This window comes from Phycicoccus sp. Soil748, assembly GCF_001428025.1.
GTDB lineage: Bacteria > Actinomycetota > Actinomycetes > Actinomycetales > Dermatophilaceae > Pedococcus.
In genome coordinates, this window is sequence record NZ_LMSC01000007.1 from 469,251 (window position 1) to 581,471 (window position 112,221).

Consider the following 112,221-nt stretch of genomic DNA (forward strand, 5'->3'; position numbering starts at 1 on the left):
AGGCTGCTGCCGAGCCGACCGAGGCTCCTGCCGCCGAGGCGACCGAGGCCCCCGCCGAGGCGGCGGCCAGCGACGCCGACGCCAAGGCCTGAGCTTCCACCCGCACCTGCTGACAGAGAAGAGCTGAGACACACACATGGCGAACTACACCGCCGCTGACATCAAGGCGCTGCGTGAGTCCACGGGCGCCGGCATGCTCGACGTCAAGAAGGCCCTCGACGAGGCCGACGGCGACCGCGCCAAGGCCACCGAGATCCTCCGTGTGAAGGGCCTCAAGGGCGTCACCAAGCGCGAGGGCCGCACCACCTCCAACGGCCTGGTCACCGCCAAGGCCGAGGGCGGCACGGGCACGCTCGTCGAGGTCCTGTGCGAGACCGACTTCGTCGCGAAGGGCGAGAAGTTCATCGCCCTGGCCGACCAGGTCCTCGCCCAGGCCGTCGCCGCCGGTGCTTCCGACGCCGATGCGCTGCTCAAGAGCAACCTCGAGGACGGCCGCACCGTCCAGGAGCTGCTCGACGACGCCAACGCCACCATCGGCGAGAAGATCGAGGTCAAGCGGGTCGCCCGCGTCGAGGCCCCGGTCGTCGTGTCCTACCTGCACAAGACCAGCCCCGACCTCCCCGCCCAGATCGGTGTCCTCGTCGGCGCCGAGGGTGGCGACGAGCAGGTCGTGCGCGACGTCGCGATGCACGTGGCGGCCTTCAGCCCCACCGTGCTGAGCCGTGACGAGGTCGACCCGACCACCGTCGAGAACGAGCGTCGCGTCGCCGAGGCCACCGCGAAGGAGGAGGGCAAGCCCGAGGCCGCCCTCCCGAAGATCGTCGAGGGTCGCGTCAACGGCTTCTTCAAGGAGAACGTCCTGCTCGAGCAGCCGTTCGCCAAGGACGCCAAGAAGACCGTCGCCAAGGTGCTCGAGGAGGCCGGCGCGACCGCGACGTCCTTCGCGCGCTTCCGCGTCGGCAGCTGACACCGGCGCCACCGGGGCCTGCTCGCCAGGCTCCACCGCAGCACACGAGGCCCGTCCCCTTCGGGGGGCGGGCCTCGCGCGTTGACGGCACACGCCGCGTGACGGGGCCGGCCGCGCGGCATACTGAGGTATGGGGAGAGCACGCAAGGCCACGCCGAAGCCGCCACGGGACCACCCGCCGCGGGACTACACCCACCTGCCCGAGCGGGTCCCGCCGGAGCAGCTGCGGACGGTCCAGGACGTCGACCCGGCGCCTGACCCGCAGGGGGGCCGGGACACCGAGACCGAGTTCATGCTCCGGTACGCCGGGTTCTGAGCTCCGGCTCCGCCAGCGAGGCCAGGTCACGCCACCAGGCGATGCGGGTGGGCCGCCCGTCGTAGTCCTTGCGCTGGTTGGCGCCGCTCGTGCCCGGCAGCACGAAGACGTCCGAGTGTCCAAGGCCCCACGGCGCGATCCCGAGGCCCGGGGGACGGTGGCCCAGCGCCCGGGCCGCATGCGCGGCGGTGCCCTTGGCGGTGAAGGCGAGGAACGCCGGCTGCCACCTCTCGACGGCCTCGACGAGGCGGTCGATCTCGACCCAGCCCCGGCCGGTGTGGTGGTCCCAGTGGCCGACGAGGTCGGTCAGCCCCAGGCTGTGCTCCACGACCGTGTGGTCCTCCTCGGGGCGCAGCCGTCGCGGCGTGAGGCCGCTCAGGTGCGCGCTCTCCCAGAAGCTGTTGCCGGGCGAGGCGTAGTAGTGCTCCCGGCGCTTGGTGCTCTCGGCCCCCGCCATCCCGCAGAACAGGATGACGGGGTCCGAGCCCACGATGTCCGGCAGCACCTCCACGCGCGGGCCCCTAGAAGATGTGCACGCGCTGCTCGGGGGCCAGCCACATGCCGTCGCCCTCGCGCACCCCGAACGCCTCGTGGAACTCGTCGCAGTTGCGCACCGCGTTGGCTCGGACCTCGGTCGGCGAGTGCGGGTCGATGGCCAGCAGGCGCTTGGCCTCCTCGGGGCGTGCCTTGCCCGACCAGACCTGCGCCCAGCCCACGAAGAAGCGCTGGGGGCCGGTGAGCCCGTCGAGCTCGGGGACGTGCTGGCCCTCGGTGGCGATGCGGTACGCGGCGTAGCCGATGGCCAGGCCGCCGAGGTCGCCGATGTTCTCGCCCACGGTCAGGGCGCCGTTGACCTTGTCCTCGGGGGAGGCCAGCGGCGACAGCTCGCTGAACTGGGCGATGAGCGCCTGGGTGCGCTCGTCGAAGCGGGCCCGGTCCTCCTCGGTCCACCAGTCGCGCAGCGCACCGTGGGCGTCGTAGCGCGAGCCCTGGTCGTCGAAGCCGTGGCCGATCTCGTGCCCGATGACCGCGCCGATCGCGCCGTAGTTGACGGCGTCGTCGGCGTCGAGGTCGAAGAACGGCGGCTGCAGGATGCCGGCCGGGAACACGATCTCGTTGAGCAGCGGGTGGTAGTAGGCGTTGACCGTCTGCGGCAGCATCATCCACTCGGTGCGGTCGATCGGGCCGCCGAGGTGGCCGAGCTGGCGCTCGAACTCGAAGACGTTGGCCCGCCGCACCGTACCCATCAGGTCGTCGTCGACCTCGAGCGCGGAGTAGTCGCGCCACACGTCGGGGTAGCCGACCTTCGGGGTGAACGAGGCGAGCTTCTCCAACGCCTGCTCGCGGGTCTGCGGCCCCATCCAGTCCAGCCCCTCGAAGGAGCGGCGGAACGCCTCGACGAGGTTGCCCACCAGCTCGAGCATGCGCTCCTTGGCGGCGGGCGGGAAGAACTCGGCGGCGTACAGCTGGCCCACGGCCTCGCCGATCGCGCCCTCGACGAGGGAGACGCCGCGCTTCCACCGGTCGCGGTTCTCGGGGAGGCCGGAGATGACGCGCCCGGAGAAGTCGAACTCGGCGTCGACGAACTCGCGGCTGAGCAGGGGGGCGGCGCCGCTGACGAGGTGGAAGGCGAGCCAGTCGCGCCAGTCGTCGATGATGACCTCGTCGAGCAGGACCGACAGCCCCTCGAGGAACTCCGGCTGGCCGACCACGACGTGCTCGAAGGCCTGCTTCGCCTTGAGGCCGCGCAGGTAGTCCTCCCACGGCACCTCCGGGGCGAGGTCCTCCAGCCCGTAGCGGGTGTTGGGGTTGTAGCTCTTCACCGCGTCCCGCGTCGCGACGTTGTCCCAGTGGTGGCCGGCCAGGCGGGTCTCCAGGGCCACGACGCGGGCCGCGCGGGAGTCCTCGCCGGTCGACCCGTCACCGACCCCCGCGAGGTCCAGCATCCGGGCGACGTGCGGGAGGTAGGCCTCGCGGACCGCGGCGTGGCGCTCCTCCCGGTAGTAGGACTCGTCCGGGAGGCCGAGGCCGCCCTGGTGGAGGTAGAGGATGTAGTCCTCGGGGGACTTGGCGTCGGGCGCGACGTGCAGGCCCATGACGCCCGCCAGGCCCTGGCGCTGGAGCCGGCCCATGGTGAGGAAGAGCTCGTCGGTGCCGGTGATCTTGGAGATCGCCTCGAGGTCGTCGTCGATGGGCGTGCGGCCCAGCGCCTCGACCCGCTCCTCGTCCATGAACGCGCGGTAGAGGTCGCCGACCTTGCGGGTGGGGGAGCCGGCCTCGGCGGTCGTGTCGGCCGCGGCCCGGTCGATGAGGCGGCGGACCCGCTCGTCGGACTGCTCACGCAGCAGGTCGAACGTGCCGTAGCGGCCGCGGTCGCCCGGGATCTGCGTCTCGCGCACCCAGGTGCCGTTGGCGTAGCCGAACAGGTCGTCCTGGGGCCGGACCGTCTCGTCGCGGTGCCCGGGGAGGATGCCTGACCTCATGGTGCGTCTCCTTCGCAGATCGATGGCCCCACCCTGCCATGCGGCCGGGCGGCCCACGAACCGGTCGGCGGAACCGTTGGGCAGCACGTGGTGGGGCGCCGGGCGCAACGTGTGGAAGTATTCGGTGACCGCTCGCGCCACCCCCGCGCCACCCCCTCACCACCCAGGAGGATCTGTCGTGACTTCTGCCACCGAGCAGACCGCCCCAGCCGGATCGTCCGTCTCCCTGGCCCCCCACCCGCACCGCCGCGTGCTGCTCAAGCTCTCGGGCGAGGTCTTCGGTGGGGGCAAGGTCGGCCTGGCCCCCGACGTCGTGCGGCAGATCGCCCGGCAGATCGCCCAGTCGGTGCGCGAGGGCATCCAGGTGGCCGTGGTCATCGGCGGCGGCAACTTCTTCCGCGGCGCCGAGCTGCAGCAGCAGGGGATGGACCGCACCCGGGCCGACTACATGGGCATGCTCGGCACGGTCATGAACTGCCTGGCCCTGCAGGACTTCCTGGAGAAGGAAGGCATCGAGACGCGGGTGCAGACCGCGATCGCGATGGGCCAGGTCGCCGAGCCCTACATCCCGCGCCGCGCGATCCGCCACCTCGAGAAGGGGCGCGTGGTCATCTTCGGCGCCGGCGCCGGGATGCCGTTCTTCTCCACCGACACCGTCTCCGCCCAGCGCGCCCTCGAGATCAAGTGCGACGCCGTGCTCATGAGCAAGAACGGGGTCGACGGGGTCTACGACGCCGACCCGCGGCAGCACCCCGAGGCCACCAAGTACGACGAGATCACCTACTCGGACGCGATGCAGCAGGGCCTGCGGGTCGTCGACACGGCCGCCTTCAGCCTCTGCATGGACAACAAGCTGCCCATGGTCGTCTTCGGCATGGAGGGTGAGGGCAACGTCGTCAAGGCCCTGCGTGGTGAGAGGATCGGGACGCTGGTCACCCCGGGGTGAGTCGGCGACGACCCAGCCACCCGCACGACTGACCACCCACGACCGGCGATCCCCGCAGGGAGCGCCCAGAAGGAGCCGGACATGATCGAAGAGACCCTCCTCGAGGCAGAGGAGAAGATGGAGAAGGCCGTCGAGGTCGCCAAGGAGGACTTCGCGGGCATCCGCACCGGTCGGGCGACCCCGGGGATGTTCAACAAGCTGATGGTCAGCTACTACGGCGCGCCGACGCCGCTGCAGCAGCTCGCGTCGTTCCAGACGCCGGAGGCGCGCACCATCCTCATCTCCCCGTTCGACAAGTCGGCGATGCACGAGATCGAGAAGACCCTGCGCGACTCCGACCTCGGCGTCAACCCGAGCAACGACGGCAACGTCATCCGGTGCGTCCTGCCGCAGCTCACCGAGGAGCGCCGCCGCGACTACATCAAGCTGGCGCGCCACAAGGGCGAGGAGGCCAAGGTCTCCATCCGCAACATCCGCCGCAAGGCCAAGGACGAGCTGGACAAGCTGGTCAAGGACGGCGAGGTCGGCGAGGACGACGGCGCGCGTGGTGAGAAGGAGCTCGACTCCACGACCAAGAAGTACGTCGAGAGCGTCGACGAGCTGCTCAAGGGCAAGGAGGCCGAGCTCCTCGAGGTCTGAGGCGCTCGCTGCTCCTGCCGAGCACCGACGCAGCCCCTGACGCAGTCACGACGCAGCTCCTGCCCATGTCCGGACCCCAGTCCCGCAGCGCGCGCCACCAGGACCCCTCCGGCTCCGGTGACGGCGGTCGCGCGGCTGCGCGGGGAGCCTCCACGTCCCGGGCGGGCCGCAACCTGCCGGCCGCCATCGGGGTGGGGGTCGGGCTCGGCGCGCTGATCATCGTGTCGCTGGTCGTGCGCAAGGAGCTCATGCTCGTCATCGTGGTGGCGGCGGTCGGCGTGGGTGTGTGGGAGCTGCGCCGCGCGCTGCACCAGGTCTCGATCCTCGTCCCGCTCGTACCCAGCCTCGTCGGCAGCGTGAGCATGATCGTCTCCGCGTACGTCGGCGGCGGTGAGGCGCTGATCGTCACCCTCGGCCTGACGTGCGTGGGCATCCTGCTCTGGCGGATCGCCGACGGCGTGCTGGACGCCGTGCGTGACGTCGTCGGCGGGGTGTTCGTTGCGGTCTACCCGTCCTTCCTCGCCGGGTTCGCCGCCCTGATGCTGGCGCCCGACGACGGGGCCCGGCGGATCATCGTCTTCATCCTCGTGACCGTGCTCTCGGACGTGGGCGGCTACGCGTTCGGCGTGCTGTTCGGCCGCCACCCGATGGCACCGTCGGTGAGCCCCAAGAAGTCCTGGGAGGGTTTCGCCGGCTCGGTCCTGACCTGTGTGGCCGGGGGCGCGGCCGCCGTGGTCCTGCTCCTCGACGGACCCTGGTGGGGCGGTGCCGTCCTCGGTGCCTGCGTCGCGGTGGCCGCGACCGTGGGCGACCTCACCGAGTCGACGATCAAGCGCGACCTGGGCATCAAGGACATGAGCACGATCCTGCCCGGCCACGGCGGGGTCATGGACCGGCTCGACTCGCTCGTCCTCGTCGCCCCCGTCGCCTGGGCACTGCTCGCCTGGGTCGTCCCCGCCTAGGGCCGGTCCCGCTGAGCGGTTGGCGCTGCCAGCCGGGGATTGGGCGGTTCGGCGGCGGCCTGCGAAACTGGAGGGGCCATGACGACCTCCCTGCCCGAGCCCACGACCGCGCGTCCCGCCCCCGGTGCGCTGACCTTCACCGCGCCACGCCGCGGGAAGCCGCCGCGCCACCTCGCCGACCTCGACCCGGCCGAGCGCAAGGCCGCGGTCGAGGCGCTGGGCCACAAGGGTTTCCGGGCCAAGCAGCTGTCGACCCACTACTTCGAGCGGCTGGTGGAGTCGCCCGAGGACATGACCGACCTGCCCAAGGGCGTCCGCGACGACCTGGTGCGCGACCTGCTGCCGACGCTGCTCACACCGCACGTCCAGCGCACGGCCGACGACGGCATGACCGTGAAGTCGGCCTGGCGCCTGCACGACGGCGCGATCGTCGAGTCGGTGCTCATGCGCTACCCGAGGCGCGTCACCATCTGCATCTCCAGCCAGGCCGGCTGCGGGATGAACTGCCCGTTCTGCGCCACCGGCCAGGCCGGCCTGACGCGCAACATGTCGGCTGGCGAGATCGTGGAGCAGGTCGTCCAGGCCGCCCGGATGCTGCGCCGCGGTGAGCTGCCCACGGCGACCGGTGCCGCCGGGCAGGGCGGTGACTCCACGGCGTACGCCGACGTCGCGGAACTCGGCGACGAGGACGGGGCGCCCGAGCCCACCGGCCCGACGCGCATCTCCAACGTCGTCTTCATGGGCATGGGGGAGGCGCTGGCCAACTACAAGGCGGCCATCGGCGCGATCCGCCGGCTCACCGACCCGGCCCCGGACGGCCTGGGCATGTCCGCGCGGGGCATCACCATGTCGACCGTCGGCCTGGTGCCGGCCATCGACAAGCTCGCCGCGGAGGGCATCCCGGTGACGCTCGCGCTGTCGCTGCACGCCCCGGACGACGAGCTGCGCAACGAGCTGGTCCCGATCAACACGCGCTGGAGCGTCGACGAGGCCCTTGACGCGGCACACCGCTACTACGAGGCCACCGGGCGCCGCGTGAGCATCGAGTACGCCCTCATCAAGGACATCAACGACCACGCCTGGCGCGCCGATCTGCTCGGGAAGAAGCTCAACGCGCGTGGCCGCGGCTGGGTCCACGTCAACCCGATCCCGCTCAACCCGACTCCCGGCTCGAAGTGGACCGCCTCGCGCCCCGGCGTCGAGCAGCAGTTCGTCGAGCGGCTGCGGGCCCACGGCATCCCCACCACGATCCGCGACACCCGCGGCCAGGACATCGACGGCGCCTGCGGCCAGCTCGCGGCCTCCACCGCCTGACCGGACGCCTCGACGGACGTCTGGACGGGCCCCTGACGGGGGCCACGCCGGGAGGGCGTGCCTACACTCGTGAGGTGAGCCCTCGTCGCGCAGCGGCCGCCCTCGCCGCAGCCGCCCTCCTGCTGGCCGGGTGCGCCGGCGCGCAGACCGGCGGCACGGACGCCGGCGCGGGTCGGCCGGGGAACGCAGCGCCGGTCACGTCGTCCGGCGCGTCGGGTCACACCGACGGCCACGGCTCCGGGCAGCCGACGCATCCCTCGGCGCCGCTGCGCCCGGGCGAGCGCCTCGTCACGGTACGGATGCCCGCGGCGTACACCCCCAAGGCACCGGCCGCCCCGGGCACCGACGACTACCGCTGCTTCCTGCTCGACCCCGGCATCACGGCACCGTCGGTGGTCACGGGCATCGACGTCCTGCCGGGCAACCCCAAGGTGGTCCACCACGTGATCCTCTTCCGGGTGCCCCCGGGCGCCGTGGCGCGCGCCGAGGCCGTCGACGCGGCCCAGCCGGGGCAGGGCTGGACCTGCTTCGGCGGCACCGGCATCGAGAGCCAGGGCAGCGGCCTCGAGGACGCGCCCTGGCTGGGGGCATGGGCCCCGGGCGGCGGTGAGCAGGTGCTGCCGAAGGACCTCGGCCTGCCGGTCGAGGCGGGCTCGCGGATCGTCATGCAGGTGCACTACAACCTCCTGGCCGGGCACGACCCAGACCTCAGTGGGGCGCGCCTGCGGGTTGCGGCGGACGACGGCACGCGCACGGCGCTGCAGACGGTGCTGCTGCCCGGCCCGGTGGAGCTGCCGTGCCGCCCGGGCCGCACCGGCCCGCTGTGCGACCGCGCGTCGGCGGTCGCCGACGTCCAGCGCCGGTTCGGTGCCGAGGCGGGGTTCGCGGCCGAAGCCCTCCACCTGTTGTGCGGCCCCATCCGGGCCTCGGCCACCCAGTCGTGCACGAGGACGGTGCGCCGGGCCGAGACGGTCCGGGCGGTCGCCGGCCACATGCACCTGCTGGGGCGGAGCATCACGGTCGAGGTCAACCACGGCAAGCCAGGTGCCCGCACGATCCTCGACCTGCCCGTCTGGGACTTCGACAACCAGGGCAGCCGGCCGGTGTCACCCGCCGTGCACCTGGTGCCGGGGGACACCCTGACCGTCACCTGCCGCCACGACCAGTCGCTGCGCGACCGGCTGCCGGCGCTGCAGGGAGTCCCCGAGCGCTACGTCGTCTGGGGCGAGGGCACCACCGACGAGATGTGCCTCGGCATCGTGCTGGTGACCCGCCCCTAGGCTGGGCGCGTGCAGCAGAGCGCCCCCACCGCCCCCGAGCCCGGACGCGAGTTCGTCCTCACCGTCTCCTGTCCCGACCGCCGAGGCATCGTCCACGCGGTCTCCGGCGTGGTGCTCGAGCTCGCCCTGACGATCCTGGACAGCCAGCAGTTCGCCGACGCCACGTCGGGGGAGTTCCACCTGCGCATGCACCTCGTGCGCGAGGGCGACCCGATCGCGGTGGACGACGTCGACGCGGCGCTGCGCGACGTCGCCGGCAGGTTCGCCATGGAGTACGCCGTGCACGACCTCGCGCGCCGGCCCCGCGTCCTGGTCATGGTGAGCCAGCAGGGGCACTGCCTCAACGACCTGCTGTTCCGGGTGGAGAGCGGCTCGCTGCCCATCGAGGTGCCCGCCATCGTGTCCAACCACGAGGACTTCCGCGGGCTGGCGCAGTGGCACGGCGTGCCCTTCCACCACGTCCCCGTCACTCGCGCGACCAAGCCGGCGGCGGAGCAGGAGCTGCGCGAGCTCATCGCCCGCTACGAGGCGGACACCGTCGTCCTCGCGCGCTACATGCAGATCCTGTCCGCGGAGCTGTGCGCAGACCTGCCGGGCCGGGTCATCAACATCCACCACTCCCTGCTGCCGAGCTTCAAGGGAGCCAAGCCCTACACCCAGGCCCACGACCGTGGCGTCAAGGTCATCGGCGCCACCGCGCACTACGTCACGGCCGACCTCGACGAGGGGCCGATCATCGAGCAGGACTTCCGGCGCGTGGACCACCGCATGAGCCCGGCGCAGCTCGCCTCCGTGGGGCAGGAGCTCGAGGCGATGGCGCTCGCCCGGGCCGTGCGCTGGCACGCCGAGCACCGCGTGGTCCTGCGCGGCCGCCGCACCATCGTCTTCGACTGAGGCGCCGACCGGCCACCGTGTCCGGTGACGGCGTCCGGTGACGGGGTCGCGCTAGCGGGATCGCGGCTACCGGGGGCGGTCGTCGGCGGCGTGCTGGAGGGCGCGCAGGTAGCCCTGGGCGGCGACGCGCTGGCCCACCCAGGTGAGCGGGCCTCCGAGCCGGGTGAGCAGGGTGGCCGGGCGGGCGTAGGCGCGGATCACGGCATACACGTCGTCGCCGCGGCGCTCGACGAGGAAGCCCTCCTCCCCGCTCTCGGGGTGGCCGGCGAGCGTGCCGTAGCCGAAACCGGTGCGCCGGGAGTCCTCGACGGTCCAGACGACGCGGCAGGGCACGGGGAGGACCACCAGGCGGCTCAGGATCTCCACCCCGGTCGCGGCGCGGCGAGCCGTGGTCACGGGCCGCAGCCCGATCCCGCGCTGCGGCGCCCAGTGCATGAGGGCCGCGGCCGCCCGGGCGTAGGCCGCGTCGCCCGCCCCGATGCGGCGCTCCACCGCGAGGTGGTGGAAACCGGCCGGCAGCGGCCCGTCGAGGGTGAGCCCCTGCGGCGCGTAGGTGAGCGGCAGGTGGGCCAGGTCGGCGAGCTTCACGGGAGGGCCTCTCGGGTGGGGGTGGGCTGGTCACCCGTCGGAGCGTCAACACCCGCGGGTCCGGCGCTCGCGGCGTCGGCGCCCGACAGTCGGGCGGTCACGACGTCGGCGGCCTCCTGCACGCTGTCGACGAGGTGCACCACGCCGTCCATGTCCCGCCCACGGGCGAGCGCGGTCACCGCCGTCCACACGGGGACGGTGTCGGTCCAGTACTCGTGGCCGACCAGCACCAGCGGCGGGAGGGTCGCCCCGGGCAGGGCGTAGAACAGCGGGGTCACCGCCTGGAAGACCTCCTGCACGGTGCCGGCCGCACCTTCGAGCACGACCAGGCCGTGGGTCGACCGCGCGAGGAGGCCGTCCTCGCGCAGGGCGTTGGAGAAGTACTTGGCGATGCCGTCGCAGAAGACGCCCGGGGGCTCGTGGCCGTAGAACCAGGTGGGGATGCCGAGGCTGCGGCCCGACCCCGGGCCCAGGCCTTCGCGCACCTCGAGGGCCAGCTGCGCCCACCGGCCCACGTCGTCCCGGAACGACGGCACCGCCGCCAGCCGCGCCAGGGCGTCCTCGAGGTCGTCGTCCCGGGTGGCGTAGGCGCCCAGGTTGGCCGCCTCCATGGCCCCGGGCCCGCCGCCGGTCGCGACGACTAGACCGGCCCGGGCCAGCGTCCTGCCGAGCTGGGCGGCGTCCGCGTAGGCCGCGCGGCCGCGTTCGAGTGCGTGGCCACCCATCACCCCGACGACGGGCCGCCCGTCGACGAACTCGTCCAGGGCGTCGGTGACCGAGTCGTCGTGGATGGCGCGCAGCAGCGTCACGAAGGCATCGTGGTGAACCGCAGCCTCCCTGGCCCAGCGGTAGGCCCGCGCGTCGGGCGTCGCGGCATAGCCGCGGTCGGCCAGTCCGCGGTAGAGCTCGAGCGGGGAGTAGAGGCTCGCGCGGTAGGGGTCCACCGGCGCATGGGGGTCGGTGGGGAAGACCAGGGCGTGGTGGGCCCGCAAGTGCGCGTCGAGGGACTCTGACATCCGGCCCCCGAGCACCACGAGGCCCTCGACGTCGGTCCGCGCGAGGAGGGCCGCCTCACGGCCGGTCAGGTCGAGGTCCTGCAGCCGCAGGCCGCGCAGCGGGCGCCCCGACGCCAGGAGCGCGTCGAGGGCGGCGAGGCTCTCCACCTCACGGTGCCTGTCCCTGCCCTCGGCCGTCATGCCCTGACCCTACGGGTGCGCCCTTCAGAGGTTGCCGAGGACGCGGTCGACGGCGATCTCGATCACGACCCGCTCGGGGTTGTCGCGGGGCACGCGGTAGCGGGCGGCATACCGCTGCACCGCGTCGGCAACCGACGCACGGTCGTCGAGCACCCGCGCCGGGCCCTCGAACGACAGCCAGTGGCGGCCCTCGACCTGGCACAGCACGGCCCGCGTGCCGGCGGCGGCGTTGCGGGCCTTGAGGCTCGACCCGCTGGTGATGACGCGCGCCACGAGCGCCTCGTGGTCCCAGGTGAACCCCACCGGCACGACGTGCGGCGAGCCGTCGGGGCGCAGTGTCGTCAGCGTGGCGAGGTGACGGACGGCGACGAACTCGAGCGCGGCGGCCGACAGCTCGGCGGGGGGCGTGGACACGGGCCGAGTCTGCCAGCCGGGTCGGTACGGTGCCGGCCCCGCCCGGCGGGCCCGCGACTCAGTGGCCCGTCACCGCGGACAGCAGCCGCCCCAGCCGGGCAGGCCGTCCGGTGCGCGCCTCCTCCGCGTCCGCGAGGTGGGCCAGGCGGAGCCCGGCGTTGATGCCGACCCAGCGGGCGGGTTCGGGCTCCCAGCGCCGGCTGCGGTGCCCGACCCACGGCAGCTCGGTGATGGGCGTACGGCGCCCGAGGACGAGGTCGGCGAGGGTGCGGCCGGCCAGGTTGCTCGCCGCCACGCCGTCCCCGACGTAGCCCCCCGCCCAGCCGAGGCCCGTCGACGGGTCGTGGCCGACGGAGGGGTGCCAGTCGCGGGCGATGCCGAGCGGACCTCCCCACGCGTGGGTGAACTCGACCCCGTCGAGCTGGGGGAGCAGGCCGGTCAGCGTGGCACGCAGGTCGGCGAAGACCGTTGCGTCGTGGTCGAACTCGGGTCGGATGCGCGACCGGAAGTGGTAGGGGGCGCCGCGTCCCCCGAACGCGAGGCGGTCGTCGACGGTCCGCTGGCCGTAGATGATGACGTGGCGGTGGTCGGCGAACACCTCGCGGTCGGCCAGCCCGATCTCGCCCCACGTCGACGCGGCCAGCGGTGCCGTGGCCACCATGAGCGAGTAGACGGGCGCGACCGTGCGGCGGTGCCCCGGCAGTCCCGGGGTCCACCCCTCGGTGGCGCGGATGACGTGCCGCGCGCTGACCTGCCCACCCCCGACGAGGCCGACCCGGCCGGGCTCGATCGTCGCGACCCGGACCCCTTCCCGGAGGTCGGCTCCCTGCCGCCGGACGGCGGCCGCGAGGCCGTCGACGAGGCGTCGCGGGTGGACGCGGGCGCAGTACGGCGTGAACGTGGCCCCCAGCACCGACGAGGCGGCGAGGCGCTCGCGCGCCTGCGCCGCATCGAGCCACTGCGTGCCGGTGGCCCAGTCGTCGGCATGGGCGACCTCCGCCCTCGCCCGGGACACCTGGGCGGCCGAGCGCGCGAGCACCACGCTGCCGCCGCGGTGGTAGCCGCAGTCGATGCCAGCCGCTGCCGACGCCCGACCGACCTCGTCGACGGTGTCGCGGAGCTCGGCGAGCATCGCCGCTGCCGCCGCGCGGCCGTGGGCGCGGGCGAGGGTGTCGGGGCCGACCGGCCACAGCGCCGACACCCAGCCGCCGTTGCGTCCGCTGGCACCGAAGCCGACGTGCTCGGCCTCGAGGACCACCACCGACAGCGACGCGTCGGCGAGGAGCAGGTAGTGCGCGGTCCAGAGGCCGGTGAAGCCGCCTCCCACGACGACGACGTCGGCGTGGGAGGGCAGGTCGGACGAGTCGGCCCCGTCCGCCGGCACCGGGGAGTCCGGTGCGCTGGCGTACGGGGCCTGCTCGCCCGCACCCTCCGACCAGAGGGGCAGGGTCACGACGGGCTCAGAGGTGCTGCTCGGCGTCCTTGAGGACGGACCTCAGCCGGCTCTCGATGTCGTCGAACTCGGGCTGGCCGATGATCAGCGGCGGCGCGAGCTGGATGACCGGGTCGCCACGGTCGTCGGCGCGGCAGTAGATGCCGGCGTCGAACAGGGCCTTGGACAGGTAGCCGCGCAGCAGCCGCTCGGACTCCTCGTCGTTGAACGTCTCCCGCGACTCCTTGTCCTTGACGAGCTCGATGCCGTAGAAGTAGCCGGCGCCGCGGACGTCGCCGACGATCGGCAGGTCGAGCAGCTTCTCCAGGGTCGCCCGGAACCGCGGGGCGTTCTCCTTGACGTGGTCGTTGAGGCCCTCGCGCTCGAAGATGTCGAGGTTCTCCATCGCCACGGCGGCGCTGACCGGGTGGCCACCGAAGGTGTAGCCGTGCGGGAAGTAGTTGGTGCCCTTCTTGAACGGCTCGAACAACCGGTCGCTGGCGATCATCGCGCCGATGGGGGAGTACCCGGACGTCATGCCCTTCGCGCAGGTGATGATGTCGGGCACGTAGTTGAAGTCGTCGCACGCGAACATGGAGCCGATGCGGCCGAACGAGCAGATGACCTCGTCGGAGACGAGCAGCACGTCGTACTCGTCGCAGATCTCGCGGACCCGCTCGAAGTAGCCGGGCGGCGGCGGGAAGCAGCCACCGGAGTTCTGCACCGGCTCGAGGAACACGGCGGCGACGGTGTCGGGACCCTCGAACTCGATGGCCTCGGCGATGCGGTCGGCGGCCCAGCGGCCGAACGCCTTCTCGTCCTCGCGCAGGTGCTCCGGCGCGCGGTAGAGGTTGGTGTTGGGGACCTTGAAGGCGCCGGGCACGAGCGGCTCGAACATCTCCTTGGCCGCCGGGATGCCGGTGATGGACAGCGCGCCCTGCGGGGTGCCGTGGTAGGCGACCGCGCGGCTGATGACCTTGTGCTTGGTCGGCTTGCCGGTGAGCTTGAAGTACTGCTTGGCGAGCTTCCACGCCGTCTCGACGGCCTCGCCGCCGCCCGTGGTGAAGAAGACGCGGTTGAGGTCGCCGGGCGCGCCCGCTGCGAGGCGCTCGGCGAGCTCGATGGCACGCGGGTGGGCGTAGGACCACAGGGGGAAGAACGCGAGGTCCTTGGCCTGCTTGGCGGCCGCCTCGGCGAGCTCGACGCGCCCGTGGCCGACCTGCACGACGAACAGACCGGCCAGGCCGTCGATGTACTCGTTGCCGCGGTCGTCCCAGATCTTGTGGCCCTCACCGCGCACGATGATGGGGACGCTGTGGGCCAGGCCGCCCTCGCTGCGGTCCTCGAAGACCGAGTGCCGCGTGAAGTGCATCCAGAGGTGGTCACGGGCCGCCTCGGAGTAGAGCGCCCCGGTCGGGGTGCGCAGGTCGGAGGACGGTTCGTAGGCGGCGGTGGGCTCAGTGGTCATCGGGTACCCCAGTTGTAGTGCTGCTTGTTGAGTTTCAGGTAGACGAAGGTCTCGGTCGTCTGCACGCCGGGAAGCGTGCGGATGCGGGTGGTCAGGAGCTCGAGCAGGTCGTTGTCGTCCTCGCAGACGACCTCGGCGAGGATGTCGAACGACCCGGCCGTGGTGACCACGTAGTCGACCTCGTCCATGGCCGACAGCGCGTCGCCGACGGGGGTGAGGTCCCCGTCGACGCGGATGCCGATCATGGCCTGGCGGCGGAACCCCACCTGGAGAGGGTCGGTCACCGCGACGATCTGCATGACCTCCTGGTCGAGGAGGCGCTGCACGCGCTGGCGCACCGCCGCCTCCGACAGCCCGACGCGCTTGGCGATCGTGGCGTAGGACTGCCGCCCGTCCTCCTGCAGCTGCTCGATGATCGCCTTCGACACGTCGTCGAGGCGCACGTCGGAGCCGTTGCCGGGGGTGCGGGTCACGCCGCCATGGTGTCGGTCGCCGCCGTTTGGCGCAAGTCCCCGCGCTACGGAATCGGTTGCTAATTTGTAAATTCGATGTGGATTTCCGCAATCTCGTGGCGAGAACCTAGTGGAATCAGCGGTAGTGCGGTTACAGTGCAGCCACACGGAATCCGTACCCGAAACGCATGGGAGTGTCAGTGACCGCCACGTCAGAGGCCGCGACCGCGAGCCCCGCGAGCCCGCGCAGGCTGCGCAACTTCATCGACGGCCAGTACGTCGACGCGCAGACGGACGCCACGTCCGACATCGTCAGCCCCGTCACCGCCCAGGTGGTGGCCAAGGCCCCCGTCTCGACCGCCGAGGACGTCGACGCCGCCTACGCGTCGGCCAACAAGGCGTTCGGGGAGTGGGGGCAGACGACCCCCAGCGAGCGGCAGCAGGCGCTGCTCAAGTTCGCCGACGCGATCGAGAAGCGGGCCGACGAGTTCGTCCGCCTGGAGTCGGAGAACACCGGCAAGCCGCACGCCCTCACCGCGAGCGAGGAGCTGCCGCCCATGGTGGACCAGCTGCGGTTCTTCGCCGGGGCCGCCCGCGTGCTGGAGGGCCGCGCGGCGGGGGAGTACATGAAGGGCCACACGAGCTGGGTGCGCCGTGAGCCGATCGGCGTCGTCGGCCAGGTGACCCCGTGGAACTACCCCATGATGATGGCCGTCTGGAAGATCGGCCCCGCGCTCGCGGCCGGCAACACCATTGTCCTCAAGCCCTCGGACACCACGCCGGAGACGACCCTGCTCATGGCGGAGATCGCCTCCGAGTTCCTGCCGCCGGGCACCTTCAACGTCGTCACCGGCGACCGCGACACAGGCCGGGCCGTGGTCGAGCACCGCACCCCCTCGCTGGTCGCCATCACCGGGTCCGTGCGCGCCGGTATGCAGGTCGCAGAGAGCGCCAGCCACGGGCTGAAGCGCGTCCACCTCGAGCTCGGTGGCAAGGCGCCCGTCATCGTCTTCGACGACGCCGACATCGAGGCGGCCGTCGAGGGGATCGCGGTCGCGGGCTACTTCAACGCCGGCCAGGACTGCACTGCGGCCACCCGCGTGCTCGCGGCCCCGCACATCCACGACGACTTCGTCGCGGCCCTGGGGGAGTACGCCAAGAGCTCGGCCAAGGTCGGCCTGCCCGACGACGAGGACGCGCTCCTCGGCCCGGTCAACAACCGCAACCAGCTCGAAAGGGTCGAGGGCTTCCTGTCGCGCCTGCCCGACCACGCCTCGGTCGCCGCCGGCGGCCAGCGGCTGGCCGCCCTCGGCGACGGGTTCTTCCTCGAGCCGACCGTGCTCTCGGGGCTCAACCAGGACGACGAGGTCATCCAGGACGAGATCTTCGGGCCGGTCATCACGGTCCAGCGCTTCACCGACGAGCAGGAGGCCATCCGCTGGGCCAACGGCGTCGACTACGGCCTGGCCTCGAGCGTGTGGACCAAGGACTTCGGCCGCGCCATGCGGGTCTCCAAGGCCCTGGACTTCGGCTGCGTGTGGATCAACACCCACATCCCGATCGTCGCCGAGATGCCGCACGGCGGGTTCAAGAAGTCGGGCTACGGCAAGGACCTGTCCATGTACGGCTTCGAGGACTACACGCGCATCAAGCACGTCATGGCGAACATCGAGAGCTGAGCCACGCAGCCCACTCCCACCCGACCGACCCGTCCCCCTGATCCCACCCCGGCCGTGCGGCAGCAGCGCCGCCCGGCAGACACTCGGAGGCTCCCCATGACCGAGCTCGACAACCTGGCCCTGCGTGCCGCCCTCTCCCGAGGGGTCCTCACCCGGCGCACGGCCATGGCCGGCGGTGCCGGCGCCATCGCGCTGGCCCTGGCCGCGTGCGGCAGCAAGGGCAAGAACCCCACTGCCTCGGGGTCCGGCTCGGCCGCGCCCTCGGCCAAGGCGGCCCAGGACATGTCCGACAGCGAGAAGCTCGTGAACTGGTCCAACTGGCCCGAGTACATCGACGTCGACGACAAGACGCAGGCGCGGCCCACCCTCGTGGCGTTCACCAAGAAGACCGGGATCAAGGTCAACTACACCGAGGACTACAACGACAACGACGAGTTCTACGCCAAGGTCCGCCCGCTGCTCGCCGACGGCAAGGACACCGGCCGTGACGTCTGGTGCAGCACCGACTGGATGGTGGCCCGCCTCATCCGGCAGGGCTACGTGCAGAAGTTCGACCTCGGCAACATCCCCAACCACAAGAACGTCGACGCGTCGCTGATGGACGTCGAGTTCGACAAGGGACGCCTGTACTCCCTGCCGTGGCAGAGCGGGTTCGCCGGAATCGCCTACAACCCGGCGGCAACCGGGGGCAAGAAGGTCGAGTCGATCGACCAGCTGCTGACCGACCCCGCGCTCAAGGGGAAGGTGACCCTGCTGACCGAGATGCGCGACACGGTGGGCCTGGTGATGATGGCGATGGGCAAGAAGCTCGCTAGTTTCACCGACGCCGACTTCAACGCCGCGATCGACGAGCTCAAGAAGGCGAAGGACGCCGGCCAGATCAAGGGCTTCACCGGCAACGAGTACACCAAGCCCCTCGCGTCGGGCGACACGGCGGCGTGCATGGCGTGGACCGGCGACGTCGTCCAGCTCCAGGCCGACAACCCCAAGCTCGGCTACGTCCTGCCCAAGACCGGGGCGACGCTCTGGTCGGACAACTTCGTCATCCCGGCCATGGCCAAGCACAAGAAGAATGCCGAGACGCTCATCAACTACTACTACGACCCTGCCGTGATGGCGCAGGTCGTGGACTACGTCAACTACATCTCCCCGGTCCAGGGCACCAAGGAGGTGCTGCAGAAGGCGGACCCCAGCGTGGCGAGCAACCCGCTGATCATCCCCGACGCTGCGACGCTCGCGAACACCCAGGTGTTCCGGGGGCTCACCGCCGCAGAGGAGACCAAGTACAGCGCGGCCTTCGCCGACCTCTCGGCGGGCTGAGCCGTGGTGGAGACGCTCCAGCAGAGCCCCGACGCGGCCCAGCCGCGACCAGGTCTCCGGACGACCGTCGAGGACCTGCGCCTAGTCGGCGTGAGCAAGGTGTTCGACACGTTCACGGCCGTGCAGCCAATGGACCTCACCGTCCCCGCCGGCAGCTTCTTCGCGCTGCTCGGCCCGTCCGGCTGCGGCAAGACGACCACGCTGCGCATGGTGGCGGGGCTGGAGGACCCGAGCACGGGCAAGATCCTCATCGGGGACCGGGACATCACCGACCTCAAGGCGTACAAGCGCAACGTCAACACCGTCTTCCAGTCCTACGCGCTCTTCCCGCACATGACCGTGCTGGACAACGTCACGTTCGGGCTGAAGCGGCGTGGTGACAAAGACGCGAGGCGCAAGGCGCAGGAAGCGCTCGAGCTGGTGCAGCTCCAGGCGGTCGCCGGCAAGAAGCCGGCGCAGCTCTCGGGGGGCATGCAGCAGCGCGTCGCGCTGGCCCGCGCGATCGTCAACCGCCCGGACGTCCTCCTCCTCGACGAGCCGCTCGGTGCCCTGGACCTCAAGCTCCGCCGGCAGATGCAGATCGAGCTCAAGCGCATCCAGCAGGAGGTCGGCCTGACCTTCATCCACGTCACCCACGACCAGGAGGAGGCCATGACCATGGCCGACTCCATCGCCGTGATGAACCAGGGTGTGGTCGAGCAGCTCGCGGACCCGGCGACCCTCTACGAGAACCCGGCCTCGACCTTCGTCGCCAACTTCCTGGGGCAGTCCAACCTGCTCCGGGCCCGGATCGAGGGCGAGGCCGGCGAGGGTCTGCTGCGCGCCCGGACCCACGACCAGGAGGTCGTGGTGCGACGCGACCGGGTGCCCGAGGGCATCCGGGACGTGTGGGTCGGCGTGCGACCAGAGAAGCTGCGGCTCGGGGAGGACGGGCGCAACACCCTCCGAGGGGTGGTGACCGACGCTTCCTTCACCGGGGTCTCGACCCAGTACCTCGTCAGGATGCCGTGGGACCTTGAGCTCATGGTGGTGCAGCAGAACGACGGTTCGGCTCGGGCCCACGTCGGCGAGACGGTGGCCATGTCCTGGGACCCGGGGCACGAGTTCGTCCTCGACCAGCGTCAGTCTGACACGGCCGGCGCGGACCTGGACGATGAGTAGCGGAAGCGCCGTCCTCCCGTCCGCGGGGCGGCCCCCCGCTCGCAGGGCGCGGGTCAACTGGGTCCCGTACGCCCTGCTGCTGCCGGGCCTGCTGTGGCTGTTCGTGTTCTTCGTCGTGCCGATGATCACGCTGGCGTCCCAGTCCCTCCAGGAGGGTGACGTCGACAACGGCTACACCTTCACGGGCAACGTCGCCGTCTACGGCCAGGCGCTGCAGAACTACTGGCCCCAGCTGCTCCGGTCCATCGGGTACTCCGCGACGGCCACGGTCCTCGCACTCCTGCTGGGCTACCCGCTCGCGTACTTCATCGCGAGCCGGCGTGGCGCGTGGAAGAACATCCTCCTCGTCCTGGTCATCGCCCCCTTCTTCACCAGCTTCCTCATCCGTACGCTCGCCTGGCAGACGATCCTGGCGGACGACTACCTCCCGGCGCGGTTCGCCCGGGCCATCCACTTCACGGACCTCCTGCAAGTGCTCAACCTGTCGGAGAACTCCTCGCTGCTGTCGAGCAAGTTCGCGGTCATCTGCGGCCTCACGTACAACTTCCTGCCTTTCATGATCCTGCCGCTGTTCACGTCCCTGGACCGCCTCGACGGCCGTCTGCTGGAGGCGGCGCGCGACCTGTACGCCACGCCCCGGGAGACGTTCCGCCACATCACCTGGCCGCTGTCGCTGCCGGGCGTCGTGGCGGGCACCCTGCTGACCTTCATCCCGGCGGCAGGCGACTACATCAACTCCAAGCTGCTGGGCAACACCCAGACCGTGATGATCGGCCAGGTCATCGACGCGCAGTTCCTGCGGGTGCTCAACTACCCGCTCGCGGCGGCCCTGTCCTTCGTCCTTCTTGTCCTCATCCTCAGCCTGGTGACCGCCTATGTGCGCCGGGCCGGCACCGAGGAGCTGGTGTGATGGCCTGGGTCCGGAGGCACCTGCTGACCGCCGCAGCGATGGTCACCCTGTTCATCCTCCTGCTGCCCAACGTGGTGGTGGCGCTGTTCGCGTTCAACAAGCCGAACGGCCGGTACAACTACCAGTGGGTCCGGTTCTCGACCGACGCGTGGGCCAACCCGTGCGGCACACCGGGGATCTGCGACTCGCTCGGACTCAGCCTGCGCATCGGCGTGACGGCCTCGCTCGTGGCGACCCTCCTGGGCACGATGGTCGCGTTCGCCCTGGGGCGGTTCCGCTTCCGTGGCCGGGCGACGACCAACCTGCTGATCTTCATGCCGATGGCCACGCCCGAGGTGGTCATGGGCTCGAGCCTGCTGACGCTCTTCGTCGCGATGGGCCTGTCCACCGGTGCCCTCGCGATCCTCATCGCCCACATCATGTTCTGCGTCAGCTTCGTCGTGGTCGCCGTGAAGGCGAGGGTGGCGTCGCTCGACCCGAGGCTCGAGGAGGCTGCTGCCGACCTGGGGGCCACCCCGCTGGCCACCTTCATCAAAGTGACGCTGCCGCTGGTGGCGCCGGGTATCGCTGCGGGTGCGCTGCTCGCCTTCTCGCTCAGCTTCGACGACTACATCATCACCAACTTCAACGCGAGCCCGAGCTCGATCACGTTCCCCATGTACGTCTGGGGAGCGGCGCAGCGCGGGACGCCGGTGCAGATCAACGTCGTGGGCACCGTCATGTTCGTGCTGTCGGTGGGCATCGTCCTCACCGCCCAGCTCATCTCCCGCAGCAGGACGAAGAAGGCGTAGGCCCCATGCGCATCCTCATGATCGGCGCCGGTGGCGTCGGTGATGCCGCCGCGCGCATCGCCGTCGAGCGCGACTTCTTCGAGCTCCTCGTGGTGGCCGACTACGACCTCGCCCGGGCCAAGGCGACGGTGGCTGCGGCCTCGTCCCGGCGGGACGGCGAGTCGCGGCTGGTCGCAGACCAGGTCGACGCCTCCGACGGGGCTGCGGTCGCGGCCCTGGCGCTCAAGCACGGGGCGACGCACGTGTTCAACGCCGTCGACCCGCGGTTCGTGATGCCGATCTTCCGCGGGGCGCTGGCAGCCGGTGCCGGCTACCTCGACATGGCGATGAGCCTGTCGCAGCGCCACCCGCAGGAGCCCTGCTCCCAGGTCGGGGTCAAGCTCGGCGACGAGCAGTTCGCGATGGCGGGGGAGTGGGAGTCGGCCGGCCAGTTGGCCCTGCTCGGCATGGGCGTCGAGCCCGGCCTCTCCGACGTCTTCGCCCGCTATGCCGCGGACCACCTGTTCTCCCACATCGAGGAGCTCGGCACCCGCGACGGCGCCAACCTTGCCGTCCTCGACGAGGACGGCAACGAGACCTTCGCCCCGGGCTTCTCCATGTGGACGATCATCGAGGAGTGCCTCAACCCTCCCGTGGTCTGGGAGAAGGCCCGGGCGGCCGCGGCCGGCGGTGACGTCGAGGCCGGGTTCTTCACCCTGCCGGCGTTCAGCGAGCCCGAGGTCTTCGACTTCCCCGAGGGCATCGGGCCGGTCGAGTGCGTGCACGTCGAGCACGAGGAGGTCCTGCTCATGCCGCGGTGGGTCGACGCCGACCGCGTCACCTTCAAGTACGGCCTCGGTGAGGAGCTCATCACCATCCTGCGCACCCTGCACACGCTCGGGCTCGACCGCACCGACCCCGTCAGCGTCAAGGGGGTCCAGGTCTCCCCGCGCGACGTCGTCGCGGCGGTCCTGCCCGATCCGGCGACCATCGGCCCCCGCATGAAGGGCAAGACCTGTGCCGGGCTCTGGGTCACGGGCACCGGCAAGGACGGCAGCCCGCGGCGCACCTACCTCTACCACGTGTCCGACAACGAGGACACGATGCGCGAGTACGGCGCGCAGTGCGTGGTGTGGCAGACCGCGGTCAACCCCGTGGTCGCCCTCGAGCTCATCGCCACCGGGGTCTGGAAGGGCGCAGGCGTGAGGGGCCCGGAGTCCTTCGACGCGGTGCCGTTCCTGGAGCTGCTCGGGGCGCCGAAGCCCGAGGGCTACGGGTCGCCCTGGGGCATGGAGGACCGCTGAAGCCGTTGAGGCGCAACCGGACTAGGGTCGGACCATGACGCGATACGGGCAGCAGTACGGTCCCGACTTCACCTTCCTCGGGGTCGACCGGTGCGACCTCGACGACGAGTCCACGTATGCCGGCGCCGACGTCGTCATCGTGGGCGCGCCCTTCGACGGCGGCACCTCGCACCGCCCCGGCACGCGCTTCGGTCCGCAGGCGATCCGGATGACCGACTACCTGCCCCACGACGGCTCGCGTCCCTCCTTGGCGCTGCGCACCGACGGCCTCGTCGACCTCAAGGTCCTCGACGCGGGTGACGTCGAGATGTACTCCGGCGACATCGAGCGCTCCCTGCCCAAGCTCGAGGCGGCGGTCGAGAAGGTGGCGCGGGCGGGCGCCATACCAGTCGTGCTCGGGGGCGACCACTCCATCGCCTTCCCCGACGCCAAGGGCGTCGCCAACGTGCTGGGCCACGGACGCGTCTCGATGATCCACTTCGACGCCCACGCCGACACCGGCGACATCGAGTTCGGGTCCCTGTGGGGTCACGGGCAGCCCATGCGACGGCTGATCGAGTCCGGCGCCTTGCGCGGCGACCGGTTCCTCCAGGTCGGGCTGCGCGGCTACTGGCCGCCACCGGAGACGCTCGACTGGATGGCCGGGCAGCAGATGCGCTCGTTCGAAATGACCGAGATCGTCCACCGCGGCCTGCAGGAGTGCCTCACCGAGGCGTTCACCATCGCCACCGACGAGTGCGAGGGCGTCTTCCTCTCCGTCGACATCGACGTCTGCGACCCCGGGCACGCGCCTGGGACGGGCACGCCGGAACCGGGCGGGCTGTCGGCGCGAGAGCTGCTCGACTCGGTGCGCAGGATCTGCCTCGAGCTGCCGGTGGTCGGCGTCGACGTCGTGGAGGTCAGCCCTCCCTACGACCACGCCGACATCACCGCCGCGCTCGCCAACCGCGTCGTCCTCGAGGCGCTCTCGGCGATCGCCCGCCGTCGGCGCGACGCCCGCGACGGGACGCGGTGGGACCCGGCGCAGCCCCTGCTCGCGGGCCGCGCGGGCGCCATACCCGAGGGCCACATCCCGGGCCACCACCACACCCACGAGACGCACGACCAACCGCACGACCACGCTCACGACCACGCACCCACGGAGGAGCAGTCCTGATGGCCACCACCCAGAAGTCGCTCGTCGAGTCCGTCCCGAAGGGCTTGTTCATCGGCGGTCGCTGGCGCGACAGCAGTGACGGCACGACCCTCGCGGTGGAGGACCCCTCCAGCGGGTCCGTCCTCGCGCACGTCGCCGACGCCACGGTCGCCGACGGCAAGGCCGCGCTCGACGCAGCCGTTGCAGCGCAAGGGGACTGGGCCGCGACGCCGCCCCGGGACCGTGGGGAGATCCTGCGCGCGGCGTTCGAGAAGATCACCGAGCGCGCCGAGGACTTCGCCACCCTCATGACCCTCGAGATGGGCAAGACCCTGCTCGAGTCCCGGGGCGAGGTGACCTACGGCGCCGAGTTCTTCCGGTGGTTCTCCGAGGAGGCCGTGCGCATCAGCGGCCGCTGGTCGACCGCCCCCAACGGCGCCACCCGCCTGCTCACGATGAAGAAGCCCGTCGGGCCCACGCTGATGATCACGCCGTGGAACTTCCCGCTCGCCATGGGCACCCGCAAGATCGGCCCGGCGATCGCGGCCGGCTGCACCATGGTGGTCAAGCCCGCCAGCCAGACGCCGCTGACGATGCTGGCCCTGGCCGAGCTGCTGCGTGAGTGCGGCCTGCCCGACGGCGTCCTCAACGTCATCACCACGACCCGCACCGGCGACGTCATCGAGCCGGTCATCCGTGACCCGCGGCTGCGCAAGCTCACCTTCACCGGCTCCACGGCCGTCGGCCGCCGCCTGGTCGAGCAGTCGGCCGAGCAGCTGCTGCGCGTCTCCATGGAGCTCGGGGGCAACGCCCCGTTCATCGTGTTCGAGGACGCCGACCTCGACCGGGCCGTCGAGGGCGCCATGCTCGCCAAGATGCGCAACATCGGCGAGGCCTGCACCGCGGCCAACCGGTTCTACGTGCACGAGAGCGTGGTCGACGACTTCGCCGAGCGGCTGGCCAAGCGGATGGGCGCCCTCACCCTGGGCAAGGGCACCAAGAAGGGCGTCGACGTCGGCCCGCTCATCGACGGCAAGGCCCGCGACGGCGTGGCCGAGCTGGTCGAGCACGCCCGCGCCCAGGGCGCGACCATCGTCACCGGCGGCAAGGCGGCTCCCGGGCGTGGCTACTTCTACGAGCCCACCGTCATCACCGGCGTCCGCAAGGACGCGCGGATGATGACCGAGGAGATCTTCGGCCCCGTCGCGCCGATCGCCTCGTTCCGCACCGAGAAGGAGGCCATCGACCTCGCCAACGGCACGGAGTACGGCCTGGCCTCCTACGTGTTCACCAACGACCTCAGCCGGGTCATCCGGGTCAGCGAGGCGCTGGAGTACGGGATGATCGGCATCAATCAGGGCATCATCTCCAACCCCGCCGCCCCGTTCGGCGGCGTCAAGGCGTCCGGCTTCGGCCGCGAGGGCGGGTTCGAGGGGATCGAGGAGTACCTCGAGACCACCTACGTCGGCATCGCCCCGTGAGCTGACGTGAGCTGACCCTGACCTGACCTGAGGTGACCTGAGGTGACCCGGACCTGACCTGCGGGGACTAGGCCCTGGCTCGGCCCCCGCCTGTCGAGATCGCCCGGCTGAATGTGGCAGAACTGCCCCCGTCAGCCGGGCGATCGCGGTTCAATCGGTGCCATGACCAGCCTCGACCCCGTGGAGGCCCCGGCAGCCCCTGCCGAGGTCGCTCCGCACAGCCGTACCGCCCCCCGCCTGCGGTCGCTCACGGACGTCCTCAACGAGACCGACGAGAAGATGCGGACGGGCCGTGCGGCCGGTGCGAGGGTGTGGCCCACGGGCTTCGAGACCCTCGACGTCGCCCTCACCGGCGGCTTCCGGTCGGGTGAGCTCATCCTGCTCGGTGGCCCCCAGGGCCTGGGGAAGACGGCGATGGCGCTGCAGATGCTGCGCAACGCCCTCACCGCCCACCGGTCGGCCGTCTACTTCTCCTACGAGCACGACGCGCACAGCATCCTCGAGCGCCTGCTCGCCATCGAGGCCGGCGCGGTCGCAGGCTCCGAAGGAATCAGCCTGACCAAGATCAGGCAGCGGTTCGAGGCCCGGCACAGCAATGCCCACTCGATGCGGGAGCGGTTCGAGACGGCGACCGGTGGTCCGGAAGCCGTCGCCGCGATGGAGGGCTACGGCGACCACCTGCACGTCCACACCTCCAGCGGCCTGCACACCACCCTCGACGAGATCCGGTCCACCATCGAGGCCGTCGTGCGCAGCGAGGCGCAGCCGCCGCTCGTCCTCGTCGACTACCTCCAGAAGGTGCCGGTCGCCGGGTTCACCGGCACCGAGGAGGAGCGGGTCTCCGTCGTGGTCGAGCGGCTCAAGGACCTCGCGCTCGAGTTCGAGGTGCCGGTGCTGGCCATCGTCGCCGCCGAGAAGGGCAGCCTCGGCTCCGGCAAGCGGATGCGGGTCAACGACCTGCGCGGCTCCTCCGCCCTGGCCTACGAGTCCGACGTCATCCTCATCCTCAACGACAAGTACGACGTCGTGGCCAAGCACCACCTCGTCTACCACCTCGAGAACGCAGAGCGCTTCCGGCAGTGGGTGGTGATGTCGATCGAGAAGAACCGCAGCGGCGTCGACCAGATCGCCATGGAGTTCCGCAAGCGCTTCGAGCAGGGGCGGTTCGAGCCCGAGGGACGCATCGTCGAGGAGCAGCTCATCGAGGAGCGCGTCTTCCGCGAGTAGTCCTGCTGCGACAATGGGTCGGTGACCACTCCGCGCTCCGTCGCCGTCCTGGGCTCGACCGGCTCCATCGGCACCCAGGCCCTCGACGTCATCTCCCGCAACCCGGACCGCTTCCGGGTGGTGGCCCTGTCCGCGGGGTCCAACCTCGACCTCGTGGCGGAGCAGGCGGTGCGGTTCGACGTCGAGCTGGTCTCCGTGGCGCACGGGACCCACGAGCGCGTGGCCGAGGCGGTCGCTGCGTACGCCGCCCGCGCCGGCCGCGCCGGGTACCGCCCCCAGGTGGTGGTGGGGGACGACGCTGCGGTCGCCGCAGCGGGGTACGGCGCGGACGTGGTGCTCAACGGCATCACCGGCTCGATCGGGCTCCGGCCCACGCTGGCCGCCCTCGCCGAGGGCTCGGTGCTGGCCCTGGCCAACAAGGAGTCGCTCATCGTCGGCGGCCCCCTGGTCAAGGCGGCGGCCGCCCCCGGACAGGTCGTGCCGGTCGACTCCGAGCACTCGGCGATCGCGCAGAGCCTGCGCGGCGGGCGGCCCGAGGAGGTACGCCGCCTGGTGGTGACCGCCAGCGGCGGGCCGTTCCGTGGGCGCTCGCGGGAGTCGCTGCGCGACGTGACGCCGCTGGAGGCGCTGGCCCACCCGAACTTCTCGATGGGCCGGGTCATCACCACCAACTCCGCCACCCTCGTCAACAAAGGCCTGGAGGTCATCGAGGCACACCTGCTGTTCGACATCTCGTTCGACCGGATCGACGTGGTCGTGCACCCACAGCAGATCATCCACTCGATGGTCGAGTTCGTCGACGGTTCGACCATCGCACAGGCGGGGCCTCCGCGGATGCTGGTGCCGATCGCCCTGGGCCTGTCGTGGCCGGAGCGGCTCGCCGACGTCGACGTCCCGGTCGACTGGACCCGGGCGCAGACGTGGGAGTTCGAGCCGCTGGACGACGAGGCGTTCCCCGCCGTCCGGCTCGCCCGTGAGGTCGGCACGGCCGGCGGCACCCACCCGGCCGTCTACAACGCGGCCAACGAGGTCGCGGTCGACGCGTTCCACGAGGGCCGGATCTCGTTCGTCGACATCGTCGACACGGTCGAGCGGGTGGTGCACGACCACGCCGACGAGGGCGGCTCGTCGACCGGCTCCAGCACGTCGGGGATCAATCCGGGGTCCCTGACCGTTGAGGACGTGATGCGGGCCGACTCCTGGGCCCGCGCCCGGGCGCGACAGGTGCTGGGCCTGGAGACCGGACGACTGACCGACGCCGAGGGGGCGCTTCGCTGATGACCGTGCTGCTGTTCGTCCTGGGGGTGCTCTTCGTCGCGCTCGGCGTGGGGCTGTCCATCGGCCTGCACGAGATCGGCCACCTCGTCCCCGCCAAGAAGTTCGGGGTCAAGGTCACCCAGTACATGGTCGGCTTCGGGCCGACGGTGTGGTCGCGGCGCAGGGGCGAGACCGAGTACGGCATCAAGGCCATCCCGCTCGGCGGCTACATCCGGATGATCGGCATGTTCCCGCCGCGGCCGGGCGACAAGCCGGGCACGCTGCGGGTCTCGAGCACCGGCCGGTTCTCCCAGCTCGCCGACGAGGCTCGCCAGCTCAGCCTCGAGGAGATCAAGCCCGGCGACGAGGACCGCGTCTTCTACAAGCTGTCGGTGCCGAAGAAGGTCGTCGTCATGCTGGGCGGCCCGATGATGAACCTCGTCATCGCCGTGGTGCTCCTGACAGGGATCCTCACGATGTACGGCGTCGCCACCGTCGAGGACGGCGCGCGCGTGGCGACCGTGTCCGAGTGCGTCGTCAGCGCCAAGGACGCCGCCACCAAGACCACCTGCGCCGCCTCGGACCCCAAGACACCCGCATACACCGCCGGCGTCCAGCCGGGCGACCAGATCGTCTCGGTGGCCGGCGAGAAGATCAGGCGCACCGCCGACGTCGGCCGCCTCATCCGGCCCCGGGTCGGCCAGACCGTGCAGCTCGTCGTCCTGCGCCACGGCGTCGAGAAGACCCTGACCGCCACCCCGATCAAGAACACCGTCCAACAGGTCGGTCCCGACGGCGAGCCGCTCGTCGACGCCAGCGGTCAGCCGGTCGTCATCGACGCAGGCTTCCTGGGCGTCTCGTCCGGCCCGGTCGTGGGCTACGAACGGCAGTCGATCACGGCGGTCCCCGGGTTCGTGGGGGAGCAGCTGGTCAACACCGCCGGTGTCATCCTCAAGATCCCGCAGAAGATGGTCGGCGTCGTGCAGGCCGCGTTCGGCTCGGGCCAGCGTGACCCCAACGGCCCGGTCTCCGTCGTCGGCGTCGGGCGCATGGCGGGTGACGCGACGGCCGGCAAGATCCCGTGGATCGGCGGCGAGACGGGCATGAGCCCGTTCGTCTTCCTGCTCAGCCTCATGGCCTCGCTCAACCTGGCGCTGTTCGTCTTCAACCTCGTGCCGCTGCTGCCGCTCGACGGCGGCCACGTCGCCGGGGCGCTGTGGGAGGGCGCCAAGCGTCGCCTCGCGCAGCTGCGCGGCCGGCCCGACCCGGGTCACGTCGACGTCGCCAAGGCGCTGCCCGTCGCCTACGCCGTGTCCAGCGTCCTCATCGTCATGTCGGTGCTGCTGATCTACGCCGACGTCGTCAAGCCGATCAGCCTGGGCGGCTGAGGTCGCGGGGCCGGACACACCCTCCGCCACCCGCTGGGAGATACTGCATCCATGACTGTTGGTCTCGGTATGCCGGCCCTGCCCCCGCCCGTCCTCGCGCCCCGTCGCAAGACGCGCAAGATCAAGGTCGGCAAGGTCGAGGTCGGCGGCGACGCCCCCATCTCGGTGCAATCGATGTGCACGACGCCCACGACCGACATCAACGCGACGTTGCAGCAGATCGCCGAGCTGACTGCGTCGGGGTGCGACATCGTCCGGGTGGCGTGCCCGAGCCAGGACGACGCCGACGCGCTGCCCGCCATCGCGCGCAAGAGCCAGATCCCGGTCATCGCAGACATCCACTTCCAGCCCAAGTACGTGTACGCCGCGATCGACGCCGGCTGCGCGGCCGTCCGGGTCAACCCCGGCAACATCCGCCAGTTCGACGACCAGGTCAAGCAGATCGCCCAGGCCGCCAAGGACGCGGGCGTCTCGATCCGCATCGGCGTCAACGCCGGGTCGCTCGACAAGCGGCTCCTCGAGAAGTACGGCAAGCCGACCGCCGAGGCGCTCGTCGAGTCGGCCGTCTGGGAGGCGAGCCTCTTCGAGGAACACGACTTCCACGACTTCAAGATCTCGGTGAAGCACAACGACCCCGTCGTCATGGTCAAGGCCTACGAGCTGCTCTCGGAGCGGGGCGACTGGCCCCTGCACCTCGGCGTGACCGAGGCGGGCCCGGCCTTCCAGGGCACCATCAAGTCGGCCACCGCGTTCGGGGCACTGCTGTCCAAGGGCATCGGCGACACCATCCGCGTCTCCCTCTCGGCCCCGCCGGTCGAGGAGGTCAAGGTCGGCAACCAGATCCTCCAGTCGCTCAACCTCAAGCCGCGCAAGCTCGAGATCGTCTCCTGCCCGTCGTGCGGCCGTGCACAGGTCGACGTCTACACGCTCGCCGACCAGGTGACCGCGGGCCTCGAGGGCATGACCGTCCCGCTGCGCGTGGCCGTCATGGGCTGCGTCGTCAACGGTCCGGGGGAGGCCCGCGAGGCCGACCTCGGTGTCGCCTCCGGCAACGGCAAGGGCCAGATCTTCGTCAAGGGCGAGGTCATCAAGACCGTCCCCGAGGCGCAGATCGTCGAGACCCTCATCGAGGAGGCCATGCGGATCGCCGAGGAGATGGGCGAGCCCGTCGACGAGGAGAGCGCCGGCGCCCCCAGCGTCACCGTCGGCTGAGTCCGGGAGGGGTGCCTCACGCAGCTCGGGTGAAGCGTCCCCGCAGCCCATCGGTCGTTGGCGCCGCACCAGGGGCACGCACGCCCTAGGCTGGCTCCGTGCTGCGCACCCGCAACCCGGTCCACGCCCTGACTGCGTCGGAGCGTGATGCTGCCCTCGAGCTGTGTGCGCGCAACCTGCCGGCCAACGTCTTCGTCGCCGCACGCCTGCTCGAGGGCGTGCTGACCACCCAGCCGGGGACGGTGCTCGGGCACAAGGTCGACGGCCGCCTCGAGGCGCTGTGCTGGTCGAGCGCCAACCTCGTGCCGGTCGAGGCCGACGAGACCGAGCTCGCCTTCTTCGCCGACCGGGTGCGTCGCTGGCGCCGCCACTGCGCCTCCATCCTCGGCCCGGCCGACCAGGTGGCCGAGCTGTGGCGCCACCTGGCGCCGTCGTGGGGGCCGGCGCGGGCCGTGCGGTCCAACCAGCCGCTCATGAGCGCGATGGAGCTCCCCTCCAGCCTCGGCGTCGAGCTCGACCCCCGTGTCCGGCCGGCCAGGGTCGGCGAGGTGGACCTCGTCATGCCCGCGGCGGCGCACATGTTCGAGGGCGAGATCGGCTACCCGCCCTACACCGGTTCCGGTGCTGCCTACCGCACCGCCCTGCTGGCCCTCATCGAGCGGGGGCACACGTTCGTGGCCGTCGAGGAGGGCGCCGTGGTCTTCAAGGCCGACGTCGGCTCGGTGGCCCTCGGCTGCGCCCAGATCCAGGGCGTGTGGCTCGCGCCGCACCTGCGAGGGCAAGGCCTCGCCGCGCCGCTCATGGCGTCGGTGGTCGAGCAGGTCATGGCCACGCGGGCGCGGTGGGTGACGTTGTACGTCAACGACTTCAACGCCAGCGCCCGGGCGACCTACCGGCACGTGGGTTTCGAGGACGTCGGCACGTTCTCGACCGTCCTGCTCTGATGCCCGAGGACCCCGACCGCTCGCCCGAGGACGCCGGCCCCACGCCCGGCGAGCCCGTCGGCAACGTCCTGGTGTGGTTCACGGGATCGCTGCTCGTGTTCGGGCTGTTCCTCGTCGTCGTGCCGGGGAGCCAGCCGGCCGGGCGCACCTGGCTGTGGGTCGGGGTGGTCCTCGTCGTCCTCGGTGGGGCGACCTCCGCCCTGGCCGTGCGGGCGCGGCTGCGCCACCTCCGCTCCCGCTGAGGCCCGGGCCCGTCCGCGCAGTCAGTAGAGGCCGGTGGAGTACTGCTCGCCGTAGTAGCGCTCGAGCTCCTCGACGGAGTCCTCGGGCCGCTCGAGCGCCTTGGCGATCTGCGGCCGCGAGCCCACGGCCATGGGGTCCCAGGTGGCCGGGTGCCAGAGCCTGCTGCGCATGAACGCCTTGGCGCAGTGGAAGAAGACCTCCTCGACCTCCACGACCAGGGCCAGGACCGGCCGGTGGCCCTCGACCTCCATCTCGTCGAACCACGGCGCGTCCGAGACCAGGTGCGCCCTGCCGTTGACCCGCAGGGTGTCGCCACGGCCGGGGACGACGAACAGCAGCCCGACGTGAGGGTTCTCCAGGACGTTGAGGTAGCCGTCGACGCGCTTGTTGCCCTTGCGCTCGGGCAGCGCCAGCGTCGTGTCGTCGAGGACCTTCACGAAGCCGGCGGGGTCGCCCTTGGGTGAGCTGTCGCAGCGGCCGTCGGCACCGGCCGTCGACACCACGCAGAACGGCGAGGCCGCGATCCACTGGCGGTCGAGCTCGTGCAGGGACGTCCGCACCTTGTCGCGCACCCGGGGGAGCGGCTCGCCGACCAGCGCGCGCAGCTGCTCGACGGACTCGATGCGGTGGCCCTCGTCGGTCATGGCGCCAGTGTGCCAGCGGCCCGACCACGCCCGGGCGGTGCGCACGGCGCAACTGGGGTGAGCCCGCGCCGTACGCCCCGATATCCTCTGTGGGTTCGCCCACCACCCGAGGAGTCCCCAGTGGCACTGCGCATGTCGACCCTGTTCCTGCGAACCCTTCGCGAGGACCCGGCCGATGCCGAGGTGCCGAGCCACAGGCTCCTCGTCCGCGCCGGCTACATCCGCCGCGTCAGCCCCGGCATCTACACCTGGCTGCCGCTCGGGCTCAAGGTGCTGCGCAAGGTCGAGAACATCGTCCGCGAGGAGATGGACCAGATCGGCGCGCAGGAGCTGCTGTTTCCCGCGCTGCTGCCCAAGGAGCCCTTCGAGGCCTCCGGGCGCTGGACCGAGTACGGCGACAACATCTTCCGGCTCAAGGACCGCAAGGACGCCGACTACCTGCTCGGCCCCACCCACGAGGAGATGTTCACCCTCGCGGTGAAGGACCTCTTCTCGTCCTACAAGGACCTGCCGCTGTCGATCTACCAGATCCAGACGAAGTACCGCGACGAGGCGCGTCCGCGCGCGGGCATCCTTCGCGGGCGCGAGTTCGTCATGAAGGACTCCTACTCCTTCGACATCGACGGGGCCGGGCTCGACAAGAGCTACCAGCTGCACCGCGACGCCTACATCCGCATCTTCGACCGCCTCGGCTTCCACTACGTCATCGTCCAGGCCATGGCCGGCGCCATGGGTGGGTCGAAGAGCGAGGAGTTCCTCGCCACCGCCGAGAACGGCGAGGACACCTACGTCCACTGCCCCAGCTGCGGGTATGCCGCGAACGTCGAGGCCGTGCGCGTGCCCGTCCCCGACGCGCTGCCCTGGGACGACGCCCCCGCGGCACACGCCGAGGACACCCCCGACACCCCGACCATCGAGACCCTGGTGGACCACCTCAACGCGGCGTACCCCCGCGAGGACCGCGCCTGGGCTGCCAGCGACACCTTGAAGAACGTGATCGTCGTGCTCGTGCACCCCGACGGCACGCGTGAGCCGCTGGCCATCGGCGTGCCCGGTGACCGCGAGATCGACGAGAAGCGCCTCGGCGCCCAGGTCGAGCCCGCCGAGGTGGCGGCCTTCGAGGAGAAGGACTTCGCCGCCAACCCGGCGCTGGCCAAGGGCTACATCGGCCCCGGTGCGCTGGGCTCGGAGTCGGCCTCGGGCATCCGCTACCTCCTCGACCCGCGCGTGGTCGAGGGCACCCGCTGGGTGACCGGCGCCGACGTGAGCGGCAAGCACGTCATCGACCTCGTGGCCGGCCGTGACTTCACGGCCGACGGCACGATCGAGGCCGCCGACGTCCGCCCCGGCGACCTCTGCCCGAGCTGCGGGCACGCGCTGGAGTCGGCCCGGGGCATCGAGATGGGCCACATCTTCCAGCTCGGCACCAAGTACGCCGAGGCGCTCGACCTCAAGGTGCTCGACCAGAACGGCAAGCTCCAGACGGTCATCATGGGCTCCTACGGCGTCGGGGTCTCGCGCGCCGTGGCCTGCGTCGCCGAGGGCAACCACGACGAGCTCGGGCTGCGCTGGCCCCGGGAGATCAGCCCGGTCGACGTGCACCTCGTCGCCGCCGGCAAGGACATGAACCGTGACCCCGAGGTCTTCATCAAGGCCGAGGAGCTCACCCGCGAGCTCGAGGCGGCCGGCGTCTCGGTGCTCTTCGACGACCGCCACAAGGTGAGCCCGGGGGTGAAGTTCAAGGACTCCGAGCTCATCGGCATCCCGACCATCGTCGTGGTGGGCAAGTCCCTGGAGAACGGCGTCGTCGAGGTCAAGGACCGCGCCACGGGCGAGCGCACCGAGGTGGCGGTCGGTGACGTGGTCGAGACCGTGCGCCGCCTCGTGACGGGCGCGACCGGCGCGAACGCGGCGACCGGCGCGGTTGCGCCGGCCGGCGTCGACGGCTGATGGCGGTGGAGACCCCGCCGCAGGCGGTCATCTTCGACTGGGGCGGCACCCTCACCCCGTGGCACGACGTCGACCTGCCGCGCCAGTGGCGGGTGTTCGCGCGAGAGGTGCACGGCCTGCCGGTCGAGGACCCCGCCATGCCCGCCGAGGACATCGCCGAGGCCGACTCGCTCGCGATGCGCATCCACCAGGCCGAGGAGAAGGCCTGGGCGCGTGGGCGCGAGACGCACGAGAGCGCCTCGATCGAGGCGATCCTCGCCGAGGCCGGCGTCGACCCCGAGCACGACCGGCACCACCTGGCGCTCGCGGCATACCGCCGGTTCTGGGAGCCGCACACCCACACCGACCCGCAGGTGCGCCCGCTCTGGGAGGGGCTGCACGACCGCGGGCTCAAGGTCGGGGTGCTCTCCAACACCATCTGGACCCGCGCCTACCACCGTGAGGTCTTCCAGCGCGACGGCGTCCTCGACCTGCTCGACGGCGACGTCTACTCCTCGGAGATCCACGTCGTGAAGCCGCACCGCGAGGCGTTCCTCGCGGCCTGCGCGGCAGTGGACGTGGAGCCCGAGGCCGCGGTCTACGTCGGCGACCGGCTCTTCGAGGACGTCCACGGCCCGCAGCAGGTCGGGATGCGCGCGATCTGGGTGCCCCACAGCGACATCCCGGCCAGCCAGCAGGTCGCGGTCGACGTCACGCCGGACGCCCACGCCCACGAGCTGCTCGACGTCCTGCGCGTCGTCGACCGCTGGCTGGGGCGGTAGGTGCCTGACGTCGACCTGACCACGGTCCTGCTCATGGCCCTCGCCGGGTTCGGCGCGGGCTGGGTCGACGCGGTGGTCGGCGGCGGCGGTCTCGTGCAGCTGCCGGCGCTGCTGCTGGGGTTCCCCGGCGCGAGCCCGGCGCAGCTGCTCGCCACCAACAAGGTCGCCTCGATCTTCGGCACCACCACGAGCTCGGTGACCTACTGGCGCCGGGTCCGTCCCGACCTGAGGACGGCGCTGCCGATGGCGGCGGTCGCGTACTTCGGCGCGGTCGGCGGCGCGCTGATCGGGCTGCACATCCCGAAGTCGGCCTTCAACCCGGTCATCCTCGTCATGCTCGTCGTCGTCGGCGCCTACACCGTGGCCCGGCCGTCGATGGGGCACGAGACTGCGTTGCGGTTCGACGGCCACCGGCACACAGTGGTGGCCATGCTCACCGGGTTCGTCATCGGCGTCTACGACGGCGCGCTCGGCCCGGGCACGGGGTCGTTCCTGGTCTTCGCGCTCGTCGGGCTGATGGGCTACGCGTTCCTGGAGGCGAGCGCCAAGGCCAAGATCGCCAACTTCGCCACCAACCTCGGGGCGCTGACGGTCTTCGTCCCGGGCGGCCACGTGATGTGGGGGATCGGGTTGATCATGGCCGTCGCCAACATCCTCGGCGGCTACACCGGCGCCCGCACCGCCGTGGCCCGGGGCAGCCGCTTCGTCCGGGTCGTGTTCGTCGTCGTGCTCGTGGCCTTCATCGTGCGCATCGGCGGCTCGGTGCTGGGGGTGTGGTCGTGAGCGGGCCCGGTACGCCGCTCGACGCGCGGCTGCTCGACCGGTGCACGGCCCTCGCGGACGCCGCCGCCGACGGGCGCCGGCGGGTGCTGGGCATCAGCGGCGCCCCGGGTGCCGGCAAGACGACCCTCGTGCTGGCCCTGCTGGCGGCGGTGGCCGCCGACCCCCGGCTGGCGGGACGGGTCGCGCACGTGCCGATGGACGGCTACCACCTGCCGAACGCCGAGCTCGACCGCCTCGGTCGGCGGGACCGCAAGGGCGCGCCCGACACCTTCGATGTCGCCGCGTACGCCGCCACCCTCGCGACCGCACGCAGCCTCCCGCGGGCGCGCCTGCTGGCCCCGAGCTTCGACCACGGCGTGGGGGAGCCCGAGCCCGACAGCATCGAGGTCGGCGAGGGCGCGGACCTCGTGGTCACCGAGGGCAACTACCTGCTGCTGCCGGACGGCGGCTGGCCGGACGTGCGCGCCCAGCTCGACGAGGTGTGGTTCTGCGACCTCGGTGACGAGCAGCGACGGCTGCGCCTGGTCCAGCGCCACGTCGCAGCCGGGCGCGAGCCCGACGACGCCGAGGCCTGGGTGGACCGCTCCGACGAGGCGAACGCGCGCCTGGTCGTGACGGACCGCGACGAGGCGGACCTCGTCCTCGTCGACGGCAGGATCGCGACGGCCGGGGCCTGATCCACCGGGATCTTCCGACACAGATCTGGACCATGGGGTGTCCACAGCAAACTCCTAGGAACGGGCTGCAGAGTTCTCGACGTGACCACGATCGACCTGCCCCCGACGGCGCCGCGAGCGGCTGCCCACACCGCCCCGTCCGGGCGGGCCCCCCAGCCGACGCGCCGCGTCCACACCGTCCCCCGCTGGTGGCGCGACGCGTCGGTGAGCGCCTTCTGGGTCGTCCTCATCTGGGTCACCGCGCTCTGGGTCGCGCGCGGTGGGGTGCAGGACCTGGCCTCGGTGGCCGGGGCGCTGACCAGCACCGGGCGCCTGACGGGCCTGGTGGCCTCGGCGCTGCTGCTCGTGCAGGTGTTCCTCATGGCGCGGGTGCCGTGGTTCGAGCAGGCCTGGGGCCAGGACGAGCTGGCACGCACCCACCGCCTGGTGGGGTTCACGTCCTTCAACCTGCTGTGGGCCCACATCGTGCTCATCACGCTCGGCTACGCCGCCGGCACGCCCACCGGCATCTGGGGCACGCTGGTCGACCTCGTCCTGCACTACCCGGGCATGCTGCTCGCGACCGCCGGCACCGTGGCCCTGTGCCTCGTCGTCGTGACCTCGGTCCGCAGGGCACGCCGCCGGCTGCGCTACGAGTCCTGGCACCTGATCCACCTCTACGGCTACCTCGGCGCGGGGCTGGCCCTCCCGCACCAGCTGTGGACCGGCCAGGAGTTCCTCGCCTCGACCGCCTCGACCGTCTTCTGGTGGACCCTGTACGCCGTGTGCGCGGCCGCCGTGCTCGGCTACCGCGTCGCCGTGCCGCTGTGGCGCTCGCTGCGAGCCCCGCTGCGCGTCACCGACGTCGTGGCCGAGGGCCCGGGGGTCACCTCGGTGGTCGTCGCCGGCCGCGGCGTCGAGAAGCTCGACGTCGCCGCCGGCCAGTTCCTGCAGTGGCGCTTCCTCGACGGACCCGGCTGGAGCCGGGCGCACCCGTACTCCGTGTCCGCCGCCCCCGACGGGCGCACCCTGCGCATCACGGCCGCGCACGTCGGCGACGGCACCGAGCAGCTCGCCTCCCTCACGCCCGGCACCCGAGTCCTCGTCGAGGGTCCCTACGGCCGGATGCACGCCGGGGTGCGCAGCCGCCGCAAGGTGCTGCTCATGGGCGCCGGCATCGGCATCACCCCGATGCGCGCGCTGCTCGAGGAGCTCGACCAGGACCCCGGCGACGTCGTCGTCGTCCACCGCGCCCACAGCCGCGACCAGCTCGTCTTCGCCGCCGAGATCTTCGAGCTCGCCCGACGGAAGGGCGCCCGCTACGTCACGGTGGAGGGGTCCCGTGTCCCGGGGCGCGACACGTGGCTGCCCGCCACGGCGGCCCACCTCAGCGACGCGGCCGCCCTCACCCAGCTCGTCCCCGACGTCGCCGAGCGCGACGTGTTCCTCTGCGGCGCACCGAAGTGGATGGACGCGGCCCGCCAGGCCGCCCTCGACAGCGGTGTCCCCTCCAACCACATCCACCTCGAGCGGTTCGAGTACTAGGAGCCCACCATGCGACGAATCACCCTGTGGGCGCTGTCCACCCTGACCACCCTGGTGCTGCTGTTCAGCTACCACACGTCCACCTCCAGCCGCAGCGCCGCCGCGACGGCCCCCCCCGTCCTCGCCCAGGCCGCAGCGCCCAGCGCATCCTCCACGCCGGAGGCGACCACGCCGTCCGGCAGCCCCACGACGTCGGGGTCGTCCGGGTCCTCCGGCTCAGGGTCGACCGGCTCCGGCTCAGGCTCAGGCAGCTCCTCCTCGACGCCGAGCTCCTCGTCCTCCTCCTCGTCCTCCTCGTCGGCATCGGCTGCCAAGACGTACGACGGCAACGCGGTGAGCACCCGGTTCGGCAACGTGCAGGTGCAGATCACGGTCGCTGGCGGCAAGATCACCGCGGCCCAGGTCCTGCAGGTCCCGTGGAACGACCACCGCGACCAGGAGATCAACTCCTACGCGGTGCCCGTCCTCAACAGCGAGGTCGTGCAGGCCCAGAGCGCCACCATCGACATGGTCTCGGGGGCCACGTACACCTCCGACGGTTACATCCAGTCGCTGCAGTCCGCGATCGACCAGGCCCACCTGTGAGTGCCGTGACCGCGCCGCGTCCCGCCACCGCCTCGTCCCACGAGGGGTCGTCGGCGCCCGCGACCCCGCGCCGCGCCTTCGTCGAGCAGGTCATGGGCCTGCCGGTCTCGGTCCACGTCCGCGGCGAGCTGCCGGCCGTGCAGGCAACCGAGGTCGAGGAGGCGGTCGGGCAGGTGTGGTCGTTCCTGCACAAGGTCGACGAACTCTTCAGCACCTGGCGTCCCGACAGCGAGCTCATGCGGCTGCGCAGGGGCGAGCTCGACGGCGCGGACGCCCACCCGTGGCACGAGGAGGTCGCGCAGCTGTGCGCGCAGGCGCAGCAGCGCACCGGCGGCCTGTTCACCGCGGCCTACCCCGGCTCGGGTGGCTACGACCCCACCGGCCTGGTCAAGGGCTGGGCCGTCGAGAAGGCCGCCGCCCACCTGGCCAACGTCCCCGGAATCTCCTGGTGCGTCAACGCCGGTGGCGACATCGTGGCCGGCGCGGGACGAGGCGCACGCCCGACCTCGTGGCGCGTCGGCATCGAGGACCCACGCAGTCCCGGCACCGTGGCCGCGTCGCTCGACCTCGCCATCGGCGGCCTGGCCACCTCGGGGACCGCCGCCCGTGGCCTGCACATCGGCGACCCCCGCACCGGGGGCGCGGTCGACCGTGCCGGGTCCGTCACGGTGTGGGGGCCGGGCCTGCTGTGGGCCGACGTGTGGGCGACGGCGCTGTTCGTCGACCCCGTCGCCGGGCGCGAGGCGCTCGCCGCCCACGACCCCGCCTACCGCTCGTTCGTCCTCTGAGCCGCACCCGCTCCCGCCCCCGCGGCCGACACCTCTGGCAGAGTGGGAGGCGTGCAGGTCTGGTACGCGAGCTACGGCAGCAACCTCGCTCGCGACCGTTTCCTCTGCTACCTCGAGGGTGGCCGCCCTGCGGGGGCGACGCGGACGTACCCCGGCGCTCGCAACACCAGCCCCCCGACGGCCGACCGGGCGATGACGCTGCCGGGCGAGATGTTCTTCGCCTGGGAGTCGCCGACGTGGGGCGGCGGCATCGCCTTCTACGACTCCGGCGCTACGGGCGCCACACTGGCGCGGGCCTACCTCGTGACCGAGCAGCAGTTCGCGGACGTCGCCGCGCAGGAGATGCACCGTCCGCCCGGCGAGGACCTCGACCTCAGCACCGTGCTGAGCAGCTCGCGCCACGACCTGGGACCGGGGCGGTACGAGTCGCTGCACCTCGTGGGTGAGCTGGACGGCCAGCCGGTGCTCACCTTCACCGCGCCGGATCCAGAAGTGCTGCAACGCAACTCGCCTGCGCAGCCCTACCTCGAGGTGGTCGCCCGCGGCCTGCACGAGACGCACGAGCTCGGTGCCGAGGAGATCGCCGCCTACCTCGCAGACCGTCCCGGAGCGGGACCCGGGTGGGACGTCGAGGCACTCCGGCCGGTGGTCACCGCAGCGCTGCCCTGAGGGCTGAAACGTCGGTCACGGGGGCGTCGCAGACGAACCCGCGGCACACGTAGGCCGCAGCACGGCCGCCGACAAGGGGTCGCTGCTCGAGCAGGGGGATGCCGGCGGTGTCGGGGTCGCCGTGGACGTGCACGAGACCGGGGGAGGGTGAGCGGCGCACCACCTCGAGCAGCGCGTCGGCCTCGGGCCCGGCGCCCACCACGGCCACCTGCAGCGGCCCTGCGACAGCGGCCTCGGCCACGGCGAGGGCCCACCCGCCGAAACGCGGGTCCCGGGTGGCAACCGCACCCGAGGCGGACAGGGCAGCCTCGGCGCGCTCCCGCATCGCGGTGTCGCCCGTCAGAGCCGCACACGTGAGCAGTGCGCCGGCCAGGGCGCTCTGGCCGGACGGCTCGGCGTTGTCGGCGGCACTGCGGGGGCGGGTGAACAGCTCCTCCGCGTCGTCGCTCGTGTCGTGGAAACCCCCGTCCGGTGCGGCGAACCGCGCCACCGCGGTGGCGAGCAGCTCGCGCGCCACCTCCAGCCACCGGACCTCACCCGTCGCCTGGTGAAGTGCGAGCAGCCCCTCCGCGAGGTTGCCGTAGTCGTCGGCGACACCGGCTGCCGACCCGACGGCTCCGTCGCGCGACGCCCTGCGCAGGCGTCCGTCGACCAGGTGCGTGGACACGACGAAGGCCGCGCATGCCTGGGCCGCGGCAACCAGCGTCGGCTCGTGGAGGACGGTGCCGGCCTCCGCCAGCGCGGCGACGGCCAGGCCGTTCCACGACGTCACCACCTTGTCGTCGCGCCCCGGCTGCGGCCGGCTCTGCCGCGCTGCCAGCAACGCCGACCGGGTGGCCGCCCACCAGCCGGTGTCGTCGGGGTCCTCGAGGAGCTGCAGGGTGGACAGGCCGTGCTCGAACGTGCCTGCCGGCGTCACGGACAGCAGCGTCGCGGCCCGCCCCCCGTCGTCCTCGCCCAGCACCTCCACGAGCTGTGCCGGTGACCAGGCATACGTGAGCCCCTCGACGCCGTCGGTGTCGGCGTCGAGGGCAGAGGCGAAACCGCCCTCGGCGGTGCGCAGTTCACGCAGCAGGAACTCCGCCGTCTCCACCGCCACCCGCCGGGCGAGCGCGTCGCCGGTGGTGCGCCACAGGTGGGTGTACACGCGCAGGAGCTGGGCGTTGTCGTAGAGCATCTTCTCGAAGTGGGGCACCACCCACCGGGCGTCGACCGAGTAGCGCGCGAACCCGCCGGCGAGCTGGTCGTACATCCCGCCACGGGCCATCGCCGAGCAGGTGGCCGCGGCCATCGAGAGCGCGTCCCCGGACCCGGTGCGCGCGTGGTGGCGCAGCAGGAACTCCAGCACCATCGACGGCGGGAACTTCGGTGCGCCGCCGAAACCTGCTGCGGCGTGGTCGAACTGGCCGCGCAGCCGCGTGACCGCGGTCTCGAGCACCTCGGCGTCGAGCGCGTGCCCGGTGACCGGGGCGGACAGCTCGCGGAGCCGCTCGGCGATGTGGGCGCCGCTACCCAGCACCTGCTCGCGCTGGTCGGCCCAGGCGCTCGTCACCCCCTCCAGGAGCTGCAGGAACTGCGGTCGGGGGAAGTAGGTGCCGGCGAAGAACGGGTCGCCGTCAGGCGTGAGGAAGCACGTCATCGGCCACCCGCCGTGGCCGGTCAGCGCGGTGGTGGCGGCCATGTAGACGGCGTCGATGTCGGGCCGCTCCTCGCGGTCGACCTTGACGGCGACGAAGTCGGCGTTGACCGCCCTGGCCACGTCCTCGTCCTCGAACGACTCGTGGGCCATGACGTGGCACCAGTGGCACGCGGCATACCCGACGCTCAGCAGGACCGGCACGTCGCGGCGACGCGCCTCGGCGAAGGCCTCCGGCCCCCACTCCTGCCAGTCGACGGGGTTGTCCTGGTGCTGCAGCAGGTACGGCGAGGTCGACCGTGCGAGGCGGTTGGGCATACCCCACCGTAGGCGCCGCGCCCGCCGCCCACGGAGAAGGGCTCGGTGCCGGGCCGTATGGGCCGGCGGGCGGGGACGGGAGGAGACGTACCGTGCCGGCTAGGGGGCGAGGGCGACCGTGAGCAGGATGACGGTGTCCTCGAGGGCCTCCACCCCGTGCCGGGCGGACGGTATGGCGACGAGCCGGCCGGCCGGCACGACCCACTCGGGGCCGTCCACTGCATACAGGCGCGCGGTGCCCTGCAGGACGTGGAGCGTGGCTGCCGGCGGCGACTCGTGCTCGGACAGCGTCGCGCCGCTCCGCAGCGCCATCAGCACCGCTCGTTGGCGCTCCCCGCCCAGCAGCAGGCGGGATACGTGCCCGTTGCCGCCCTCACGCGCCTGCGCCAGCAGCGACGCGCCCTCCTCCGCGAGGTCCACCGCTGTGTCGTCGGCGGGGTGTCCGCCCGTGGTCTCGGTGCCCATGGCTCTCTCCTCGTCCTCGTCCTGACCCTGCATCCTCGTCGCGACCGGTCGTCGCCACCACCCCAGGTGGACGCCAGTCCTCGGGACGCTTGTCGCCGGGAGTGGTCGGAGGAGGCGCCGGCGACGTCAGCGCTGGGGCCGTGTGAGGGCGAGGAACTCGGCCCGCGTGCGCGGGTCGTCCCGCAGCACCCCGAGCAGGCTCGACGTCACGGTCGTCGTCCCCGGTGCCTGGACACCTCGCAGCGTCATGCAGAGGTGCTCGGCCTCGACGACGACCCCCACCCCCGCAGCCCCCAGCCGGTCGCGCAGCCACGTGGACACCTGGGTGGTCAGGCGCTCCTGCACCTGCGGACGCCTCGAGAAGTGCTCCACGACCCGTGCGAGCTTGGACAGGCCGACGATGCGGTCACCGGGGAGGTAGCCGACGTGCGCGGTGCCGACGAACGGCAGCATGTGGTGCTCGCACAGCGACCGGACGGGGACCCCGCGGGCGACGATCAGCTCGTCGTAGCCGCCGTCGTTGGGGAACGTCGTCATCTCGAACGGCCGCGGGGTGAGGAGCTCCGCCAGGGCAGCGGCCATGCGGGCCGGTGTCCGCGCCAACGACTCGGACGCGAGGTCCACGCCGAGCGAGTCGAGCAGGGCCCGGGCTCCAGCGGCGGCGCGTGCCAGGTCCGGGTCGGCCACGCGGGACGGCCCGGACCAGGCCGTGCGAGCGCTCACGCAGTCGTCCCGGTGGTGGAGGTGACGGTGCGGTCTCGACCCGCGGTCTCGTCGCGGGGCGGGCGTCGTTCAACTCCGGTGCGCAGCGGCCACAGGGCTGGCCGGGCGTCGAACTTCGTCGAGAGCCGTTGCAGCGCAACGGCGGCCAGCAGGAGGCCGAAGTCGCGGAGGGCGACGTCGTACCAGCCTGGGACGAGCAGCAGGTTGACGACGATGCCACCGAGCCAGGCGGCGACGACGACCGAGCCGAGGCGCGGGTGCAGCAGCACGAGCAGGCCGGCGAGCACCTCCACCACCCCGACGGCGTACATCGCCTGGTGCGGGCTCACGGGCAGGGGGCGGGAGAGGACGGGCGCCAGGTACTGGTCCCAGCGGACCAGCAGGTTGGTGAACTTGTCGAGTCCGAAGACGACGGGCGCAACCACGAACGCGCCCCTCAGCACGGCGTAGGCCTGGTAGGACGGGTCGCGGTGCAGCCTTCGGGTCCGCGCGTGCGGAGCCAGGGTGCGGACCTGGTCGTGGTGGCGGTCGCGGGCATCGGTGGTGGCCATGAGCGGCTCCTCTGGTGTGGTGTCCTCCCGACGGCCGACGGGGCGCCCGAAGGTGTGGCGCCGGGTCCGGCGCGGTGGGAGGCTGACTCGGTGTTAGCCGCACCGCACCCCGGGTGTCTTACCAACCCGCACCCAAGCTGTGAACCGTCGGTAAGACCTCGTCCCGTCCCGGCAGCAAACAGGGCATGACCACCCGTCCACACCACACCACCGGCGCCTGCCGGGCCCCCGGCCCGCCGGTCGACGTCGTCGCCTGGCGCGCCTGCCGGTTGCGGGAGGCAGGGTTCCCGCCGGACCTCGCGGACGAGGTCGCCGCCCAGCGCACCGACCTGCACGCGCTCCTTCAGCTGGTCGACGCCGGCTGCCCTCCCCGCCTCGCCGCGCGCATCCTGTCGCCCCTCGACACCACCCCGCGGTCCCGGTGACCGCCCACAGCCCGGGCCCGATCACCACGGCTGGGCACGGCCCGGACGCCGACCCCGAGGACTGGGTCGCGGCCCTCTCGGGTGGCGGGGCGCAGCAGCTCGCCGCCACCCGACGCCTGCACGACCTGATGCTGCGGGCTGCCGGCCACCAGGTCTCGCGCATGCGCTCCGCCCTGCCCGACGACTCGCGGGCGACCGTGGACGTCATCGTCAACCAGGCCGCGGACGAGGCGATGACCGCACTGCTGGCCAAGCTCCACACGTTCGAGGGCCGCAGCCGGTTCACCACGTGGGCCTACAAGTTCGCCATCCTCCAGGCCGCCACGGACGTCCGCCGCGTGCAGTGGCAGCACCGGGAGGTCGAGCTGCACGACCTCGACCTGGCCGGGCGTCCGGCACCCGACCACGACGGGCCCGAGCGGCACGTCGAGGGAGCAGACCTCGCCGCGGCCGTCTCGACGTCGATGCGCACCGTCCTGACGCCGCACCAGCGCAGGGTCGCCATCGCGCTGCTGGTCGACGGCGTCCCCATCGACGTCCTGGCCGACCGCCTCGGGACGACCCGCGGAGCGCTGTACAAGACCGTCCACGACGTCCGCACCCGGCTGCGTGCCGACCTCACCGGCAGGGGCTACCTGCCGCCGGACCCAGCGCGCGGCCCGAGACACGTTCCCACGACCCGAGCAGGCATGCCATGAACCCCCAGCCAGCCGCCCGCCCCGGACCCCTCCAGCCGGATGCCGTCGACGCGCTCCTGCTGGACACCACGCCGTACCTGTCCTGCGAGGAGTGCTTCGAGCGCATCGACGGCCACGTCGAGGCGCTGCTGCGCAACGACCCCCCCGACCCGGCCTTGGACCGCCACCTGCAGGGCTGTGCAGCCTGCGACGAGGAAGCGAGGTCCCTCGCCGCCCTGCTCAGCGAGGACGGAGCACGGCCCACTCCTGCCGGGTGATCCGGTAGAGCACGTGCCGCCGGGTGGGGTCGCCCTCGGCGATGAGCGGGTGGTCGAAGTCGGCTGACTCGTCGCGCGTCATCCCGATCTTGCGCATGACCGACTGCGACCGGTCGTTGGCGGGGATCGTCATGGCCACCACCTCGTCGAGACCCAGCGGGCCGAACGCGTGCGCCAGCGAGGCCCGCGCACCCTCGGGCGCGTAGCCGCGACCCCAAGCCGAGCTCCCCAGCCGCCACCCGATCTCGACGCAGGGGGTGAAGTGCTCCTCGAACCGTGGCACCGCCAGCCCGACGAACCCGATGAACTCCCCGGTGTCGAGGACCTCGGCCGCCCACAGTCCCCAGCCGTTGCGGGCGATCGCGGTCTCGATGCGGTCGGCCATCGCGTCGCTCGCCGCGCGGTCGAGGTGTCCCGGGAAGTGCTCCATGACCAGCGGGTCGTCGTTCAGCGCTGCGAACGGCTCACGGTCCTCGGGGCGCCACTGGCGCAGGAGCAGCCGCTCCGTGCGCAGCTCGGTCACGGCGGTGTCGGCGGGCTCGGCGTCGTCCGGATACTCGGTGGGCTCGGTGGTCAGCTGCTCGGTCACGGGGACACCGTACGGCGCACGCCCCGCCCGCGTGGGCACCTTGCGACCGCGCGTGGCACCGTGAGTCCATGCATGACGTCGTGGTGGTCGGAGCGGGCCTGGCAGGGCTGGTGTGTGCGGTGGTCCTGGAGGAGCAGGGCCTCGACGTGCTCGTGGTGGAGGCGGCCGACGTCGTCGGCGGCCGCGTGCGCACCGAGGTCGTCGACGGGCACCTCTGCGACGTCGGGTTCCAGCTGCTCAACCCCTCGTACCCTGCGGTGCGCCGACATCTGGACGTGAAAGCCCTTGCGCTGCAACAGTTCGGGGCCGGTGTCGAGGTGCGGCGAGACGGGGTCACCGCCCTGCTCGCCGACCCGCGGCGCGAGCTCGGCGCGCTGCTCCGCACCCTGGCGAGCGGGCTGGTCACCCCCGGCGAGGTCGTCCGGCTCGCCCGCTGGGCAGCACCCAGCCTGGGCTCCGTGGCGCGGCTGGAGTCGGGCCCGGACTGCTCGCTGGCCGAGTCGCTCGACCGTGCGGGCGTCGACGGCCCGCTGAGGCGCGAGGTGCTCGAGCCGTTCCTGGCGGGGGTCCTCGCCGACGGCAGGGGCCGCACGTCGGCGGCCTTCGTGCTCCTCCTGCTGCGGTCCTTCCTGCTCGGGACGCCCGGTCTCCCAAGCGACGGGATGCGTGCCGTGCCGGCCCAGCTCGCGGCCAGGCTGCGCCGCCCCGTACGGCTCGGCACCCGGGCCACGCTCGGGTCCAGGACGACCGTGCGCACCGACGGAGGGGAGGTACCTGCGCGGGCGGTGGTCGTCGCCACCGACGTGGCGGGTGCGGCCGAGCTCGGGATCGCTGCCCCGGTGCCCACGCAGGGTCTGCGCACCTGGTGGTTCTCGACGAGCGACCCGGTGCCGACGAGCCGGTGGCTGCGGGTCGACGGCGCCCGGGGGCCGGTCGTCAACACTGCCGTCGTCTCCGACGCCGCGCCCTCCTACGCCCCTCCGGGACGGCGCCTCGTGCAGGCGACGACGCTGGCCACGGCATCGGACGACGAGCAGCTGGTGCGTCGCGAGGTCGGCCGGGTCTGGTCGACCTCGGCCGCGGGATGGGATCTGGTGGTGCGCCACGACGTCGCCCACGCCCTGCCGTTCGTCCCGCCGCCGCTGGTCGTCCGCCGGCCGGTGGCCCTGGGGGAGGGGCGGTTCGTCGCGGGCGACCACCGCGACACCTCCTCCATCCAGGGCGCCATGGTGTCCGGGCGCCGCGCGGCGCATGCGGTCTGCGCCCACCTCGGCGTGGTGGTGGAAGGCGGCCCGCGGTGAAGCCCCTCGACCCCCAGGGGCCACCGCTGCCCACCCACCAGATCATGAGCCAGTGGTGGCGCGACATCTCGTTCCTGCACTGGCCGGTCGAGCCCGCCCTGCTCGCCCCGCTGCTGCCCCGCGGCGTCCGCCCGGACGTCTTCGACGGGTCGGCCTGGGTCGGCCTGATCCCGTTCCGGATGGTCGACGCCGGCATCGGCACGGGACCACCGGTGCCGTGGCTCGGCACGTTCGCCGAGACCAACGTGCGCGTGTACTCCGTCGACGACCGGGGCCGGCACGGCGTCACCTTCCTGTCGCTCGAGGCCCAGCGGCTGCTCGTCGTGCTGGGAGCCCGGCTCGGGTTCAACGTCCCCTACGAGTGGGCGTCGATGCAGGTCCGCGACCACGCCGCTCCCGGTGGTGACGAGGGCGACGGCCGGGTGCTGACCTACACCACCCGCCGGTTCACCCGCTCGCGCGCTGCCGGTGGCCGCCCGCCCCGGTCGCGCATCACCGTGCGCGTGGGGGAGCGGCTGGGCGAGCCATCGCCGCTCGAGCTCTTCCTCACCGCGCGGTTCGGCCTGCACACGCAGGTGGCGGGACAGTCCCTGTGGGTGCCCAACACCCACGGGCCCTGGCCGCTGCGGTCCGCCGAGGTGCTGGAGCTCGACGACGAGCTGGTCGTCGCTGCAGGGCTGGGCACGTTCGCCCGGACGACCCCGCCCGCGAGCGTGCTGTTCTCGACCGGGGTGCGCACCACCTTCGGGTTCCCCCAGCGCCTCTGACCGCGCCGTACCGGCCACCACGTCCGGCGCCCGGGCAGCAGGGGTGGCCCGGACACCGAACCGGCCACGACAGCCGGCAGGTCGCCAGCTGTCGTGGCCGGGTGGTCACGGTGGTGCGGGTCAGCGCCCGGCAGGCACCCTCTCCGCACGGTCGCCTTCCGGTGACTCGTCGCCCTGGTCGGTCCCGTCCACCCGGGCGGACCCGTGGTCGTCGTCGACCATCGTGGACTCGTCGAAGGGCAGGTGGCCGGCGAGCACCGCGTCGAGGCGGGGCCGGTCGAGCTCGCCCACCCAGTGGCCGATGAGCACCGTCGCGATCGAGTTGCCGGCGAAGTTGGTCAGCGCCCGCGCCTCGCTCATCATGCGGTCGATGCCGACGATGAACCCGACACCGTCGACGAGGTCGGGGCGGTGCGACTGCAGGCCACCGGCCAGGGTCGCCAGGCCGGCGCCGGTGACGCCGGCGGCGCCCTTGGAGGCGATGATCATGAACAGCAGCAACGAGATCTGCTGGCTGAGGCTGAACGGCTTGTCCATGGCGTCGGCGATGAACAGCGACGCCATCGTCAGGTAGATCGCGGTGCCGTCGAGGTTGAACGAGTAGCCGGTCGGGACGGTGATGCCGACGACGGGACGGGAGACCCCGGCGTGCTCCATCTTCGCGATGAGGCGGGGCAGGGCCGACTCCGACGACGAGGTCGACAGGATGAGCAGGAACTCGCGACCCAGGTACCTCAGCAGCGAGAACACGTTGACACCGGTGAAGGCCTTGAGCACCAGGCCGAGGACGACGAACACGAACAGCGCACACGTGATGTAGAACGCGATCATCACCTGGGCCAGGCTCTTGAGCGCGTCGAGCCCGGTGGCGCCGACGACGGCTGCCATCGCGCCGAACGCACCGATCGGCGCGGCGTACATGATCATCGCCATGAGGCGGAAGACGAGCCGCTCGAAGTGCTTGATGCCGACGAGGATCGGCTCACCGGCGCGGCCCATCTTCTGCAGCGCGAAGCCGACCAGCAGGGCCACCAGCAGCGCCTGGAGCACCGAGCCGGCCGTCAGGGCGGAGACGAGCGTGTCGGGGATGAGGCCGAGGACGAAGTCGACCGTGCTCTCGCTCTTCTCGCCGACCTGGGCTTGGCCGGTCTTGGCGAGGGCGTCGGTGAGGTGCAGCCCGGCGCCGGGCTTGACGATGTTGCCCACCACCAGGCCGATCGCGAGCGCGAAGGTCGACATGGTCAGGAAGTAGCCGAGGGCCAGGCCGCCGACCTTGCCGACCTGCGCGGCCCGGCGGACCGAGCCGATGCCGAGGACGATGGTGCAGAAGATGATCGGCGTGATCATCATCTTGATCAGGTTGACGAAGCCGGTGCCAAGCCACTTCAGCTTGATCCCGAAGTCGGGGAAGGCGAACCCGACGATGATGCCCAGGACCATCGCGACGATGACCGCGAGGTAGAGGTAGTGCGTCCGGTCACGGCGGGGTGCCGGGCGGTCGACGGCGTTGTCGGCTGCGGTGCTCACGTGTTCTCCAGTGGACTCGGTCCCGGGCAGGCCGGGAGGGGTGAACTCCGGACGAGTATGGGCGCCGCAGTGGCTAGGGTCACCCTTGTGTTCTTTGAGTTCCGGTGGGCCCACGGCCCCGCCGGGGTCCCCGGTGCGGCGGTATGGCGCTGAGCCCGGGCCGCTGGGCCCCCTCACCCGGGCGGTGGAGCGTCGCCGCCCAGACCTTCGCCCTGCAGGTCCTCGTCGCCCTGCTCGTGGTCGGCATCGGCACCGGCGCGGCGTACGCGCAGGCGCAGCGCGCGGGCACCCAGGAGGCGACGGCGCGGGCGCTCGCAGTGGCGCGGACGGTGGCCAGCGCCCCCGAGGTGGTGGCCGCGGTGCAGACCGCCGACCGTGCCGGGCGGTTGCAGGCCTTCGCCGAGGACGTGCGACGCCACACCCGGACCGACTTCGTGGTCATCATGAGCCCCACCGGCACCCGGTTCACGCACCCGGACACCTCGCTCATCGGCAAGCAGTTCATCGGCCACATCGAGCAGGCGCAGCGCGGCGGCACGGTCGTCGAGGACTACACCGGCACCCTGGGTCCGTCCCGCCGCGCGGTGGTGCCGGTCAGGGCGGGCGCCGGCGACGACGGCCCGGTGGTCGGCCTGGTCGCGGTGGGCATCCGCAAGGCGGCGGTGAGCCGCCGGCTGGAGGGCCAGCTGGTCGCGCTGCTCGGCGCGGGCCTCGCCGCAGCGGTGCTCACCGGGATCGCGACGGCGCTGGTCGCCCGCCGCGTACGGCGCCAGACCCACGGCCTGGGGGAGCGGCAGCTGCGCGAGATGGTCGAGTACTACGACGCCGTCCTGCACGCCGTGACCGAGGGGCTGCTGCTCATCGACCTCGAGGGCAGGCTCCGGCTCGCCAACGACGAGGCCGTCCGGCTCCTCGGGCTCGGCGAGGGCGCGGTGGGGCAGCCCGTCGCGGACCTCGGGCTCTCGGGCCCGCTCACCGACGCGCTCACCGACGAGACGCCGCGCGAGGACGAGCTGCACGTCACCGCGGCCCGGGTGCTCGTGCTCAACACCGCGCCGGCCCGCTGGGACGGTCGCGCCCTGGGCCACGTCGCCACGCTGCGCGACCGCACCGACCTCGAGCACCTCACCGGCGAGCTCGACTCGGCTCGCGGGCTGACCGAGGCGCTGCGCTCGCAGGCCCACGAGTCGGCCAACCGCCTGCACACGATCGTCTCGCTCATCGAGCTCGGTCACCCCGACCGCGCGCTGGAGTTCGCGACCGAGGAGCTCGAGCTCTCGCAGCTGCTCACCGACCGGGTCGTGGCGGGCATCGAGGAGCCGGCGTTGTCGGCCCTGCTGCTCGGCAAGGCGGCCGAGGCCGGCGAGCGCGGCATCGACCTGCGCATCGGCGAGGGCGCCGTCTGGCCCGTGGACGCACTACCGGCGCGCGACGTCGTCACCATCGTGGGCAACCTCATCGACAACGCCTTCGACGCCGTCGCAGGTGAGCCGGGGGAGCGGCAGGTGCGGGTCGACGCGGTCCGTGACGGTGGTGACGTCGTGCTCACCGTCGCCGACACCGGCCCCGGCCTGCCCCCGGGCGCCGTGGCGAAGGCGTTCGAGCGCGGGGTGTCGTCCAAGGACGAGGGGCAGGAGGGTCGGCGCGGCATCGGGCTGGCGCTGGTGTCCCAGAGCGTCAGCCGCCTCGGCGGCTCGCTGTCGGTCGACGGAGGCCCCGGCGCGGTGTTCACCGTGCGCCTGCCGGTGGCCGGGCCCGCAGGTGCGGGGGTGGTGACCGGTGGCTGACACGCCCCTGCAGGTCCTGGTCGTCGAGGACGAGCCGGTCGCCGCCCAGGCGCACGCCGCCTACGTGGCGCGGGTCGACGGGTTCGCGGTCGCGCGCACGGTCGGCACGGCCGCTGCGGCCCTCCAGGCCCTGGCCGCGACGCCGGTCGACGTGGTGCTGCTCGACATGAACCTGCCGGACGGCCACGGGCTCGACGTGATCCGCCGGATGCGCGCCGCCGGCCACCGGGCCGACGTCATCGCCGTCACCTCGGCCCGCGACCTCGAGGTCGTCCGCGGCGCGGTGTCGCTCGGCGTCGTCCAGTACCTGCTCAAGCCGTTCGTGTTCGCCACCCTCCGCGACCGGCTCGAAGCCCACCTCGCCTACCGCCGCCAGCTGCCGTCCTCGGCGCGGGTCGACACCCAGGCCGAGGTCGACGAGGTGCTCGCCGGGGCTCGCCCGTCGCCGCGCGCGTCGGTGCCCAAGGGCATGAGCGAGGACCTCCTCAGCCGGGTGACGCGCGCCCTGCGTGACGGCACGAGGGACAGCGGCCTGTCCGCGAGCGAGCTGGGCGAGGCCGTCGGGGTCAGCCGGGTGACGGCCCGCCGCTACGCGGAGTACCTGTGCGACGCGCGGGTGGTGGTGCGCAGCTCCCGGTACGCCGGGCAGGGGCGCCCGGAGGTGGAGTACCGCTGGGTCGGGTGACGCGGCCCGGCCCTGACGCCTAGCCGATCTCGGCCAGGCGTGGCGCCACCCGCTCGCCGAACGCCGTCACCGTGGCCGCAGGGTCGGGAGCCATCGCCCGGAGGTGGATGTGCTCGACCCCGAGGTCGGCGTAGGCCTGTGCGGTGCGCAGGAAGCCGTCGACGTCCGCGAGCGGGTCACCCTGCGGCCCCATCACGGTCTTCTCGATCGTCGCGTAGTCGCGTCCCAGGTCGTCGCAGTGGCGCCGCAGCACCTCCAGCTTGTGGGCGAGCTCGTCCGCGCCGGAGACGATCAGGTTGGTGGCGTCGGCGTACTGCGCGACCAGCCGCAGCGTCTTCTTCTCCCCGCTGCCGCCGACCACGATCGGCGGGTGCGGCCGGGTCAGGGGCTGCGGCACGTTGATCGTCTCGGCCAGCTGGTAGTGCTTCCCCTCGAACGGGCCCTCGTCGTCGCTCCACATCTGCTGGACGATCTGCAGGGTCTCCTCGAGGCGCTCGAACCGCTCGGCGACCGGCGGGTAGGGCACGCCCAGCGCGAGGTGCTCGCGCTCGTACCAGGCCGCACCGATGCCCAGGAACGCCCGACCGCCGCTCACGACGTCGAGGGTGGTGGCGATCTTGGCGAGCAGCCCGGGGTGCCGGTACGTCACGCCCGTGACGACGGTCCCGAGCTTGACCCGTTCGGTCGCCCCGGCCAGGAACCCGAGCGTCGTGTAGGCCTCCAGCATGGGGTCGTGGGCGGTGCGGAAGAACTCCATCTGGAAGTAGTGGTCCATCACGGTCAGCCACGAGGCGCCGGCGGCCTCTGCCGCTGCCGCAGTGGAGCGCAGGGCGGGGGCGTACGACGCCGGGCCCTGCGGGATGGTGAAGTCGAGGAAGTGGAATCCGAAGCGCATGGTCGAAGTCTGCGCCCCTTTCCCGCCCTCGGCGCGTCGGGGACCGCGCGTCGTGCAGCTGCCGCGGTGGCCGCGGCGAGGCCTCAGCCGTCGAGCGCCTTGAGCAGTGCGATGCAGAAGGTCACCTCGTCGGCGTCGCCGTCCTTGGCGGCCCAGCCGGCGTTGATGGCGGTGTGGACGTAGGACCACGCGAGCGCCTCGTCCTCGTCGATGCCGGCCGCGTCGCAGGTGACCTCGACCCGTCGCCGGACCAGGTAGCGGAACGCCGAGCCGGTCCCGAGCTCGTCGCGGCGGTTGCGCAGCAGCGGCTGGACCTCGAACCCCGGGTGGCCGGCAACGGCGTTCGGGTCGATCGCCACCCACGCCGGGCGGTCGGAGCCGGGGAGGCTGTGCAGGACGTTCTCGTTGTGCAGGTCGCCGTGCAGCAGCGTCGCGTCGCAGGCGGGGTCGGAGAGCAGGTCGTCGAGCAGTCCCGCCGTGCGCTCGGCCATGCGCCGGGGCAGGACCGAGCCCTGCCCGAGCAGCGGGGCGGCGTGCCGACGGACGTGGGCCGAGAGCCTGCCGACCTGGGGTGGGGCCGGGACGTGCAGCCGGGCCAGCAGCTCGCCGGTCACCTCACAGGCCGCGTCGACGTCGAGGCCCCGGAGGTCGTGGCTGCTGTCGAGCGGCTCCAGCAGCAGCGCGCTGCGGTGCGGGTCCGCGGCCACGAGCCGCACGGCGCCGTGGCCGTCCCACAGCCGCAGCGCCAGGGCCTCGTCGCGCGCCTCGACGTGCGGCCAGCCGACCTTGAGGGCAAGGGGTGCCCCCTCGCGCAGGACGGGGAGCACGACCGAGGTCCAGCCGGTGCGTGCGGGGCCGGTCACGGTGAGGTCCCAGTCGTCGAGCAGGTCGGCCAGCAGCTTCGGCAGCCCGGCCGCCCACGCGCTCCCGGACGGTCCACCGACCGCGCCTTCCTCGGCGGTGAAGCGCTGGACGAACGCCAGGAAGGCCGGTGGCAGCAGCGCCGCCGCGTCCTGCACGCGGGTCACGCGGGTGCCACGAGCCCGGGGAAGGGGGTCAGGGCGACGCCCCACCGTGAGGCCAGGACCTCGGTGTCGGCGAGCCACTGCACCACGGCGCCGAGCGGCCCGGCCTCACCGCCGGTCGAGCCGAGGTCGCGGGCCCCCGTGGCCAGCAGCTCGGTGAGCAGGTGGGCCGCGAGCTTGCGGGCCGCAGCCGGCGTCGCGACGGGGTACGGCAGCGGGTAGGCGAGCGGGGGTGGCGCTGCGGCCGGCCCGGCCAGCGCCTCCTGGCGTCCTTGGCGGGCCTCGAGCACCGCGAGGGTCGTGCGGGCGAGAGTCCGCTGCGCGCCGGTGGGGGACTGTGCCGCGACGACCTGGAAGCCGTACACGGCAGCGCGGGTGCTCTGGAGGTACGACGCCGCCAGCGACGGCTCGGACCACTTCGGCTCCGGCCAGGTCGTCGGCGTCCCGAGCAGGGCCGCGGCAGCCGCACGCTGCGCGAGCAGGGCCCCCGCCAGGGGGAGGACCTCGGCGGGAACCCCGGCGAGGTCGGTGATCGCCGCGGGACCGAGGTCGCCGGCCTCAGAGGCGGCCAGGGCCTGGGGCCCGGTGACCGCCCCCGCGGTCGCCCCGGACGAGGCACCAGGGGACTGGGTGGACGAAGGGCCGGACGAAGGGCCGGCCGAGGGTGAGGTCGTGGTGGCGGTGCCGTCCGGCTCCTCGGCGCCGTCGACCACCGAGACCGGTACGCCGAGGCGCAGCAGCTCGGTGCGCAGCACCTCCGCCTGGCGCGTGTGCAGGACGGCGAGCCGCGCCGGCAGGGCCTTGGCCGGGCCGCCCAGGGCCGTCGCCTCCGCCGCGAGGTCCAGGCTGTGGCGCCTCAGCGCGAGCAGGAACGGCTCGCCCCTTAGCGGCCGCCGCTCCGGCGCCCCGCCCCCCCGACGTGCGTCGCCCTCGAGCCGGATCCCGCACGCAGCCAGCGGGGCCGACACCAGCGCCGACACGAGGGCCACGGTCCCGAACCGGGCGCCCGCGGCGAGCACGTCCCGCCGCGTCGGGCACGACGGCGTACCGGGTCGGTGCTCGGGCATGCGCCGATCATGGCACGCGGGTGCGGCCCGTCCGTGCAGGGCTGTGGCAGGGATGTGCTGGCATGCATCGCGCCTGCGCCGTGGATAGAGTGGGCGCGCACCACCACCAGAACTTCAGAGAGGACGAGTCAGTTGAGCGTCAAGGACCAGATTCGTCCCGCGGTGGAAGGCCCCCTCGCGGCCCTCGGGCTGCTCGTCGAGGACGTGGCCGTGACGCCCGCCGGCAAGCGCCGGCTCGTCCGCATCTGGATCGACCGCGTCCTCGAGGCGACCGACGGTCCCACCACGACGGCCACCGACCCCCTCAGCCTCGACGAGGTGGCCGACGCCACCCGCACGATCGGGGACGCCCTCGACGAGGCCGACGCCATGGGGGAGCAGCCCTACACCCTCGAGGTGACCTCGCCCGGCGTCGACCGACCGCTGACCGAGCCACGTCACTACCGTCGCAACATCACCCGCCTCGTCACCCTCACCCCGCTCGAGGGGGCCCCGGTCACCGGGCGGCTGGTGAGCGCCGACGACGAGGGCGTCACCGTCGAGGTGCCGGCCACGAAGAAGACGCCGGCACGCACCGAGCAGCACCCGTACTCCGCCCTGTCGCGGGCTGCCGTGGAGGTCGAGTTCTCCCGCCCCGGCGCAGCGCCGGGCCCCGCCAACGACGGTGACGAGCACGACGACACCGACCTGCACGACGACGTCGACGAGACCGACGACGACACCGAGGAGAGCTGACATGGACATCGACCTGACCGCCCTGCGGGCCCTGGAGCGCGAGCGGGACATCTCCCTCGACATCCTCATCCCTGCCATCGAGCAGGCCCTCCTCGTCGCCTACCACCGCACCGACGACTCCTACCGCCACGCACGCGTCGAGCTCGACCGCAAGACCGGGCACGTCATCGTGTGGGCGCGCGAAGAGCTCGAGACGCCCGAGCCCGCCGAGGGCGAAGAGCGTCCGCCCCGCGAGTTCGGGCCCGAGTTCGACGACACCCCGACCGGCTTCGGCCGCATCGCCGCCGCGACCGCGCGGCAGGTCATCGTGCAGCGCCTGCGCGACCTCGAGGACGAGGCGATCATGGGCGACTTCAAGGGCCGTGAGGGTGACGTCGTCGCCGGCGTCATCCAGCAGAGCCCCGACCCGCGCCACGTCACGGTCGACTTCGGCACCGTCGAGGGGATCCTGCCCCTCGCCGAGCAGGTGCCGGGGGAGAAGTACGTGCACGGCGAGCGCCTGCGCTGCTTCGTGGTGTCCGTGCGCCGCGGGCCCAAGGGACCGCAGATCGGCCTGTCTCGCACCCACCCCAACCTCGTGCGCAAGCTCTTCGCCCTCGAGGTGCCCGAGATCGCCGACGGCTCCGTCGAGATCGCGGCCCTGGCTCGTGAGGCCGGTCACCGCACGAAGATCGCCGTGCACTCCAAGGTCGCTGGACTCAACGCCAAGGGCGCCTGCATCGGCCCGATGGGCGCCCGCGTCCGTGCGGTGATGACCGAGCTGCACGGCGAGAAAATCGACATCGTCGACTACTCCGAGGACCCGCGGACGTTCGTGGCCGCGGCCCTGTCGCCCTCGCGGGTGGAGTCGGTCGAGATCGTCGACCCGCAGCTGCGCTCCGCCCGGGTCGTCGTGCCCGACTACCAGCTGTCCCTGGCCATCGGCAAGGAGGGCCAGAACGCCCGCCTCGCCGCCAAGCTCACCGGCTGGCGCATCGACATCCGCCCGGACACCCAGGCCGACCCCGCCGGCGCCTCGAGCGCGGGGCGCGGTGCGCCGCGTACGGGGGCCTCCGAGGGGTCCGCAGGGCGTCGCAGCAGCACGGGTGACGCACCCGGGCGCCAGTAGGGGATAGACTGGTGGGGACCGACCGGACTGGACTCCGGACCGCAGCACGCACCACCACCCCCCGCTCCACGACCCGGGTACCCACCCGGACGTGTGTGGGGTGCCGCGGGACGGATAGCTGGTCGGCCCTCCTGCGAGTGGTCGCGGAGACGGACGATGCCGGGGTGACCCGGTTGGCGCCGGACCCGCGTCGCCTCCTGCCGGGGCGTGGCGCATGGCTGCACCCGACGGGGGAGTGTCTCGAGCAGGCCCTGCGCCGCCGGGCGTTCGGCCGGGCGCTGCGTGTCGGCTCCGGGCCTGACCCGGCAGCCGTCGTGGCCTACGTCGAGGCCCACACCGAGTCGCCGCACGGCGGCCCGGCCGGCACCACCGCAGGATGAGCACCTCGAACCAACCGTCCATCGCTATGGGAACCGAAAGCGGGTTTGACGCTGATGAGCACCCGATGAGAACTCAGCAATGAGCTCCCCCCAGCAGTAACGACGGTCCGCGCCTGTCCTGGCACGGACCAGGAACAGGAGAAACGTGGCCAAGGTCCGTGTAAGCGCGCTCGCCAAAGAGCTCGGCACCGACAGCAAGACGCTGATCGCCCACCTCAACAGCATCGGCGAGTACGTCAAGACCGCCAGCTCGACCATCGAGGCACCGGTCGTCCGCAAGGCGACCGAGACGTTCCCCGCGGAGAAGCGTTCCGCGGGCGCCAAGCCCTCGCCCGCCAAGGCGGCACCGGCACCGGCAGCCCCCGCTGCCAAGCCGGCTGCCGAGGCGGCCCCCGCCGCACCTGCGGCGCAGACCCCGTCCGCCCCGGCTGCCGCCCCCGCGGCCCCGGCAGCGGCGACGCCTGCCCCCGCAGCCCCCGCTGCCAAGGCAGCGCCCGCCCCGGCGGCCCCCGCGCCCCGTACGGCGCCTGCCCCGGCGGCTCCCGCGCCTGCCGCCCCCGCTGCCCGGTCGGACGTCCAGTCCGCCCGCGACGGTGGCAAGCAGACCTCGGGCGTCCCGGCGTCCCCGCGACCCGGCAACGCGCCGCGTCCTGCGGGTCCCGGCGGTTCCGGTGCGCCGCGTCCCGGCGCCCCGCGCCCCGGCAACAACCCGTTCGCGCCCTCGCAGGGCATGCGCACGGGTCGTGACGGTGGCCGTGAGGGTGGCTCGCGTGAGCCCGCCCGCCCCGGCAACAACCCGTTCGCGGCCTCCCAGGGCATGCCGCGCCCGCAGAGCCGTCCCGGTGGCCCCGGTGCTGCCGGCCCGCGCCCCGGCGGCACGGCCGGCCCGGGTGGACCCCGTCCCGGTGGTCCCCGCCCGAGCCCCGGCATGATGCCCGACCGCAGCGCGGTCGGCCGTCCCGGTGAGCGTCCCGCGCGTGGCGGCGGCCGTGGCCCCGGTGGCCCCGGCGCCGGTCGCGGTCCGGGTGGCCCCGGCGGTCCCGCCGGTGGTGGCTTCGCCGGTCGTCCCGGTGGCGGTGGCTTCCGTGGTGGCGCCGGTCGTGGCTCCACTGCCGGTGCCTTCGGCCGCGGTGGCGGTCGCCCCGTGCGCGGACGCAAGTCCAAGCGTGCGAAGCGCCAGGAGTTCGAGCAGATGCAGGCTCCGTCGCTCGGTGGCGTGAGTGTGCCCCGTGGCAACGGTGACACCCTCATCCGCGTGCGTCGCGGCTCGTCGCTCAGCGACTTCGCCGACAAGATCAACGCCAACCCCGGTGCGCTGGTGACGGTGCTCTTCCACCTCGGCGAGATGGCCACGGCCACCCAGTCGCTGGACGAGGACACCTTCAAGCTGCTCGGTGCCGAGCTCGGCTACAACATCGAGGTCGTCTCCCCCGAGGAGGAGGAGAAGGAGCTGTTCGACGCCTTCAACATCGACCTGGAGACGGGTATCGAGGGTGAGGACGACGAGGACCTCGAGGCCCGTCCGCCGGTCGTGACCGTCATGGGTCACGTCGACCACGGAAAGACCCGCCTGCTCGACGCCATCCGCAACGAGGACGTCGCCGGTGGCGAGTCCGGTGGCATCACCCAGCACATCGGTGCCTACCAGGTGCACAAGGTGCACGAGGGCGTCGACCGTCCGATCACCTTCATCGACACCCCGGGTCACGAGGCGTTCACCGCCATGCGTGCCCGTGGTGCGAAGGTCACCGACATCGCGATCCTCGTGGTCGCGGCCGACGACGGCGTGATGCCGCAGACCATCGAGGCGCTCAACCACGCCCAGGCTGCGGACGTCCCGATCGTCGTGGCGGTCAACAAGATCGACGTCGAGGGTGCCAACCCGTCCAAGGTCCGCCAGCAGCTCACCGAGTACAACCTGGTGGCTGAGGAGTACGGCGGCGAGACCATGTTCGTCGACGTCTCCGCCAAGGCCGGCCAGAACATCGACGCCCTCCTCGAGGCCGTCCTGCTGACGGCCGACGCGGCGCTCGACCTGCGTGCCAACGCCGACCGCGACGCCCGCGGTGTCGCGATCGAGGCCAACCTCGACCGTGGCCGTGGCGCCACGGCCACGGTGCTGGTCCAGGCCGGCACGCTGCACGTCGGTGACGCCATCGTCACGGGTTCGGCCTACGGCCGCGTCCGCGCGATGCTCGACGAGCACGGCAACAACCTCACCGAGGCGGGCCCGTCCCGTCCCGTGCAGGTGCTCGGCCTCTCCTCGGTGCCGCGCGCCGGTGACACCTTCGTGGTGGCCCCGGACGACCGCACGGCCCGCCAGATCGCCGAGCGCCGTGAGGCGGCGGACCGCCAGGCCAGCCTGGCCAAGGCCCGCAAGCGCATCTCCCTCGAGGACCTCAACGAGGCGCTCGCGGCCGGCAAGGTCGAGACGCTCAACCTCATCCTCAAGGGCGACGTGTCCGGTTCCGTGGAAGCGCTCGAGGACGCCCTGCTCCAGATCGACGTGGGCGACGAGGTCGACCTGCGGATCATCGACCGCGGCGTCGGTGCGATCACGATGAACAACATCAACCTCGCGATGGCGTCCGACGCGATCATCATCGGCTACAACGTCCGGGCCGAGGGCCAGAACGCCGACTACGCCGACCGCGAGGGTGTGGAGATCCGCTACTACTCGGTGATCTACCAGGCCATCGAGGAGATCGAGGCAGCGCTCAAGGGCATGCTCAAGCCGGAGTTCGAGGAGGTGGAGCTCGGCACCGCCGAGATCCGCGAGATCTTCCGCTCCAGCAAGTTCGGCAACATCGCCGGCTCGATCGTCCGCAGCGGCGAGATCAAGCGGGGCACCAAGGCCCGCATCACCCGCAACGGCGTCGTCGTGGCGGAGAACGTCGAGATCGCCGGCCTGCGCCGGTTCAAGGACGACGTCACCGAGGTCCGCGACGGCTTCGAGTGCGGCATCAACCTGGGGTCCTACAACGACCTCCAGCTCGGCGACCTCATCGCCACGTACGAGATGCGCGAAAAGCCGCGCGCCTGATGTACGCAGCGTGAGCCCGGGGGCGGCCGTAGGGTCGCCCCCGGGCTCCGCGGGTCCCGGACGAGCCCTCCGGGACCTGCGCGGCTCCGCGGAGCCCCCGCCCCGCCGCGCCCCCGACCACCCCACCTAGGAGACTGCGCATGGCTGACACCGGACGCGCCCGCAAGATCGCCGACCGGATCAAGGTCCTCATCGCGGCCAACCTCGAGTCGATCGTCAAGGACCCCGACCTCGGTTTCGTGACCGTGACCGACGTCCGCGTCACCGGCGACCTCCAGCACGCCTCGGTCTTCTACACCGTCTTCGGTGACGAGGCCCAGCGCGCGAAGACGGCCGCCCTGCTCGAGAAGAACAAGGGCCGGCTGCGCTCGTTCGTCGGCGGGCAGATCCAGATCCGGCTGACCCCGAGCCTGGACTTCTTCGCCGACGCCATCCCCGAGACCGCCTCGCACCTCGAGGACCTCCTGCGCGAGGCCAAGGAGCGCGACGCCGCCGTGGCCGCGGCCGCCGCCCGGGCGAAGTACGCCGGCGACGCCGACCCGTACCGCCGTGACGAGGAGGACGACGACGTCGACCTCCCCGGTGGCGAGGACGCCTCCGTCGAGGCCTCGCCCGCCCGCGACGAGGACGGTACGGCGCCGGATGCCCGCGCCTGACGGCCTGCTCGTCGTCGACAAGCCCGCCGGCTGGACCAGCCACGACGTCGTGGGCCGCGCCCGGCGGCTCTGCGGCACCCGCAAGGTCGGGCACGCCGGGACCCTGGACCCCATGGCCACCGGCGTGCTGGTCCTCGGCATCGGCCGCGCCACCAAGCTCCTGACGTTCCTCGTCGGCTGCGACAAGGACTACACCGCCACGATCCGGCTCGGGCAGACCACGGTCACCGACGACGCCGCGGGCGAGGTGACGGCGACGACCGCGGCCGACGGCGTCACCCGGTCCGCGCTGGACGCCGCGGTCGCCGCGCTGACGGGTGAGCTCGAGCAGGTCCCCAGCAGCGTGTCGGCCATCAAGGTCAAGGGTGAGCGCGCCTACCACCGGGTGCGGTCGGGGGAGGACGTCGTGCTGGCCGCCCGACCCGTGACGGTGAGCCGGTTCGACGTGCTCGACGTCCGCGTCGCCGACGCGCTGGGCGTCGCGGTGGTCGACGTCGACGTGGCGGCGACCGTGAGCTCGGGCACCTACGTGCGAGCCCTGGCCCGCGACCTCGGGTCCGCCCTGGGTGTCGGTGGCCACCTCACCGCCCTGCGCCGGACCCGCGTCGGGGCCTTCCGCCTCGAGGACGCCCACTCGCTCGAGGACCTCGGCGCCCTGGACGGACCCGAGGTCGTGCCGGTGACGCCCCTCGCCGAGGCGGCCCGCGCGCAGTTCGCCGTGCGGGAGCTGACGCAGGAGGAGGCCCGGACCATCGGTTACGGCCAGCGGGTCGAGTCCGCCCAGCCGGGACGCACCGAGCCCGTCGCTGCCCTCGCCCCCGACGGCACGCTGGTGGCGATGCTCGACGAGTCCGGCACCAAAGCCAGGTCGCACGTCGTGTTCGCCCCGGCGGGTTCGTAGAGTGTCCTCCGTGCACCGCTGGACCGACCCCACCCAGACCCCGGGCACGCTGCGACCCAGCGTGGCGACCTTCGGCAACTTCGACGGCGTCCACCGTGGGCACCGAGCCGTCCTCGGCCGCCTCGTCGCCGAGGGCACCGCCCGGGGGCTGCCCGCCGTGGCGGTGACGTTCGACCCGCACCCGGCGGCGATCTTCGCCCCCGAGCACGGACTCGAGCTGATCACGCCCGGGCCGCTGCGTGACGACCTGCTTGCCGAGACCGGCATCGACGGGCTGCTCGTCCTCGACTTCACGCGCGAGTTCGCAGACCAGAGCGCCGAGGAGTTCATCGTCCGCACCTTCGTCGAGACGCTCGGCGTGCAGGCGCTGGTCGTCGGGGCCGACACCCGTGGCTTCGGACGCGGCTACACCGGCGACGTCGGGACGCTGCGCCGGCTGGGGGAGCAGCACGGGTTCGAGGTGGTCGTCCTGGAGGACCTCGGTGAGGGCGAGCGCTGGTCGTCCTCCGCCGTTCGCCGCCACCTCACCGCCGGCGAGGTCGCCGAGGCGGCCGCCATCCTCGGCCGGCCGCACCGCATGCGGGGGACCGTCGTCCACGGCGCCCACCGGGGGCGCGAGCTCGGCTACCCGACCGCCAACCTCGCCGACGACGCGCTCGGCCTCATCCCGGCCGACGGCGTCTATGCCGGCTGGCTCACCCGCACCACGCTGGCGACCGACGAGCCGGACCGCACCCTGCCTTGCGCGGTGTCCGTCGGCACCAACCCCACCTTCGACGGGACCGTCCGCACCGTCGAGGCCTACGTGCTCGACCGCACCGACCTCGACCTCTACGACGAGCAGGTCAGCGTCGAGTTCGTCGAGCACATCCGGCCCACGCTGCGCTTCGACTCGGTGGAGGAGCTGCTCGAGGCCATGGCCGGCGACGTCGAGACGTGCCGCCGCGTCCTGGCCTCAATCGTCCCCTCCTGAGCGTCGTGCCCCGCCCCAGCCGCCCGCGGCCCGCGCGTGACGGGTTCTGGGCGCGAGCCGGTGGCGGCGCCGGCCTCTGGGCCCGCAGCGACTGGGGCCTGGTCGTGGCCGCCCTCGGCCTGTCGGTGCTGGGCGCGCTGCTCGTGTGGTCGGCGACGCGGCACCAGGCCGGCACCGCCTACCTGCTGCGGCACCTGCTCACCACCGCGGTGGGCGTCGGGATCGCGGCCGCGGTGACCCGCACCGGGTACCAGCGGCTGCGCGCCATCGCCCCGCTGCTCTACCTCGTCGCGGTCGGCGGCCTGCTGCTCGTCCTGACGCCCGTGGGGACCACGGTCAACGGCTCGCACTCGTGGATCCTGCTCCCTGGCGGCTTCTCGGTGCAGCCCTCCGAGCTCGCCAAGGCCGCTCTCTGCCTCGGGCTGGCGATCATCCTCGGCGAGCGGCTCGACCGCGGCGCCCAGCCCGACGTCCGCGACCTGCTGTTCGCCGTCGCGGTGGCCGCGGTCCCGGTGCTCCTCGTGCTGCTGCAGCCCGACCTGGGCTCGGCCCTGGTGCTCGGAGCGGTGGCGCTCGGGGTCGTCGCGGTCGCCGGCACCCCGAAGCGCTGGCTGGCGCTGTCGGTGGGGCTCGTCGCCGCTGCGGTCACCCTGGCCCTGACCACGCCGGTGCTCAGCGGATACCAGCGCGACCGGCTCACGGCGTTCATCGACCCGCAGGCCGACCCCCAGGGCATCGGCTACCAGACGCGGCAGGTCCGGATCGCCATCGGGTCCGGCGGCTGGCAGGGGCAGGGGCTGTTCCAGGGCCACCAGACCCAGGGCGGGTTCATCCCGTTCCAGCAGACGGACTTCGTGTTCTCGGTGGCGGGGGAGGAGCTCGGGTTCCTGGGGGCGGCGGGGCTGCTCCTGCTGCTCGGGTTCGTCGTACTGCGCGCCGTGCTCGTCGCGGCCCGGGCGCGGGACGCCTTCGGCCGGCTGATGGCCGTGGGCGTGGCCACCTGGCTGCTGTTCCAGGTGTTCGAGAACGTCGGGATGAACCTCGGCCTCACCCCGGTCACCGGGCTGCCGCTGCCGTTCCTCTCCTACGGCGGGTCGTCGATGTTCGCGTGCTGGCTCGGGATCGGGCTGGTCAACAACGTCCACCTCTCGACCCGCGAAGGGTGACCCGGGACCTTCGGCCAGATTCGTGGGCGATCTCCTCCGCGAGCGTGGAGGGCGTGGCACTATCCACCAAACCCCACCCCCGAGCCGAGGAAGGTCAATGTCGATCCACACGCTGCAGGACCGCACCGCGCAGGACGAACGAGTCAACACCGCCGCCATCGAGGGACGGGCGCCCACCGTGGCGCACCTGTTCCGCGACCGGGTCGCCGCCAGCCCGCAGGGTGAGGCCTTCCGGTTCGTGGCCGACGGCTCGGGCGAGCTGTGGGAGTCGGTGACGTGGACGCAGGTGAGCGAGCGCGCCCACCGCCTCGCCGCCGGGCTCGTGGCGCTGGGTATCGGGCCCGAGGACCGCGTCGCGATCGCGTCCTCGACGCGGTACGAGTGGGCCCTGACGGACCTCGCCGTCATGTGCGCGGGCGGGGCGACGACGACGATCTATCCGACGACCATCGCGCCCGACGTGTCCTACATCCTGTCCAACTCGGGCAGCACCGTGGTCTTCGCCGAGGACGACGACCAGATCGCGAAGCTGCGCGACCGCCGCGTCGACCTGCCGCGCGTGGCACGGGTCGTCACGTTCACCGGCACCCCGGACGGCGACTGGGTCATCGGCCTCGACGAGCTCGAGCAGATGGGCGTGGAGCTGCTCGCCACCAACCCCTCGGTGGTGGACGACCGCATCGACGCCCTCCGGCCCGACCAGCTGGCCACGATCATCTACACCTCCGGCACGACCGGCCGTCCCAAGGGCGTGCGCCTGACGCACGACTCCTGGACCTACGTCGCCGCAGCGGTCGACGCCACCGGGCTGCTGCACGAGGACGACCTGCAGTACCTCTGGCTGCCCCTGGCCCACGTCTTCGGCAAGATGCTGCTCACGCTGCCGCTGCAGATCGGGTTCCCCACCGCCGTCGACGGCCGGGTCGACAAGATCGTCGACAACCTCGCGGTCGTCCAGCCCACGTTCATGGGCGCTGCCCCCCGCATCTTCGAGAAGGCCTACGCCCGCATCACGATGATGATGGCGGCCGAGGGCGGCCTCAAGGAGAAGCTCTTCCGGTGGTCGGTCAGCGTCGGCCGTGAGGTCGCGCAGATGCGCGCCCGCGGCGAGGAGCCGACCGGCATGACGGCCAAGAAGCTGGCGCTCGCCGACAAGCTCGTCCTGCACAAGGTCCGCGCCCGCTTCGGCGGCCGGATCCGGTTCTTCATCTCCGGCTCGGCGGCGCTCAACACCGACGTCGCCACCTGGTTCAGCTCGATCGGCCTGACCATCCTCGAGGGCTACGGGCTCACCGAGTCCAGCGCCGCGTCGTTCGTCAACCGCCCTGCCACCAACGAGATCGGCACCGTCGGCTGGGCGCTGCCCGGCACCGAGGCCCGCATCGCCGAGGACGGGGAGGTGCTGCTGCGCGGCCCCGGGGTGATGCAGGGCTACCACGACAAGCCCGAGGACACGGCCGAGACCAAGGACGCCGACGGCTGGCTGCACACCGGTGACATCGGCCGGCTCGACGACCGCGGCTACCTGTGGGTCACCGACCGCAAGAAGGACTTCTTCAAGACCTCGAGCGGCAAGTACGTCGCCCCGTCGATGATCGAGGCCAGCTTCAAGGGCATCTGCCCCTACGTCAGCCAGTTCATGGTCTACGGCGCCGACCACAACTTCGTCACGGCGCTGGTCACCCTCGACCCCGACGCCATCACGGACTGGGCCGCCAACCACGGCGTCTCCGGCTCCTACCGCGACATCGTGACCTCGAAGGAGGCCCACGACATGGTGCAGGTCTACGTCGACACCCTCAACGTGAACCTCAACCGCTGGGAGCAGGTCAAGAAGTTCACGATCCTCGACCACGACCTGTCCATCGACGAGGGCGACCTCACACCCAGCCTGAAGCTGCGCCGCAAGGCGGTGAGCGCCAAGTACCAAGAGGTGCTCGACTCGCACTACACCGCCTAGCCCGACCCGCTCCCGACGCCTCTCCCGGACACCTCCGGGGGAGGCGTCGTGGGTTCGTGGGCCGGTTCGTGAGCGGGGTCCGCAGGGTCCGCCGGGTCGCTGACGAGGGGGACGAACCGGTACCAGCCGTGCTCCTCCACCTCCAGCGGGGTGCCGGACGAGGGCCGTACCGCGCGGAGCATCCGTCCGCTGACCGGGACGACGAGCACCCCCGCCGGGGCCAGCTGCGCCACCAGGTCGTCCGGCAGGGCCCGCGCCTGCGCCGACACCAGGATGCGGTCGTACGGGGCCTGCGAGGGGTCGCCGAACATCCCGGGCGTGGCCTGCCGCAGGGACGCCCACGGCACACCCGCGGCGGAGAGGTTGGCGGCGCCGAGCTCGACCAGGCCCGGCACGCGCTCGACGCCCACGACCCGTCCGGTCGGGCCGGTCAACCGGGCGAGCAGCGCCGTCGTCCAGCCGGAGCCGGCGCCGACGTCGAGCACGTGGTCGCCGGGCTGCACGTCGAGCAGCTCCAGCATCTGTCGCACCGTGGTGGGCTGGCTGTTGGTCTGGCCCCAGCCGATGGGCAGCGGCACGTCGAGGTCGGCGTACTGGCGCTGGTCATCGGGCAGGAAGCCCTCCCGGCGCACGGCAGCCATGACCTCCACGACCCGGCTCGTCGCCACCTCGCCAGTATGCAGCGCGGGGGATCGCCTCCACAGCCCCTCCGAACGCCGTCGTCCTCAGCCGGCGGTCGCGGCCAACAGGGTGCGCGCGATGAGGCGGTGACCGGCGGCGTTGGGGTGGTCGCCGTCGTCGGCGAGCAGGGCGGTCGGGTTGCGGTCGCCCTCGCCCTCGAAGGGTGCGTAGAGGTCCACGACCTGGTCCCCGTCCGCGGCGGCCGCGGTGCGGATGGCGGCGTTGGCCGACCGGGTCACCTCGTCGCTCCACTGCGCGAAGCCGGGGCCGAAGTCCGCGTCGGCGACGTCACCGTCCTCGAACACGTTCCAGTAGGTGGTGACGAGGACCCGCGTGTGGGCCGGGGTGACCCGGCGGACCCGCGCGAGCGCGGCGGCCAGGCCCGCACCGGCAGCCTTGGAGGCCTCGTCCATGCACGTGGTCCCGCAGCCACCCCGCTGCCACTGGCCGATGAGGGGGCTGAGGTCGTTGGCGCCGATCGTCACGACGACGACGTCGGCGCTGGACAGGGAGGCGGTGACCGGCGGCGTGGCCAGCTGGGCGCCCAGGCTCGAGGTGGTGAGGCCACCGACGCCCAGGTTGACCGGGCGCACCGAGTGGCCGGACCGCGCACCCAGCATCGCGGCGTACAGCGTGACGAAGTCGGTGCAGCCGCAGGCGGTCCCGGCGGTGACGGAGTCGCCGAGCCCCACCACGACGCGTGGCCCTGCGGTGGTCACCGGGGTCGCGGTGGTCCTCGGGGACGACTCCGTCGGCGCGACGACCGGTCGGGTCGTCGCGGCCCCGCCCTGCGCGCAGGACGTCAGGAACGCAGCGAGGCCACCAGGCCGGCGACGACGCGCCATCGGGGGCTCACGTGGCGTGGTGGCCGCGCACGGCAGTCGGTGCGTGGTGCGTCGTCACGGAGGGGGTGGGCCGGTGTCGACCCATGCCCTGCAGGGCACCCACCAGCATGACGGCCAGCACGAAGGCCGCAACGATCCGGACCGAGGACGCGCGCATCCCCGCACCATAGGCAGGCTCGCTGGGAGCGACCTGAGGCGCGTGCCGTCGTTTTCGGGCTGGGGCGGGCCGCCGTTACCCTTGGCAGATCATGGATCACACCCCGGGACAGTCCGTCTTCACCCGCCTCGAGCCGCTGCTCGAGCAGGTCAGCAAGCCGATCCAGTACGTCGGCGGCGAGCTCAACTCGACCGTCAAGGACTGGGACTGCGGCGGGCACGGACCCGGCGGTGAGGAGCTCACGACCCGCTGGGCCCTGATGTACCCCGACGCCTACGAGGTGGGGGTGCCCAACCAGGGCGTCATGATCCTCTACGAGGTGCTCAACGAGCGCGAGGACGCCCTCGCCGAGCGCACGTATGCAGTGTGGCCGGACCTCGAGGCCCTCATGCGGTCCGAGGGTGTCCCGCAGTTCACCGTCGACGCGCACCGCAGCGTCCGCGACTTCGACGTGCTCGGGATGTCGTTCTCCACCGAGCTCGGCTACACGAACATGCTCACCGCGCTCGACCTGGCCGGGATCCCGCTGCACGCGGCCGACCGCACCGACGCCGACCCGATCGTCGTCGCAGGTGGCCACGCCGCGTTCAACCCCGAGCCGATCGCCGACTTCGTCGACGCCGCCATCGTCGGTGACGGCGAGGAGGCCGTGCTCGCGGTCACCGACATCATCGGAGCCTGGAAGGCGCAGGGCCGCCCCGGCGGTCGCGCCGAGCTGCTGCTGCGCCTCGCACGTACGGGCGGGGTCTACGTGCCCTCGCTCTACGACGTGTCCTACCTGCCCGACGGCCGGATCCAGCGGGTCGCCCCGCGGGCCGACGCCTCCGGGGTGCCGTGGCGAGTGGCCAAGCACACAGTGATGGACCTCGACGCGTGGCCCTACCCGAAGCAGCCGCTGGTGCCGCTCGCGGAGTCGGTGCACGAGCGGATGTCCGTCGAGATCTTCCGTGGCTGCACCCGCGGCTGCCGCTTCTGCCAGGCCGGCATGATCACGCGCCCCGTGCGGGAGCGAAGCATCACCGGCATCGGCGAGATGGTCGAGCGCGGGCTCGCGGCGACGGGGTTCGAGGAGGTCGGCCTGCTCTCGCTGAGCTCGGCCGACCACTCCGAGATCGCGGACATCACCAAGGGCCTGGCCGACCGCTACGACGGGACGCAGACCGGGCTGTCGCTGCCCTCGACCCGCGTCGACGCGTTCAACATCGACCTCGCCAACGAGCTGACCCGCAACGGCCGCCGCTCGGGCCTGACGTTCGCGCCCGAGGGCGGCAGCGAGCGGATCCGCAAGGTCATCAACAAGATGGTGTCCGAGGAGGACCTCATCAGCACCGTCGCCGCGGCGTACGGCGCGGGCTGGCGGCAGGTGAAGCTCTACTTCATGTGCGGCCTGCCGACCGAGACCGACGAGGACGTGCTCCAGATCGCCGAGCTCGCCAAGAAGGTCATCGAGACCGGTCGCCAGGTCAGCGGTCGGCGCGACATCCGCTGCACCGTCTCGATCGGCGGGTTCGTGCCCAAGCCGCACACGCCGTTCCAGTGGTGCGGGCAGCTCGGAGCCGAGGAGACCGACGCCCGGCTGGCCAAGCTGCGCGAGGCGATCCGCTCCGACCGCCGCTACGGCAGCTCGATCGGGTTCCGCTACCACGACGGCAAGCCCGGCATCGTCGAGGGACTGCTGTCCCGCGGCGACCGTCGCGTCGGCAAGGTCATCGAGCAGGTGTGGCGTGACGGTGGCCGGTTCGACGGCTGGAGCGAGCACTTCTCCTACGAGCGGTGGATGACCGCTGCCGACACGGCGCTCGCGGACCTCCCCGTCGACGTGGCTTGGTACACCACCCGCGACCGCGGCGAGTCCGAGGTGCTGCCCTGGGACCACATCGACTCCGGGCTCGACAAGGAGTGGCTGTGGGCCGACTGGCAGGACGCCCTCGACGAGACCGAGGTCGACGACTGCCGCTGGACCCCGTGCTTCGACTGCGGCGTGTGCCCCCAGATGGGCACCGACATCGAGGTCGGCCCGACCGGCAAGACGCTGCTGCCGCTCACCGTCCTGGGCTCGGGACGCGACGCCATGCTCGAGGCACACGCGCACTGAGCCCACCCTGAGAGGCGTTCTCGAGATCGGTGACATTTGTCATCGGGGGCGTCCCCGGCCGAGGTGTCGAATGGTGGTGCACCCGGTGAGCGGTCACCACCGGTCCCCGGGCGCACGTGGTGTACGCGGTCGAATCCTCCCGACCGCACACATTCCGGTGGGTGGGACCCTTCACCTCCTCACCGGAGCCGCTGGGATCGCTCGTGCGGAGAGCCCCCGGCGCAGCCGCCCGCTCACCCAGGCCCAAGGCCCGGTGAGCGGGCGGCGCACGTTCGGGGTCGCGACGGGGCCGCTACGGCGCCGTACCGGTGCCCGATCCCATGCCGGTGCCCATGCCGGACCGCATGCTGCTCGCGAACCACGGCGAGTGCAGGTCGAGGTAGCGCAGGTCGGTCATCGCGGCCATCTGCTCCTCCCACTCACGCCGGGCGTCCTCGGGCATCTGCTTGACCTCGCCGGCCCGCGCCTCGTCCTCGCTGCGGAACGCCACGGTCTCGGTGAACCAGCCGTCGGGCTCCATGGCGATGGTGCCGCCGATGATCTCCGGCCGCTGCTCGTGCAGGACGTCCATGGGCTGTTCCATGAACCGGCGGAACGCCGTCGGGTCGGACACCCGCCCCTGCACGACCTGGACGAACCCCGCGTCGTCGGAGCCGCCGTCGAGGAACATCACGGCGTCGTCGCAGTCGTGGAAGACCACGTCGCCGTCGAAGCACTGGCGCATGCGGTCGAACCACTCGCCCTGCTCGGGCCTGGTGGAGTTCCTCGCCGCGGCCTCACGGCTCTCGAAACGCACCACCGCGACGAACTCGCCGTCGTCGGTGATGCCGTAGGTCCCACCGAGCCAGCCCTCGGCCCTCGGTCCCATGGTCTCGCGCCACTCGTCGGTCAGCCGGTGCACCTGCTCCGCGTCCCGACACCTTCCCTGGATGATCTGGATGAACACCGCTGAACCCTCCGCATCTCCTCGCAGGGGCCGCTTCGGCCGAAGTGGTCCAGCTCTCGAAACTACGCCGGGGCGTCCGAGGCGTCACCGGACATACCGGGCCGTGCGCCGAGCGGTCCGACCCGGCACGACACCGTGCGAGGCGCCCTCAGGCGAACAGGGCGCCGACGACCTCCCGGAACACCGCCGTGTGCCGGTCCACGTCCTCCTGCGAGGTCTCGGGGCACATCAGCGCCATGTTGTGGAACGGCGTCATGAGGACGCCGCGGTTGCACAGGGCGAGGTGCAGGTAGGCGTCGAGCTCCTCGTCCGCCGCCGCGGCGGACTCCTCGCCGGTGCGCGGGGCCGGGCGCGCGAAGCGGTACTCGGCGCGGGCCCCGAGCTGGCTCACCGACCACGGAACGTCGAGCTCGTCGAGCGTCGCCTGCACGCCGGCGGTGTACCGCGTCGCGAGCTCGACCATGTGCGCGAAGGCCTCCTCGGTGAGGACCTCGCCGAGGGTGGCGCGCATCGCGGCCGTCGACAGGGCGTTGCCGGCGAGGGTGCCACCCACCCCGCCGACGTCGACGATGTCGGCGTCGCCGGCGTCGGTGTGCCGGGTGACCGCTGCGGCGACCTCGGCCGTGATGCCGTAGGCGCCGCAGGGGATGCCGCCGCCGATGGACTTGCCGATGACGAAGATGTCCGGCTGCAGGCCCCAGGCGCGGGTCGCGCCGCCCCAGCCCGTGGAGAAGGTGTGGGTCTCGTCGACCATCAGCAGGGCGCCGTACTGCGTCGCGAGCTCGCGCACGCGGGCGAGGAAGCCGTCCTCGGGCAGGACGATGCCGATGTTGGTCAGCGCCGGCTCGGTCAGGACGGCGGCCACGTCACCGTGGGCGAGCGCCGCCTCGACCGACTCCAGGTCGTTCCAGGTGGCGACGCGGGTCGTGAGGTCGAGGTCGACCGGGGGTGCGACGTTGCCGGGGCGGCTCTCGGCCTTGCCGTCCGGGCCCGGCAGGGCGAACGCCTCGTCGACAGAGCCGTGGTAGCAGTAGGCGAAGACGAGCACCCTGGGCCTGCCGGTGGCGAGGCGGGCAAGACGGATCGCCCAGCGGTTGGCGTCCGTCGCCGACAGCGTGAAGCTCCACAGCGGCAGGCCGAACCGGCGCTGGAGCTCGGCGCCCACCCACTGCGCGTCCTCGGTCGGCAGCATCGTCGTGATGCCGCCGAGCTCGCCCGCCCGGCGCTGCACCGCGGCCACCGCGGGCGCGGGGGAGTGCCCGGCCATCGCGCCGGTGTCTCCGAGCGCGAAGTCGACGTAGGTGTGCCCGTCGACGTCGGTGATGCGGTTGCCCGTGGCGCGGTCGAGGTAGAGCGGGAAACCGCCCGACCACATGTTCATCCACGTCATCGGCACCCGGCCGAAGAGGTTGTCGGCCTCCGCGAACAGCTCGCGGCTGCGCGGGTGGCGTGCGGTGTACTCCGCCTGCTCGGCGGCGAGGAGGGACGCGAGCCTGGTGCGGTCGAGGGTGGCCATGGAGCCACGGTAGGAGGCGTCGCCGGGACGTCGCAGGCGAGTGCGGATTCCGTAGGTGGACGGCGCGGCCCCTAGGCTTGCGCACCATGGCTCGACAGCGCGTCCCCGAAGGCCCGGCACCCGCCCCGGCGGTGCAGAAGCTCCGGGTGAGGTACGCCAAGCGCGGCCGGCTGCGGTTCTCCTCCACCCGCGACTTCCAGCGCGCCCTCGAGCGCGCGCTGCGGCGGGCCGGGGTGCCGATGGCGTTCTCGGCCGGGTTCCACCCGCACCCCAAGGTGAGCTACGCGAACGCCGCGCCGACAGGCACCGCGAGCGAGGCCGAGTACTTCGAGGTCTCGGTGACCGAGCGCGTCGACCCCGAGTCGCTGCGAGCGGCCCTGGACGAGGCGCTGCCGGAGGGGCTCGACGTGCTCGAGGTCGTCGAGGCGGCGCCCGGCTCGCTGGCCGACCGCCTCCAGGCGAGTGACTGGGTGATCGACTTCCAGGGCGTCACCGCCGACGAGCTGCGCGAAGCGGCCGCCGTGCTGCTCTCGCACGAGCGGGTGGAGGTCACCAGGACGTTCAAGACGGGCCCCCGCACCTTCGACGTGAGGTCGGCCCTCGTGTCGGTGGATGTCGAGCCGTCGAAGCGACCTGACTGTGCGATACTGCGGGTGGTCGTACGGCACACCACACCGGCCGTACGCCCCGACGACGTCCTGACCGCGCTGCGAGCAGTAACGGAGCTGGCGCCACCGACACCGCCCCTGGTGACCCGACTGGCGCAAGGCCCGCTGCGCTCCGCAACCGCCGGGGTGGCTGATCCACTGGCTGCCGACGAGGACGCCGACGGCGCCTGACCTGGTGCCGCGCGACCTGCGCGAGCCTCGTCGGACGTAGCCCAACCGACTTCCGTGCCGACAGCACCCGTTGCCGACACGACTGCACGCACCGCGCACCACGTGGCTGATCGGAGGGTCCACCCGGACCCTCGGGTGTGGCCCTCGCCCCGTGGGTGACGGAAGGACGCCGAGATGGCCTCCACGGAAGACCACTTCTCCACCACCGACAGCACCGACGGCTCTGACGCCACGTCGGCGCCCGCCGCGGCGGAGTCCCCGCAGCAGGTCGCCGAGGCGGCCGCCGCTGAGGCTGCCGGCGGAGCCCCCGCCGGCAAGGCACCGGCCCGCAAGCGGGCAGCCCGCCGCGCCACCAAGAAGACCTCGGCGCCGGCTCCGGTCGAGAGCGCCGACGGCGTCGAGGTCGTCGTGACCGACGCGACCGCCGACCACGAGGCGACCGACCTGCCGGCCGTGGCCGCCGACGCCGCGCCGGCGAAGAAGACCGCCAGGAAGGCCGCCGCCAAGAAGACGGCGAAGAAGGCCCCGGCCAAGCGCGCCACGAAGAAGGCCGACCCCAAGGCCGACGGCGAGCCGCTGGTCGAGGGTGCGCCGGTGGTCGAGGGTGCGGCCGTCATCGACGAGGGCGCCCTGGTGGACCCGGCTCCTCTCGACGTCCCCGTCCCTGCTGGTGTCGCGGCCGACGCTGACCCCGAGACCGACGCCGACGCCGACGACGAGGCCGAGGAGGAGGCGCGCGCCGCTGCCGAGGCAGCCGCGCAGGAGGCCACGGCCACCGTGCCCAGCTTCGGCCTCCTCTTCCAGCCGCCGGACCCGGCCAAGGCCGCCCCGCGCCGTCGCCGGGCCAGTGCCGCCGCAGGCGCCCCGGCCCCCGCTCCCGCACCTGCCGAGGTGCCCGCCGTCGAGGCGCCGGCCGCTGATGGCGCGCCGGCCGACGGTCGGGGCGCGTCCGCGGACGAGGAGACCCAGGCCGAGCGCCCCAGCCGGGGCCGCGCCCGCGGCCGCGGGCGTGGCCGTGGCGCCAAGAACGCCGAGGACAAGGGTTCCGAGGAGACGACGTCCGACGAGGCCGTCGCGGCGCCGTCCGGCGACGACGGGCAGACCGACGGGCAGGACTCCACCTCCGACGACGAGTCCACCTCCGAGGGTGGCCGCCGCCGTCGCCGCCGCGGGGGCAAGGGCCGTGGCCGCGGACGCGGGCAGGGCGACGCCGAGTCGGCCGACTCGACCGCCGAGGGCGACGAGGACGAGCAGCACGGTCCCGAGGGTGAGGACGAGCAGTCCGGCGAGGCCGAGGGCAGCTCCACCCGCCGTCGTCGCCGCCGCCGTCGCAGCGGCTCCTCCGGCGAGGGGGACGACCCGCCCGGCACCGTGACCAAGGTGCGCGAGGCCCGTCGTGAGCGCGACGAGCCGCAGAGTGTCAAGGGCTCCACCCGCCTCGAGGCCAAGAAGCAGCGCCGCCGCGAGGGCCGCGAGGCCGGGCGCCGTCGCACGATCATCACCGAGGCCGAGTTCCTCGCCCGGCGTGAGAGCGTCGAGCGCGTCATGGTGGTCCGCGAGCGTGAGGGCCGCACCCAGATCGGCGTCCTCGAGGACGACGTGCTCGTCGAGCACTACGTGTCCCGCGAGACCAACGCGTCGATGGCCGGCAACATCTACCTCGGTCGTGTCCAGAACGTGCTGCCCTCCATGGAGGCTGCGTTCGTCGACATCGGCAAGGGCCGCAACGCCGTCCTCTACGCCGGCGAGGTCAACTGGGACGCCGCAGGCCTGGACAACAACCAGCCCAAGCGCATCGAGAACGCCCTGAAGTCCGGCGACTCGGTGCTCGTGCAGGTCACCAAGGACCCGATCGGCCACAAGGGCGCCCGCCTGACCAGCCAGATCTCCCTGCCCGGTCGCTACCTCGTCTACGTGCCTGAGGGCAGCATGACGGGCATCTCCCGCAAGCTCCCCGACACCGAGCGCGCCCGCCTCAAGGGCATCCTCAAGGAGGTCGTGCCCGACCGCGCCGGCGTCATCGTGCGCACGGCCGCCGAAGGGGCGAGCGAGGAGGAGCTGCGCGCCGACGTCGAGCGCCTCACCCGCACGTGGGAGAAGATCCAGGCCAAGGCCGACTCCAAGTCCGGCGGCAAGGGCAAGGGCGGTGCCCCGGTGCTCGTGCACGGCGAGCCCGACCTCACCGTCCGCGTCATCCGCGACGTGTTCAACGAGGACTTCACCTCCCTGGTCGTCGCCGGTGACCAGGCGTACGGCGAGGTCAGCGACTACCTCGGCGACGTCGCCCCGGACCTCGCCGAGCGGCTGCACAAGTGGACCTCGGAGGAGGACCTGTTCACCCACTACCGGGTGGACGAGCAGATCGCCAAGGCCATGGACCGCAAGGTCTGGCTGCCCTCGGGTGGCTCGCTGGTCATCGACCGCACCGAGGCCATGACGGTCGTCGACGTCAACACCGGCAAGTTCGTCGGCTCGGGGGGCAACCTCGAGGAGACGGTCACCAAGAACAACATCGAGGCGGCCGAGGAGATCGTGCGCCAGCTCCGGCTGCGCGACATCGGCGGCATCATCGTCATCGACTTCATCGACATGGTCCTCGAGAGCAACCGCGACCTGGTGGTCCGGCGCCTGCTCGAGTGCCTCGGTCGTGACCGCACCAAGCACCAGGTCGCCGAGGTCACCTCGCTCGGACTGGTCCAGATGACCCGCAAGCGGGTCGGCTCGGGCCTCATCGAGATCTTCTCGGAGAACTGCGAGCACTGTGGCGGTCGCGGGATCATCGTCCACGCCGACCCGGTCGACAAGCCGTCCGGTGGCGACTCCGGTTCCGGCGGTGGCCAGTCGCAGCGCGGCGGTGGCAACGACGGCGGCAACACCGGGGGCACCGGTGGCGGCAGCACGCGCGGCCGTCGCGGCGGCCGCTCCGGTGGTGCGCAGGAGCAGGCCCCCGCGCAGCCGGCAGCGCAGGCCGCCCCGGTCCACGGCGGTCCCACGCCCGCCCAGATCGCCGCAGCCGCCCACGCCGCTGCGCTGAAGTCGGCGGGGGAGCACCACGACGAGGACGCGCTGCTGGCGGTCCCCGGGCAGGACGAGCCGGTCGTCGAGGTCCGGGAAGCAGCCGGCCAGGACGCTCCGGTGGCGCTGCCGGCGGTCGAGCCGCTCGAGCTGCCCGAGGGGCCCGCTGCCGAGGTGCGTCCGGTGGCCGACGAGCCCGCTGCAGAGGTGCACCCGGTGGGCGACGAGCCCGCCGCTCCCGCGGAGCCGGAGCAGCCGGTCGCCGCGGCGGCGGCCGAGGCACCCGCTGCGCCGAAGCGTCGCAAGCGCGGTCGCGTCGTGGCCCCGGCCGGGCCGCCGCGCCCGGTCGGCGAGGACGCGGCCGAGCCCTCCGTGGTGGCGGTCCCGACCTCCTGATCCGTGCTGGTGGAGGCCCTGTCGAGCCGGTTTGGTCGGCAGGGCACCCACCCGGTATTCTCAACCCTTGGTGCGCCCACCGCTCTGATGTCCGTGTCCTGGCTCCGGCCGGGCGCGGGTCGCTATCGGACGGTCCAGACAGAGAGCGCGTGCCTCCCGAAGTAGGAAAGAGATTCACGTGTTCGCGATTGTTCGCGCTGGTGGTCGCCAGGAGAAGGTCTCCGTCGGCGATGTCCTCATCATCGACAAGGTCTCCGGCAAGCCCGGCGACAGCATCGACCTGACGCCGCTGCTCGTGGTCGACGGCTCCACCGTCACCAGCGACGCTGCCAAGCTCGCCAAGGTGACCGTCAAGGCCGAGGTCGTCAAGCCCGCCAAGGGCCCCAAGATCACGATCATGAAGTACAAGAACAAGACCGGCTACCGGAAGCGTCAGGGCCACCGTCAGCACCTGACCCAGGTCAAGATCACCTCGATCGACGCCTGAGTCCGGCCCCTTTTCGGACCCACAGACCTTAAGCAGAAGGCAGGCACTGACATGGCACACAAGAAGGGTGCGTCCTCGACCCGCAACGGTCGCGACTCCAACGCACAGCGACTCGGCGTGAAGCGCTTCGGCGGCCAGCTCGTCAACGCGGGCGAGATCATCGTCCGCCAGCGCGGCACGCACTTCCACCCCGGTGAGGGCGTCGGCCGTGGCGGCGACGACACGCTGTTCGCGCTCGTCGCGGGCAACGTGGAGTTCGGCACCAAGCGTCGTCGCAAGGTCGTCAACATCGTCCCGGTCGCGACCGCGGACGCCAGCTGACTTTCGGTACGCCGCGTGGCCCGGCCACGCGGCGTACCCCCTCGGAGGGGGCGGGCCTGAACCAGGCCCGCCCCCTCCGGGCGTCCCCCCGGACGTTCGCCCCGTACCACCCCTGACCGCGGTCAGGGACTCCCGCACCAGAGCAGAGAGAAGAGCCCCATGACCACGTTCGTCGACCGCGTCGTGCTGCACGTCGCCGCCGGCGACGGTGGCCACGGTGTCGCCTCGGTCAAGCGCGAGAAGTTCAAGCCCCTCGGTGGCCCCGACGGTGGCAACGGCGGTCGCGGCGGTGACGTGATCCTGCGGGTGGACCCCCAGGCCACGACGCTGCTCGACTACCACCACCACCCCCACCGCAAGGCGACGAACGGCAAGCCCGGCGCCGGTGACGAGCGCAACGGCGCCGACGGCACCGACCTCGTGCTGCCGGTCCCGGCCGGCACCGTGGTCAAGGACGGCTCCGGCGAGGTCCTCGCCGACCTGGTGGGCCAGGACGCGGAGTTCGTCGCCGCCCGAGGTGGCCGTGGTGGCCTGGGCAACAAGGCCCTGGCCTCAGCCCGCCGCAAGGCCCCCGGCTTCGCCCTGCTCGGCGAGCCCGGCGACGCCCTCGACATCGTGCTCGAGCTCAAGTCGCTCGCCGACGTCGCGCTGATCGGGTTCCCCTCGGCAGGCAAGTCCTCGCTGGTGTCGGTGCTGTCCGCCGCCCGGCCCAAGATCGCCGACTACCCGTTCACGACGCTGGTGCCCAACCTCGGCGTCGTGCAGGCGGGGGAGTTCCGCTTCACCGTCGCCGACGTGCCAGGGCTCATCCCGGGCGCCAGCCAGGGCAAGGGCCTCGGGCTGGAGTTCCTGCGCCACGTCGAGCGCTGCTCGGTGCTCGTGCACGTCATCGACTGCGCGACCCTCGAGCCCGGCCGCGACCCCATGACCGACCTCGAGGTGATCGAGCAGGAGCTGGCGCAGTACGTGCCGGACGAGAGCCTCGGTGGCCGCCCGCTGGCCGAGCGCACCCGCATCGTGGTCCTCAACAAGGCCGACGTGCCGGAGGCCCACGAGCTGGCCGAGATGGTCAAGCCCGACCTGGAGGCCCGCGGCATCGAGGTGTTCATCGTGTCCGCGGTGGCGCACACCGGGCTGCGTGAGCTCACCTTCGCCCTGGCCCGCCACGTCGGCGAGGCCCGAGCCGAGGTCGAGGCCGCCACCGCCGTCCCGCAGCGCATCGTCATCCGGCCCCGGTCGGTCGACGACAGCGGCTTCAAGGTCGTCAGGGAGAACACCGCCGACGGCGAGGTCTTCCGCATCGAGGGCGAGCGGCCCACCCGCTGGGTCCGCCAGACCGACTTCTCCAACGACGAGGCCGTCGGCTACCTCGCCGACCGCCTCGGGCGCCTCGGCGTCGAGGACGCCCTCTTCGCCGCGGGTGCGGTCGCCGGTGCGACGGTCCTCATCGGGCCGAAGGACAACGCCGTGGTCTTCGACTGGGAGCCCACCCTCGTCGCCGGCGCCGAGCTGCTCGGCCAGCGCGGTACGGACCTGCGCCTGGAGGAGTCCTCCCGGCCCACCCGCGAGGACAAGCGCGCCGACTACGCCGACCGCCGCGCCGCGCGCACCGCTGCCCGCGACGAGCTCGCCGCAGAGCGGCGCGCGGGCCACTGGGCCACGGCGAAGGACGAGGACGCCGACGCATGAGCGCGGCAGACCGCCGGCGCGACGTGGCTCGCGCCCGTCGCCTGGTGGTCAAGGTCGGGTCCTCGTCCCTGACCGCCCCGGGCGGGGGCTCGCTCGACGAGCACCGGCTGGTCGAGCTCGTCGACGCGCTCGCCGCGAGGCGTCTCGCCGGCCAGCAGGTCGTGCTCGTCTCGTCGGGCGCGATCGCCGCCGGTCTCGGACCGCTCGGCCTCGTACGGCGCCCAGGTGACCTCGCCACCCAGCAGGCCGCGGCCAGCGTGGGTCAGGGCGCTCTCGTGGCCGCCTACCAGCGAGCCTTCGGCGCCCACGGGCTCACCGTGGGGCAGGTGCTGCTGACAGCCGACGACGTGACGCGGCGGACGCACTACACCAACGCCAAGCGCACCCTCGACCGCCTGCTCGAGCTCGGCATCGTGCCCATCGTCAACGAGAACGACACCGTCGCGACGCAGGAGATCCGGTTCGGCGACAACGACCGGCTCGCCGCCCTCGTCGCCCACCTCGTGCACGCCAACGGGCTGCTCCTGCTCACGGACGTCGACGCCCTGTACGACGGCCCCCCGAGCCGGGCCGGCTCGGCCCGGGTGCCCTCGGTCGTCGGGGGACAGGGGCTCGACCAGCTCGACATCGGCGGCACCGGGTCGAGCGTGGGCAGCGGCGGCATGCTGACCAAGGTCGAGGCCGCCACCATCGCCAACGCCGCCGGCATCACCACCGTCCTCACGAGCGCCGACCGCATCGGGCAGGCCCTGGCCGGCGAGGACGTCGGCACCGTCTTCGTGCCGGCCGGGGGGCGGCGGACGTCGCGCAAGCTGTGGCTGGCGCACGCCACCACGCCCCGGGGGCGGCTGCTGCTCGACCCGGGCGCGGTGCGGGCGGTGACCGAGCGCCGCACCTCGCTGCTGCCCGCGGGCATCACCGCCGTGGAGGGCACGTTCGCCGACGGCGACCCGGTCGACCTGTGCGGCCCTGAGGGGCACGTCATCGCCCGGGGCCTGGTCAACTACACCTCGGCCGAGCTGCCCGGCATGCTCGGGCGCTCCACGCGCGACCTGGCCCGGGAGCTCGGGCCCGGGTACGAGCGGGAGGTCGTCCACCGCGACGACCTCGTCATGCTCTAGCAAGACCGGTCAGCGCCACCACCAGCGCCACCGCCCGGCGCCACGCTCAGCGCAGGCGGGTCACCTCGAACTGCATCCGCGGCTCGGCCAGCGCCTGCTGCGACTGCACCAGCTGGAGCTCGCGCTCGCCGGACTCCAGGGTGGTCTGCAGCAGGTCGAACACGCTGCTGGCCGTGCGGCCCAGGGCCACCCCGGGGTCGCCGGTCTCGAGCAGGTGGGCGGTGAACAGCGCCGCCGTCACGTCACCGGAACCGTTGGCCTTCATGGGAAGTCGCGGGGTCTGCACGATCCAGGCGCCGTCGCCCGTGACCGCCATCATCTCGATCGTGTCCTCTGCCGCGTCCGGCCGCTCGACGCTGGTGACCAGGACCGTGGACGGCCCCATGGCGCGGGCGAGCTCGACCGACTCGAGCGTGTCCTCGATGCTGCGGGGCTCGGTGCCGGTGAGGAACCCGAGCTCGAACTGGTTGGGCGTGATGAGGTCGGCCGCCGGCACGACGCGCTCGCGCAGCAGCACCGGGATGGCCGGGTGCACGAAGCAACCGCTCTTGGCGTTGCCCATCACCGGGTCGCAGGCGTAGATCGCGTCGGGGTTGGCCGCCTTGACCCGCGCCACCGCGTCGAGGATGACGTCCCCGATCTCCTCGCCGCCCTGGTAGCCGGACAGCACCGCGTCGACCGCCGGGAACGCGCCGCGCTCCTCGACCCCCTGGATCACGGCCCGCACGTCGTCGGCCGGCATGAGCGGTCCGCGCCACTCGCCGTACCCGGTGTGGTTGGAGAAGTGCACGGTGTGCACCGGCCAGACCTCGACCCCGAGGCGCTGGAGGGGGAAGACCGCGGCGCTGTTGCCGACGTGGCCGTACGCGACGGATGACTGGATCGACAGGATGCTCACCCGCCCCATTCAACCAGTGCCCCTGAGACGGCGCCCCGGGGCGGCGGTGGCGCGGAATACGCTTGAGGCATGGCTGAGATCGACCCTGCTGCCGTCGCCCAGGTGGCCACGGCGGCCCGCGCTGCCCGTGCTGCCTCGCGCCGGCTGGCGCTGCTCACCCGCGCCGACAAGGACGCCGCCCTCACCGGGCTCGCGGACGCGCTCGACGCGGCCACCGACCGCATCGTGGCCGCCAACGCGCAGGACCTCGAGCGCGGGCGGGAGTCGGGTATGGCGCAGGGCCTGCTCGACCGGTTGGCCCTGGACCCGGCGCGCGTCGCCGCCGTCGCCCGGGCCCTGCGCGACGTCGCGGCCCTGCCGGACCCGGTGGGTGAGGTGGTCCGCGGCTCGACCCTTGCCAACGGCCTGCAGATCAGGCAGGTGCGGGTGCCGATGGGGGTGGTCGGGATGGTCTACGAGGCCCGCCCCAACGTCACCGTCGACGCCGCCGGGCTCGGCCTGAAGTCGGGCAACGCCGTCATCCTGCGCGGTGGCTCGGCAGCCGAGGCGACCAACCGCGCGCTGGTCGACGTGCTGCGTGAAGCCCTTGCCGCGCAAGGACTCCCGGCCGACGCGGTGACCCTCCTCGAGGGCGGCCGTGACGTGGTGCGGGCGCTGCTCACCGCCCGCGGGCTCGTCGACCTCATCATCCCGCGAGGGGGAGCGGGGCTCATCCAGACCGTCGTCACCGAGTCCACGGTGCCCGTCATCGAGACCGGTGTCGGCAACTGCCACGTCTACGTGGACGCGGCCGCCGACCTCGACGAGGCGCTCGCGATCGTGGTGAACTCCAAGGTCCACCGACCCAGCGTCTGCAACGCGGCCGAGTCGCTGCTGGTGCACGAGGCGGTCGCTGCCGACTTCCTGCCCAAGGTGCTGGCCGAGCTGTCCGGCGCCGGCGTCGTCCTGCACACCGACGACACCGCGGGCGCGGCGGCGGAGGGCGCCGGTGTCCCGCACGAGCGCGCGACGGACGAGGACTGGGCCACCGAGTACCTCGCCCTGGAGATGAGCGTGCGCGTGGTGCCGGACCTCGACACCGCGATGGAGCACATCCGCACCTACGGGTCCGGCCACACCGAGGCGATCGTCACCGAGGACCGCGCCGCGGCCCGCCGGTTCACCTCGGAGGTCGACGCCGCCGTCGTGATGGTCAACGCCTCCACGCGGTTCACCGACGGCGGCGAGTTCGGGTTCGGGGCGGAGATCGGCATCTCGACCCAGAAGCTGCACGCCCGCGGGCCCATGGCGCTGCCGGAGCTGACCACCACCAAGTGGGTCGTCGAGGGCGACGGCCAGGTGCGCGGCTGAACCCTCGCCTGAGGCGCACCTGAAGCGCGCCGTGGGCACCTCCGCGTATGGCGCGGCGGGTGCCTCGTCCCGTGGCAGGATGGGCGCTCGTGGAAGGCACTGAGGTCCGCAAGCTGGCCGCGCTCGAGGACGCCCACTGGTGGTACCGCGAGCGCCGGCACCTGCTGTCGCGCATGGTCGACGGCGTCACCCCCGGCACCGCGCTGGACATCGGGGCCGCCGGCGGCGGCAACACCCGGGTCCTGCAGGCGGCCGGCTGGTCGGTGGCCGCCCTGGAGTACGGCGCGGACGGTGCGGAGGTCGCGGCCGACCGGGGCCTCGCGGTGCTGCGCGCCGACGCGACCGCCCTGCCGGTCGCGGACGCGAGCCTCGACCTGGTCGTGGCGTTCGACGTGCTGGAGCACATCCTCGACGACGACGCCGCCGTGCGGGAGGTGCTGCGCGTGCTGCGCCCGGGCGGCCGGTTCCTCGTCGCCGTCCCCGCCGACCCGCGGCTGTGGTCCGAGCACGACGTCGCGGTCGACCACGTCCGTCGCTACACCCGCACCACGCTCGGCGGTGTCCTGGTGCGCAACGGCTTCGAGGTGACCCGGATGAGGTCGTGGAACGTCCTGCTGCGGCCCGTGGTCGCCGTGCGCCGCCGGACCTCGAGCGGCTCGGACCTCGACACCGTGCACCCGCTGGTCAACCTGGCCCTGCGCGGGGTCGTGGCGGTCGAGCGGGTGCTGCCGGTGAAGGCTATGCCTGGCGTGACTCTGCTGGCAGAGGCTCGTCCGCGGCGGTGACCGGCCCCGTCAGGGAGTCGTAGGCGACGAAGTAGGTGGGCCGGGCCTGCAGGTGGGCGTACATGCGCCCGACGTACTCGCCCAGGATGCCCAGGCAGAGCAGCTGCACCGCCCCCACCCCGGCCACGGCCACCACCGTCGAGGTCCAGCCCGGCAGGGCCTGGCCGAGGGCGCTGGCGATGAGCGCGTAGGCCAGCAGCCCGAACGCGGCGGCACCACCGAGGAGCCCCAGCCAGGTCGCGAACCGCAGCGGGGCCGTCGAGAACCCCGTGACGCTGTCGAGCGAGAGGCGGATCATCGCCGCGAGGGGGTACTTCGAGCGGCCCGCGGCCCGCTCGTCGCGGCGGTAGGTGACCGAGTCCGAGGGGAACCCGAGCGCAGGCACGACGAACCGCAGCACACGGTGGTGCTCGGGCAGCGCGTTGACGGCGTCGACCGTGGCGCGGGACATGAGGCGGTAGTCGCCGGCGTCCACCTGGGCGCCGGTGCCCGACAGCAGTCGGATCACCCGGTAGAAGGCCCAGGCGCTGGCCCGCTTGAAGGGGGAGTCGGTCGACCGGTCGGACCGCACGCCGTACACGACGTCGACACCCTGGCGGGCCCGCGCGAGCATCTCCGGGATGACCTCCGGCGGGTCCTGCAGGTCGGCGTCGAGGGTCACGACGTAGGCGCCGCGCGCGGTCGCGAGGCCGGCCGAGATGGCGGCCTGGTGGCCGGCGTTGGCGCGCAGCCGCACGACCCGCAGCTCCGGCCACTCGCGCAGCAGGCGCTGCAGGACGACGGGGGAGGAGTCGGTGCTGCCGTCGTCGACCGTGACGACCTCGTAGGTGGCGCCGAGGCCGTCCGCCACGGGGCGCAGCCGCTGGGCGAGCAGGGGCAGCACGTCCTCCTCGTTGTACACGGGGACGACGATGCTGAGCTCGGGACGCATGGGGCCAAGACTAGGCCGTGCGCCTGTGCCGGAGGTGTGGAGCGGAGAGGGGTCCCGCGAACGGGTGAGGGCCCGTCGAAGTATGAGTTCGACGGGCCCTCTCGGTGCTCCTCCGTGCCGGCGGACCGGCGGTGGAGGGGTACCGGGTGTGGGTCCGGCCACCGCCGGAGCGGGGGTGGTGCCCACAGGTGCAGCTCTGGTGCCGGCGAACCGGCGCCCTCCCTGCCCCTGGTCGACCGCGCACTCACCCGTTGGACGAGGTCGTGCCCACTGCGACGGTGGCTCCCCGGGAGCCGGCGGACCGGTGCCCGGGTCGTTGCGATCTGGTCAGTGGTCTCGGTGTTCCTCCGCGGCGTCGCCCGCGGACCCGGGGCCCGGAGGCCGTCAGGACCCCAGCCGGGCGAGCCCGGTCGGGGCGGTCCACCGTTATCCGGCTGACCTGTACTCCAGTTCTCGGGCCGGTCCGGGTCTCCCCGTACCAAGCCCTCCGAACCGGAGTGCGTGAGAGATGTCTAGCGACTGGATCGGTTGCGCCGCAAGGGTTTCGGAAAACCCGTCTTCGTCCACCGGTTGCCCACACCGTTGTCCACATGGCCCCCTGCTCAAAGACCGGGTTGTGCACACCCCTGTGCACAACATCCGTGGAGGAACTCACGGGCTGGCGACCGGTAGGCTGGGGCCCATGACGTCGTCTCTGTCCAACCTGTTCGCCGTTGCCGAGGAGCAGACCCGCGAGCTGCCCATGCCTCCCCAGGCGTTCGGGGCGCTGGCGTTCATCGGCTTCCTCGCGCTGCTCGGGGTCCTGTGGGGGTTCCGCAACACCGCCCAGAAGCTCGCCGGGCCGGCCCACCACGGCGACCACGCGGGTCACCAGGGCGGCCACCACTGAGCATGCGTCTCGGGGTGATGGGCGGGACGTTCGACCCGATCCACCACGGCCACCTCGTGGCCGCCTCCGAGGTGCAGGCCCTCTTCGGGCTCGACGAGGTCGTCTTCGTCCCCACGGGCCAGCCGTGGCAGAAGGACACCCGCGAGGTCAGCCCCGCGGAGGACCGTTACCTCATGACGGTCGTCGCGACGGCGTCCAACCCCCGGTTCACCGTCAGCCGCGTCGACATCGACCGGCCGGGGCCGACCTACACGATCGACACCCTGCGCGACCTGCACGCCCAGCGTCCCGATGACGAGCTGTTCTTCATCACGGGCGCCGATGCGCTCGCGCAGATCCTGTCGTGGAAGGACGCCGACGAGCTCTTCGAGCTGGCGCACTTCATCGGCGTCACCCGCCCCGGGTACGTCCTGTCCGAGTCCGGCCTGCCGGCCGACCGGGTCACCCTCCAGGAGGTGCCCGCCATGGCCATCAGCTCGACGGACTGCCGTGCGCGGGTCGAGCGTTCCGAGCCGGTCTGGTACCTCGTGCCCGACGGCGTCGTCCAGTACATCAACAAATACCGCCTGTACGCGGCCGGCACCCCCGCCGCCGCGACGGCACGAACGTAGGAGTGCAGTGCCTGCCACCGAACGATCCCTCGAGCTGGCCAAGACGGCCGCCGTCGCCGCCGACGACAAGCTCGCGACCACCATCGCCGGCATCGACGTCAGCGAGCAGCTCGCCCTCACCGACGTCTTCGTCATCGTCTCCGCGGGCACCGACCGCCAGGTCGGCGCCATCGTCGACGAGGTCGAGGACAAGCTCCGCGAGAAGGGCGCCAAGCCGATCCGCCGCGAGGGCGAGCGTGACGGCCGCTGGGTCCTGCTCGACTTCGGCGACATCGTCGTCCACGTCCAGCACGACGAGGAGCGTGACTTCTACGAGCTCGAGCGGCTCTGGAAGGACTGCCCCGAGATCGACCTGGGCGTGCCCAAGCGCCGCGACGCGTGAGCGGGGAGGGCGCGCAGGCGGCGTCCACCGGGCGGCGCCGCGTGGTGCTGCTCCGGCACGGCCAGACCGGCCACAACGCCGCCGGCATCTGGCAGGGACAGCTCGACAGCGACCTGTCCGACCTCGGGCGTGAGCAGGCCCGGATCGCGGGGAAGGCCCTGGCCGACCTCGGACCCGTGGTCGTGGTCGCCTCCGACCTCACCCGTGCCGCCCACACCGGCGCGGAGGTCGCCTCGGCTGCCGGTGTCGAGCTCACGCTCGACCCCCGGTGGCGCGAGATCAACGTCGGTCGCTGGGAGGGCCTGACCGCCGAGGAGGTACTCACGCAGTACCCCGAGGAGCGGCAGCGGCACTTCCGCGGCGAGGACTTCCCTCGCGGTGTGGACGGTGAGTCGCTGTCGGACGTGACCGCCCGCGTGCGGGCCGCGCTGGACGACCTCCTCGGCCGCCTCGGGCCGGGGGAGACGGCCGTCGTCGCGACGCACGGCGTCACCGCCCGCGTGGTGGCGGCAGCACTCGTCGAGCTCGACGTCGCGACGGTCTGGCGGGTGCTCGGCGGGTTCGGCAACTGCCACTGGGCCGAGCTCGTGGAGGGCCCCGGCGGGTGGCGGATCGCGACCTGGAACGCCTCGGCCTGAGGCCGCGGGAGCAGCGGCAGCACCCGATTTGGTGAAACGGGTGGGTCACTGGGTAAACTTCCGCAGTCGCCTCCGGGGGACACCCCCTCGGGGAGACTCGGGGCTGTGGCGCAGTTGGTAGCGCACTTCCATGGCATGGAAGGGGTCAGGGGTTCGAATCCCCTCAGCTCCACAACGCGAAGAAGGACCGGACACGCTTTACGTCCGGTCCTTCTTCGCGTTCTCGGATGTGTATGGGGGGATTCGGGAGGAGCGCCTCCCCGGCGCGCAGCGCCCCGCGGCCGACGGGTCCCCTCAGCTCCACCGGCGAGCACCGCGCGGAGCGGCCGCGGTTGTCCGCGAGGAGCGGCGGCGGTTGTTTGCTGGAGACCAGCCCGGGTAGCAGCCACCCATGACGACCGACCTGCCGCTCAAGGCCCTGGCGATCACCTGCAGCCTGAAGCCGTCGCCCGCCCCGTCGAGCAGCGACCTGCTGACCCAGCAGCTGCTCGACGCCATGGCGGGCCACGGAGTCCAGACCGAGCTCGTGCGGGCGGTGGACCACGACATCCGGCCGGGTGTGGAGGCCGACATGGGCGACGGCGACGCGTGGCCGGCCCTGCGCGAGAAGCTGCTCGCGGCCGACATCCTCGTCCTGGCCACGCCGACGTGGTTGGGACAGCACTCCAGCGTCGCCCAGCGGGTGCTCGAGCGCCTTGACGCCGAGCTGTCCGACACCAACGACGACGGGCAGCCGCGGACCTACGGCAAGGTCGCGGCCGCCGTGGTGGTGGGCAACGAGGACGGCGCCCACCACATCAGCGCGGTCCTCTTCCAGGCGCTCAACGACGTCGGGTTCACCATCCCGGCCGGTGGGGTGACCTACTGGAACGGTGAGGCGATGCAGGGCACCGACTACAACGACCTCGAGAAGACCCCGGAGTCGACGGCCTCGACCACGGCGACGCTGGCGGCCAACACGGCGCACCTCGCGCGCCTGCTCCGCGACGCGGCATACCCGCCTGCCTGAGTGGGCACCGTCCCGTTGCGCCCAGCGCCGGGCGTGCCAGAGTGGGCCGGCGGGTATGCCGCTCCACCCACGTCGTCGAAGGAGCCCTGAGTGATCAACGCGGATGCCGTCGTCGTCGGCGCGGGACCGAACGGGCTCGTAGCCGCCAACGCCCTTGCGGACGCCGGATGGGACGTCGTCCTCGTCGAGGCCAACGACGAGGTCGGGGGCGCCGTGCGCAGCGCGGAGGTGACGGCGCCCGGCTACGTCAGCGACCTGTTCAGCGCGTTCTACCCCCTGGCCGCGGCGAGCCCGATCATCCGGGACCTCCACCTCGAGGAGCACGGCCTCGTGTGGCGCCGGGCCCCGCACGTGCTCGCCCACGCGCTCGAGGACGGCAGCGCCGCGGTGCTCTGCTCACGGGCCGAGGACACCGCCGAGGGGCTCGAGGCGCAGGCCGCCGGGGACGGCGACGCCTGGCTCGAGCTGGTCGCCGGCTGGGACCGCGTGCGCGACCCGCTGCTCGACGCCCTGTTCACGCCGTTCCCGCCGGTCACCTCGGGCGCCCGGATGCTGCGCCGGCTCGGCGCCGCGGGCACGCTCGACTTCGCCCGCCTCGGCGTGATGCCCGTCCGCCGGCTCGGTGAGGAGCGGTTCTCCGGCCGCGCGCCGGGGCTGCTGCTCACGGGCAACGCCATGCACTCAGACCTGGCGCCCGACGCCGCGGGCAGCGCGTTGTTCGGCTGGCTGCTGTGCATGCTCGGTCAGGACGTGGGCTTCCCGGTGCCCGAGGGAGGCGCAGGAGAGCTCGCAGCGGCCCTGCGGCGACGGGCCGAGAGCCTCGGCGTGCGCGTGCTCACCGGCACCCCGGTCACCACCGTGACCACCGCTGCCGGCCGGGCCACCGGGGTCCGGCTCGCCGACGGCACCGAGGTGCGCGCCCGCCGCGGGGTCCTTGCGGACGTCCCCGCCCCGGCGCTGTACGAGAAGCTCCTCGCCGACCACCCGCTGCCGCGACGGCTGCGCCGGGACATCGGCAGGTTCCAGTGGGACAACGCCACGATCAAGGTCAACTGGGCGCTCGACCGCCCGGTCCCGTGGACGGCGCCCGGGGCCCACGGCGCCGGCACGGTGCACCTCGGCGTCGACCAGGACGGGTTCGTCGGCTTCTCCGCCGACCTCACCGTGGGGCGGGTCCCGCAGCGGCCGTTCATGCTGTTCGGCCAGATGACCACCTCCGACCCCACGCGCTCGCCCGCGGGCACCGAGTCCGCGTGGGCCTACACCCACGTGCCGCACGGCATCGACTGGAGCGGCCAGCAGCTGGCCGACCACGTCGACCGCATCGAGTCTGCGGTCGAACGCGTCGCCCCCGGCTTCCGCGACAGCGCCGTGGCGCGACACGTGCAGTCGCCGAGCGACCTCGAGTCGGAGAACCCGAGCCTGGTCGGCGGGGCGATCAACGCCGGTACGTCCGGGCTGCACCAGCAACTCGTGCTCCGTCCCACTCCCGGCCTGGGCCGGCCTGAGACCCCTGTGCCCGGGCTCTACCTCGCCAGCGCCTCGGCCCACCCGGGCGGTGGCGTCCATGGGGCCTGCGGGTGGAACGCCGCGCGCGCGGCGATCGGGGCGAACGGCGCCACCGGGGGCGTGCGCCGGGCACTCACCCGTACGGCGTGGGCCCGGCTCCTCAAGGACTGAGGCGGCCGAGCCGACCGGCTCGCCCGCCTCGAGTGGTGTGTCCGCTGGGGCCGGTCAGCCCTGGGCGACCCGCTCGCGGTGGCGCCCCTCGGCCAGGTAGGCGAGGCGGCGCAGCGCCTCGACGTTGCGCGGGCCGATCATGAGCTGCCGCAGGGGTTTCGGCACGAGCGTGCCTGGCCCGCGGACCGCATCCTCCTCGATGGTGACGGTGCAGCCGCTGCCCCGGGGAGTGATGGTCAGGACGACTCGCGCCTCGCCAGCCGGCCAGCCGCGCGCGGTCAGGACCAGCTCGGTGTCGGGCACCGAGCGCTCGACGTGCGTGGTGTCGCTGATGACCACCGGCCACAGGCCGAAGGAGTGGTGGATGCGCGCGCCCTCGCCGGGCCACGAGTGGTCGACGTCGCGGACCCTGGACGCGCCCACGACCCACGTCGCGTAGGCCCACCCGTCGGAGAGCACCTCCCACACGGCCTCGCTGGGCGCGTCGACCTCGCGGGTCACGGTCACCACGCCGTCGTGGGCGCTCTGGCTGGTCTGCTCGTCCATGTCAGGTCCTTCGTTTCGTGGTGCTGCGGATGGCGCTGGAGGCCAGGCCGGCCCCGGCGGCGGCGAGACCGGCCCCGGCGGCCAACGGCCGCAACCAGTGTCGTCCCCATCGCCCGTGCACCGCCTCGCCCGCGGGGGTCGGGGCGAGGACGTTGCCGGGGGAGTCGACGGCCTCGTCGCGGGACAGGCCGCCCGCCTTCATCAAGGGCGTCACGAGGACGTCGAAGACCGCCGGCAGCAGCCGGAACCCGGCCACGACGACCTGGTTGGCGATGCCGACCGAGGTCTCCCGGCGCGGACGCCACAGCGCCTCCACGACCGCCCGGGCCACCTTCTCCGGGGGGTCGACCGGGGGCGGGGGACGGCCGTGGCGCTTGAGGTAGGTGCCTGCCTGGAGGTAGACAGGGGTGTCGACGCCGCCCGGCCAGATGAGGCTGACCTCGGTGCCCGGGGTGCTCCGTGCCTCGATCTGCAGGGTGCGCACGAGCCCGTGCACGCCCCACTTGGGGGTGACGTAGGAGCTCATGTAGGGCGTGCTGATCTTGCCCAGCAGGGAGCCGAGCACGACGAGGCTGCCGCCACCCGAGGCCGCGAACGAGGCCAGCGCGCAGCGGGCGACGTTCGCGGTGCCGCCCAGGGTCGTCAGGACCGCCTGGTCGAACACCTCGGGCGGCACGTCCTCGAAGCGCCCGTAGGCGAGTGCGGCGGCCGAGTGCACGACCCCGTCGAGGGCGCCGAGCTGTCGCTCGGCCTCCTCGAAGGCCGCCTCGACCGAGGCGCGGTCGCTGACGTCGGCGACGACGACGACGGCCTGCGCACCGCGCGCCTCGCACATCGCCTGCACGTCGGCCAGCGCCTGCGCCGACCGGGAGAGCAGAGCCACGGCGGCACCCTCCTCGGCCAGCATCAGGGCGGTCGCGCGCCCGATACCGCTGGATGCCCCCGTGACCAGGACCGTCCTGCCGGTGGACTCCGTCACGGCTGCAGGATCACCTTCACGCAGCCGTCCTCCTTGGCCTGGAACATCTCGTAGCCACGGGGAGCCTCGTCCAGCGGGAGCAGGTGCGTCGCCAGGTCCTCGGTGCCGAGCGGGTCCGCCGGGTCGAGCACCAGCGGCAGGATCTCGTCGACCCAGCGCTTCACGTGGCACTGGCCCATGCGCATGGTGATGCCGCGGTCGAACATCTCCATCATCGGCATCGGGTCCATCTCGCCACCGTAGACGCCACTGACCGAGACCGTGCCGGCGCGGCGGACGGCCTTCAGGCAGGTGTTCAGAGCGTCGAGCCGGTCGATGGCCGCCCGGTCGATGAGGGGCTTGGCCAGGGCGTCGGGCAGCAACCCGACCGCGGTCTGGGCCGCCTTGGCGCCGGGGGAGCCGTGGGCCTCCATGCCCACCGCCTCGAGGACACCATCCGGTCCGCGACCACCGGTCATCTCGATCAGCGCGGAGGGCACGTCGTCGACCTCGCGCAGGTCCAGGGTCTCGATGCCGTGGCGCGCCGCGAGGGCGAGCCGCTCGGGCACGAGGTCGACCCCGATGACGCGGCCGGCGCCGAGCTGCTTGGCGATGCGGGTCGCGAACTGGCCGACGGGCCCCAGGCCGATCACGGCCAGGGTGCCCCCGGGCTCGACGTCGGCGTACTTCACACCCTGCCAGGCGGTCGGCAGGATGTCCGAGAGGTAGAGGAAGCGGGTGTCCGGCCCCTCGTCCGGCACCTTGACCGGGCCGAAATGGGCCTGCGGCACACGCAGGTACTCGGCCTGCCCGCCCGGCACCGCGCCGTACAGGCTCGTGTAGCCGAAGAGGGTCGCGCCCTTGCCCTGCTCGCGGACCTGGGTGGTCTCGCACTGGGCGTAGAAGCCGCGCTCGCACATCCAGCACGAGCCGCAGGAGATGTTGAAGGGGATGACCACGCGGTCACCGGGCTTGATGTGGGTGACCTCGGACCCGACCTCCTCGACGATGCCCATCGTCTCGTGGCCGAGGATGTCGCCCGGTGTGAGGTAGGCGCCGAGGACCTCGTAGAGGTGCAGGTCGGAGCCGCAGATGGCCGTCGACGTCACCTTGATGATCGCGTCGGTGGGTTCCTGGATCGTCGGGTCAGGGACCTCCTCGACCCGTACGTCGCGCTTGCCCTGCCACGTCAGTGCCTTCACGTGCGGTCCTCCCTGTCGCGGCCGCACTTCGGTGGGGGCGGCCGGCGTCTGTGGAGCCCCTGCCCCGTGGCCGCCCGTGCCAAACCCCCGCGCTGCGTGCCTCCCTATGTGGGGACGGACACGGTGGCCACCGGCGCCGGCGACTGCCCGAGGTGGGCCAGGAGCTCGTCGGTCGACTCGAACCGCCTGGTGCGGGGCAGGACGGACAGGTGCCAGAGGAGGTGGCTCGGCGCGTGCTGGCGCACCAGCGCCGCGACCAGGTCGTCGTGGGTGCCGGGGAAACAGGCGGCCGGGAGGTGGTCGAAGAGGTCCTCCAGCCACGCCGGCGGCGGAACCGTGCCGGGTGCCGGCGAGCAGGGGGGGCGGAGCACGGTGTTGGTGGTCATGCGGCCTCGCTCGGGTCGTCGCGCCGTGACGCGGTCCGCGCGACCCCGTCGTCGCGCGCAAGAAGGCCTCTACCCCGCATCGCCGCAGGTCAAACGGCCACGGCAGCACGCCACCCGGCCCGCGCTTTTGGAGCCGGGTGACGTGCCGAGGGCTGACTACCCGGTGACGGGACGCGGAAACGGACAGTCCGGACGTACCGGGCGCGATGTCCCGGAAGCGGTCCGGGAAGCGTCAGACAAGCCTCAGGGGAGCTGGTGGCGGTGGCTGCTGTTCACCTTGTCGGCGACGTCGGCCAGCTTGGTGTTGGTGCGGGTCGAGGCGCTGCGCAGGATCTCGAAGGCCTCCTCGTCGCTCACCGAGTGGGCGGCCATGATCAGGCCCATTGCTTTGCCGATCTCGCGGTTGCTCGTCAGGCCCTTGCGGAGGTTCTCGGCGCTCGCCGTCTGCTCGGCGGCCGTCAGGGCGACCGAGGTGAAGGCCGCGAGCACGGCGCCGATGTCGGCCGACTGCTGGGTCAGGGCGCCAGGGGCGTCGGAGAAGACGTTGAACGCTGATCGGGACTCGATGCCCTGCTGGAGGCGGTAGCCGATCATCCCCCGGACGGGAGTGCGCTCGAGCGTGAGCCGGGCCAGCTGCGGCCACGTGCAGCCGCGCGTGATGTCGGCGTCGCGCTGGACCGAGTCCTCCAGGATGCTGTCCAGGCAGGGGCCCTCGCCGGCCTCGGTCTCCAGCTCGTCCATGGTGCGCGCCACGTCATCGCTGGCGGCTCGGCTCCGCAGCGACCGGTCCGCCTGCAAGGTCGAGATGGAGGTGTGGTCCGCGCCGGGGATGATCTCCAGCGCTTGCCGGCAGATGGCGTCGAGGACCTCCTGGGCGTCCGACCCGGCATACACGAGCTGGGCGAGCGCCGCGAAGGCCTCGGTGGCCTCGGGCGGGATCGTCTCGGTCATGCGCACCAGTATCGCCGCCCGCCACGGGTGTGCGCACCGGTGCCCTGGCGCGAGATGCTGGACGGCGCGTAGGGCCGTGTCCCCCCGTGGACGGGCGGTGGGCGGCGGGTCAGCCGGCGTCGTCCACGCGGTAGTCGATGGGCTTGCAGACGCCGCCGTTGGACTTCTCCGCGGAACAGGCGGTGAGCCCCACGTGCAGGTCCATCTCGGCCCGGACCACGAACCGGTCACCGGCGACGGAGGTCGGCGGGTCGATGTGCAGCTCGCCGCCCGGCTCGGGCCAGACGTTCATGAAGATGTTGAGCGTCGTGCCGACCTGGTCGGCGACCACCCCGAACGGCGCAAGGCCCGTCGCGAGGTTCTCCAGGCAGCTGGGGTGGTACGCGCCCTCGAACTCTGGGTAGAGCAGGTCGAAGGTCTCCTGGCTGCACGGGGTGAGCAGGAAGTCGTGCCGGCCGCAGGTGTCCTCGACGATGGTGAGCATCGGCCGGCTGCGGTTGCTGTACAGCGTGTGGCCGGTGGTGACGTAGATCGAGTTGGCGTAGTCGATGGTGCGCCCGCTCGAGAGGCGCTCGTCGTGGTCGTCGGCCGCGAAGCAGTACAGGTCGCTGACCTGCCCGCCGGTGGGGTCGATGACGGTGAGCTGCTGACCGGCGCGCAGCAGGAACCCCGTGCCCGTCTGCGGGGCCAGCGTCATCGTGCCTGCGGGTGCCTCGGTCGTGCTCATGCCGTCTCCTCGTCGTCGAAGCTCACCGGGGCCGTCCAGCCCTCGGGGACCAGGCGGCCGGAGTACTGGCGGGCCTCCGAGCTGCGCCCGTGGTCGGCGACCATGGGGTTCACCGAGCCCTGGAGGGCCTGGTCGCGCCGTCGGATCGTGTCACGCATGCGCTCGAAGCGCTCGGACTGCCGGAGCTCCTCGAACTGCTCGTGCAGGTTGAACACCAGCGTGGGCAGCGGCGTCCGGCGCGCGATCCGGGAGGCCGCGGGGTGCAGCCCCACGACGAAGTACGCCGTGCCGGCGAGGCTGAACGCGAAGTGCGGGTCGGCCGGATCGGGCGACACGTCCGGGTTCCACTCGGCGTCGTCCGCCTCGTGCAGCAGTCCGAGCTGCTGCCAGAGCCGTCGCTCGAACTGCGCCTCGTCGGTCGTGGAGGCGCCGCGGAACACCGCCACCAGCGAGGCGAACCCCGCCGAGCGGTCGGTGGTGGCGGCGAACGCGGTCAGGGCCTCGACCAGGGCGCTCGTCGACTCCGGGGTCGCGAGCTCGTCGAGGACCACGACCGTGGCGCGGTCGCGGTTGAACACCGACCGCGCCCCGAGGCACGGGTAGTCGGGGTGCAGCACCATCGCCTCGACCGCGGCGGTCACGTCGTCCGCGCTGCTGTCGCGGCCCTGCTCCCCGGCCAGCCGGGAGAGCAGCTCCGGCAGCTCGGGGAGTTCAGGCGCCTCGGAGGGGCGGGGGAGCTCGGTGGTGCTCACGCTCAGGACACGACCGCGTCGACGGCCTTCTTGAGGGCGCTCGGCTGGGCCGGGGACCGCGGCGCGCGCTCCTTGGCCTCGAGCAGCTGGACGCCCAGGTCCCGCAGCTGGGTGCGGCTGAGCCCGTCGCGCACCTTGGGGAACCAGTCCTGCTCCTCCTCGTCCATGTGGTGCCGGACGTTCTCGATCAGCACCGTGGTCTTGGCGGTGAAGCGCTCGTCGGAGGGCTTCATCGCCGCGAGCTCCATGACCAGGACGTCGGCGACGTGGTGCTCCTCGTAGGACTCGAGCACGTCGTCCTCGAGGTCGGGAAGCAGCCGCCGCACCTCCGGGTACATGACCTCGTTCTCGATGTAGGTGTGGACCGTCAGCAGCTCGATGACCTTGGACACGATGGAGCCCTTGCGGGACTCGGTCGTCGTCGACTTCTCGAACTCGCGGAACAGCGCGCGAACCTCCTTGTGGTCCTCGCGGAGGATGACGATGGCGTCCTGGGACATGGGTTCTCCTGGGGTCACGAAATGGCCCTGTGCGGGCGGAGTGGGATCGGTGGGATGCAGGGGGCCTACCCGCTCTGGGGATGCGCCAAACGCCCCCGCGCGGGCCTTTGCAGCGGTTGCGGGTCCGGTATGGGGGTGGTTGTGTGGGTCAGGAACACGTGGTCCAGCAGCGGTGCCACCGTCTTCTCCTTCACGAGACGGGACCACCATGGGAACCCTTGCACCGCCGACCACCCGGCCGAACTTCACCGCCGTCCCCACCGTCCACGAGACCACTGTCCACGAGAGCACTGTCCACGAGACCGAGCCGCACGGCCGGGCCGACGCGCTCCTGGCCGAGGCGCAGGACTGCGCGGACCGCGACACGGCCCTCCGGCTGCGCCAGCAGGCTGTCGTCCTGACCCTCGACCTCGCCGACCGCATCGCCCGGCGCTACGCCGGCCGGGGCATCGACCTCGAGGACCTGGTCCAGGTCGGCCGGATGGCGTTGGTCAAGGCCGCGAACGGGTACCGCACCGGCTGCGGGCACGGCTTCGTGGCCTACGCGGGACCCACCATCGCCGGCGAGATCAAGCGTCATTTCCGCGACTGCGGCTGGGCCGTGCGACCGCCCCGCCGTCTTCAGGAGGTCAGGGCCGACCTGTCCTCAGAGCAGGAGCGGCTCACCCACGACCTGCACCGCGACCCGACCACCGCCGAGCTCGCCGAGGCGCTCGGCGTGGCCCCTGAGGAGGTCGTCCGCGCGCGTGAGTGCAGCGCCGCGTACCGCGCGGTGTCCCTCGACCTGCCGGTCGACCACGACAGCCACCCGGTGGAGGTCGTGGCGCGCGAGAGCCTGGACATCGACCGGATGCTGCGAGTGGACTCGGTGCTGCACGCCCTGCACGCGCTGACCGAGCGGGAGCGCCGCATCGTGCACCTGCGCTTCGTCGAGGACCGCACGCAGTCGGAGATCGGCGAGGTGCTGGGGGTCAGCCAGATGCAGGTGTCGAGGCTGCTCAGCTCGATCCTCGCCAAGCTGCGGCACGGCCTCGACGAGACCGAGCGCGCGGCCTGACGTTTGGGCCGACAGCCGCCGGGGCACGGTGGTCGCAAGGAGGTTGACCATGATCATGCACGACTCCCATCTGCGCCCCGACGGGACCACCTTCCCGCCGGTGACGCCCGACCCGCCCCCGCCGCCCGGCTACCGGTCTCCGGAGGTGGGCGACGCGCTTCCCGGGGAGGAGCCTGCCGCGTCGGACGAACCTGCCGCCGCGGAGGAGGCAGCCGACGAGGAGTCGGGCGCGCAGCCCCGCGAACGCACCGACGAGCCGGAGGCCGAGGAGCCGCCGGACTGACCCCGTGCCTGTCCGGCGGGCTGTTTCACGAGGGTTGGAATACACCCCCAGGGGGTATGGTTGGACACGCCATGAGCGACTCAACGCACGCGCACCCCAACGGACTCACCGGCGTCTCCTGGCAGCAGGCCATGGCCGCGACCCTCCACTGCCTCACCGGCTGTGCCATCGGTGAGGTCCTCGGCATGGTCGTCGGGACGGCGTTCGGTCTGCACAACCTGGCGACCGTGGTGCTGTCCGTGGCGCTCGCCTTCGTCTTCGGCTACAGCCTGACCATGCGGTCGGTCCTGCGGTCGGGGCTCGACCTGCGGGCCGCGTTCGGGGTGGCGCTCGCCGCCGACACCGTGTCCATCGTCGTGATGGAGGTCGTCGACAACGGGTTCATGCTCGTCGTGCCCGGCGCCCTCGACGCCGGCCTCGCGACGACGCTGTTCTGGGTGTCGCTGGTCGTGTCCCTGGCCCTGGCCTTCGTGGTGACCGTGCCCGTGAACCGCTGGCTGATGTCCCGCGGCAGGGGCCACGCCGTGGTGCACGCCCACCACCACTGACCTGCAACCCGGTGCCGGGTCGTCAGCCCCTGCCCCGGAGTGGGCCACCGCCCCGGAGCGGGGGCGCTGCGCTACCGTAGGGGCCATGGCACGGCAGCTCCTCCTTCCCTAGCCGCGTCGGCCCCCGGACCACCGAGGCCGCCGCGGCCAGCCCCTCCCGCGCGAGGGGCTTTGTCATGAGCAGGCCCGGCCGGTGGACCGGCCCGGCGAGAGCAGCCACCGTCCGCCACGACGCACGACGACCCGAGGACACCATGAGCGAGACGCCGCACCGCTACACCGCCCAGATGGCCCAGCAGATCGAGCTGGCCTGGCAGGACCGCTGGCAGGAGGAGGGCACCTTCCACGCGCCCAACCCCGCCGGCCCGTGGGCTGAGCCGGAGAAGGTCGGCGACCGCGAGAAGCTGCTCGTGCTCGACATGTTCCCCTACCCCAGCGGGGCGGGCCTGCACGTCGGGCACCCCCTGGGCTACATCGCGACCGACGTGTTCGCGCGCTACCACCGCATGACGGGCAAGAACGTCCTGCACTGTCTGGGCTACGACGCCTTCGGCCTGCCTGCGGAGCAGTACGCCGTGCAGACCGGGCAGCACCCCCGCAAGACCACCGAGGCCAACATGGTCGTGATGAAGCGCCAGCTGCGCCGGCTGGGGCTGGGGCACGACGACCGTCGCACGATCGCCACGATCGACCCCGACTACTACACCTGGACGCAGTGGATCTTCCTGCAGATCTTCAACTCCTGGTACGACGCGGACGCCGTCCGTCCGGACGGCGGCGTCGGCCGTGCGCGCCCCATCGACGAGCTGGTGCAGGAGTTCGCCTCCGGGGCCCGTCCGGTGCCCGGTGGTGCCGACTGGGTGTCGCTGAGCCCGCTCGAGCGGTCCGCGGTCCTCGACGACTTCCGCCTGGCCTACACCTCGGAGGCGCCGGTCAACTGGGCCCCCGGCCTGGGCACGGTGCTGTCCAACGAGGAGGTCACCAACGACGGGCGGTCCGAGCGCGGCAACTACCCGGTCTTCAAGACCAACCTGCGCCAGTGGATGATGCGCATCACCGCGTATGCCGACCGGCTGGCCGACGACCTCGATCGCGTGGACTGGCCGGACAAGGTCAAGGCCATGCAGCGTAACTGGATCGGGCGTAGCCAGGGAGCGCGCGTCGCGTTCCCCGTGGTCGGTCACGACGCCTCCATCGAGGTCTTCACCACGCGTCCCGACACCCTGTTCGGCGCGACCTTCATGGTCCTGGCGCCGGAGCACCCGCTCGTCGAGTCACTGGCCCCGGCGGGCGGCTGGCCCGAGGGCACCAACGCGGCGTGGACGGCGGGGGAGCCGTCGCCGCAGGCGGCCGTCGCGGCATACCGGCTCGCAGCCTCGCGCAAGAGCGAGATCGAGCGGCAGACCGAGGGCAAGGACAAGACCGGTGTGTTCACCGGCGCGTTCGCCACCAACCCGGTCAACGGCCAGCAGGTGCCGGTGTTCGTCGCCGACTACGTGCTCATGGGCTACGGCACCGGCGCGATCATGGCCGTGCCGGCGCAGGACGAGCGCGACTGGGACTTCGCCGCGAAGTACGAGCTGCCGGTGGTGCGCACCGTGCAGCCGTCCGAGGGGCACCCGGAGGACCAGGCGTTCACCGGCGAGGGCGCGGCGATCAACTCCTCCAACGACGAGGTGTCGCTGGACGGGATGGCGGTCGCCGAGGCCAAGGCGACGATCATCGACTGGCTGTCGGCCAAGGGGCTCGGCGAGGGCACCGTGAGCTACAAGCTGCGCGACTGGCTGTTCAGCCGGCAGCGCTACTGGGGTGAGCCCTTCCCGATCGTCTTCGACGAGGACGGGGTCGCCCACGCGGTCCCGGACTCGATGCTGCCGGTCGAGCTGCCGGACGTCCCTGACTACTCTCCCAAGACCTTTGACCCCGACGACTCGTCCTCGCAGCCCGAGCCGCCGCTGGGCCGGGTGCAGGAGTGGGTGGACGTCGAGCTCGACCTGGGTGACGGGCGCGGCGTGCGCAAGTACCGCCGCGAGACCAACACCATGCCCAACTGGGCGGGGTCCTGCTGGTACTACCTGCGCTACCTCGACCCGGCCAACCACGACGCGTTCGTCGACCCGGCCAACGAGGCCTACTGGATGGGCCCGCAGGCCGCGCCCGTGGCCGGTGCACCCGAGGGGGCCAAGGACCCCGGCGGCGTCGACCTCTACATCGGCGGCGTCGAGCACGCCGTGCTGCACCTGCTCTACGCCCGCTTCTGGCACAAGGTGCTGCACGACCTGGGCCACGTCAGCAGCGAGGAGCCGTTCCGGAAGTACTTCTCGCAGGGCTACATCCAGGCGCCCGCCTACCGCGACCACCGCGGCCAGCCGGTCGAGGCGTCCGAGGTCGTCGAGGTACCGGACCACTCCGGTGGCGAGTCGTCGTACACCTGGCAGGGCCAGCCGGTCACGCGCGAGTTCGGCAAGATCGGTAAGTCGCTGAAGAACGTCGTCAGCCCCGACGAGATGTGCGAGCAGTACGGCGCCGACACCCTGCGCGTCTACGAGATGTCGATGGGCCCGCTCGAGCTGAGCAAGCCCTGGGAGACGCGTGCCGTCGTCGGAGCCCAGCGGTTCCTGCAGCGGTTGTGGCGCAACGTGGTCGACGAGGAGACCGGTGAGGTGCGGGTCGTCGACGCACCCCTGGACGACGCGACGGCCCGGGCGCTGCACCGGACGATCGACGCGGTGTCACGCGACTTCCCGACGCTGGGGTTCAACACCGCCATCGCCCGGCTCATCGAGCTCAACAACGCGCTGACCAAGCTCGACGCCGTGCCCCGTGAGGCCGCCGAGAAGCTGGTCGTCATGGTCGCGCCGCTGGCCCCGCACATCGCGGAGGAGCTGTGGTCGCGGCTCGGCCACGAGGAGACGGTGACCTACGCACCGTTCCCCGTCGCCGACCCGGCGCTGCTCGTCGAGGACACCGTCACCTGTGTCGTGCAGGTCAAGGGCAAGGTGCGCGACCGGCTCGAGGTGCCGGCCGACATCAGCGAGGACGCGCTGCGCGAGCAGGTCCTGGCGCTGCCCAAGATCCAGGCAGCCACCGAAGGTGGCATCCGGACCGTCATCGTCCGGGCGCCCAAGCTGGTCAACGTGGTGCCGCTGTAGGTCTGGGCGGCTCGGTCGGGTGGCCGCGGAGTGGTGCCGCTCCGCGGCGCCGGCGACCGGTAGCCTGCGCTCGTGAACGTCGCGATCGTCACCGACTCCACGGCGTACCTGCCGCAGTCCGTCGTGGCCGAGCACGGCATCGAGGTCGTGCCGCTGCACGTCGTGATCGGCGGCACCGAGTTCAGTGAGGGCGTCGACGTCACGACCGCCGAGGTCGCGGTGGCGCTGCGCTCCTTCCGGCCGGTGTCGACGTCACGGCCGTCGCCGCAAGCGTTCCTGGAGGCCTACGAGCGGGCGGCCGCCGCCGGGGCGGAGGCCATCGTCTCGGTCCACATCTCGGCCGACATGTCCTCCACCGTCGAGTCGGCCCACCTCGCAGCACAGCAGTCGCCGGTCCCTGTGACCGTGGTCGACTCGAGGTCGCTCGGCATGGCGATGGGGTACGGCGTGGTATCTGGCGCCGAGGCCGCGGCCAGTGGCGCGTCCGCGGAAGACGTTGCGGGAGTAGTGCTCTCGCGCTCGGTGGCATCGAAGGTGGTGTTCTACGTCGACACCCTGGAGCACCTGAGGCGCGGTGGCCGGATCGGGTCGGCATCCGCGTTCCTCGGCTCGGCGCTGGCGATCAAGCCGATCCTCGAGCTCGCCGACGGGCACATCCGTCCGCTGGAGAAGGTGCGCACCTCCTCGCGCGCGCTGGCCCGGCTCGAGGAGATCGCGGTCGGTGCTGCGGAGGCCGCGGAGCACGGTGTCGACATCGCCGTGCACCACCTCGACTCGGCCACCCGCGCCGAGGACCTCGCAGCGCGGCTGCGCGACCGCGTCCCGACGGCGCACGAGGTGACGGTCGTGGAGCTCGGTGCCGTCGTCGGCGCCCACGTCGGGCCCGGGACGCTGGCGGTCGCCGTGTCGCCACGGACGGCCTGAGGCGGGCGTGGTGAGCGTCGGTCACGCGTCGTTCTGGGAGCTGGCCGAGGTGCCCGTGGCATCGGCGGTCGCGTTCGTCGTCGGGGCGGTCAACCCCGCCACGATCCTCGCCCGGATCCTCGGCAAGGACCTGCGCCACACCGGCTCCGGCAACCCGGGCGCGACCAACGCCGGCCGGGTCCTCGGCCCTCGCTGGGGAGTCGTCGTCGGTGTCCTCGACGTCCTCAAGGGCCTGCTGCCCGTGGTCCTCGCGCAGCACCTCTTCGGCACCGTCACCGCCCTGTGCGTCGGGCTCGCGGTGGTGCTGGGACATATCTGGTCGCCGTTCCTCAAGGGCCAGGGCGGCAAGGGCGTGGCCACCTCGCTCGGGGCGATCCTGGCGGTCGAGCCGTGGTTCGGCCTGGTCATGGTGGTCGTCTTCGTGCTGCTCGTCTGGCGGCTGCGGTGGGTGGCTGGGGCGTCGGTGTCGGCGTGCATGCTGCTGTTCCTGCTGGGGCTGCTCTCGTGGGCGCGGTGGGTGCCCTTCGGGTCCCGCGACACCGGGGCGTGGTGCGTCGTGGTGGCCCTGCTCGTGATCTACCGCCACCGGCGCAACATCGAGCTGTGGGTCTCCGCCCGGCGAGGGAGCTCCTCGGCCGCCTGATCGGTTCGCGCTCGGTAAGTCGACGCGGGGCCGGGGCCGTCCACAGCCGGCGCTGCGTGCGTTCGTCGTCCACAACGCCGGGCGGCGTCGTCGTTCGCCGACGAGACCTTTCCTAGCGTGCCGGTATGCCGTTGCGTCGTCGTCCGCCCGAGCCCTCACCCCGCGTCCGCCGCCTGCTCGACGGCTCGGCGACTGCACCCCCGACGCCACAGGTGGCCCAGCCGGGGGCGGGCGCCGCGGACTCGTCGCGCACGCAGCCCTCGCCCTTGCCCTCGCCACGTTCCGTCCCCGAACCGGGGTCGCCACGGCTCGTCCCCGAGCCGGGCGCGGAGGTGGTCCCGTGGCAGCCGGCTCGGTCATGGATCGAGGCGGTCGACCCGGTGGGGGAGGGCCCGAGCTCGGGCCCCCACCCGTCGCCCGGCCGCGGTCGACCCACCGCCACGACCGAGCGACCACGTGACACGCGTTCGGGCCGCCACCGCCGGCCGATGCCGCCCGGGCCACGACTGCTCACCCTGCCGTCGTCGCTCGTCGGCGCCCGCCTCAGCGCACCGAGGGCCGCCGTGCTCGGCCTCGTGGTCGTCGTGGCGGTGGCGGCTGCCGGGTTCGGCGTCCGCGTCGCCTGGGCACGGGCAGCCAGTGCACCGCAGGTGGTGGCTCCTGCCCAGCCGGGATCCGCCCTGGTCAGCCACTCCGCGGGTGGCAGCACGGCGTTCGCGTCCTCGGCGACGGCGTCGGGAGGTGGCGGGCCGCCTGCAGGGTCCACCGGGTCCACGGGGTCCGCAGCTGGCGGCGTCACGGTGCACGTGGTGGGTCAGGTCAAGAAGCCGGGGGTGTTCCGGCTGGCCGTCGGAGCGCGGGTGGCCGATGCGGTGGCGAAGGCGGGTGGGGCACTCAAGGGTGCAGACCTGGCGTCCGTCAACCTCGCTCGGGTGCTCGCTGACGGCGAGCAGGTCCGTATACCCAAGCCGGGCGAGGTGGTGGCTTCTGCACCGGGCGCGGGTGGGCCGGGAGCAGGCTCCGCCGGAGGAGGCGGCTCTGGCGGCGGTCCTGCTGCAGCCGGTGGCGTGGGCGGCAGGCTCGACCTCAACTCGGCCACTGCCGCCCAGCTCGAGGAGCTGCCCGGAGTGGGTCCGGTGCTGGCCCAGCGCATCGTCGACTGGCGCACCGAGCACGGACGCTTCGCCTCGGTCGACGAGCTGGGTGAGGTGAGCGGGATCGGGGAGAAGATCTTCGCCGAGCTGCAACCGAAGGTGAGCGTCTGATGCCACCCGACGCCGCGCTCACCTCTGCGACATCCGGCACGGTGGCACCCGACGGCCTGCCCGCCCCGGTCCTCGACCTGCGTCTGCTCCTGCCCGCCCTGGTCGCCTGGTCGGTGTCGGCCCTGACCTTAGGGCTGCGTCCGGTGCTCCTCGTGGGGCTCGCCGGCGTCTCGATGCTGGTGTCCGTCAGCGCACTCCTGGTCGGGCTTCGCGTGCACCGCCGCAGTCGTCCCGGATCGCAGCACCCGGGTGTGGTCGTTGCCCTGTCGGCGGGCACGGTCGCGCTGGCGCTGCTGGCCACGGCTGGGCACCAGGCCGTGCGGAGGGCAGGGCCGCTGGAGGACCTCGCGCACCGCCATGCAGCGGTCGTGGTGCGGGGCGTCGTCGCGAGCGACCCGGTGGTGCTGACCCAGGCCGGTCGCGACGGGGTCACCGTGCGCTTCAGGATGGAGGTGCACCAGGTCACCGCACGGGGCGCCACGGCCCGCGTGTCGACGCCCGTCCTGGTCGTCGGGGACGAGCGTTGGCGCTCGGTGGCCTGGCGGTCGGGCCTCGAGCTGCACGGCAAGCTCGTCGTGGCCGAACCCGGCGACGACGTCGTCGCGGTCGTGCACCCGTCAGGCAGCCCCGCCACGACCGCGCGGCCCGGGTGGGTCGCCCGAGGGGCCGAGCACCTGCGCGCCGGGTTGCGATCCGCCGCGTCACCACTGCCTGCGGACGCGCGAGGACTGTTGCCGGCCCTGGTGATCGGTGACACGAGCCGTACGCCACCTGAGCTCACCGAGGCCATGCTGGCGACGGGGATGACCCACCTGGCTGCGGTGTCCGGGAGCAACGTCGCCATCATCCTGGCGTTCGCGCTCGGGGGTGCTGGTCTGCTCGGCGTACGTCGCCGGTGGCGACCGGTCGTGGCTGTGGTCGTCCTCGCCGGGTTCGTGGTGCTGGCCCGACCCGAACCGAGCGTCATCAGGGCGGCGACGATGGGAGCCATCGGGCTCATCGGTCTGAGCCGGTCGCGGCGGGCGGCGGGGATCCCGGTGCTGTCGGCGGCTGTCGTCGTGCTGCTGGTCGTCGACCCGTGGCTGAGCCGCTCGTTCGGTTTCGCCCTCTCGACACTCGCCACCCTCGGGCTGCTGCTCTTCACGCGAAGCTGGGGCGAGGCGATCGGACGACGCCTGCCGGCGCGGATCCGTTCGTGGGGCCCGGCGTTCGCGATTCCCGTTGCAGCACAGGCGATGTGCGCGCCGGTGGTCGTGCTCCTGCAGGGGAGCGTCTCGGTGGTGGGCGTGCTGGCCAACCTGCTGGCAGCCCCCATGGTGGCTCCGGCCACGGTGTCAGGTGTCGCCGCGGCCGTGGTGGCTCCGGTGTGGCCGGGGGGCGCGACCGCTCTGTGCTGGGTCGGCGCGTTGCCAGCCCTGGGGATCGCCTGGGTGGCCCGGTCCTGTGCCACCCTGCCCGGTGGGACGCTGCCGTGGCCGGATGGTGCGCCTGGTGCCTTCCTGCTCACCGGTGTGACGGTGTTCGTCATCGTGTCCGGACGGTGGTGGGTGCACCGGGTGCGGGTGCGCCCCGTCGCCTCCTTGGCCGCCTGCGTGCTCGTCGTGGCGGCCGCCGCGCCCACCTCGTCCGCGACGTGGCCCGCACCCGGTTGGCGCTTCGTGGCCTGCGACGTGGGCCAGGGCGACGGCCTCGTCCTCGCGACGCAGCCCCGCCACGCCGTGCTGGTCGACGCAGGGCCTGACCCGGCAGCGATCAACGCCTGCCTTCGCCGCCTCCACATCGCGGTGCTGGACTCGGTGGTGCTCACCCACCTGCACGCCGACCACGTCGACGGCCTGCCGGGCGCCATCGCCGGACGCGAGGTGCGTGAGGTGCTCACCACCCCCGTCCACGAACCCGACTACCAGTGGGAGGAGGTGCAGCGGTGGGCAGGGGCTCGCGGCATACCCGTCCGTGCGGTGTCCGCCGGCGACCACCTCGCCTGGACCGGTGTGACGGCCGACGTCTGGTGGCCGCAGCGGCGCATCTCTAGCGGGTCGGTACCCAACAACGCCAGCGTCGTGCTGGCGGTGCGGTCGGGCCCGGTCGACCTGCTGCTGCTCGGCGACGTGGAGCACGAGGCGGCCCACGCGGTGCTGCTGGAGCTGCGGCGCGATCCCGCGATGGAGGCCGAGGCGGGACGGTTCGACGTCGTGAAGGTGGCTCACCACGGCTCGGGCAACCTCGACGAGGACCTGCTTGCCGAGGTTGCTGCGCCCGTCGCCGTCATCAGCGTCGGCAAGGACAACGACTACGGCCACCCGTCACCGAAGGCGCTGGAGGTGTTGCGCCGCAACGGGTATGCCGTGTTCCGCACCGACCAGCGTGGCGACGTGGCCGTCGTGTCGCAGGACCAGGACGTGGGGGTGACCTGGCGACGACGGTGAACGGCGATCAGCGCCTGTGAAGGAGGGTTGGCGGTGTCCGGTCGGTCAGTTGCTGGCGAGGACCCGGGGCGTGGCCTTGGCCGCTTCGCAGAGCGCCTCGATGGTGGCCTGGACTGCGGGCACCCGCTGGAGGTCGGCGGTGGTGACGACGCTGATCGTGCGCCGGGAGGCGGGCGTCATGGGGAGTGTCACGACGTCGTGGTGGTGGGCAGTGCGCAGGATCAGGTCGGGGATCAGCGCCACGCCCAGGCCCTCGGCGACCAGGCCCAGCACTGCCACGTAGTCCTCGGTCTCGAACCCCACGTGCGGCGAGAAGCCCTCGTTGGCGCACATCTGCAGGAGGTGGCCACGACAGCGGGGACAGCCGGCGATCCAGTTCTCCTGCGCCAGGGCGGAGAGCTCGAGGCTGTCGCGGTCGGCCAGCGGGTGCGAACGCGGGAGCGCGAGCCGCACCTCGTCGTCGAGCAGCTTGTGCGTCACGAAGAGGTCCATGTCCTCCTCGCCACGACCCACGTCGGTGCCCTCGTAGGCGAACGCGACTGCGAGGTCGCACTCGCCGGCCTTGAGTGCGGCGAGGGACTCCGGGGGCTCGGCTTCGGTGAAGGTGACCTGCACGTCGGGGAAACGCTGCTTGACCAGGGCCAGGGCGCGGGGGACGAGGGTGGCCGAGCTCGACGGGAACGCCATCAGCCGCACCCGTCCGGCGCGCAGGCCCGCGATGGCGGCGACCTCCTCCTCGGCTGCGTCGAGGGCGGAGAGGACGGCCACGGCGTGGCGCGCGAGGACCTGACCGGCCTCGGTGAGCCGGACGTTGCGGCCGACGCGCTCGACGAGGACGGTGCCGGTCCGCTGCTCGAGGCGACGCACCATCTGTGAGATGGCGGGCTGGGAGTAGCCCAGGGCCAGGGCGGCGCCGGTGAAGCTCCCCTCGTCGGAGATCGCCTTCATCACGCGGAGACCAGCAGCGTCGATCATGAGGCCAAGCATAACGGCCGGTTATCGCTGCACCTAGATCTTGCCGCAGCCGTGATGGATCCGCTGCGAACGAGACGCCCCGGGCTCGGTCGCCGGTGGGCGGCTCGCCGGGCCACCTGCGTGAGCCCCACGTAACCTGTGCTGGTGACCGACGTGACGCAGGCGCACCCTCCGCAGCCCGGGTACGCGCTCGACGGCACCACCAGCCCGGCCGTCCTCGGTGCCGTCGCCGACCTCATCGAACGCCGTCGTGTCCTGACGCTCACGGGCGCCGGCATCTCCACCGAGTCCGGCATCCCCGACTACCGCGGCCCCGACGGCAAGCGCCGGGTGACTCCGATGCAGTACGCCGAGTTCGTCCGCTCCTCCCAGGCCCGGCAGCGCTACTGGGCCCGAAGCTACGTCGGCTGGCAGCGCTTCAACCTGGCCCGGCCCAACACCGGACACGAGGCCGTCGCCGCCCTGCAGCGAGCCGGCGCGCTGGGTCCGGTCATCACCCAGAACGTCGACGGGCTCCACCAGTCCGCCGGTGCCTCCGACGTCACCGAGCTGCACGGCGCGCTCGCCCGCGTGGTCTGCCTGACGTGTGGCGACCGCTCGAGCCGGTGGGACCTCGACGAGCGGATGCGGCTCACCAACCCCACCTTCGAGGTGACCAGCAACGAGATCCGGCCCGACGGCGACATCGCCCTCAACGAGCTCGACGTCGCCGACTTCGTGGTGCCGCGCTGCCTCGTCTGCGGGCAGGACACCCTCAAGCCCGACGTGGTGTTCTTCGGCGAGTCAGTGCCGAAACCGTTGGTGGAACACTGTTTTCGCCTCACCGAGGAGGCCGAGGTGCTGCTCGTCCTGGGGTCGAGCCTCAAGGTCATGAGCGGCTACCGGTTCGTGCGGCGGGCAGCCGCCCGGGGCATCCCGGTCGTCATCATCACCCGGGGGGCGACCCGCGGCGACGGCGAGGCGACCCTGCAGCTCGACGCCCCGCTCGGTCCGACGCTCACCGAGCTGGTCAGGCTGCTGGCCGCCTAGCGACGAGGACGGCGTCGATCGCGTCACCGCCCTCCGTGTGCCGCACGAGCTCCTCGCAGCGCTCGACGTGCAGGTCCTCGGACGCGGCACGAAGTTCGTCGAGGGTGTGGAGGAGCGCCGGGTCCTGAGGACCACCGACGCCGTCGGTGAGGTTCCGCAAGGCATGACCGACGACGACGAGGGCGCCGCCCGGCGCGAGCCAGCGCCGGCACCGACCGAGGACGTCCTCGGGCAGGTGGAGGTAGGCGACCAGCACCAGGTCGTAGAGAACGCCCGGCGACGGTTGCCACGAACGCGCGTCCGCGACCGCCCAGTCGACGGCGAGCCCGCGTCGGGTCGCCTCGGACTCGCCCTTGCCGAGCCCCACCGCGGAGAAGTCGACCGCCGTCACCCGCCAGCCCAGCGATGCCAGCCAGATGGCGTGCCGCCCCTCACCGGCCCCGAGGTCCAGGGCTCGACCCGGCGGCCAGGGGGAGACGATCCGCTCGACCTCCGCGTTGGGGCCGGCGCTCCACACCCGGTCGCTGGCTGCATACCGCTCGTCCCACATCCGCTGCCGGTCCGTCATCCCCCTAGCATCGCCGATATGAGCCCGGCCGCCACCGCGATCACCGTCCGCGACGCCCTCGACACCGACGTGCCGGCGATGGCCGCGATCTACGACGAGCAGGCGCGCACCACGGTGGCGACGTTCGACACCGAACCGCGGGGCGCGGCATACCTGGGGGAGAAGGTCGCTGGCGCGGGGGAGTGCGATCTCGTCCTCGTCGCGACGCGTGACGACGAGGTGCTCGGCTACGCCTTCTCCGGGCCGTTCCGCCCTCGCCCCGCGTACGACGGGACCAAGGAGGTGTCGGTCTACCTCGCGGAGGGCGCGCGTGGCCTGGGCGTCGCGTCGCAGCTGTACTGCGCGCTGCTCGGCCGGCTCGACGCGCACCCCGGCGTGCACACCCAGGTCGCGGTCATCGCGCTGCCCAACGACGCGAGCATCGCGCTGCACCGCCGGTTCGGGTTCGAGCAGGTGGGGGTGCTGCGCGAGGTGGGGCACAAGTTCGGCCGCTACGTGGACACCGCCTGGTACCAGCGCCTGCTGCCTGACGAGGGCGCCGCGCACACCGTGTCGGGGACCAGCGGCGAGGGCTGACGAAGGTCCACCTCGCCTCGGCCGAACGACCACTGGCGTGTCGCGGCGGGCCTTGGCACGCTCGTAGCAACCGAGCACACAGGGAGGCCGGTATGGGAGCTGCCGGAACAGGGCCGTTCGAGAACGACGACGCGCTCGACTTCCTCGACACCCTCGAGGAGGCCGGACCCGACGAGCGCCGCGCCCAGGTGGAGCGAGCCATGGGGCGCGTGGTGCGGTCGGACGGCTACATCGAGGCGCCGGAGATGGCCGAGGCCATCGCGGCCGCGGTCGTCGTAGCCGCCTGCGACGACCCGGAGAGCGTCGTCGCCGAGCGCTACGTGCCGCGTTGGGTGGAGGAGGAGCCGCTTGAGGTCGACGAGCGCCTCGAGGACCTCGCCACCGCGGCGCTGCACCGGGCGCTGCGGCCCGACGACAACGAGTGGTGGGAGCTGTGGGACGAGGCCCGCGCCACCGACGACATCACCCAGCGCCTGAGCAGGTACCTCGAGACGCTGGGCGACTGACGCTGCTCAGACGCGGCGCAGGACCGCGGTGACCTTGCCCAGGATGGTGGCGTGGTCGCCGTCGATGGGCTCGAACGCCGCGTTGTGCGGCATGAGCCAGACCTTGCCGTCCTTGCGCTTGAACGTCTTGACGGTCGCCTCGTTGTCGAGCATGGCAGCCACGATGTCGCCGTTGTCGGCTGTCGGTTGCTGCCGCACGACGACCCAGTCGCCGTCGCAGATCGCCGCGTCGATCATCGACTCGCCGACGACCTGGAGCAGGAACAGCTGGCCTTCGCCGACGATCTGGCGGGGGAGCGGGAAGACGTCCTCGACGGTCTCCTCGGCGAGGATCGGCACGCCGGCAGCGATGCGTCCGAGCACGGGGACGTAGGAGGCCTCCGGTCGCTGGTCGCCGATCCCGGTCTCGTCGTAGACGGCCGTCTCGTCGTCGACGCTCGCGCCGCCGCGGTAGCCGCGCATGTCGGCGGGGGAGTCGGGGGAGACGACCTCGATGGCGCGCGGGCGGTTGGGGTCGCGGCGCAGGAACCCCTTGCGCTCGAGGGTCGAGAGCTGGTGGGCCACCGAGCTCGGGGAGGTGAGCCCGACGGCCTCGCCGATCTCGCGCAGGCTCGGCGGGTAGCCGCGCCGGTCCACCGAGTTGCGGATGACCTCGAGGACCCGGCGCTGGCGGACGGTGAGCCCGTCGCCGTGGTCGCGGTCGGGGAGCTCCTTGACGTTGTCCTCGCTCATGCCGGTTCCTCGTTTCCGCAGGTCAGGTGCCGTGAGCCGGTCCTCCAGGGGTGGTCCGGCGACGGTGGTACGGGTGCGTTGTCAGTGGCCTCTGATGTGCTTGAGGCATGAACACAGCGTATGGCGTTCGAACGCCTGTGCCAAACATGTGTTCGACGCGTGTCTTGCCGCATTCGAACACGCGTGCTAGAAATCAGTCCAGAGGAAGTTCGCACACCCGTTCGAACGACCGCCAGACCCTGACCACCACGGAGGACCAGATGAGTGCAGCAGTCGCTTGGGACGTCGCCCCCGCACCTTTGCGGATGCCGACGCGACCGACCCGTCCGCAGCTCGTCTCCGTGCCCACGGGCGAGGACGTCGTCATCCGCCCCGCGGCGCCGGTGCACCTCACCCGCGCAGGTCGCCTCGCCATCACCCTGACGGTCCTCGTGGCCGCGGTGGTGCTCGCGACCACCCTGCTGTCCGGCGGGGCGTCGGCGACGGTCGTCGACCACGCCACGACCGTGCAGTCGGGCCAGACGCTCTCCGAGGTCGCGGCCACGCAGCTGCCGCAGCTGCCGCTGGCCGACGCCGTCGCCCGCATCCAGGTCGCCAACGACCTGGCGGGCTCGGACGTCCACGCCGGCCAGACGCTGCTCATCCCCGCCGTCGGCTGACGCGGCACGGGCTCACCGGGGGTGAGCCGGCCAGGGCCCTCAGAGAACCTGCTTGTCCTTGATGTGGGTCCAGTAGAGCGGGCTCGACGTGCCGGCCTTGTCGACGGCCACCTGGTCCACGAGCGTCGTGGGCTGCACGGTCCCGCCGACCTGGTCCCAGGAGTAGACGTAGTGGGCGATGCCGCCCTTCATCAGGTAGACCTTCTTGGTCGTGTACCCGCGCACGTAGGACCCGTCCACCGGCCGGAACGACAGGTGGTTGTAGCGGGTGGCGCTCCCGGCCTTGTCGATCGCGTACTGGTCGACCGTCATCGAGGTCCGCTTGCCGCCCACGTTGTCCCAGTCGGTGACGATGACCGGCGCCCCACCGGCGACCTTGTAGACCTCACCGCGCTGGCCGCCCCGGATGAGGGTGCCCTCGGTGGGTCGTGACCGCAGGTGGTTCCAGTGGCCGCCCATCCCCGCCTTGTCGATGGCGTACTGGTCGACCTTGGTGGTTGCCTGCGTCCCCCCGAACGCCGCCCACGTGTAGACGTAGACCGGCGCTCCACCGATGACGCGGTAGACCTCGTTGCGCTGGGCGCCGCGGAGGAAGGTGCCCTCCGCCAGCCGCGCCGGCATCGACGCCAGAGTCGCGGAGGAGATGAGGTGGGTCGGCTGGGTGCCCCCGAGACCGGTCCACGTCGAGGTGTAGATCGGCGCAGAGCCGACGAGGCGGTAGACCTCGTTGGTCTCGCGCACGCGCAGGAACGAGCCAGACCTCGGAGGCTGGTAGGCCTGGTCCTTGAAGTGGATGAAGTTGCTGGGCCAGTTGCGGTCACCCTTGTAGACGCGCCAGCGCGAGGAGTAGCCGCCACCCCATGAGCTGTCGGAGATGGCGATGTAGGACGACGTCACCTCCTCGACGTAGCCGACGTGCCCGGCGCTCGGGGCGTAGGCGCTGCCGTAGTTCCACTGCGCGATGGAGCCGGTGCGCGGCGTCCTGTCGACGACGTAGCCGCGCGACTTGGCGCTGGTGGCCCACTGACCGCCGTTGCCCATCCCGCTCTGCTGCTTCACCCCGTTGCGCGCCAGCCGGTAGGCCACGTAGTTGACGCAGTTGTTGCCGGAGGAGTTCACGGGGTAGCCCCACACGGACTTCCCGGCGTACCCGCTGAACGAGATGCAGCCGGTCGAGTAGGCCTTGCACTCGCTCACCAGCCCGGCGGCCTGGGCCGTCCGGGGGGCGACGGCGACCAGGGCGGTCGCCACGAGCGTCAGGGCGAGCAGGCGGAGTACGGCGTGGCCGGCGGCGCGGTGGAGGCGTGAACGCATGACTTCCTGGGGGTGGGGGGCAGGAACGGCGCCGAGGGCGCAGGCTGCGGTCCCCGGGGGACGCGCAACCTGGAACAGGTTGGACGTCCGGTGTCCGCTTTGTCATGCAGATCCGGATAAGTCCAACCGTGTAATTCATCAACCGGTCAGGGCGAGGTCATGACCTGTTAAAAGCAGACAGCTCGCCACGGGTCCGCCGGGGCTCGGGCCAGGCGGTCGCGCTACCCCCGCCAGATGTGCGGGGTGTGGTGGTCCTCGAGGTAGCGCAGCTCCAGCTCGAGGAAGCCGGCCAGCCGCTGCGCCGCCAGGCGTACTGCTTCGCGGCCCCGGTCGTCGACGCTGAGCGCGAGCCGCACGTCCACCTCCACCTCGCCCCCGCGGACGGTGCGCTTCCACAGCCCGACGTTCTGCTGGTCGAGGACGACCCGGGCCCAGAACGGATCAGGGTGCTTGGCGAAGGGATGGTCGGGCGCCGTGGGGAAGTTCACCGTGGGGTAGGTGAGGACCGCCTCGTCGTAGACGGGAAAGAGGTAGGCCGCGGGCGCGGCAGGGCTGCGCCGTGGCACCACCGAGGGGTCGAACCAGTGCGGGGTGCCGTCGACGTCCTCGCAGGCGAGCTCGCCGCCGAGCTGGGCCAGGGCCTCCTTGGTGCCGGCGACGGTCAGCGACGACCACCGGGTGAAGTCCTTGATGGTCGCGGGCCCGTGGCTGGTGAAGAAGCGGCGCACCAGCTCGACCAGCGCCTCGTCCAAGTCGCGCGCACGGGTGGGCGGGACGACCTCGTCGACCAGGGCGTAGGAGTGGTGGACGCCCTTCTGCGGTCCGGAGCAGACCAGCCCCTGGAGCTCGGCGACGATGAG

The 112,221-nt window shown here is 72.4% G+C and carries 112 protein-coding genes and 1 tRNA gene (2 of these 113 running past the window's edge); 75 read left to right on the forward strand and 38 right to left on the reverse strand.

The window, feature by feature from the left end:
- The 3 genes from rpsB to ASG70_RS09975 all read left to right on the forward strand — a co-directional run.
- Positions 1–92, forward strand: partial view of a 30S ribosomal protein S2 gene (gene rpsB / locus ASG70_RS09965; RefSeq protein ID WP_056883658.1) — the 3' portion only. 841 nt of this gene lie to the left of the window's left edge; 92 of the gene's 933 nt are visible here — the last part of the coding sequence; its start codon lies off the left edge, out of view; its stop codon occupies positions 90–92.
- Positions 93–136: 44 nt separating this feature from the next.
- Positions 137–967 (forward strand): translation elongation factor Ts, encoded by an 831-nt coding sequence (gene tsf, locus ASG70_RS09970; protein ID WP_056883659.1) that lies wholly within the window; start codon positions 137–139, stop codon positions 965–967.
- Between the two features lie 130 nt (positions 968–1,097).
- Positions 1,098–1,283, forward strand: a complete 186-nt coding sequence (locus ASG70_RS09975; protein ID WP_056883660.1) for a hypothetical protein — start codon at positions 1,098–1,100, stop codon at positions 1,281–1,283.
- On the opposite strand, the gene ASG70_RS09980 is transcribed toward ASG70_RS09975, so the two are convergent.
- Both ASG70_RS09980 and ASG70_RS09985 read right to left on the reverse strand, forming a co-directional pair.
- The gene (locus ASG70_RS09980; protein ID WP_056883661.1) at positions 1,258–1,794 is read right to left on the reverse strand and encodes a mismatch-specific DNA-glycosylase; all 537 of its coding nucleotides are present in this window, start codon (positions 1,792–1,794) and stop codon (positions 1,258–1,260) included. The genes ASG70_RS09975 and ASG70_RS09980 overlap by 26 nt on opposite strands.
- A 10-nt stretch (positions 1,795–1,804) precedes the next feature.
- Positions 1,805–3,766, reverse strand: a complete 1,962-nt coding sequence (locus ASG70_RS09985) for a M13 family metallopeptidase (RefSeq protein WP_056883662.1) — start codon at positions 3,764–3,766, stop codon at positions 1,805–1,807.
- Positions 3,767–3,992: 226 nt separating this feature from the next.
- Between ASG70_RS09985 and pyrH the strand changes: the two genes are divergently transcribed.
- The 6 genes from pyrH to purU all read left to right on the forward strand — a co-directional run bounded on the left by pyrH (position 3,993) and on the right by purU (position 9,801).
- Positions 3,993–4,712: a UMP kinase gene (gene pyrH / locus ASG70_RS09990; RefSeq protein ID WP_056884124.1), complete on the forward strand. Its 720-nt coding sequence runs from the start codon at positions 3,993–3,995 to the stop codon at positions 4,710–4,712.
- Between the two features lie 81 nt (positions 4,713–4,793).
- Positions 4,794–5,351: a ribosome recycling factor gene (gene frr / locus ASG70_RS09995; RefSeq protein WP_056883663.1), complete on the forward strand. Its 558-nt coding sequence runs from the start codon at positions 4,794–4,796 to the stop codon at positions 5,349–5,351.
- 65 nt (positions 5,352–5,416) lie between these two features.
- Positions 5,417–6,313 carry a phosphatidate cytidylyltransferase gene (locus ASG70_RS10000; RefSeq protein ID WP_056883664.1) on the forward strand — a complete coding sequence of 299 codons (897 nt, stop codon included), beginning with the start codon at positions 5,417–5,419 and terminating at the stop codon, positions 6,311–6,313.
- 78 nt (positions 6,314–6,391) lie between these two features.
- Positions 6,392–7,627, forward strand: a complete 1,236-nt coding sequence (gene rlmN / locus ASG70_RS10005) for a 23S rRNA (adenine(2503)-C(2))-methyltransferase RlmN (RefSeq protein ID WP_056883665.1) — start codon at positions 6,392–6,394, stop codon at positions 7,625–7,627.
- Between the two features lie 74 nt (positions 7,628–7,701).
- Entirely contained in the window at positions 7,702–8,907 is a 1,206-nt protein-coding gene (locus tag ASG70_RS10010; protein WP_235531432.1) for a hypothetical protein, read from the forward strand.
- A gap of 9 nt (positions 8,908–8,916) precedes the next feature.
- The gene (gene purU / locus ASG70_RS10015; protein WP_056883666.1) at positions 8,917–9,801 is read left to right on the forward strand and encodes a formyltetrahydrofolate deformylase; all 885 of its coding nucleotides are present in this window, start codon (positions 8,917–8,919) and stop codon (positions 9,799–9,801) included.
- A 66-nt stretch (positions 9,802–9,867) separates the two neighbouring features.
- Here the strand turns inward: purU and ASG70_RS10020 are convergent, their stop codons facing one another.
- From ASG70_RS10020 to ASG70_RS10045, 6 genes are read right to left on the reverse strand one after another with little or no spacing between them, the layout of a single operon-like run.
- On the reverse strand, positions 9,868–10,389 hold the full coding sequence (locus ASG70_RS10020; RefSeq protein ID WP_056883667.1) for a DUF1990 family protein: 522 nt from the start codon (positions 10,387–10,389) through the stop codon (positions 9,868–9,870).
- Positions 10,386–11,585 carry an LOG family protein gene (locus ASG70_RS10025; RefSeq protein ID WP_056883668.1) on the reverse strand — a complete coding sequence of 400 codons (1,200 nt, stop codon included), beginning with the start codon at positions 11,583–11,585 and terminating at the stop codon, positions 10,386–10,388. The genes ASG70_RS10020 and ASG70_RS10025 overlap by 4 nt, the downstream gene beginning before the upstream one ends.
- Positions 11,586–11,609: 24 nt before the next feature.
- Positions 11,610–11,999: a pyridoxamine 5'-phosphate oxidase family protein gene (locus ASG70_RS10030; protein WP_056883669.1), complete on the reverse strand. Its 390-nt coding sequence runs from the start codon at positions 11,997–11,999 to the stop codon at positions 11,610–11,612.
- A gap of 58 nt (positions 12,000–12,057) precedes the next feature.
- A complete protein-coding gene (locus ASG70_RS10035; RefSeq protein ID WP_235531433.1) occupies positions 12,058–13,452 on the reverse strand; it encodes an FAD-binding oxidoreductase in 1,395 nt (464 codons plus the stop codon).
- Between the two features lie 7 nt (positions 13,453–13,459).
- Complete coding sequence (locus ASG70_RS10040) at positions 13,460–14,899, reverse strand: aspartate aminotransferase family protein (protein ID WP_056883670.1); 1,440 nt, start codon at positions 14,897–14,899, stop codon at positions 13,460–13,462.
- Entirely contained in the window at positions 14,896–15,372 is a 477-nt protein-coding gene (locus ASG70_RS10045; protein WP_056883671.1) for an Lrp/AsnC family transcriptional regulator, read from the reverse strand. The genes ASG70_RS10040 and ASG70_RS10045 overlap by 4 nt, the downstream gene beginning before the upstream one ends.
- Before the next feature lie 179 nt (positions 15,373–15,551).
- Here ASG70_RS10045 and ASG70_RS10050 point away from each other — a divergent pair, with 179 nt between their 5' ends.
- The 14 genes from ASG70_RS10050 (at position 15,552) to ASG70_RS10115 (ending at position 31,381) form a co-directional block, all read left to right on the forward strand.
- Positions 15,552–17,030: a gamma-aminobutyraldehyde dehydrogenase gene (locus ASG70_RS10050; protein ID WP_235531434.1), complete on the forward strand. Its 1,479-nt coding sequence runs from the start codon at positions 15,552–15,554 to the stop codon at positions 17,028–17,030.
- A gap of 96 nt (positions 17,031–17,126) precedes the next feature.
- Positions 17,127–18,350: a spermidine/putrescine ABC transporter substrate-binding protein gene (locus ASG70_RS10055; RefSeq protein WP_056883673.1), complete on the forward strand. Its 1,224-nt coding sequence runs from the start codon at positions 17,127–17,129 to the stop codon at positions 18,348–18,350.
- A gap of 75 nt (positions 18,351–18,425) precedes the next feature.
- Positions 18,426–19,511, forward strand: a complete 1,086-nt coding sequence (locus ASG70_RS10060) for an ABC transporter ATP-binding protein (protein WP_056884127.1) — start codon at positions 18,426–18,428, stop codon at positions 19,509–19,511.
- On the forward strand, positions 19,504–20,421 hold the full coding sequence (locus ASG70_RS10065; RefSeq protein WP_056883674.1) for an ABC transporter permease: 918 nt from the start codon (positions 19,504–19,506) through the stop codon (positions 20,419–20,421). Before ASG70_RS10060 ends, ASG70_RS10065 begins: the two co-directional genes overlap by 8 nt.
- Complete coding sequence (locus ASG70_RS10070) at positions 20,421–21,212, forward strand: ABC transporter permease (RefSeq protein ID WP_056884128.1); 792 nt, start codon at positions 20,421–20,423, stop codon at positions 21,210–21,212. Before ASG70_RS10065 ends, ASG70_RS10070 begins: the two co-directional genes overlap by 1 nt.
- A 5-nt stretch (positions 21,213–21,217) precedes the next feature.
- On the forward strand, positions 21,218–22,495 hold the full coding sequence (locus tag ASG70_RS10075; protein ID WP_056883675.1) for a saccharopine dehydrogenase family protein: 1,278 nt from the start codon (positions 21,218–21,220) through the stop codon (positions 22,493–22,495).
- 34 nt (positions 22,496–22,529) lie between these two features.
- Positions 22,530–23,651 (forward strand): agmatinase, encoded by a 1,122-nt coding sequence (gene speB, locus ASG70_RS10080; RefSeq protein WP_082590445.1) that lies wholly within the window; start codon positions 22,530–22,532, stop codon positions 23,649–23,651.
- Positions 23,651–25,111, forward strand: coding sequence for an NAD-dependent succinate-semialdehyde dehydrogenase (locus ASG70_RS10085; RefSeq protein ID WP_056883676.1), 1,461 nt, complete (start codon positions 23,651–23,653; stop codon positions 25,109–25,111). Before speB ends, ASG70_RS10085 begins: the two co-directional genes overlap by 1 nt.
- A gap of 162 nt (positions 25,112–25,273) precedes the next feature.
- Positions 25,274–26,338 (forward strand): DnaB-like helicase C-terminal domain-containing protein, encoded by a 1,065-nt coding sequence (locus ASG70_RS10090; protein ID WP_082590446.1) that lies wholly within the window; start codon positions 25,274–25,276, stop codon positions 26,336–26,338.
- Between the two features lie 21 nt (positions 26,339–26,359).
- Entirely contained in the window at positions 26,360–27,616 is a 1,257-nt protein-coding gene (dxr, locus tag ASG70_RS10095) for a 1-deoxy-D-xylulose-5-phosphate reductoisomerase (protein ID WP_056883677.1), read from the forward strand.
- Complete coding sequence (locus ASG70_RS10100; RefSeq protein ID WP_056883678.1) at positions 27,616–28,983, forward strand: RIP metalloprotease; 1,368 nt, start codon at positions 27,616–27,618, stop codon at positions 28,981–28,983. Before dxr ends, ASG70_RS10100 begins: the two co-directional genes overlap by 1 nt.
- A 51-nt stretch (positions 28,984–29,034) precedes the next feature.
- Positions 29,035–30,195 carry a flavodoxin-dependent (E)-4-hydroxy-3-methylbut-2-enyl-diphosphate synthase gene (gene ispG / locus ASG70_RS10105; protein ID WP_056883679.1) on the forward strand — a complete coding sequence of 387 codons (1,161 nt, stop codon included), beginning with the start codon at positions 29,035–29,037 and terminating at the stop codon, positions 30,193–30,195.
- Between the two features lie 98 nt (positions 30,196–30,293).
- The gene (locus ASG70_RS10110; protein ID WP_056883680.1) at positions 30,294–31,139 is read left to right on the forward strand and encodes a GNAT family N-acetyltransferase; all 846 of its coding nucleotides are present in this window, start codon (positions 30,294–30,296) and stop codon (positions 31,137–31,139) included.
- A complete protein-coding gene (locus tag ASG70_RS10115; RefSeq protein ID WP_056883681.1) occupies positions 31,139–31,381 on the forward strand; it encodes a hypothetical protein in 243 nt (80 codons plus the stop codon). Before ASG70_RS10110 ends, ASG70_RS10115 begins: the two co-directional genes overlap by 1 nt.
- A gap of 21 nt (positions 31,382–31,402) precedes the next feature.
- Here the strand turns inward: ASG70_RS10115 and ASG70_RS10120 are convergent, their stop codons facing one another.
- A complete protein-coding gene (locus ASG70_RS10120; RefSeq protein WP_056883682.1) occupies positions 31,403–32,026 on the reverse strand; it encodes a pyridoxamine 5'-phosphate oxidase family protein in 624 nt (207 codons plus the stop codon).
- 120 nt (positions 32,027–32,146) lie between these two features.
- Between ASG70_RS10120 and ASG70_RS10125 the strand changes: the two genes are divergently transcribed.
- The 8 genes from ASG70_RS10125 (at position 32,147) to ASG70_RS10160 (ending at position 39,763) form a co-directional block, all read left to right on the forward strand.
- Entirely contained in the window at positions 32,147–33,976 is a 1,830-nt protein-coding gene (locus tag ASG70_RS10125; protein WP_056883683.1) for a proline--tRNA ligase, read from the forward strand.
- Positions 33,976–34,737, forward strand: a complete 762-nt coding sequence (locus tag ASG70_RS10130; protein ID WP_056883684.1) for an HAD family hydrolase — start codon at positions 33,976–33,978, stop codon at positions 34,735–34,737. Before ASG70_RS10125 ends, ASG70_RS10130 begins: the two co-directional genes overlap by 1 nt.
- A 33-nt stretch (positions 34,738–34,770) precedes the next feature.
- Positions 34,771–35,520, forward strand: a complete 750-nt coding sequence (locus tag ASG70_RS10135) for a TSUP family transporter (protein ID WP_200949265.1) — start codon at positions 34,771–34,773, stop codon at positions 35,518–35,520.
- A complete protein-coding gene (locus ASG70_RS10140; protein ID WP_156399923.1) occupies positions 35,517–36,197 on the forward strand; it encodes a nucleoside/nucleotide kinase family protein in 681 nt (226 codons plus the stop codon). Before ASG70_RS10135 ends, ASG70_RS10140 begins: the two co-directional genes overlap by 4 nt.
- 81 nt (positions 36,198–36,278) lie before the next feature.
- Positions 36,279–37,721, forward strand: coding sequence for a ferric reductase-like transmembrane domain-containing protein (locus ASG70_RS10145; RefSeq protein WP_235531436.1), 1,443 nt, complete (start codon positions 36,279–36,281; stop codon positions 37,719–37,721).
- Between the two features lie 9 nt (positions 37,722–37,730).
- Positions 37,731–38,306, forward strand: a complete 576-nt coding sequence (locus tag ASG70_RS10150; protein WP_056883687.1) for an FMN-binding protein — start codon at positions 37,731–37,733, stop codon at positions 38,304–38,306.
- Positions 38,303–39,094: an FAD:protein FMN transferase gene (locus ASG70_RS10155; RefSeq protein WP_235531437.1), complete on the forward strand. Its 792-nt coding sequence runs from the start codon at positions 38,303–38,305 to the stop codon at positions 39,092–39,094. Before ASG70_RS10150 ends, ASG70_RS10155 begins: the two co-directional genes overlap by 4 nt.
- A 51-nt stretch (positions 39,095–39,145) precedes the next feature.
- A complete protein-coding gene (locus ASG70_RS10160) occupies positions 39,146–39,763 on the forward strand; it encodes a histone deacetylase (protein ID WP_200949237.1) in 618 nt (205 codons plus the stop codon).
- On the opposite strand, the gene ASG70_RS10165 is transcribed toward ASG70_RS10160, so the two are convergent.
- The 4 genes from ASG70_RS10165 to ASG70_RS10180 all read right to left on the reverse strand — a co-directional run bounded on the left by ASG70_RS10165 (position 39,744) and on the right by ASG70_RS10180 (position 43,456).
- Entirely contained in the window at positions 39,744–41,717 is a 1,974-nt protein-coding gene (locus ASG70_RS10165; protein ID WP_056883689.1) for a thioredoxin domain-containing protein, read from the reverse strand. The two genes, ASG70_RS10160 and ASG70_RS10165, sit on opposite strands and share 20 nt — an antisense overlap.
- Positions 41,718–41,816: 99 nt before the next feature.
- Positions 41,817–42,182, reverse strand: coding sequence for a cupin domain-containing protein (locus tag ASG70_RS10170; protein WP_200949238.1), 366 nt, complete (start codon positions 42,180–42,182; stop codon positions 41,817–41,819).
- A 126-nt stretch (positions 42,183–42,308) separates the two neighbouring features.
- Positions 42,309–42,905: a GTP cyclohydrolase I FolE gene (folE, locus tag ASG70_RS10175; protein WP_056883690.1), complete on the reverse strand. Its 597-nt coding sequence runs from the start codon at positions 42,903–42,905 to the stop codon at positions 42,309–42,311.
- Complete coding sequence (locus ASG70_RS10180; protein ID WP_235531438.1) at positions 42,902–43,456, reverse strand: hypothetical protein; 555 nt, start codon at positions 43,454–43,456, stop codon at positions 42,902–42,904. Before ASG70_RS10180 ends, folE begins: the two co-directional genes overlap by 4 nt.
- 185 nt (positions 43,457–43,641) lie before the next feature.
- Between ASG70_RS10180 and ASG70_RS10185 the strand changes: the two genes are divergently transcribed.
- Genes ASG70_RS10185 through ASG70_RS10195 form a run of 3 tightly spaced genes read left to right on the forward strand, consistent with a single transcriptional unit; the run spans position 43,642 to position 44,836 of the window.
- Positions 43,642–43,881, forward strand: a complete 240-nt coding sequence (locus ASG70_RS10185; RefSeq protein WP_056883691.1) for a hypothetical protein — start codon at positions 43,642–43,644, stop codon at positions 43,879–43,881.
- The gene (locus ASG70_RS10190) at positions 43,878–44,579 is read left to right on the forward strand and encodes an RNA polymerase sigma factor (protein WP_082590447.1); all 702 of its coding nucleotides are present in this window, start codon (positions 43,878–43,880) and stop codon (positions 44,577–44,579) included. Before ASG70_RS10185 ends, ASG70_RS10190 begins: the two co-directional genes overlap by 4 nt.
- Positions 44,576–44,836 carry a hypothetical protein gene (locus tag ASG70_RS10195; protein ID WP_056883692.1) on the forward strand — a complete coding sequence of 87 codons (261 nt, stop codon included), beginning with the start codon at positions 44,576–44,578 and terminating at the stop codon, positions 44,834–44,836. The genes ASG70_RS10190 and ASG70_RS10195 overlap by 4 nt, the downstream gene beginning before the upstream one ends.
- Here the strand turns inward: ASG70_RS10195 and ASG70_RS10200 are convergent.
- A complete protein-coding gene (locus ASG70_RS10200; RefSeq protein WP_200949239.1) occupies positions 44,799–45,425 on the reverse strand; it encodes a GNAT family N-acetyltransferase in 627 nt (208 codons plus the stop codon). The genes ASG70_RS10195 and ASG70_RS10200 overlap by 38 nt on opposite strands.
- A gap of 68 nt (positions 45,426–45,493) precedes the next feature.
- Here ASG70_RS10200 and ASG70_RS10205 point away from each other — a divergent pair, with 68 nt between their 5' ends.
- Both ASG70_RS10205 and ASG70_RS10210 read left to right on the forward strand, forming a co-directional pair.
- Positions 45,494–46,726, forward strand: coding sequence for an NAD(P)/FAD-dependent oxidoreductase (locus tag ASG70_RS10205; protein ID WP_056883693.1), 1,233 nt, complete (start codon positions 45,494–45,496; stop codon positions 46,724–46,726).
- The gene (locus ASG70_RS10210) at positions 46,723–47,493 is read left to right on the forward strand and encodes a YqjF family protein (protein WP_235531439.1); all 771 of its coding nucleotides are present in this window, start codon (positions 46,723–46,725) and stop codon (positions 47,491–47,493) included. Before ASG70_RS10205 ends, ASG70_RS10210 begins: the two co-directional genes overlap by 4 nt.
- 120 nt (positions 47,494–47,613) lie before the next feature.
- Here the strand turns inward: ASG70_RS10210 and ASG70_RS10215 are convergent, their stop codons facing one another.
- Positions 47,614–49,020 (reverse strand): cation:dicarboxylate symporter family transporter, encoded by a 1,407-nt coding sequence (locus ASG70_RS10215; RefSeq protein WP_056883694.1) that lies wholly within the window; start codon positions 49,018–49,020, stop codon positions 47,614–47,616.
- A 143-nt stretch (positions 49,021–49,163) separates the two neighbouring features.
- Here ASG70_RS10215 and ASG70_RS10220 point away from each other — a divergent pair, with 143 nt between their 5' ends.
- Together ASG70_RS10220 and ASG70_RS10225 are read left to right on the forward strand one after the other, a co-directional pair.
- Positions 49,164–50,807: a sensor histidine kinase gene (locus ASG70_RS10220; protein ID WP_056883695.1), complete on the forward strand. Its 1,644-nt coding sequence runs from the start codon at positions 49,164–49,166 to the stop codon at positions 50,805–50,807.
- The gene (locus ASG70_RS10225; protein ID WP_056883696.1) at positions 50,800–51,492 is read left to right on the forward strand and encodes a response regulator; all 693 of its coding nucleotides are present in this window, start codon (positions 50,800–50,802) and stop codon (positions 51,490–51,492) included. The genes ASG70_RS10220 and ASG70_RS10225 overlap by 8 nt, the downstream gene beginning before the upstream one ends.
- 19 nt (positions 51,493–51,511) lie before the next feature.
- Here ASG70_RS10225 and ASG70_RS10230 read toward each other — a convergent pair whose 3' ends face one another.
- From ASG70_RS10230 to ASG70_RS10240, 3 genes are all read right to left on the reverse strand, one after another.
- Positions 51,512–52,387 carry an LLM class F420-dependent oxidoreductase gene (locus ASG70_RS10230; protein ID WP_056883697.1) on the reverse strand — a complete coding sequence of 292 codons (876 nt, stop codon included), beginning with the start codon at positions 52,385–52,387 and terminating at the stop codon, positions 51,512–51,514.
- Between the two features lie 83 nt (positions 52,388–52,470).
- Entirely contained in the window at positions 52,471–53,415 is a 945-nt protein-coding gene (locus tag ASG70_RS10235) for an aminoglycoside phosphotransferase family protein (protein ID WP_056883698.1), read from the reverse strand.
- Positions 53,412–54,479 (reverse strand): DUF4439 domain-containing protein, encoded by a 1,068-nt coding sequence (locus ASG70_RS10240; RefSeq protein ID WP_056883699.1) that lies wholly within the window; start codon positions 54,477–54,479, stop codon positions 53,412–53,414. Before ASG70_RS10240 ends, ASG70_RS10235 begins: the two co-directional genes overlap by 4 nt.
- A 132-nt stretch (positions 54,480–54,611) precedes the next feature.
- Between ASG70_RS10240 and rimP the strand changes: the two genes are divergently transcribed.
- The 9 genes from rimP to ASG70_RS10285 all read left to right on the forward strand — a co-directional run bounded on the left by rimP (position 54,612) and on the right by ASG70_RS10285 (position 65,401).
- A complete protein-coding gene (gene rimP, locus ASG70_RS10245) occupies positions 54,612–55,214 on the forward strand; it encodes a ribosome maturation factor RimP (protein WP_200949240.1) in 603 nt (200 codons plus the stop codon).
- 1 nt (position 55,215) lies between these two features.
- Complete coding sequence (nusA, locus tag ASG70_RS10250; RefSeq protein WP_056883701.1) at positions 55,216–56,322, forward strand: transcription termination factor NusA; 1,107 nt, start codon at positions 55,216–55,218, stop codon at positions 56,320–56,322.
- A 137-nt stretch (positions 56,323–56,459) separates the two neighbouring features.
- Positions 56,460–56,702 (forward strand): YlxR family protein, encoded by a 243-nt coding sequence (locus ASG70_RS10255; protein WP_235531440.1) that lies wholly within the window; start codon positions 56,460–56,462, stop codon positions 56,700–56,702.
- Positions 56,703–56,847: 145 nt separating this feature from the next.
- Positions 56,848–59,745: a translation initiation factor IF-2 gene (infB, locus tag ASG70_RS10260; RefSeq protein ID WP_056883703.1), complete on the forward strand. Its 2,898-nt coding sequence runs from the start codon at positions 56,848–56,850 to the stop codon at positions 59,743–59,745.
- Between the two features lie 140 nt (positions 59,746–59,885).
- Entirely contained in the window at positions 59,886–60,401 is a 516-nt protein-coding gene (rbfA, locus tag ASG70_RS10265; protein WP_056883704.1) for a 30S ribosome-binding factor RbfA, read from the forward strand.
- Positions 60,388–61,302, forward strand: a complete 915-nt coding sequence (truB, locus tag ASG70_RS10270) for a tRNA pseudouridine(55) synthase TruB (protein WP_056883705.1) — start codon at positions 60,388–60,390, stop codon at positions 61,300–61,302. Before rbfA ends, truB begins: the two co-directional genes overlap by 14 nt.
- A 10-nt stretch (positions 61,303–61,312) precedes the next feature.
- Complete coding sequence (locus ASG70_RS10275; protein ID WP_056884136.1) at positions 61,313–62,275, forward strand: bifunctional riboflavin kinase/FAD synthetase; 963 nt, start codon at positions 61,313–61,315, stop codon at positions 62,273–62,275.
- A 5-nt stretch (positions 62,276–62,280) separates the two neighbouring features.
- Positions 62,281–63,441, forward strand: a complete 1,161-nt coding sequence (gene rodA, locus ASG70_RS10280) for a rod shape-determining protein RodA (RefSeq protein ID WP_082590663.1) — start codon at positions 62,281–62,283, stop codon at positions 63,439–63,441.
- 97 nt (positions 63,442–63,538) lie between these two features.
- Positions 63,539–65,401, forward strand: coding sequence for a long-chain fatty acid--CoA ligase (locus ASG70_RS10285; RefSeq protein WP_056883706.1), 1,863 nt, complete (start codon positions 63,539–63,541; stop codon positions 65,399–65,401).
- Here ASG70_RS10285 and ASG70_RS10290 read toward each other — a convergent pair.
- From ASG70_RS10290 to ASG70_RS19295, 3 genes are all read right to left on the reverse strand, one after another.
- Positions 65,398–66,069 carry a protein-L-isoaspartate O-methyltransferase gene (locus tag ASG70_RS10290; RefSeq protein WP_082590452.1) on the reverse strand — a complete coding sequence of 224 codons (672 nt, stop codon included), beginning with the start codon at positions 66,067–66,069 and terminating at the stop codon, positions 65,398–65,400. The two genes, ASG70_RS10285 and ASG70_RS10290, sit on opposite strands and share 4 nt — an antisense overlap.
- 57 nt (positions 66,070–66,126) lie before the next feature.
- Positions 66,127–66,801: an SGNH/GDSL hydrolase family protein gene (locus ASG70_RS10295; RefSeq protein WP_162253901.1), complete on the reverse strand. Its 675-nt coding sequence runs from the start codon at positions 66,799–66,801 to the stop codon at positions 66,127–66,129.
- 133 nt (positions 66,802–66,934) lie between these two features.
- Positions 66,935–67,084: a hypothetical protein gene (locus tag ASG70_RS19295; protein WP_156399925.1), complete on the reverse strand. Its 150-nt coding sequence runs from the start codon at positions 67,082–67,084 to the stop codon at positions 66,935–66,937.
- Between the two features lie 91 nt (positions 67,085–67,175).
- On the opposite strand from ASG70_RS19295, the gene ASG70_RS10300 reads away from it, so the two are divergent.
- Entirely contained in the window at positions 67,176–69,179 is a 2,004-nt protein-coding gene (locus ASG70_RS10300; protein WP_056883708.1) for a TIGR03960 family B12-binding radical SAM protein, read from the forward strand.
- A gap of 292 nt (positions 69,180–69,471) precedes the next feature.
- Here the strand turns inward: ASG70_RS10300 and ASG70_RS10305 are convergent, their stop codons facing one another.
- Positions 69,472–70,125 (reverse strand): hypothetical protein, encoded by a 654-nt coding sequence (locus ASG70_RS10305; protein ID WP_056883709.1) that lies wholly within the window; start codon positions 70,123–70,125, stop codon positions 69,472–69,474.
- Between the two features lie 148 nt (positions 70,126–70,273).
- Complete coding sequence (locus ASG70_RS10310) at positions 70,274–71,641, reverse strand: transaminase (protein ID WP_056883710.1); 1,368 nt, start codon at positions 71,639–71,641, stop codon at positions 70,274–70,276.
- Between the two features lie 86 nt (positions 71,642–71,727).
- Here ASG70_RS10310 and ASG70_RS10315 point away from each other — a divergent pair, with 86 nt between their 5' ends.
- From ASG70_RS10315 to proB, 6 genes are all read left to right on the forward strand, one after another.
- Positions 71,728–72,480: a TIGR03936 family radical SAM-associated protein gene (locus ASG70_RS10315; protein ID WP_082590454.1), complete on the forward strand. Its 753-nt coding sequence runs from the start codon at positions 71,728–71,730 to the stop codon at positions 72,478–72,480.
- 174 nt (positions 72,481–72,654) lie between these two features.
- Entirely contained in the window at positions 72,655–75,891 is a 3,237-nt protein-coding gene (locus ASG70_RS10320) for an Rne/Rng family ribonuclease (protein ID WP_082590456.1), read from the forward strand.
- A gap of 178 nt (positions 75,892–76,069) precedes the next feature.
- On the forward strand, positions 76,070–76,378 hold the full coding sequence (rplU, locus tag ASG70_RS10325) for a 50S ribosomal protein L21 (protein ID WP_056883712.1): 309 nt from the start codon (positions 76,070–76,072) through the stop codon (positions 76,376–76,378).
- 51 nt (positions 76,379–76,429) lie between these two features.
- A complete protein-coding gene (gene rpmA, locus ASG70_RS10330) occupies positions 76,430–76,699 on the forward strand; it encodes a 50S ribosomal protein L27 (protein WP_056883713.1) in 270 nt (89 codons plus the stop codon).
- Between the two features lie 159 nt (positions 76,700–76,858).
- A complete protein-coding gene (gene obgE / locus ASG70_RS10335; protein ID WP_056883714.1) occupies positions 76,859–78,388 on the forward strand; it encodes a GTPase ObgE in 1,530 nt (509 codons plus the stop codon).
- A complete protein-coding gene (gene proB / locus ASG70_RS10340; RefSeq protein ID WP_056883715.1) occupies positions 78,385–79,509 on the forward strand; it encodes a glutamate 5-kinase in 1,125 nt (374 codons plus the stop codon). The genes obgE and proB overlap by 4 nt, the downstream gene beginning before the upstream one ends.
- A gap of 46 nt (positions 79,510–79,555) precedes the next feature.
- Here the strand turns inward: proB and pdxY are convergent, their stop codons facing one another.
- The gene (pdxY, locus tag ASG70_RS10345) at positions 79,556–80,407 is read right to left on the reverse strand and encodes a pyridoxal kinase PdxY (RefSeq protein WP_056884139.1); all 852 of its coding nucleotides are present in this window, start codon (positions 80,405–80,407) and stop codon (positions 79,556–79,558) included.
- 69 nt (positions 80,408–80,476) lie between these two features.
- On the opposite strand from pdxY, the gene ASG70_RS10350 reads away from it, so the two are divergent.
- Both ASG70_RS10350 and ASG70_RS10355 read left to right on the forward strand, forming a co-directional pair.
- Positions 80,477–81,757, forward strand: coding sequence for a glutamate-5-semialdehyde dehydrogenase (locus ASG70_RS10350; RefSeq protein WP_056883716.1), 1,281 nt, complete (start codon positions 80,477–80,479; stop codon positions 81,755–81,757).
- Between the two features lie 89 nt (positions 81,758–81,846).
- A complete protein-coding gene (locus ASG70_RS10355; protein WP_056883717.1) occupies positions 81,847–82,542 on the forward strand; it encodes a bifunctional 2-polyprenyl-6-hydroxyphenol methylase/3-demethylubiquinol 3-O-methyltransferase UbiG in 696 nt (231 codons plus the stop codon).
- Here ASG70_RS10355 and ASG70_RS10360 read toward each other — a convergent pair.
- Positions 82,496–83,473, reverse strand: coding sequence for a glycosyltransferase family 2 protein (locus tag ASG70_RS10360; protein ID WP_056883718.1), 978 nt, complete (start codon positions 83,471–83,473; stop codon positions 82,496–82,498). The genes ASG70_RS10355 and ASG70_RS10360 overlap by 47 nt on opposite strands.
- A 682-nt stretch (positions 83,474–84,155) precedes the next feature.
- On the opposite strand from ASG70_RS10360, the gene ASG70_RS10365 reads away from it, so the two are divergent.
- From ASG70_RS10365 to ASG70_RS10395, 7 genes are all read left to right on the forward strand, one after another.
- A complete protein-coding gene (locus ASG70_RS10365) occupies positions 84,156–84,362 on the forward strand; it encodes a hypothetical protein (RefSeq protein WP_056883719.1) in 207 nt (68 codons plus the stop codon).
- 2 nt (positions 84,363–84,364) lie between these two features.
- Entirely contained in the window at positions 84,365–84,973 is a 609-nt protein-coding gene (gene nadD / locus ASG70_RS10370; RefSeq protein ID WP_082590458.1) for a nicotinate-nucleotide adenylyltransferase, read from the forward strand.
- 7 nt (positions 84,974–84,980) lie between these two features.
- Positions 84,981–85,355 (forward strand): ribosome silencing factor, encoded by a 375-nt coding sequence (gene rsfS, locus ASG70_RS10375; RefSeq protein ID WP_056883720.1) that lies wholly within the window; start codon positions 84,981–84,983, stop codon positions 85,353–85,355.
- A complete protein-coding gene (locus tag ASG70_RS10380) occupies positions 85,352–85,993 on the forward strand; it encodes a histidine phosphatase family protein (RefSeq protein WP_056883721.1) in 642 nt (213 codons plus the stop codon). Before rsfS ends, ASG70_RS10380 begins: the two co-directional genes overlap by 4 nt.
- Before the next feature lie 99 nt (positions 85,994–86,092).
- Positions 86,093–86,165, forward strand: a tRNA-Ala gene (locus ASG70_RS10385).
- 219 nt (positions 86,166–86,384) lie between these two features.
- A complete protein-coding gene (locus ASG70_RS10390; RefSeq protein WP_056883722.1) occupies positions 86,385–87,002 on the forward strand; it encodes a flavodoxin family protein in 618 nt (205 codons plus the stop codon).
- A 90-nt stretch (positions 87,003–87,092) separates the two neighbouring features.
- Positions 87,093–88,682, forward strand: coding sequence for an NAD(P)/FAD-dependent oxidoreductase (locus ASG70_RS10395; protein ID WP_056883723.1), 1,590 nt, complete (start codon positions 87,093–87,095; stop codon positions 88,680–88,682).
- 54 nt (positions 88,683–88,736) lie between these two features.
- Here ASG70_RS10395 and ASG70_RS10400 read toward each other — a convergent pair whose 3' ends face one another.
- The 8 genes from ASG70_RS10400 to ASG70_RS10435 all read right to left on the reverse strand — a co-directional run bounded on the left by ASG70_RS10400 (position 88,737) and on the right by ASG70_RS10435 (position 94,704).
- The gene (locus ASG70_RS10400; RefSeq protein WP_082590460.1) at positions 88,737–89,228 is read right to left on the reverse strand and encodes an SRPBCC family protein; all 492 of its coding nucleotides are present in this window, start codon (positions 89,226–89,228) and stop codon (positions 88,737–88,739) included.
- 1 nt (position 89,229) lies between these two features.
- Positions 89,230–90,207, reverse strand: coding sequence for an SDR family oxidoreductase (locus ASG70_RS10405; RefSeq protein WP_082590462.1), 978 nt, complete (start codon positions 90,205–90,207; stop codon positions 89,230–89,232).
- A complete protein-coding gene (locus ASG70_RS10410) occupies positions 90,204–91,388 on the reverse strand; it encodes a zinc-dependent alcohol dehydrogenase (RefSeq protein ID WP_056883724.1) in 1,185 nt (394 codons plus the stop codon). Before ASG70_RS10410 ends, ASG70_RS10405 begins: the two co-directional genes overlap by 4 nt.
- Positions 91,389–91,492: 104 nt before the next feature.
- Positions 91,493–91,774, reverse strand: coding sequence for a DUF2795 domain-containing protein (locus ASG70_RS10415; RefSeq protein WP_056883725.1), 282 nt, complete (start codon positions 91,772–91,774; stop codon positions 91,493–91,495).
- Positions 91,775–92,017: 243 nt separating this feature from the next.
- Positions 92,018–92,725 (reverse strand): GAF and ANTAR domain-containing protein, encoded by a 708-nt coding sequence (locus ASG70_RS10420; RefSeq protein WP_056883726.1) that lies wholly within the window; start codon positions 92,723–92,725, stop codon positions 92,018–92,020.
- 109 nt (positions 92,726–92,834) lie between these two features.
- Positions 92,835–93,452 carry a DUF1989 domain-containing protein gene (locus tag ASG70_RS10425; protein ID WP_200949241.1) on the reverse strand — a complete coding sequence of 206 codons (618 nt, stop codon included), beginning with the start codon at positions 93,450–93,452 and terminating at the stop codon, positions 92,835–92,837.
- Positions 93,449–94,204: a guanitoxin biosynthesis heme-dependent pre-guanitoxin N-hydroxylase GntA gene (gene gntA, locus ASG70_RS10430; protein WP_056883727.1), complete on the reverse strand. Its 756-nt coding sequence runs from the start codon at positions 94,202–94,204 to the stop codon at positions 93,449–93,451. Before gntA ends, ASG70_RS10425 begins: the two co-directional genes overlap by 4 nt.
- Before the next feature lie 2 nt (positions 94,205–94,206).
- Complete coding sequence (locus tag ASG70_RS10435) at positions 94,207–94,704, reverse strand: hemerythrin domain-containing protein (RefSeq protein ID WP_056883728.1); 498 nt, start codon at positions 94,702–94,704, stop codon at positions 94,207–94,209.
- Between the two features lie 208 nt (positions 94,705–94,912).
- Between ASG70_RS10435 and ASG70_RS10440 the strand changes: the two genes are divergently transcribed.
- The 8 genes from ASG70_RS10440 (at position 94,913) to ASG70_RS10475 (ending at position 105,002) form a co-directional block, all read left to right on the forward strand.
- On the forward strand, positions 94,913–95,761 hold the full coding sequence (locus ASG70_RS10440) for a sigma-70 family RNA polymerase sigma factor (RefSeq protein WP_056883729.1): 849 nt from the start codon (positions 94,913–94,915) through the stop codon (positions 95,759–95,761).
- Positions 95,762–95,810: 49 nt separating this feature from the next.
- A complete protein-coding gene (locus ASG70_RS10445) occupies positions 95,811–96,044 on the forward strand; it encodes a hypothetical protein (protein WP_056883730.1) in 234 nt (77 codons plus the stop codon).
- 71 nt (positions 96,045–96,115) lie between these two features.
- Positions 96,116–96,592, forward strand: a complete 477-nt coding sequence (locus ASG70_RS10450; RefSeq protein ID WP_235531441.1) for a DUF4396 domain-containing protein — start codon at positions 96,116–96,118, stop codon at positions 96,590–96,592.
- A gap of 254 nt (positions 96,593–96,846) precedes the next feature.
- Positions 96,847–99,744 carry a leucine--tRNA ligase gene (leuS, locus tag ASG70_RS10455; protein WP_056883732.1) on the forward strand — a complete coding sequence of 966 codons (2,898 nt, stop codon included), beginning with the start codon at positions 96,847–96,849 and terminating at the stop codon, positions 99,742–99,744.
- A gap of 72 nt (positions 99,745–99,816) precedes the next feature.
- Entirely contained in the window at positions 99,817–100,668 is an 852-nt protein-coding gene (locus ASG70_RS10460) for a DegV family protein (protein WP_056883733.1), read from the forward strand.
- A 10-nt stretch (positions 100,669–100,678) separates the two neighbouring features.
- On the forward strand, positions 100,679–101,311 hold the full coding sequence (plsY, locus tag ASG70_RS10465; protein ID WP_235531442.1) for a glycerol-3-phosphate 1-O-acyltransferase PlsY: 633 nt from the start codon (positions 100,679–100,681) through the stop codon (positions 101,309–101,311).
- A 488-nt stretch (positions 101,312–101,799) separates the two neighbouring features.
- Positions 101,800–102,576, forward strand: a complete 777-nt coding sequence (locus tag ASG70_RS18950) for a helix-hairpin-helix domain-containing protein (RefSeq protein ID WP_082590665.1) — start codon at positions 101,800–101,802, stop codon at positions 102,574–102,576.
- The gene (locus ASG70_RS10475) at positions 102,576–105,002 is read left to right on the forward strand and encodes a ComEC/Rec2 family competence protein (protein ID WP_082590466.1); all 2,427 of its coding nucleotides are present in this window, start codon (positions 102,576–102,578) and stop codon (positions 105,000–105,002) included. Before ASG70_RS18950 ends, ASG70_RS10475 begins: the two co-directional genes overlap by 1 nt.
- 45 nt (positions 105,003–105,047) lie before the next feature.
- Here ASG70_RS10475 and ASG70_RS10480 read toward each other — a convergent pair whose 3' ends face one another.
- Positions 105,048–105,977 (reverse strand): LysR family transcriptional regulator, encoded by a 930-nt coding sequence (locus tag ASG70_RS10480; protein WP_056883734.1) that lies wholly within the window; start codon positions 105,975–105,977, stop codon positions 105,048–105,050.
- A gap of 153 nt (positions 105,978–106,130) precedes the next feature.
- Here ASG70_RS10480 and ASG70_RS10485 point away from each other — a divergent pair, with 153 nt between their 5' ends.
- On the forward strand, positions 106,131–107,006 hold the full coding sequence (locus ASG70_RS10485; protein WP_056884147.1) for an NAD-dependent protein deacetylase: 876 nt from the start codon (positions 106,131–106,133) through the stop codon (positions 107,004–107,006).
- Here the strand turns inward: ASG70_RS10485 and ASG70_RS10490 are convergent.
- Positions 106,987–107,574 (reverse strand): bifunctional 2-polyprenyl-6-hydroxyphenol methylase/3-demethylubiquinol 3-O-methyltransferase UbiG, encoded by a 588-nt coding sequence (locus tag ASG70_RS10490; protein WP_082590667.1) that lies wholly within the window; start codon positions 107,572–107,574, stop codon positions 106,987–106,989. The genes ASG70_RS10485 and ASG70_RS10490 overlap by 20 nt on opposite strands.
- 18 nt (positions 107,575–107,592) lie before the next feature.
- On the opposite strand from ASG70_RS10490, the gene ASG70_RS10495 reads away from it, so the two are divergent.
- Positions 107,593–108,150 carry a GNAT family N-acetyltransferase gene (locus ASG70_RS10495; RefSeq protein WP_056883736.1) on the forward strand — a complete coding sequence of 186 codons (558 nt, stop codon included), beginning with the start codon at positions 107,593–107,595 and terminating at the stop codon, positions 108,148–108,150.
- 92 nt (positions 108,151–108,242) lie between these two features.
- Positions 108,243–108,656 (forward strand): DUF4259 domain-containing protein, encoded by a 414-nt coding sequence (locus ASG70_RS10500; protein ID WP_056883737.1) that lies wholly within the window; start codon positions 108,243–108,245, stop codon positions 108,654–108,656.
- Positions 108,657–108,662: 6 nt separating this feature from the next.
- Here the strand turns inward: ASG70_RS10500 and lexA are convergent, their stop codons facing one another.
- Positions 108,663–109,388 carry a transcriptional repressor LexA gene (gene lexA, locus ASG70_RS10505; protein ID WP_056883738.1) on the reverse strand — a complete coding sequence of 242 codons (726 nt, stop codon included), beginning with the start codon at positions 109,386–109,388 and terminating at the stop codon, positions 108,663–108,665.
- Positions 109,389–109,648: 260 nt separating this feature from the next.
- Here lexA and ASG70_RS10510 point away from each other — a divergent pair, with 260 nt between their 5' ends.
- Positions 109,649–110,047, forward strand: a complete 399-nt coding sequence (locus ASG70_RS10510) for a LysM peptidoglycan-binding domain-containing protein (protein WP_235531443.1) — start codon at positions 109,649–109,651, stop codon at positions 110,045–110,047.
- A 39-nt stretch (positions 110,048–110,086) separates the two neighbouring features.
- Here the strand turns inward: ASG70_RS10510 and ASG70_RS10515 are convergent, their stop codons facing one another.
- Positions 110,087–111,361 carry a CHAP domain-containing protein gene (locus ASG70_RS10515; protein WP_056883740.1) on the reverse strand — a complete coding sequence of 425 codons (1,275 nt, stop codon included), beginning with the start codon at positions 111,359–111,361 and terminating at the stop codon, positions 110,087–110,089.
- 221 nt (positions 111,362–111,582) lie between these two features.
- Positions 111,583–112,221, reverse strand: partial view of a winged helix DNA-binding domain-containing protein gene (locus ASG70_RS10520; RefSeq protein WP_162253902.1) — the 3' portion only. 471 nt of this gene lie beyond the right edge of the window; 639 of the gene's 1,110 nt are visible here — the last part of the coding sequence; its start codon lies beyond the right edge, outside the window; its stop codon occupies positions 111,583–111,585.

What these genes read in the sequence shown, in the direction of transcription:
- rpmA (WP_056883713.1), top strand. Translation starts at nt 76,430, where the DNA reads ATGGCACACAAGAAGGGTGCGTCCTCGACCCGCAACGGTCGCGACTCC.
- ASG70_RS10040 (WP_056883670.1), bottom strand. Translation starts at nt 14,899, where the DNA reads ATGACCACTGAGCCCACCGCCGCCTACGAACCGTCCTCCGACCTGCGC.
- ASG70_RS10090 (WP_082590446.1), top strand. Translation starts at nt 25,274, where the DNA reads ATGACCAGCCTCGACCCCGTGGAGGCCCCGGCAGCCCCTGCCGAGGTC.
- proB (WP_056883715.1), top strand. Translation starts at nt 78,385, where the DNA reads ATGAGCGCGGCAGACCGCCGGCGCGACGTGGCTCGCGCCCGTCGCCTG.
- ASG70_RS10180 (WP_235531438.1), bottom strand. Translation starts at nt 43,456, where the DNA reads ATGGCCACCACCGATGCCCGCGACCGCCACCACGACCAGGTCCGCACC.
- ASG70_RS09975 (WP_056883660.1), top strand. Translation starts at nt 1,098, where the DNA reads ATGGGGAGAGCACGCAAGGCCACGCCGAAGCCGCCACGGGACCACCCG.
- ASG70_RS10185 (WP_056883691.1), top strand. Translation starts at nt 43,642, where the DNA reads ATGACCACCCGTCCACACCACACCACCGGCGCCTGCCGGGCCCCCGGC.
- ASG70_RS10000 (WP_056883664.1), top strand. Translation starts at nt 5,417, where the DNA reads ATGTCCGGACCCCAGTCCCGCAGCGCGCGCCACCAGGACCCCTCCGGC.
- ASG70_RS10300 (WP_056883708.1), top strand. Translation starts at nt 67,176, where the DNA reads ATGGATCACACCCCGGGACAGTCCGTCTTCACCCGCCTCGAGCCGCTG.
- ASG70_RS10320 (WP_082590456.1), top strand. Translation starts at nt 72,655, where the DNA reads ATGGCCTCCACGGAAGACCACTTCTCCACCACCGACAGCACCGACGGC.
- frr (WP_056883663.1), top strand. Translation starts at nt 4,794, where the DNA reads ATGATCGAAGAGACCCTCCTCGAGGCAGAGGAGAAGATGGAGAAGGCC.
- ASG70_RS10055 (WP_056883673.1), top strand. Translation starts at nt 17,127, where the DNA reads ATGACCGAGCTCGACAACCTGGCCCTGCGTGCCGCCCTCTCCCGAGGG.
- ASG70_RS10425 (WP_200949241.1), bottom strand. Translation starts at nt 93,452, where the DNA reads ATGAGCACGACCGAGGCACCCGCAGGCACGATGACGCTGGCCCCGCAG.
- ASG70_RS10025 (WP_056883668.1), bottom strand. Translation starts at nt 11,585, where the DNA reads ATGACGGCCGAGGGCAGGGACAGGCACCGTGAGGTGGAGAGCCTCGCC.
- ASG70_RS10230 (WP_056883697.1), bottom strand. Translation starts at nt 52,387, where the DNA reads ATGCGCTTCGGATTCCACTTCCTCGACTTCACCATCCCGCAGGGCCCG.
- ASG70_RS10475 (WP_082590466.1), top strand. Translation starts at nt 102,576, where the DNA reads ATGCCACCCGACGCCGCGCTCACCTCTGCGACATCCGGCACGGTGGCA.
- leuS (WP_056883732.1), top strand. Translation starts at nt 96,847, where the DNA reads ATGAGCGAGACGCCGCACCGCTACACCGCCCAGATGGCCCAGCAGATC.
- ASG70_RS10085 (WP_056883676.1), top strand. Translation starts at nt 23,651, where the DNA reads ATGGCCACCACCCAGAAGTCGCTCGTCGAGTCCGTCCCGAAGGGCTTG.
- ASG70_RS10115 (WP_056883681.1), top strand. Translation starts at nt 31,139, where the DNA reads ATGCCCGAGGACCCCGACCGCTCGCCCGAGGACGCCGGCCCCACGCCC.
- ASG70_RS10420 (WP_056883726.1), bottom strand. Translation starts at nt 92,725, where the DNA reads ATGACCGAGACGATCCCGCCCGAGGCCACCGAGGCCTTCGCGGCGCTC.
- ASG70_RS10445 (WP_056883730.1), top strand. Translation starts at nt 95,811, where the DNA reads ATGATCATGCACGACTCCCATCTGCGCCCCGACGGGACCACCTTCCCG.
- ASG70_RS18950 (WP_082590665.1), top strand. Translation starts at nt 101,800, where the DNA reads ATGCCGCCCGGGCCACGACTGCTCACCCTGCCGTCGTCGCTCGTCGGC.
- ASG70_RS10480 (WP_056883734.1), bottom strand. Translation starts at nt 105,977, where the DNA reads ATGATCGACGCTGCTGGTCTCCGCGTGATGAAGGCGATCTCCGACGAG.
- lexA (WP_056883738.1), bottom strand. Translation starts at nt 109,388, where the DNA reads ATGAGCGAGGACAACGTCAAGGAGCTCCCCGACCGCGACCACGGCGAC.
- ASG70_RS10315 (WP_082590454.1), top strand. Translation starts at nt 71,728, where the DNA reads ATGGCTCGACAGCGCGTCCCCGAAGGCCCGGCACCCGCCCCGGCGGTG.
- ASG70_RS10120 (WP_056883682.1), bottom strand. Translation starts at nt 32,026, where the DNA reads ATGACCGACGAGGGCCACCGCATCGAGTCCGTCGAGCAGCTGCGCGCG.
- ASG70_RS10240 (WP_056883699.1), bottom strand. Translation starts at nt 54,479, where the DNA reads ATGCCCGAGCACCGACCCGGTACGCCGTCGTGCCCGACGCGGCGGGAC.
- ASG70_RS10415 (WP_056883725.1), bottom strand. Translation starts at nt 91,774, where the DNA reads ATGACCACCAACACCGTGCTCCGCCCCCCCTGCTCGCCGGCACCCGGC.
- ASG70_RS10075 (WP_056883675.1), top strand. Translation starts at nt 21,218, where the DNA reads ATGCGCATCCTCATGATCGGCGCCGGTGGCGTCGGTGATGCCGCCGCG.
- ASG70_RS10130 (WP_056883684.1), top strand. Translation starts at nt 33,976, where the DNA reads ATGGCGGTGGAGACCCCGCCGCAGGCGGTCATCTTCGACTGGGGCGGC.
- ASG70_RS10365 (WP_056883719.1), top strand. Translation starts at nt 84,156, where the DNA reads ATGACGTCGTCTCTGTCCAACCTGTTCGCCGTTGCCGAGGAGCAGACC.
- speB (WP_082590445.1), top strand. Translation starts at nt 22,530, where the DNA reads ATGACGCGATACGGGCAGCAGTACGGTCCCGACTTCACCTTCCTCGGG.
- ASG70_RS10150 (WP_056883687.1), top strand. Translation starts at nt 37,731, where the DNA reads ATGCGACGAATCACCCTGTGGGCGCTGTCCACCCTGACCACCCTGGTG.
- nusA (WP_056883701.1), top strand. Translation starts at nt 55,216, where the DNA reads ATGGACATCGACCTGACCGCCCTGCGGGCCCTGGAGCGCGAGCGGGAC.
- nadD (WP_082590458.1), top strand. Translation starts at nt 84,365, where the DNA reads ATGCGTCTCGGGGTGATGGGCGGGACGTTCGACCCGATCCACCACGGC.
- ASG70_RS10390 (WP_056883722.1), top strand. Translation starts at nt 86,385, where the DNA reads ATGACGACCGACCTGCCGCTCAAGGCCCTGGCGATCACCTGCAGCCTG.
- ASG70_RS10070 (WP_056884128.1), top strand. Translation starts at nt 20,421, where the DNA reads ATGGCCTGGGTCCGGAGGCACCTGCTGACCGCCGCAGCGATGGTCACC.
- ASG70_RS10135 (WP_200949265.1), top strand. Translation starts at nt 34,771, where the DNA reads ATGGCCCTCGCCGGGTTCGGCGCGGGCTGGGTCGACGCGGTGGTCGGC.
- ASG70_RS10170 (WP_200949238.1), bottom strand. Translation starts at nt 42,182, where the DNA reads ATGGGCACCGAGACCACGGGCGGACACCCCGCCGACGACACAGCGGTG.
- ASG70_RS10360 (WP_056883718.1), bottom strand. Translation starts at nt 83,473, where the DNA reads ATGCGTCCCGAGCTCAGCATCGTCGTCCCCGTGTACAACGAGGAGGAC.
- ASG70_RS10500 (WP_056883737.1), top strand. Translation starts at nt 108,243, where the DNA reads ATGGGAGCTGCCGGAACAGGGCCGTTCGAGAACGACGACGCGCTCGAC.
- ASG70_RS10510 (WP_235531443.1), top strand. Translation starts at nt 109,649, where the DNA reads ATGAGTGCAGCAGTCGCTTGGGACGTCGCCCCCGCACCTTTGCGGATG.
- ASG70_RS10435 (WP_056883728.1), bottom strand. Translation starts at nt 94,704, where the DNA reads ATGTCCCAGGACGCCATCGTCATCCTCCGCGAGGACCACAAGGAGGTT.
- ASG70_RS09985 (WP_056883662.1), bottom strand. Translation starts at nt 3,766, where the DNA reads ATGAGGTCAGGCATCCTCCCCGGGCACCGCGACGAGACGGTCCGGCCC.
- truB (WP_056883705.1), top strand. Translation starts at nt 60,388, where the DNA reads ATGCCCGCGCCTGACGGCCTGCTCGTCGTCGACAAGCCCGCCGGCTGG.
- ASG70_RS10195 (WP_056883692.1), top strand. Translation starts at nt 44,576, where the DNA reads ATGAACCCCCAGCCAGCCGCCCGCCCCGGACCCCTCCAGCCGGATGCC.
- ASG70_RS10220 (WP_056883695.1), top strand. Translation starts at nt 49,164, where the DNA reads ATGGCGCTGAGCCCGGGCCGCTGGGCCCCCTCACCCGGGCGGTGGAGC.
- ASG70_RS10350 (WP_056883716.1), top strand. Translation starts at nt 80,477, where the DNA reads ATGGCTGAGATCGACCCTGCTGCCGTCGCCCAGGTGGCCACGGCGGCC.
- ASG70_RS10165 (WP_056883689.1), bottom strand. Translation starts at nt 41,717, where the DNA reads ATGCCCAACCGCCTCGCACGGTCGACCTCGCCGTACCTGCTGCAGCAC.
- ispG (WP_056883679.1), top strand. Translation starts at nt 29,035, where the DNA reads ATGACTGTTGGTCTCGGTATGCCGGCCCTGCCCCCGCCCGTCCTCGCG.
- ASG70_RS10310 (WP_056883710.1), bottom strand. Translation starts at nt 71,641, where the DNA reads ATGGCCACCCTCGACCGCACCAGGCTCGCGTCCCTCCTCGCCGCCGAG.
- ASG70_RS10400 (WP_082590460.1), bottom strand. Translation starts at nt 89,228, where the DNA reads ATGGACGAGCAGACCAGCCAGAGCGCCCACGACGGCGTGGTGACCGTG.
- ASG70_RS10065 (WP_056883674.1), top strand. Translation starts at nt 19,504, where the DNA reads ATGAGTAGCGGAAGCGCCGTCCTCCCGTCCGCGGGGCGGCCCCCCGCT.
- ASG70_RS10285 (WP_056883706.1), top strand. Translation starts at nt 63,539, where the DNA reads ATGTCGATCCACACGCTGCAGGACCGCACCGCGCAGGACGAACGAGTC.
- ASG70_RS10490 (WP_082590667.1), bottom strand. Translation starts at nt 107,574, where the DNA reads ATGACGGACCGGCAGCGGATGTGGGACGAGCGGTATGCAGCCAGCGAC.
- rlmN (WP_056883665.1), top strand. Translation starts at nt 6,392, where the DNA reads ATGACGACCTCCCTGCCCGAGCCCACGACCGCGCGTCCCGCCCCCGGT.
- ASG70_RS10205 (WP_056883693.1), top strand. Translation starts at nt 45,494, where the DNA reads ATGCATGACGTCGTGGTGGTCGGAGCGGGCCTGGCAGGGCTGGTGTGT.
- ASG70_RS19295 (WP_156399925.1), bottom strand. Translation starts at nt 67,084, where the DNA reads ATGCGCGCGTCCTCGGTCCGGATCGTTGCGGCCTTCGTGCTGGCCGTC.
- obgE (WP_056883714.1), top strand. Translation starts at nt 76,859, where the DNA reads ATGACCACGTTCGTCGACCGCGTCGTGCTGCACGTCGCCGCCGGCGAC.
- rbfA (WP_056883704.1), top strand. Translation starts at nt 59,886, where the DNA reads ATGGCTGACACCGGACGCGCCCGCAAGATCGCCGACCGGATCAAGGTC.
- tsf (WP_056883659.1), top strand. Translation starts at nt 137, where the DNA reads ATGGCGAACTACACCGCCGCTGACATCAAGGCGCTGCGTGAGTCCACG.
- ASG70_RS10515 (WP_056883740.1), bottom strand. Translation starts at nt 111,361, where the DNA reads ATGCGTTCACGCCTCCACCGCGCCGCCGGCCACGCCGTACTCCGCCTG.
- ASG70_RS10440 (WP_056883729.1), top strand. Translation starts at nt 94,913, where the DNA reads ATGGGAACCCTTGCACCGCCGACCACCCGGCCGAACTTCACCGCCGTC.
- ASG70_RS10450 (WP_235531441.1), top strand. Translation starts at nt 96,116, where the DNA reads ATGAGCGACTCAACGCACGCGCACCCCAACGGACTCACCGGCGTCTCC.
- ASG70_RS10100 (WP_056883678.1), top strand. Translation starts at nt 27,616, where the DNA reads ATGACCGTGCTGCTGTTCGTCCTGGGGGTGCTCTTCGTCGCGCTCGGC.
- ASG70_RS10495 (WP_056883736.1), top strand. Translation starts at nt 107,593, where the DNA reads ATGAGCCCGGCCGCCACCGCGATCACCGTCCGCGACGCCCTCGACACC.